The sequence below is a fragment of the Methanoregula sp. genome (assembly GCA_041645435.1).
Classification (GTDB): Archaea; Halobacteriota; Methanomicrobia; order Methanomicrobiales; family Methanospirillaceae; genus Methanoregula.
Genome location: JBAZQB010000006.1, coordinates 115,344 through 229,803, shown reverse-complemented (window position 1 = coordinate 229,803; position 114,460 = coordinate 115,344). Strand labels below are relative to the sequence as shown.

General features: G+C 53.9%; 107 protein-coding genes, 1 tRNA gene and 1 pseudogene (1 of these 109 running past the window's edge). 67 read left to right on the top strand and 42 right to left on the bottom strand.

Annotated elements, in window-relative coordinates; all coding sequences use genetic code 11:
- Positions 1 to 332 precede the first annotated feature (332 nt).
- On the bottom strand, positions 333 to 764 hold the full coding sequence (locus WC593_13375) for a hypothetical protein (protein ID MFA4826137.1): 432 nt from the start codon (positions 762 to 764) through the stop codon (positions 333 to 335).
- 215 nt (positions 765 to 979) lie between these two features.
- Here WC593_13375 and WC593_13370 point away from each other — a divergent pair.
- Positions 980 to 1,072, top strand: a pseudogene (locus WC593_13370) (pyruvate synthase subunit beta).
- 89 nt (positions 1,073 to 1,161) lie between these two features.
- Here WC593_13370 and WC593_13365 read toward each other — a convergent pair.
- The 3 genes from WC593_13365 to WC593_13355 are packed head-to-tail and all read right to left on the bottom strand — an operon-like array spanning position 1,162 to position 2,352.
- Positions 1,162 to 1,488 carry a type II toxin-antitoxin system PemK/MazF family toxin gene (locus tag WC593_13365; GenBank protein ID MFA4826136.1) on the bottom strand — a complete coding sequence of 109 codons (327 nt, stop codon included), beginning with the start codon at positions 1,486 to 1,488 and terminating at the stop codon, positions 1,162 to 1,164.
- Positions 1,489 to 1,491: 3 nt separating this feature from the next.
- On the bottom strand, positions 1,492 to 2,022 hold the full coding sequence (locus tag WC593_13360; protein MFA4826135.1) for a hypothetical protein: 531 nt from the start codon (positions 2,020 to 2,022) through the stop codon (positions 1,492 to 1,494).
- Between the two features lie 3 nt (positions 2,023 to 2,025).
- Positions 2,026 to 2,352 carry a transcriptional regulator gene (locus tag WC593_13355; protein ID MFA4826134.1) on the bottom strand — a complete coding sequence of 109 codons (327 nt, stop codon included), beginning with the start codon at positions 2,350 to 2,352 and terminating at the stop codon, positions 2,026 to 2,028.
- A 440-nt stretch (positions 2,353 to 2,792) separates the two neighbouring features.
- Between WC593_13355 and WC593_13350 the strand changes: the two genes are divergently transcribed.
- From WC593_13350 to WC593_13330, 5 genes are all read left to right on the top strand, one after another.
- Positions 2,793 to 3,674, top strand: coding sequence for a thiamine pyrophosphate-dependent enzyme (locus tag WC593_13350; GenBank protein ID MFA4826133.1), 882 nt, complete (start codon positions 2,793 to 2,795; stop codon positions 3,672 to 3,674).
- On the top strand, positions 3,671 to 4,783 hold the full coding sequence (locus tag WC593_13345; GenBank protein MFA4826132.1) for a transketolase C-terminal domain-containing protein: 1,113 nt from the start codon (positions 3,671 to 3,673) through the stop codon (positions 4,781 to 4,783). The genes WC593_13350 and WC593_13345 overlap by 4 nt, the downstream gene beginning before the upstream one ends.
- Positions 4,776 to 5,303 (top strand): 2-oxoacid:acceptor oxidoreductase family protein, encoded by a 528-nt coding sequence (locus tag WC593_13340; protein MFA4826131.1) that lies wholly within the window; start codon positions 4,776 to 4,778, stop codon positions 5,301 to 5,303. Before WC593_13345 ends, WC593_13340 begins: the two co-directional genes overlap by 8 nt.
- Positions 5,300 to 5,554, top strand: a complete 255-nt coding sequence (locus WC593_13335) for a 4Fe-4S binding protein (protein MFA4826130.1) — start codon at positions 5,300 to 5,302, stop codon at positions 5,552 to 5,554. Before WC593_13340 ends, WC593_13335 begins: the two co-directional genes overlap by 4 nt.
- Before the next feature lie 652 nt (positions 5,555 to 6,206).
- Positions 6,207 to 6,929 carry a hypothetical protein gene (locus WC593_13330; GenBank protein ID MFA4826129.1) on the top strand — a complete coding sequence of 241 codons (723 nt, stop codon included), beginning with the start codon at positions 6,207 to 6,209 and terminating at the stop codon, positions 6,927 to 6,929.
- Between the two features lie 57 nt (positions 6,930 to 6,986).
- Here WC593_13330 and WC593_13325 read toward each other — a convergent pair whose 3' ends face one another.
- A complete protein-coding gene (locus WC593_13325; GenBank protein ID MFA4826128.1) occupies positions 6,987 to 7,352 on the bottom strand; it encodes a hypothetical protein in 366 nt (121 codons plus the stop codon).
- Between the two features lie 190 nt (positions 7,353 to 7,542).
- Between WC593_13325 and WC593_13320 the strand changes: the two genes are divergently transcribed.
- Positions 7,543 to 8,085: a hypothetical protein gene (locus tag WC593_13320; protein ID MFA4826127.1), complete on the top strand. Its 543-nt coding sequence runs from the start codon at positions 7,543 to 7,545 to the stop codon at positions 8,083 to 8,085.
- A 142-nt stretch (positions 8,086 to 8,227) separates the two neighbouring features.
- Positions 8,228 to 8,839 (top strand): hypothetical protein, encoded by a 612-nt coding sequence (locus WC593_13315; protein ID MFA4826126.1) that lies wholly within the window; start codon positions 8,228 to 8,230, stop codon positions 8,837 to 8,839.
- A gap of 433 nt (positions 8,840 to 9,272) precedes the next feature.
- Here WC593_13315 and thsA read toward each other — a convergent pair whose 3' ends face one another.
- Entirely contained in the window at positions 9,273 to 10,931 is a 1,659-nt protein-coding gene (thsA, locus tag WC593_13310) for a thermosome subunit alpha (protein ID MFA4826125.1), read from the bottom strand.
- Positions 10,932 to 11,006: 75 nt separating this feature from the next.
- Positions 11,007 to 11,933: a transcriptional regulator gene (locus tag WC593_13305; protein ID MFA4826124.1), complete on the bottom strand. Its 927-nt coding sequence runs from the start codon at positions 11,931 to 11,933 to the stop codon at positions 11,007 to 11,009.
- 43 nt (positions 11,934 to 11,976) lie between these two features.
- On the opposite strand from WC593_13305, the gene WC593_13300 reads away from it, so the two are divergent.
- From WC593_13300 to WC593_13290, 3 genes are all read left to right on the top strand, one after another.
- Positions 11,977 to 13,200 carry a tRNA(Ile)(2)-agmatinylcytidine synthase gene (locus WC593_13300; GenBank protein ID MFA4826123.1) on the top strand — a complete coding sequence of 408 codons (1,224 nt, stop codon included), beginning with the start codon at positions 11,977 to 11,979 and terminating at the stop codon, positions 13,198 to 13,200.
- Positions 13,201 to 13,828: 628 nt separating this feature from the next.
- Positions 13,829 to 15,682, top strand: coding sequence for a PAS domain S-box protein (locus WC593_13295; protein MFA4826122.1), 1,854 nt, complete (start codon positions 13,829 to 13,831; stop codon positions 15,680 to 15,682).
- Complete coding sequence (locus WC593_13290; GenBank protein MFA4826121.1) at positions 15,682 to 17,502, top strand: PAS domain S-box protein; 1,821 nt, start codon at positions 15,682 to 15,684, stop codon at positions 17,500 to 17,502. The genes WC593_13295 and WC593_13290 overlap by 1 nt, the downstream gene beginning before the upstream one ends.
- 146 nt (positions 17,503 to 17,648) lie before the next feature.
- Here WC593_13290 and WC593_13285 read toward each other — a convergent pair whose 3' ends face one another.
- From WC593_13285 to kdpA, 3 genes are read right to left on the bottom strand one after another with little or no spacing between them, the layout of a single operon-like run.
- Positions 17,649 to 19,625, bottom strand: a complete 1,977-nt coding sequence (locus tag WC593_13285; protein MFA4826120.1) for a sensor histidine kinase KdpD — start codon at positions 19,623 to 19,625, stop codon at positions 17,649 to 17,651.
- A gap of 9 nt (positions 19,626 to 19,634) precedes the next feature.
- Positions 19,635 to 21,740 (bottom strand): potassium-transporting ATPase subunit KdpB, encoded by a 2,106-nt coding sequence (gene kdpB, locus WC593_13280; protein ID MFA4826119.1) that lies wholly within the window; start codon positions 21,738 to 21,740, stop codon positions 19,635 to 19,637.
- Positions 21,741 to 21,742: 2 nt separating this feature from the next.
- A complete protein-coding gene (gene kdpA, locus WC593_13275; GenBank protein MFA4826118.1) occupies positions 21,743 to 24,148 on the bottom strand; it encodes a potassium-transporting ATPase subunit KdpA in 2,406 nt (801 codons plus the stop codon).
- A 534-nt stretch (positions 24,149 to 24,682) separates the two neighbouring features.
- Here kdpA and WC593_13270 point away from each other — a divergent pair.
- The 10 genes from WC593_13270 to WC593_13225 all read left to right on the top strand — a co-directional run bounded on the left by WC593_13270 (position 24,683) and on the right by WC593_13225 (position 33,479).
- Positions 24,683 to 24,877, top strand: a complete 195-nt coding sequence (locus WC593_13270; protein MFA4826117.1) for a hypothetical protein — start codon at positions 24,683 to 24,685, stop codon at positions 24,875 to 24,877.
- Between the two features lie 203 nt (positions 24,878 to 25,080).
- On the top strand, positions 25,081 to 25,908 hold the full coding sequence (gene nifH / locus WC593_13265) for a nitrogenase iron protein (protein ID MFA4826116.1): 828 nt from the start codon (positions 25,081 to 25,083) through the stop codon (positions 25,906 to 25,908).
- Positions 25,909 to 25,956: 48 nt separating this feature from the next.
- The gene (locus WC593_13260) at positions 25,957 to 26,283 is read left to right on the top strand and encodes a P-II family nitrogen regulator (GenBank protein ID MFA4826115.1); all 327 of its coding nucleotides are present in this window, start codon (positions 25,957 to 25,959) and stop codon (positions 26,281 to 26,283) included.
- Between the two features lie 12 nt (positions 26,284 to 26,295).
- Entirely contained in the window at positions 26,296 to 26,715 is a 420-nt protein-coding gene (locus WC593_13255; protein ID MFA4826114.1) for a P-II family nitrogen regulator, read from the top strand.
- A 14-nt stretch (positions 26,716 to 26,729) separates the two neighbouring features.
- Positions 26,730 to 28,355: a nitrogenase molybdenum-iron protein alpha chain gene (nifD, locus tag WC593_13250; protein MFA4826113.1), complete on the top strand. Its 1,626-nt coding sequence runs from the start codon at positions 26,730 to 26,732 to the stop codon at positions 28,353 to 28,355.
- Positions 28,348 to 29,715: a nitrogenase molybdenum-iron protein subunit beta gene (gene nifK / locus WC593_13245; protein ID MFA4826112.1), complete on the top strand. Its 1,368-nt coding sequence runs from the start codon at positions 28,348 to 28,350 to the stop codon at positions 29,713 to 29,715. Before nifD ends, nifK begins: the two co-directional genes overlap by 8 nt.
- A gap of 25 nt (positions 29,716 to 29,740) precedes the next feature.
- The gene (gene nifE / locus WC593_13240) at positions 29,741 to 31,120 is read left to right on the top strand and encodes a nitrogenase iron-molybdenum cofactor biosynthesis protein NifE (protein ID MFA4826111.1); all 1,380 of its coding nucleotides are present in this window, start codon (positions 29,741 to 29,743) and stop codon (positions 31,118 to 31,120) included.
- A 2-nt stretch (positions 31,121 to 31,122) separates the two neighbouring features.
- Entirely contained in the window at positions 31,123 to 32,502 is a 1,380-nt protein-coding gene (locus tag WC593_13235; GenBank protein MFA4826110.1) for a nitrogenase component 1, read from the top strand.
- Between the two features lies 1 nt (position 32,503).
- The gene (locus WC593_13230) at positions 32,504 to 32,812 is read left to right on the top strand and encodes a 2Fe-2S ferredoxin (GenBank protein MFA4826109.1); all 309 of its coding nucleotides are present in this window, start codon (positions 32,504 to 32,506) and stop codon (positions 32,810 to 32,812) included.
- 4 nt (positions 32,813 to 32,816) lie between these two features.
- On the top strand, positions 32,817 to 33,479 hold the full coding sequence (locus WC593_13225) for a Fe-only nitrogenase accessory AnfO family protein (protein ID MFA4826108.1): 663 nt from the start codon (positions 32,817 to 32,819) through the stop codon (positions 33,477 to 33,479).
- Positions 33,480 to 33,865: 386 nt separating this feature from the next.
- Here WC593_13225 and WC593_13220 read toward each other — a convergent pair whose 3' ends face one another.
- From WC593_13220 to WC593_13210, 3 genes are all read right to left on the bottom strand, one after another.
- Positions 33,866 to 36,256 carry a hypothetical protein gene (locus WC593_13220; protein MFA4826107.1) on the bottom strand — a complete coding sequence of 797 codons (2,391 nt, stop codon included), beginning with the start codon at positions 36,254 to 36,256 and terminating at the stop codon, positions 33,866 to 33,868.
- Positions 36,257 to 36,285: 29 nt separating this feature from the next.
- Positions 36,286 to 37,704 carry a response regulator gene (locus tag WC593_13215; GenBank protein ID MFA4826106.1) on the bottom strand — a complete coding sequence of 473 codons (1,419 nt, stop codon included), beginning with the start codon at positions 37,702 to 37,704 and terminating at the stop codon, positions 36,286 to 36,288.
- 206 nt (positions 37,705 to 37,910) lie between these two features.
- The gene (locus WC593_13210; GenBank protein MFA4826105.1) at positions 37,911 to 39,359 is read right to left on the bottom strand and encodes an MFS transporter; all 1,449 of its coding nucleotides are present in this window, start codon (positions 39,357 to 39,359) and stop codon (positions 37,911 to 37,913) included.
- 694 nt (positions 39,360 to 40,053) lie between these two features.
- Between WC593_13210 and WC593_13205 the strand changes: the two genes are divergently transcribed.
- Both WC593_13205 and WC593_13200 read left to right on the top strand, forming a co-directional pair.
- A complete protein-coding gene (locus tag WC593_13205; protein ID MFA4826104.1) occupies positions 40,054 to 40,611 on the top strand; it encodes a hypothetical protein in 558 nt (185 codons plus the stop codon).
- 104 nt (positions 40,612 to 40,715) lie between these two features.
- Positions 40,716 to 41,258, top strand: a complete 543-nt coding sequence (locus WC593_13200) for a DUF308 domain-containing protein (protein MFA4826103.1) — start codon at positions 40,716 to 40,718, stop codon at positions 41,256 to 41,258.
- A 582-nt stretch (positions 41,259 to 41,840) separates the two neighbouring features.
- On the opposite strand, the gene WC593_13195 is transcribed toward WC593_13200, so the two are convergent.
- From WC593_13195 to WC593_13165, 7 genes are all read right to left on the bottom strand, one after another.
- Positions 41,841 to 42,836, bottom strand: coding sequence for a hypothetical protein (locus WC593_13195; protein MFA4826102.1), 996 nt, complete (start codon positions 42,834 to 42,836; stop codon positions 41,841 to 41,843).
- Positions 42,837 to 43,177: 341 nt separating this feature from the next.
- Positions 43,178 to 43,465, bottom strand: coding sequence for a hypothetical protein (locus WC593_13190; GenBank protein ID MFA4826101.1), 288 nt, complete (start codon positions 43,463 to 43,465; stop codon positions 43,178 to 43,180).
- Complete coding sequence (locus WC593_13185; protein MFA4826100.1) at positions 43,437 to 43,793, bottom strand: hypothetical protein; 357 nt, start codon at positions 43,791 to 43,793, stop codon at positions 43,437 to 43,439. The genes WC593_13190 and WC593_13185 overlap by 29 nt, the downstream gene beginning before the upstream one ends.
- Before the next feature lies 1 nt (position 43,794).
- Positions 43,795 to 44,016, bottom strand: a complete 222-nt coding sequence (locus tag WC593_13180) for a hypothetical protein (GenBank protein MFA4826099.1) — start codon at positions 44,014 to 44,016, stop codon at positions 43,795 to 43,797.
- On the bottom strand, positions 44,013 to 44,330 hold the full coding sequence (locus WC593_13175) for a hypothetical protein (protein MFA4826098.1): 318 nt from the start codon (positions 44,328 to 44,330) through the stop codon (positions 44,013 to 44,015). The genes WC593_13180 and WC593_13175 overlap by 4 nt, the downstream gene beginning before the upstream one ends.
- Positions 44,331 to 44,334: 4 nt before the next feature.
- Positions 44,335 to 44,718, bottom strand: a complete 384-nt coding sequence (locus tag WC593_13170; GenBank protein ID MFA4826097.1) for a hypothetical protein — start codon at positions 44,716 to 44,718, stop codon at positions 44,335 to 44,337.
- 45 nt (positions 44,719 to 44,763) lie between these two features.
- Positions 44,764 to 45,273 (bottom strand): hypothetical protein, encoded by a 510-nt coding sequence (locus WC593_13165; GenBank protein ID MFA4826096.1) that lies wholly within the window; start codon positions 45,271 to 45,273, stop codon positions 44,764 to 44,766.
- Positions 45,274 to 45,583: 310 nt separating this feature from the next.
- Here WC593_13165 and WC593_13160 point away from each other — a divergent pair, with 310 nt between their 5' ends.
- The 4 genes from WC593_13160 to WC593_13145 all read left to right on the top strand — a co-directional run bounded on the left by WC593_13160 (position 45,584) and on the right by WC593_13145 (position 48,507).
- On the top strand, positions 45,584 to 46,522 hold the full coding sequence (locus WC593_13160; protein ID MFA4826095.1) for a deoxyhypusine synthase: 939 nt from the start codon (positions 45,584 to 45,586) through the stop codon (positions 46,520 to 46,522).
- Complete coding sequence (gene pyrF / locus WC593_13155) at positions 46,515 to 47,153, top strand: orotidine-5'-phosphate decarboxylase (GenBank protein MFA4826094.1); 639 nt, start codon at positions 46,515 to 46,517, stop codon at positions 47,151 to 47,153. Before WC593_13160 ends, pyrF begins: the two co-directional genes overlap by 8 nt.
- A gap of 125 nt (positions 47,154 to 47,278) precedes the next feature.
- A complete protein-coding gene (nrdD, locus tag WC593_13150; GenBank protein MFA4826093.1) occupies positions 47,279 to 47,641 on the top strand; it encodes an anaerobic ribonucleoside-triphosphate reductase in 363 nt (120 codons plus the stop codon).
- The gene (locus WC593_13145; protein ID MFA4826092.1) at positions 47,638 to 48,507 is read left to right on the top strand and encodes an adenosylcobinamide amidohydrolase; all 870 of its coding nucleotides are present in this window, start codon (positions 47,638 to 47,640) and stop codon (positions 48,505 to 48,507) included. Before nrdD ends, WC593_13145 begins: the two co-directional genes overlap by 4 nt.
- Before the next feature lie 7 nt (positions 48,508 to 48,514).
- On the opposite strand, the gene WC593_13140 is transcribed toward WC593_13145, so the two are convergent.
- Entirely contained in the window at positions 48,515 to 48,712 is a 198-nt protein-coding gene (locus tag WC593_13140) for a DUF1858 domain-containing protein (protein MFA4826091.1), read from the bottom strand.
- Positions 48,713 to 49,369: 657 nt separating this feature from the next.
- Here WC593_13140 and WC593_13135 point away from each other — a divergent pair.
- Both WC593_13135 and WC593_13130 read left to right on the top strand, forming a co-directional pair.
- Positions 49,370 to 50,626 carry a nucleotide-binding protein gene (locus WC593_13135; GenBank protein MFA4826090.1) on the top strand — a complete coding sequence of 419 codons (1,257 nt, stop codon included), beginning with the start codon at positions 49,370 to 49,372 and terminating at the stop codon, positions 50,624 to 50,626.
- Positions 50,623 to 51,225, top strand: coding sequence for a nucleic acid-binding protein (locus WC593_13130; GenBank protein MFA4826089.1), 603 nt, complete (start codon positions 50,623 to 50,625; stop codon positions 51,223 to 51,225). The genes WC593_13135 and WC593_13130 overlap by 4 nt, the downstream gene beginning before the upstream one ends.
- A gap of 50 nt (positions 51,226 to 51,275) precedes the next feature.
- Here WC593_13130 and WC593_13125 read toward each other — a convergent pair whose 3' ends face one another.
- From WC593_13125 to WC593_13115, 3 genes are all read right to left on the bottom strand, one after another.
- A complete protein-coding gene (locus WC593_13125; protein MFA4826088.1) occupies positions 51,276 to 51,515 on the bottom strand; it encodes a hypothetical protein in 240 nt (79 codons plus the stop codon).
- 222 nt (positions 51,516 to 51,737) lie between these two features.
- A complete protein-coding gene (locus tag WC593_13120) occupies positions 51,738 to 52,451 on the bottom strand; it encodes a PEGA domain-containing protein (protein MFA4826087.1) in 714 nt (237 codons plus the stop codon).
- A gap of 247 nt (positions 52,452 to 52,698) precedes the next feature.
- Positions 52,699 to 53,370, bottom strand: coding sequence for a hypothetical protein (locus WC593_13115; GenBank protein ID MFA4826086.1), 672 nt, complete (start codon positions 53,368 to 53,370; stop codon positions 52,699 to 52,701).
- 195 nt (positions 53,371 to 53,565) lie between these two features.
- Between WC593_13115 and WC593_13110 the strand changes: the two genes are divergently transcribed.
- The 5 genes from WC593_13110 (at position 53,566) to WC593_13090 (ending at position 60,519) form a co-directional block, all read left to right on the top strand.
- A complete protein-coding gene (locus tag WC593_13110) occupies positions 53,566 to 54,951 on the top strand; it encodes a PAS domain-containing protein (GenBank protein MFA4826085.1) in 1,386 nt (461 codons plus the stop codon).
- Between the two features lie 174 nt (positions 54,952 to 55,125).
- Positions 55,126 to 56,496 carry an S-layer protein gene (locus WC593_13105; protein MFA4826084.1) on the top strand — a complete coding sequence of 457 codons (1,371 nt, stop codon included), beginning with the start codon at positions 55,126 to 55,128 and terminating at the stop codon, positions 56,494 to 56,496.
- A 10-nt stretch (positions 56,497 to 56,506) separates the two neighbouring features.
- The gene (locus tag WC593_13100) at positions 56,507 to 57,838 is read left to right on the top strand and encodes an S-layer protein (GenBank protein ID MFA4826083.1); all 1,332 of its coding nucleotides are present in this window, start codon (positions 56,507 to 56,509) and stop codon (positions 57,836 to 57,838) included.
- 7 nt (positions 57,839 to 57,845) lie between these two features.
- On the top strand, positions 57,846 to 60,161 hold the full coding sequence (locus WC593_13095; GenBank protein MFA4826082.1) for a hydrophobe/amphiphile efflux-3 (HAE3) family transporter: 2,316 nt from the start codon (positions 57,846 to 57,848) through the stop codon (positions 60,159 to 60,161).
- 187 nt (positions 60,162 to 60,348) lie between these two features.
- The gene (locus WC593_13090; GenBank protein MFA4826081.1) at positions 60,349 to 60,519 is read left to right on the top strand and encodes a hypothetical protein; all 171 of its coding nucleotides are present in this window, start codon (positions 60,349 to 60,351) and stop codon (positions 60,517 to 60,519) included.
- A gap of 72 nt (positions 60,520 to 60,591) precedes the next feature.
- Here the strand turns inward: WC593_13090 and WC593_13085 are convergent, their stop codons facing one another.
- On the bottom strand, positions 60,592 to 61,776 hold the full coding sequence (locus WC593_13085; protein ID MFA4826080.1) for a Xaa-Pro peptidase family protein: 1,185 nt from the start codon (positions 61,774 to 61,776) through the stop codon (positions 60,592 to 60,594).
- 42 nt (positions 61,777 to 61,818) lie between these two features.
- Between WC593_13085 and WC593_13080 the strand changes: the two genes are divergently transcribed.
- From WC593_13080 to WC593_13070, 3 genes are read left to right on the top strand one after another with little or no spacing between them, the layout of a single operon-like run.
- Entirely contained in the window at positions 61,819 to 63,147 is a 1,329-nt protein-coding gene (locus WC593_13080; protein MFA4826079.1) for an ABC transporter substrate-binding protein, read from the top strand.
- A complete protein-coding gene (locus tag WC593_13075; protein ID MFA4826078.1) occupies positions 63,116 to 63,901 on the top strand; it encodes an ABC transporter permease in 786 nt (261 codons plus the stop codon). The genes WC593_13080 and WC593_13075 overlap by 32 nt, the downstream gene beginning before the upstream one ends.
- Positions 63,898 to 64,656, top strand: coding sequence for an ABC transporter ATP-binding protein (locus WC593_13070; GenBank protein ID MFA4826077.1), 759 nt, complete (start codon positions 63,898 to 63,900; stop codon positions 64,654 to 64,656). Before WC593_13075 ends, WC593_13070 begins: the two co-directional genes overlap by 4 nt.
- Before the next feature lie 81 nt (positions 64,657 to 64,737).
- Here WC593_13070 and ribB read toward each other — a convergent pair whose 3' ends face one another.
- Positions 64,738 to 65,418, bottom strand: coding sequence for a 3,4-dihydroxy-2-butanone-4-phosphate synthase (gene ribB / locus WC593_13065; protein MFA4826076.1), 681 nt, complete (start codon positions 65,416 to 65,418; stop codon positions 64,738 to 64,740).
- Positions 65,415 to 66,080: a DUF120 domain-containing protein gene (locus tag WC593_13060; protein ID MFA4826075.1), complete on the bottom strand. Its 666-nt coding sequence runs from the start codon at positions 66,078 to 66,080 to the stop codon at positions 65,415 to 65,417. Before WC593_13060 ends, ribB begins: the two co-directional genes overlap by 4 nt.
- Positions 66,081 to 66,204: 124 nt before the next feature.
- Between WC593_13060 and WC593_13055 the strand changes: the two genes are divergently transcribed.
- The 4 genes from WC593_13055 to WC593_13040 are packed head-to-tail and all read left to right on the top strand — an operon-like array spanning position 66,205 to position 69,515.
- Positions 66,205 to 66,915: a helix-turn-helix domain-containing protein gene (locus WC593_13055; protein MFA4826074.1), complete on the top strand. Its 711-nt coding sequence runs from the start codon at positions 66,205 to 66,207 to the stop codon at positions 66,913 to 66,915.
- On the top strand, positions 66,909 to 67,961 hold the full coding sequence (locus WC593_13050) for a hydroxymethylglutaryl-CoA synthase (GenBank protein MFA4826073.1): 1,053 nt from the start codon (positions 66,909 to 66,911) through the stop codon (positions 67,959 to 67,961). The genes WC593_13055 and WC593_13050 overlap by 7 nt, the downstream gene beginning before the upstream one ends.
- Positions 67,958 to 69,124 (top strand): thiolase domain-containing protein, encoded by a 1,167-nt coding sequence (locus tag WC593_13045; protein ID MFA4826072.1) that lies wholly within the window; start codon positions 67,958 to 67,960, stop codon positions 69,122 to 69,124. Before WC593_13050 ends, WC593_13045 begins: the two co-directional genes overlap by 4 nt.
- Position 69,125: 1 nt before the next feature.
- A complete protein-coding gene (locus tag WC593_13040) occupies positions 69,126 to 69,515 on the top strand; it encodes a Zn-ribbon domain-containing OB-fold protein (GenBank protein ID MFA4826071.1) in 390 nt (129 codons plus the stop codon).
- A 31-nt stretch (positions 69,516 to 69,546) separates the two neighbouring features.
- On the opposite strand, the gene WC593_13035 is transcribed toward WC593_13040, so the two are convergent.
- Positions 69,547 to 70,287 (bottom strand): hypothetical protein, encoded by a 741-nt coding sequence (locus WC593_13035; protein ID MFA4826070.1) that lies wholly within the window; start codon positions 70,285 to 70,287, stop codon positions 69,547 to 69,549.
- Between the two features lie 1,481 nt (positions 70,288 to 71,768).
- Here WC593_13035 and WC593_13030 point away from each other — a divergent pair.
- The 5 genes from WC593_13030 (at position 71,769) to WC593_13010 (ending at position 77,639) form a co-directional block, all read left to right on the top strand.
- On the top strand, positions 71,769 to 72,074 hold the full coding sequence (locus tag WC593_13030) for a hypothetical protein (GenBank protein MFA4826069.1): 306 nt from the start codon (positions 71,769 to 71,771) through the stop codon (positions 72,072 to 72,074).
- Positions 72,071 to 72,355 (top strand): hypothetical protein, encoded by a 285-nt coding sequence (locus WC593_13025; GenBank protein MFA4826068.1) that lies wholly within the window; start codon positions 72,071 to 72,073, stop codon positions 72,353 to 72,355. The genes WC593_13030 and WC593_13025 overlap by 4 nt, the downstream gene beginning before the upstream one ends.
- Before the next feature lie 695 nt (positions 72,356 to 73,050).
- Positions 73,051 to 75,987, top strand: a complete 2,937-nt coding sequence (locus WC593_13020) for a chemotaxis protein CheB (GenBank protein MFA4826067.1) — start codon at positions 73,051 to 73,053, stop codon at positions 75,985 to 75,987.
- Positions 75,987 to 77,321, top strand: coding sequence for a histidine kinase dimerization/phosphoacceptor domain -containing protein (locus WC593_13015; GenBank protein ID MFA4826066.1), 1,335 nt, complete (start codon positions 75,987 to 75,989; stop codon positions 77,319 to 77,321). Before WC593_13020 ends, WC593_13015 begins: the two co-directional genes overlap by 1 nt.
- 6 nt (positions 77,322 to 77,327) lie before the next feature.
- Positions 77,328 to 77,639, top strand: a complete 312-nt coding sequence (locus WC593_13010) for a hypothetical protein (protein MFA4826065.1) — start codon at positions 77,328 to 77,330, stop codon at positions 77,637 to 77,639.
- 169 nt (positions 77,640 to 77,808) lie between these two features.
- Here the strand turns inward: WC593_13010 and WC593_13005 are convergent, their stop codons facing one another.
- Positions 77,809 to 78,744 carry a class I SAM-dependent methyltransferase family protein gene (locus tag WC593_13005; GenBank protein ID MFA4826064.1) on the bottom strand — a complete coding sequence of 312 codons (936 nt, stop codon included), beginning with the start codon at positions 78,742 to 78,744 and terminating at the stop codon, positions 77,809 to 77,811.
- A gap of 25 nt (positions 78,745 to 78,769) precedes the next feature.
- On the opposite strand from WC593_13005, the gene hmgA reads away from it, so the two are divergent.
- A complete protein-coding gene (hmgA, locus tag WC593_13000) occupies positions 78,770 to 80,047 on the top strand; it encodes a hydroxymethylglutaryl-CoA reductase (NADPH) (GenBank protein MFA4826063.1) in 1,278 nt (425 codons plus the stop codon).
- A 306-nt stretch (positions 80,048 to 80,353) separates the two neighbouring features.
- Here hmgA and rimI read toward each other — a convergent pair whose 3' ends face one another.
- Positions 80,354 to 80,839, bottom strand: coding sequence for a ribosomal protein S18-alanine N-acetyltransferase (rimI, locus tag WC593_12995; GenBank protein ID MFA4826062.1), 486 nt, complete (start codon positions 80,837 to 80,839; stop codon positions 80,354 to 80,356).
- Positions 80,840 to 80,999: 160 nt separating this feature from the next.
- Here rimI and WC593_12990 point away from each other — a divergent pair, with 160 nt between their 5' ends.
- Together WC593_12990 and hisG are read left to right on the top strand one after the other, a co-directional pair.
- Positions 81,000 to 82,265, top strand: a complete 1,266-nt coding sequence (locus WC593_12990; protein ID MFA4826061.1) for a DUF1015 family protein — start codon at positions 81,000 to 81,002, stop codon at positions 82,263 to 82,265.
- A 62-nt stretch (positions 82,266 to 82,327) separates the two neighbouring features.
- The gene (gene hisG / locus WC593_12985; protein MFA4826060.1) at positions 82,328 to 83,200 is read left to right on the top strand and encodes an ATP phosphoribosyltransferase; all 873 of its coding nucleotides are present in this window, start codon (positions 82,328 to 82,330) and stop codon (positions 83,198 to 83,200) included.
- 12 nt (positions 83,201 to 83,212) lie between these two features.
- Here hisG and WC593_12980 read toward each other — a convergent pair whose 3' ends face one another.
- The gene (locus tag WC593_12980; protein ID MFA4826059.1) at positions 83,213 to 86,293 is read right to left on the bottom strand and encodes a VWA domain-containing protein; all 3,081 of its coding nucleotides are present in this window, start codon (positions 86,291 to 86,293) and stop codon (positions 83,213 to 83,215) included.
- A gap of 435 nt (positions 86,294 to 86,728) precedes the next feature.
- Between WC593_12980 and WC593_12975 the strand changes: the two genes are divergently transcribed.
- The 6 genes from WC593_12975 to WC593_12950 are packed head-to-tail and all read left to right on the top strand — an operon-like array spanning position 86,729 to position 90,552.
- On the top strand, positions 86,729 to 87,343 hold the full coding sequence (locus WC593_12975; protein ID MFA4826058.1) for a hypothetical protein: 615 nt from the start codon (positions 86,729 to 86,731) through the stop codon (positions 87,341 to 87,343).
- Entirely contained in the window at positions 87,336 to 88,430 is a 1,095-nt protein-coding gene (locus tag WC593_12970) for a hypothetical protein (GenBank protein MFA4826057.1), read from the top strand. Before WC593_12975 ends, WC593_12970 begins: the two co-directional genes overlap by 8 nt.
- On the top strand, positions 88,424 to 88,927 hold the full coding sequence (locus WC593_12965) for a hypothetical protein (GenBank protein ID MFA4826056.1): 504 nt from the start codon (positions 88,424 to 88,426) through the stop codon (positions 88,925 to 88,927). Before WC593_12970 ends, WC593_12965 begins: the two co-directional genes overlap by 7 nt.
- The gene (locus WC593_12960) at positions 88,915 to 89,301 is read left to right on the top strand and encodes a hypothetical protein (protein MFA4826055.1); all 387 of its coding nucleotides are present in this window, start codon (positions 88,915 to 88,917) and stop codon (positions 89,299 to 89,301) included. The genes WC593_12965 and WC593_12960 overlap by 13 nt, the downstream gene beginning before the upstream one ends.
- The gene (locus WC593_12955) at positions 89,279 to 89,749 is read left to right on the top strand and encodes a hypothetical protein (GenBank protein ID MFA4826054.1); all 471 of its coding nucleotides are present in this window, start codon (positions 89,279 to 89,281) and stop codon (positions 89,747 to 89,749) included. Before WC593_12960 ends, WC593_12955 begins: the two co-directional genes overlap by 23 nt.
- Positions 89,749 to 90,552, top strand: coding sequence for a hypothetical protein (locus tag WC593_12950; protein MFA4826053.1), 804 nt, complete (start codon positions 89,749 to 89,751; stop codon positions 90,550 to 90,552). The genes WC593_12955 and WC593_12950 overlap by 1 nt, the downstream gene beginning before the upstream one ends.
- A gap of 577 nt (positions 90,553 to 91,129) precedes the next feature.
- Here the strand turns inward: WC593_12950 and WC593_12945 are convergent.
- The 5 genes from WC593_12945 to WC593_12925 form a co-directional block, all read right to left on the bottom strand.
- Complete coding sequence (locus WC593_12945; GenBank protein MFA4826052.1) at positions 91,130 to 91,759, bottom strand: LysE family transporter; 630 nt, start codon at positions 91,757 to 91,759, stop codon at positions 91,130 to 91,132.
- A 197-nt stretch (positions 91,760 to 91,956) separates the two neighbouring features.
- Positions 91,957 to 92,097 (bottom strand): hypothetical protein, encoded by a 141-nt coding sequence (locus WC593_12940; GenBank protein ID MFA4826051.1) that lies wholly within the window; start codon positions 92,095 to 92,097, stop codon positions 91,957 to 91,959.
- Positions 92,098 to 92,201: 104 nt separating this feature from the next.
- Positions 92,202 to 92,286: transfer RNA gene (locus WC593_12935), tRNA-Leu, on the bottom strand.
- An 84-nt stretch (positions 92,287 to 92,370) separates the two neighbouring features.
- Complete coding sequence (locus WC593_12930; GenBank protein ID MFA4826050.1) at positions 92,371 to 93,264, bottom strand: cation diffusion facilitator family transporter; 894 nt, start codon at positions 93,262 to 93,264, stop codon at positions 92,371 to 92,373.
- 141 nt (positions 93,265 to 93,405) lie between these two features.
- Positions 93,406 to 97,320, bottom strand: a complete 3,915-nt coding sequence (locus WC593_12925; protein ID MFA4826049.1) for a DNA-directed DNA polymerase II large subunit — start codon at positions 97,318 to 97,320, stop codon at positions 93,406 to 93,408.
- A 55-nt stretch (positions 97,321 to 97,375) separates the two neighbouring features.
- Between WC593_12925 and WC593_12920 the strand changes: the two genes are divergently transcribed.
- Positions 97,376 to 97,621: a hypothetical protein gene (locus WC593_12920; GenBank protein MFA4826048.1), complete on the top strand. Its 246-nt coding sequence runs from the start codon at positions 97,376 to 97,378 to the stop codon at positions 97,619 to 97,621.
- Positions 97,622 to 97,742: 121 nt separating this feature from the next.
- On the opposite strand, the gene WC593_12915 is transcribed toward WC593_12920, so the two are convergent.
- Together WC593_12915 and WC593_12910 are read right to left on the bottom strand one after the other, a co-directional pair.
- On the bottom strand, positions 97,743 to 98,297 hold the full coding sequence (locus WC593_12915; GenBank protein MFA4826047.1) for a HEAT repeat domain-containing protein: 555 nt from the start codon (positions 98,295 to 98,297) through the stop codon (positions 97,743 to 97,745).
- Positions 98,298 to 98,304: 7 nt separating this feature from the next.
- Positions 98,305 to 99,249, bottom strand: coding sequence for a HEAT repeat domain-containing protein (locus tag WC593_12910; protein ID MFA4826046.1), 945 nt, complete (start codon positions 99,247 to 99,249; stop codon positions 98,305 to 98,307).
- Positions 99,250 to 99,590: 341 nt separating this feature from the next.
- On the opposite strand from WC593_12910, the gene WC593_12905 reads away from it, so the two are divergent.
- The 4 genes from WC593_12905 (at position 99,591) to WC593_12890 (ending at position 103,478) form a co-directional block, all read left to right on the top strand.
- Positions 99,591 to 100,715 (top strand): DUF1646 family protein, encoded by a 1,125-nt coding sequence (locus WC593_12905; GenBank protein ID MFA4826045.1) that lies wholly within the window; start codon positions 99,591 to 99,593, stop codon positions 100,713 to 100,715.
- Between the two features lie 276 nt (positions 100,716 to 100,991).
- A complete protein-coding gene (locus WC593_12900; GenBank protein MFA4826044.1) occupies positions 100,992 to 101,192 on the top strand; it encodes a hypothetical protein in 201 nt (66 codons plus the stop codon).
- Positions 101,193 to 101,205: 13 nt separating this feature from the next.
- Complete coding sequence (locus WC593_12895) at positions 101,206 to 101,520, top strand: V-type ATPase subunit subunit G family protein (GenBank protein ID MFA4826043.1); 315 nt, start codon at positions 101,206 to 101,208, stop codon at positions 101,518 to 101,520.
- Between the two features lie 26 nt (positions 101,521 to 101,546).
- Positions 101,547 to 103,478, top strand: coding sequence for a V-type ATPase 116kDa subunit family protein (locus tag WC593_12890; protein MFA4826042.1), 1,932 nt, complete (start codon positions 101,547 to 101,549; stop codon positions 103,476 to 103,478).
- A 380-nt stretch (positions 103,479 to 103,858) separates the two neighbouring features.
- Here WC593_12890 and WC593_12885 read toward each other — a convergent pair whose 3' ends face one another.
- Positions 103,859 to 104,725 (bottom strand): alpha/beta hydrolase, encoded by an 867-nt coding sequence (locus tag WC593_12885; protein ID MFA4826041.1) that lies wholly within the window; start codon positions 104,723 to 104,725, stop codon positions 103,859 to 103,861.
- Between the two features lie 1,005 nt (positions 104,726 to 105,730).
- On the opposite strand from WC593_12885, the gene WC593_12880 reads away from it, so the two are divergent.
- Entirely contained in the window at positions 105,731 to 105,868 is a 138-nt protein-coding gene (locus WC593_12880; GenBank protein MFA4826040.1) for a hypothetical protein, read from the top strand.
- Positions 105,869 to 106,436: 568 nt separating this feature from the next.
- On the top strand, positions 106,437 to 107,918 hold the full coding sequence (locus WC593_12875; protein MFA4826039.1) for an MFS transporter: 1,482 nt from the start codon (positions 106,437 to 106,439) through the stop codon (positions 107,916 to 107,918).
- A 16-nt stretch (positions 107,919 to 107,934) separates the two neighbouring features.
- On the opposite strand, the gene WC593_12870 is transcribed toward WC593_12875, so the two are convergent.
- Complete coding sequence (locus tag WC593_12870; GenBank protein MFA4826038.1) at positions 107,935 to 108,741, bottom strand: sulfite exporter TauE/SafE family protein; 807 nt, start codon at positions 108,739 to 108,741, stop codon at positions 107,935 to 107,937.
- Between the two features lie 70 nt (positions 108,742 to 108,811).
- Here WC593_12870 and WC593_12865 point away from each other — a divergent pair, with 70 nt between their 5' ends.
- The gene (locus WC593_12865) at positions 108,812 to 109,384 is read left to right on the top strand and encodes an isochorismatase family cysteine hydrolase (GenBank protein MFA4826037.1); all 573 of its coding nucleotides are present in this window, start codon (positions 108,812 to 108,814) and stop codon (positions 109,382 to 109,384) included.
- Between the two features lie 190 nt (positions 109,385 to 109,574).
- On the top strand, positions 109,575 to 109,808 hold the full coding sequence (locus WC593_12860; protein ID MFA4826036.1) for a hypothetical protein: 234 nt from the start codon (positions 109,575 to 109,577) through the stop codon (positions 109,806 to 109,808).
- 106 nt (positions 109,809 to 109,914) lie between these two features.
- On the opposite strand, the gene WC593_12855 is transcribed toward WC593_12860, so the two are convergent.
- Positions 109,915 to 110,214 carry a hypothetical protein gene (locus WC593_12855; GenBank protein ID MFA4826035.1) on the bottom strand — a complete coding sequence of 100 codons (300 nt, stop codon included), beginning with the start codon at positions 110,212 to 110,214 and terminating at the stop codon, positions 109,915 to 109,917.
- Positions 110,215 to 110,478: 264 nt separating this feature from the next.
- On the opposite strand from WC593_12855, the gene WC593_12850 reads away from it, so the two are divergent.
- The 3 genes from WC593_12850 (at position 110,479) to WC593_12840 (ending at position 114,146) form a co-directional block, all read left to right on the top strand.
- The gene (locus WC593_12850; GenBank protein ID MFA4826034.1) at positions 110,479 to 112,020 is read left to right on the top strand and encodes a class I adenylate-forming enzyme family protein; all 1,542 of its coding nucleotides are present in this window, start codon (positions 110,479 to 110,481) and stop codon (positions 112,018 to 112,020) included.
- 92 nt (positions 112,021 to 112,112) lie between these two features.
- Positions 112,113 to 112,736, top strand: a complete 624-nt coding sequence (locus WC593_12845) for an ATPase domain-containing protein (protein ID MFA4826033.1) — start codon at positions 112,113 to 112,115, stop codon at positions 112,734 to 112,736.
- 159 nt (positions 112,737 to 112,895) lie between these two features.
- Positions 112,896 to 114,146 (top strand): response regulator, encoded by a 1,251-nt coding sequence (locus tag WC593_12840; protein ID MFA4826032.1) that lies wholly within the window; start codon positions 112,896 to 112,898, stop codon positions 114,144 to 114,146.
- A gap of 52 nt (positions 114,147 to 114,198) precedes the next feature.
- On the opposite strand, the gene WC593_12835 is transcribed toward WC593_12840, so the two are convergent.
- Positions 114,199 to 114,460, bottom strand: partial view of a hypothetical protein gene (locus WC593_12835; GenBank protein ID MFA4826031.1) — the 3' portion only. 230 nt of this gene lie beyond the right edge of the window; 262 of the gene's 492 nt are visible here — the last part of the coding sequence; its start codon lies off the right edge, out of view — the gene reads right to left on this strand; it ends in the stop codon at positions 114,199 to 114,201.

Genomic DNA, 114,460 nt, shown 5'->3' with positions numbered 1-114,460 from the left:
GGGGGGATGAGGGGGGGATGAGGGGGGGATGAGGGGGGGATGAGGGGGGGATTGAAATTTTTTTGCCGGAGATCGATTGAAAAAAAATTTCGTGCGAACCGGATCCGGAATTTTGTGTTAGGGACTTACCAAAAGATGATCCGAATCGGTTCATAATTCCAATTATCAAAATGGTTGAAATGGTGAATCGTAAGGAGGATTCCCCGCCTCAGGGCCTCTCCGAGGCACGGCGGGGCAGGGAAGTTTTATTTTTTGGTCGTTGAAACCGCCGCGGGGGCGTCCCACGGGGGCGGCGGCGTTCATCGCAACATTATGTTAATGCAACACGAATTTTATTCAATAAATTCCTTTATTGAAAATTCTGAAGCTGACAATTTTGTTTCTTTATTCCACAATTCTTTTCTCATCGATAGGACTGTATTAACAAATGTTTGTTCATTGGGTTCATCCAAGAATTCCTTCAGAGAGAGAATCGTTGAATCTCCCGCAAAAATCCATGAGTTAACCCATTCAGTTTGTAATTCTCTTTTTAAATCGCCCATATTTTTAATATCCGGCCGGTTTTTCTTTAAAGGGTCAAGTTCAGCAGGATTAAGGAACGCATACATCAATATAAGTATACATTTATATCGACACTCTTTCAATTCGTTCTCTTTGCTCTCTCTTTCTTTTCTTTTTTCCCAAAGATAAGTAAAATATGTACCGATTATTCCACTAATCCCGAGAAGACCGAATATCGATATAATTATTTCATCATATGACACAAGCAACCCCCGTCACATTCTAGCTTACATCTATCTCTCCGCATAGGATAGTCTAAATGTTTTGCTCAAGGAAAACTCATGAAGTCATGAGAGGGAAAGGGTCCTCAGCTCAACTATGATACTTCTTTCATACACCCTGCAGATAATTAATGATACACCCGCGCACTTCCCGCCGGTCAACCGCTTCCTCAGGTAACACAAGGAGTCTGATTACCATCGCCGAAATCCCCAAAGAAGAATACGTGCTGAAATGCACATCCGCATGCACCGGGTGCAGCGATTCGCTGGCACTGCGGTACGTGCTCAGGGAGTTCTCCCGTTATGTTGGAGGCTCCGGTCACTATGCCGGGAACATCTCCACCCTGTAGTTTGTTCATCGCCCGGGTCGGAAAAGAGTTCAATCAAGGTCCAGCAGATCCCGGATGAGTGCAACGATCGCGAGCCGGTGCTGTTCACTGACAGCACCGATCCGGTGCCGGAATCGTTCACGGTCCAGGGCAACGATCTGGAATGCAAGTACAACACTTTCCACTTCAAGGCCGTTGTGCGGGTCCGGGGAAATGGTGAGGGTATGCGAGAACCGGGCACTGCTTATGCTGCTGGTCAGCGGAACGGCAAGGATGAGCCCGTTCGCACCCCCGACAATAATTGCAGGTCGCATCCCCCGCTGTTCATGCCCTTTTGCATCGGTGAGATCCACGAGCCAGACAGCCCCGTTCTTCATCGATCAGTGCTCCAGTGTTTTTAATGTGGCCCTCTGCCAGATACCCGTCTCCTTTTTCAGGTCTTCGAGATCCCTCCGGGTGGGCTTATAGAGGAACTCTTTTGCTTTTGAGATCCCAAGCGCAATCTGGGCCTCTGAATAGAACGGTTTCAACCGTTTTACCTGCCGTGATGCTTCGAGCGGATCGCATTCCTGCCGGATCGAATAATACCCATAGGTTGCGCCAACTTCGAGGGGTACTGGCTTGAGCCCGAAGATCCTGCCGAGCTCGTCCGCTGCCTCTTTTTCTGCGGTATTCAGCCGGGTGCCGGTTTCCAGGTTCTCGAACTCGTGGGTGTGGGCGTACAGGTCCTGCGTCAGGTCCGGCGAGTAGGGTCCGCGTACATACAGGCTGCAGGAATACCCGAGGTCGATACCCCTGAGTTCAAGCAGGCAGACGAGTTTCTGGGCAATGAGCCGGTCGTCGAACCGTGCGATATCGAATTCGAAGCCCAATTCTTTAAAGAAGGCAATTGCTTTTTTCCGTTTTTCCATAATTCATGCACCGCAGTGGAGGAACCGGCACAGCCAGATCCGTATTCTTTTCCATTCATCCTGTCCTTCAGTCGTGATAATATAGAGTTCGAGTTCTTTTCCTTCCGACGTTATCTTCTCGGAAGTGAGATATCCCATGTCTTTGAGCACATTGAGGTTGGCAAACAGTACACCGTCATTGATGTCGAGTGCTGCCTTGAGCTCGCGGTAGGTTGCCCCATCGGGTCCGAGGGCGGCAAGGCTCGCGAGCAGTTTCAGCCGGACGAGCGAGAAGACTTTCGCGTTGAGCCCTTCGGATTCGTTTAGGATGGAGAGGATATCATTCTGCATACAGTATCACTCCCTTGTTCTTTTCATGATGATTGGTGGCCCGGGTTATTTACTTTGTTATTTACTTAAAGTTTAAAGTAAATGAAAGCAGGGGTTGGGGTACTTTCTGCGTATTGAAAATTTTTTGGCGCAAGAGCGATCGTATTTTTTTTGCAAATCTGATCTTGTTTTTTTTGTAAAAAGGGCTTGGCAAATTTGATTCAAATCGGATCCATGCTTGAATTATTGGGTTGTTTGAGTTTGGGAGTGCTGAGGAGAGTCCCCCGCCTCAGGCCCTCTCCGAGGCACGGCGGGGTGGCGGCATTCATCGTAAATGAGCGCACCCCCACCCAGCTCAACTATGATACTTTTTTCATACACCATGCAGATAATTAAAGATACACCCGCGCACTTCCCGCCGGTCAACCGCTTCCTCAGGTAACACAAGGAGTCTGATTACCATCGCCGAAATCCCCAAAGAAGAATTCGTACTGAAATGTACATCCGCATGCGCCGGGTGCAGCGATTCGCTGGCACTGCGGTACGTGCTCAAGGCAGCCGGCCCCGACACCGTCATGGTCGTGCCTGCCTGCTGCACGAGCATCCTCCAGGGCATCTACCCGAACACTGCATTCAATGTACCGGTCTACAACATCGCTTTTGGTGCCGCAGCGGCCTGTGCATCGGGCATGTCAAATGCGTTTAGGGCAGCAGGAAAGAAGACGAATGTCATCGTGTACGCCGGTGATGGCGGGACGCTTGACATCGGCATCCAGGCGATGTCCGGCGCATTCGAGCGCGGTACGGATTTCCTGTATATCTGCTATGACAACGAGGCATACGGCAACACCGGCATGCAGCGCTCCGGCGGCACCCCGATGGGCGCAAAGACCACCACCACGCCCACCGGCAAGACCGATGCCAAGAAAGACATCGACAGGATCATCGCCGCCCATGACCCGCCCTACCTGGCGACAGCATGCGCAGCCTACCCGCAGGACCTTTTCAGGAAAGTGCAGAAAGCCCTCACGTTCCGGGGCCCTACCTTCATCCACATCCTCGCACCCTGCCCGCCCGGCTGGCGCTACCCCACCGAGAAATCGGTTGAGATGGGAAAACTCGCCGTCAAGACCGGCATGTGGGTGCTCTACGAGCGGGAGTACGGGAAAGTCACGATCGGCCCACAGTCGAAGGTAGCGATGAAAAAACCGTTGCCGCTCGAAGAGTACCTCTCGCCGCAGGGACGGTTCAAGGGCATTGATACCAGGGTCGTCGAGATCCTCAAACAGCGGATTGCAAAGAATTTCCAGCGGCTGGCAGCCGAAGAGGAGGCGTCAGCATGAAGAAGATCGCCACCGGCAACAAGGCAGTGGCTGAAGCCGTAAAGCAGGCCGGACCCACGGTTGTCGCCGCGTACCCCATCACCCCGCAGACCGAGATCGTGGAGCAGATCGCAGAGTTCGTGACCAGCGGCCAGATGCCGGCCAAGTACATCGCGGTCGAGAGCGAGCATTCTGCAATGGCAGCCTGTATTGGTGCGAGCATCACCGGCATTCGCACGTTCACCGCCACCAGCTCGCACGGCCTGCTCTACATGCACGAGATGACCAACTGGGCAGCAGGCGCACGCCTCCCCATCGTGATGGCGAACGTGAACCGCTCGCTGGGACCCGGGTGGAACATCTGGGCAGAGCACACCGATGCCCTGCAGGAACGCGACACCGGCGGGCTCCAGGTCTACGTGAGCACGGTGCAGGAAGCCTACGATGCAACGCTCATGGCATTCCGGATCGCCGAGCACAACAATGTGCTCCTGCCGGTGATGATTAACCTTGACGGATTTTTGCTCTCCCACATCATGCAGCCGGTCGATACCGTTGAGTTAGGGGATTTCATACCAGCGATACACCTCCCCCATGCCATCGATCCCAAACACCCTGCCGGCTACGGCACGCTGACCGGCCCTGACCAGCAGTTCAAATTCCGGTGGGAGATCGAGCGCTCGATGCGGGATTCGGTTAAGGTCATCGAAGAAACCGAGAAGGAGTTTGCCAAGCGCTTTGGCCGGAAATACGGCTTTACCGAAGACTACCGGTGCGATGATGCAGAGGTGATCATCATTGCGCTGGGTACGCTGGGCAAGGAAGCGGAAGTAGCCGTTGACCTGCTCCGGAACGAAGGCATAAAGGCCGGTTCGATGCGCATCCGCTGGCTCCGGCCGTTCCCGAAACTCAACCTGAAAGGAAAAGAAGTGGTGGTTATCGACCGCGATTATTCGTTTGGTTTTGGCGGTATCGTAGCGAATGAGATCAAAGCGAAGACCGGCGCCAGCCTCTACAGCGTGATCGCCGGTATCGGGGGTCAGGAAGTGACCTACGATGATATCGCAGGATTCGTCCGGACCCGTCGTATGGGTGAAGAGTTCTGGTTCGGGGTGAACGCCCATGTTTGAGATCCGCATCCACTCCCGGGGCGGACAAGGCGGCGTAACGGCAGCCCGGCTCCTTGCAATGGCCGCACTCCACGACGGCAAGTACGCGACCGCGTGCCCGTTCTACGGTGCCGAACGCCGGGGCGCACCAATCGTCTCGTTCGTCCGCATCGATGACAAACCCATCAAAGTCTACAGCCAGATCCGGCAGCCGGACATGGTGGTCGTGCTCGATGAGAGCGTGATGGACGTGGTCGATGTGCTGCACGGCCTGAAAAAAGGCGGCCGTGTGTTCCTCAACAGCGCAAATAAAAAAGTTTTTGAAGGATTTGAGTGCCATAACGTTGACGTGACCGGCATTGCACTGCGCGAGAACCTTGTGGTTGCCGGCAGCCCGATCCTCAACACGCCGGTGCTTGGGGCGCTTGCAAAGATGGGGATCATTACCGCAGACTCCGCGAAAAAGGCAATCCGCGAGATGTTTTCCGATGAACGCAATGTCAAAGCTGCCGAAGCGGCATATAAGGAGATGAACGCATGAGTTCTTCACGTGAGCGCCTTGCAATAAGCCGCCCGAAAGAGGGGGCAGCCGGGCAGACGGGAACATGGCGGGTGTTCAAACCCGTGGTTGACCGGGAGAAATGCAATGCCTGCGGGATGTGCGCCATGTACTGCCCGGACGGAGTGATCGATGAGGATCTCAATGTCGATCTCCGGTTCTGCAAGGGCTGCGGTATCTGCGCCAACGAATGCCCGAAGAAGGCGATCGGGATGGTGCGGGAAGAGAAGTAATTTTTTTTGCTCTGGAGAAACGGGCATGAACGGGAGTTCACACCCGAGCCATGAAAATCATGTTTGTGATATTCCCCCGCCTCAGGGCCTCTCTTCAGGCACAGCAGGGCAAGGGGGTGTTGTAATTTTAGTCGTTAAATCGCCGCGAGGGCGCCCCGTCGGGGGCGGCGACGTTCATCATTACCGGGGGTATGGAAGTCTCAACCCCCATCATTATAGTAAAGAGCAATCGATTCATAGGAAATCATTGAGAAAACTCTGACACTTTCGGGAGCTTCCCACCACCACTGGGGCACCCCCCATTGCGATGACAACGTATTACCGGTAACCTTACCCGGACTATCGCACTGCGCCCGTCCCCCAATGGGGGACTGGTGGCGCAAGAGGGGGGGGGCCATATATTACATAAAAATGGTTTTCTACTATGCAATTTTTTTCAGACAACCATACAATTTTTCCTGATTGGTCCGTTCATCATTGCGCTTCAGACCAACCGTGATGCTCCTGAAACATTATTAATCTGCACCAATTGCTCTGAATTCCTCGCTCATCAGCAATGCAGGCTGCACGGATCTTTTGCCCTGATACCGCAGGCATTCAATTCAAAATCTTTTTTTATTAATGGATTCATATGGAAGTTAAGTGAGCGTTTGTGAACAGGAAACATTTCGGCGACCAGCGGGATCTTTTTAAATTCGATCTCGTTCGCCATATCATGAAATCGATGCCCGGGCTTACCGGTTTCACGTTTATACCCCTTCTGACAGAGAATAACGGGAAACAGGATCGGGAATCCGGCACAAAAAAAGATATGGGAAAAGCAGTGAAAACCGGAAAGGCGGGAAGCCAGAACAGCAACCTTCTCCAGCACGTATCGCGGGTTCAGGAGGTTAAAAGCGATCTTGAATATGTCCAGTCCCTCCATTCCTATTTCAAAAACGAGAACATCATCATGGATACCCTGCACCCGCATACGTTTACCCATCAGGAGCGGGAACAATATTTCCAGAACGTTTTTGCAAATTTCCCGAAGAAATCACTGGTTTTTCTTGACCCGGATATCGGGATTGAAGAGAGCAAGCCGGATCAGCGCCATCTTCTCTTTACCGAGGTGAAGATGATATATGACCATCTCGATACCGGCTCTGTCCTGTTGATCTACCAGCATTTTCCACGGAAAGTCCATGAAGATTATACAAAGAAGCGATGCTCGCAACTGTCAGAACTCACCGGTTCTTCACCCCTCACCATTACCGATAACGAGATCATCTTCTTCCTCCTCACAAAAAGTCCCGGTATGGAGGACCATCTCGAGCTGGTGCTGGAGAAGTATGCGAACAGTTATCCGGCGCTCAGTTCCCGCATATTCAGGTGAATAACCTCTTTTTTGTTCCCGGATGAAGACCGGCCTGTCATCGATCGGCACCGTACCTTACTGAATTTTTAGTTCATCCTTGGCTATATACTCGAGATCGAACTTATAGAAATGGGTAAATCCACAATTACGGCACCGGACGGAGAGATGGCGGGTGCCAACGGTAATATCATGCGGACCGGTCATATGGCAGTTCCGGCATTCTGCATCCTGCACAAGCTCCCAGACCGGATACTTCCCGATCGGTGTAAACGATCCTGGCTGTGCTACATCCTGTATCCGTGGGACAAATACACGGGTTGCACCGCAATTGTCACACGCCACCTGCGCTTTATAGGGAACTGCCTTGATAACCTGGTCTGCCATCTGTTTGCAGTGATAACAGTCCGTGAGGTATTTTGTGAAGATGAACCGGTCGCTCATGAGAGATATTGGATGCGTCAGGGTTCATTAATCTGTTGCCGTGCGGATCTTTTAACAGGTGAAAACAAAGGGTCTATCTTTTTGACGAGCGGGGCTGGGAAAAAATTTGCGGCAATTCCAGCGGCTGCTGCCAAACCGACCTCAATTTTTGTAGTAAATTTAATCACAAGGTGAAAACAATGTAATTTCCATGAAGAAATTCATTGGATTGTTCATTCTGGTGATTGTCATTGCGATGATCAGCGGATGTACCCAGCCGGCAAAGACTGCTGAGGTTACGACTCCTGAAGCTACTGTGATACCAACGATTCCTCCCACGGTAGCAACACCAGAACCAACCATGATACCAACTCCAGCACAGACACTGGTACTCACGCCCGTAAAAACAGTCGCGGCCACGCCGAAGATTACTCTTGTGCCCCAGACCACCAGGACGATTGTCTATATGCGGAACAACACGTTTGTTCCCGTGGAACTCACCGTCCTTCCCGGAACCGGCATCACCTGGGTGAATGATGACTCCATCGTCCACTCTATCAAAACGACCGGAATTCACGCGGGCATGTTCAACTCCGGTGACATTATTCCCACAGCCACGTGGGGGTACACTTTTGGCACGGTTGGGGTGTATGATATCATCTCCCCTGATTACCCGGATATGAAAGGGACAATCGTAGTCAAGGAAGGTGCGTCCGTTGTCGGTGCGCCTCCAATGCAGACACCCTCCCCCTGATGAGAGAAGCATTTTCCCTTTTTTTTGTTTTTACTTTTACGAGGTGATATCGGCCCGTGGGGGGCAATTTTTTGTGCGGCAATAAAACCGGTCGTAATTTATTTAGTAAATTTAATTACAAGGCGAAAACAATGTAATTTCCATGAAGAAATTCATTGGATTGTTCATTCTGGTGATTGTCATTGCGATGGTCAGCGGATGTACCCAGCCGGCAAAGACTGCTGATGTTACGACTCCTGAAGCTACTGCGGTACCAACGGTTCCTCCCACGGTAGCAACACCAGAACCAACCATAATGCCCACAACGGTCGCCACCCCCCAGGGTACTACCGTGCCGGCAACAAAGGTGACTACCGTAGTGCCTACGACTGCCGCAACTTTCCAGAATACTACGACTAATGCTACCGTAGTCAAGACACCTTTACCGGTGCAGACAGCATCGACCAAGATCACGACGATCTATATCCGGAATAATTCGTTTGTCCCCCAGGTACTTACCGTACTGCCGGGAACCGGATTGACGTGGATCAATGATGATGTAACCGTCCATGCGATCAAGACAACGGGTGACCACAAAGGTATGTTCAGTTCAGGGGATTTCCCGAATGGTGCCCAGTGGGGCTACACCTTTGGGGTGAATGAGGGCACGTATGAAATTATCGACACCTACTCGAATGCAACCTGTACGATCATTATCAAGAAAGGTGAGTTACTGTCCTCAAGAACTACCGTACGTCCCACCACAACAGCATAACTTCATTCACTTTTTTAATGACGGAATATTTCTCCAGGACATCCTGAGCCTGTTAAAGATGAATAATTGGTTTTGTTGAAACGGGCATGAACCATTATGTTCACTCCCAAACCATGAAAATCGATTTTATGATTCTCCCCCGCCTCAGGGCCTCTCTTTAGGCACGGCGGGGCAATGAGGTTTTGGTATTTTTTAGTCATTGAACCGCCGCGGGGCGCCCTTTGGGGTTGGCGGAGTTTATCGTATCTGGAGGTATGGGGGTCTCAACCCCCATTATAATTCCTGAAGAGGATATTTTTCAAGATTCTGGTGAGAGCACCCGTTCATGTCCGTTTCAACAGAGCCGGATAATGCCAATCCCCTGAAAGCGCCGGGAAAGATAGATACGGGGATAAGAGAAAAAAACAGGATAAAAAAAACTAATATGATGGGGTTAGTAGTCGCCCATGCCCGGAGGCATGCCGCCCATTCCACCCATGCCACCCATACCGCCCGGGGGCATACCCTCGGGTGCGTGGCTCTTGGAGGATGCAATGACATCGTCAATGCGCAGGATCATGATAGCGGCTTCTGCTGCGGAGGATATTGCCTGGGTCTTGACCCGGAGGGGCTCGACAACGCCGGCTGCCTTCATGTCGACTGCCTTGCCTTCGAACACGTTCAGTCCGTGGGTCTTCTTGCCCTTCTCGTGGGCTGCGCGGATCTCGACAAGCATATCGATGGGGTCAAGTCCTGCATTCTCTGCAAGGGTCCTCGGGATGATCTCGAGTGCTGATGCAAATGCTTCGATAGCGAGCTGTGCCCGGCCACCAACAGTTGCGCCGTACTCGCGGAGACGGAGCGAGAGCTCGGTCTCGGGTGCACCGCCACCGGCAACGACCTTCTTGTCCTCGACAACGACACCGACAACGCGGAGTGCGTCGTGGATAGCGCGCTCGAGTTCGTCGACTACGTGCTCGGTACCGCCCTTGATAATGATCGAGACTGCCTTGGGGTTCTTGCACTGCTCGACAAAGGTCATCTCTTCGCCACCGACCTTGCGCTCCTCAACGAGTCCGGCCTTGCCGAGCTCTTCTTTGGAGATTGCATCGATGGACGAAACGAGGGTTGCACCGGTTGCACGGGCAAGTTTCTCCATGTCGCTCTTCTTGACACGGCGGGTTGCAAAGATGCCTGCCTTTGCAAGGTAGTGCTGTGCAATGTCGTCAATGCCCTTCTGGCAGAAGAGGACGTTTGCACCGCTCTTGACGATCTTGTCAACGATATCCTTGACCATGCGCTCTTCCTCATCGAGGAATGCCTGGAGCTGGTCGGGAGAGGTGATATTGATCTCGGCGTCGACTTCGGTCTTCTTGAACTCGACTGCTGCGTTTAAGAGAAGGATCTTTGCATTGGTGACCTTCTTGGGCATCGAGGGGTGGACGCGTTCCTTGTCGATGAGTACGCCTTCAACAATCTCGGAATCCTCGATCGAGCCACCGGTCTTCTTCTCGACCTTGATGTTCTCGATGTCAACGGTGCCGTCGGCATCGGTGACCATGGTCACTGCCTTGACAACGAGGTCACAGAGCTTGTCCTTGCTGGCCTCTGCGCCCTTGCCGGTCATCGCGGTGCCGGCAATGTTTTTCAGGAGCGTCTTGTCGGTGATTTTTATATCGAAGGCGATCTCTTTTAAGAGTTCCTGGGCCTTCGCGGCTGCCTGGCGGTATCCTGCTGCAATGATCGTCGGGTGGACATCCATCTCAAGGAGGTCTTCTGCCTTCTTTAAGAGTTCCCCGGCAATGATGACTGCGGTGGTTGTCCCGTCGCCGACTTCATCGTCCTGGGTCTTTGCAACCTCGACCATCATCTTTGCGGCCGGGTGCTCAATGTCCATTTCCTTTAAGATGGTAACACCGTCATTGGTGATCACTACGTCGCCAATGGTGTCGACGAGCATCTTGTCCATACCTTTTGGACCGAGCGTGGTCCTGACTGCACTTGCCACTGCCTTTGCGGCGGTGATGTTCATACCCTGAGCGTCGCGGCCGCGGGTACGGGTGCTGCCTTCTTTGAGAATAAGAATCTGCTGTCCTCCAAGTTGTTGTGACATAAATTTCACCACTTTTGCACTAGATTTAGCACTAAAATTGGTTTGTGGTTCTATATATAGGTTATGCAAAAAAGTTCAGTCGCCCAGAAGGTCGAGGAGTTCAAAACCATCCTCAATCCGGTGGAGACGCTTCTCACCGATCACGAGCGTTTTTCCGATCTTCTTTTCCTTGTTGTAATCGGTGATGATGCACATCGCGTGCTTCTTTGCAATCTGCGAGAGGTTGCCGATGAGAGCGGCCCGCTTTACCACTTTCTGGGCAGGACCATACCCCGTAAGGATCGTCTGTTTGTCAAACGTGAGGAGAGCCTGGAACGGGGCTCCGTGAAGCGTGTGGAGGCGGACACCGATCAGCTCTAAGAACTCCATCGGGCTCTGCGGATGGGCACCTGTCTGCTCTTTTTCTGCCTCCATCGCCATGGGCGGTTCATGCCGGATGAGATCGATGGACTCGACAACGCCGGTATTGAAGTATTCCTCGATCCGTATGGCCACATCCAGTGTCGTGCCCATTCCCCCCTCGTACTTGCTGATAGTGCGCCGCGAGACGCCAAGCACGGTCCCGAGATCGCCTAACGACATGTTGCGCCGTTCCCGGAGTTCCCGGAGCGCTTCGCCATTGATGTTGACATACAACCCGCCGGGGGATGCGTACACAAGCGGGGGGATCTTCTCGACAAAATAATCATAGAGGGTTGAGGGACTGATGGCATAGATCCCGTACCGCACGTACACAGCCCCGCGTTCCAGCTCCGCGTCCCGTGCGCGTTCGCCGACTATCAGCGGTATGCCCCCCAGCAGGCGCGAGATGAGTTCGATGTCGAACGCCACCTCTTCGCTCACGGAATCGATGTGGGACACCACCTTGATCACGAGCAACGTCCCGTCGTTCCGTGCAATGAGGTCGAAACTCCGTGGTCGGAGGGTGAACCTCTCGGAGACATCAAAGCCTGCTGTTATCATTACGCTGGTAACCAGCTGGAGCTGGCGGTCCTGAGACATGTAGTTACAAATGGATAGAGCGTGCCCATATATTAATATAGACATGCTGATCGGGATCGATGATACGGACTCGCCGCAGGGTATGTGTACCACGTACCTCGGGGCCGTGCTCGCCCGCCGGCTGATCCATGCACACATGCAGGTGAAGCAGGCCCGGCTCGTCCGGCTCAATCCAAACGTCACGTGGAAGACACGGGGAAATGCCGCGATTGCACTTGATGTCGATGGCGATGCAGACCGGGCGTTTGAGATCGCATGCGCGACTGTTGAGGAGCTTTCTGATCTCTCGTGCGAGAATACCAATCCCGGCGTCGTAGTGGCAGACAGCCGGTTCGATCCTGCGTTCTACTACAAAGCAGTGACAGATTTTTGCGATATTACTGAAGCCGTGACTATCCTTGACGCTGCCGGAGCACGATACCGGGGCTGGAAGAACCGGCGCGGCCTGATCGGAGCAACTGCGGCTGTTGCCAGTGAACTTAAGGATCGCACCTCAGAAATTCTCGTATACCGCCAGCAGGAACGCTGGGGAACCCCCCGCGATGTTGACCGGGACAGCCTCTTTGCCGCCGAGTCGGCAACGTTCCCGCACACGTGGGACACGGTTGATGTGGCAAATGATGTCGTAGTCTGCGTGCCCCATACCCCCGACCCGGTGCTGTTTGGCATCCGGGGCGAGAGCCCGGCTTGGGTGATGGCAGCCCGGCAGATGATCATGTCCGAACCGCACGGCATTGAACAATTATATGTTACCAACCAGGGAACGGATGCGCACCTGCTGCCGGGAAAGACCGGTCTGCTTGACGACCTGCTCTCCTACCGGGTACCGGGGGTGGTGACCAGTGTGCCGAAGACAGGAGAGGGCGGGCACGTTTCGTTCATCATGAAAGACGGAGATTTTCCCGTGCGGTGCATGGCTTATGAACCCACGAAGAATTTCCGTCAGATCATCCGGCAGCTGGTGCCGGGCGATGAGGTGATCGCGGTTGGCAGTTTCAAGAAAGGAAGCATTAACTTAGAAAAAATCCGGATCGTCTCGCTGGCCCGGCCCACGATCACCCGTCCGCCGCTCTGCATCGCGTGCAACAAGCGGATGACCAGCGACGGGAAAGGGAAAGGCTGGAAGTGCAAGCGGTGTGATGCCCGGGCAGTGGTGCCGGAGGTTCTGGAAATGTCCCGCACGCTCAAACCGGGATGGTATGAGGTGCCACCAACTGCCCGGAGGCACCTGGCCAAACCGCTGTGCCGGGGCGAGCCGGAATTGTAACAAAACTGGCATTTTTTGATTCCGTCAACACAGGGCAAGCGGATTAGTAAAAAGGACACTGTAGAAACAGGCATGAATCTATAACGTTCACTCCGGAACTTTAAAAAATCGTTTTTGTGATTATCCCCTCCCTTAGGGCCTCTCTTCAGGCACAGCAGGGCAAGGAGGTTTTAGAATATTTAGTCCTCAAACGCCGCTGGGGTGCCCCGTCGGGGGCGGCGACGTTCATCATTACCGGGGGTATGGGGGTCTCAACCCCCATTATCATATCTTGAGAACACGATTTTCATAGGAAATCCTCTATTTCCCGTCATTCGCTTATTCTCTGCGACAGCGGGGAGTGTGACCCCCTCTCTCCCCCTGAAGGGGAGGCAGCCCAAGGGGAGCATCCCCTTGACCCCCTTTTTTCGGAGTTTTTTCCTTAACCTTGTTCAGAGCTATCGCTACACGGGGGATGCCCGAGCGGCGGGGGCGAAAGTACGATGTGCTGTAGCCCCCGAGAGCGACTGTTTATCTCTCTCTAGGATTTCAACAGAGCACCCAATTCCATAACAAAAAAGTGTTTCATAAAAAACCTGTGCACTATCCTAATATAAAATGGAACATACTGTAGAGCAGGAATATCGCTATGATACCAGATGCGATCCGGGTTCTCTTTGTTGATGATGACCCCGACGTGCGGGAGATTGCCAAGATCTTCCTTGAAAGAGCGGGAGGGTTTACGGTCGATACGCTCACGTCTGGCAGGCTGGCACGGGAACGGGTGACCACGGAGCGTTATGACGCCATCATCTCCGATTACCTCATGGCGGATATGGATGGCATCACGTTCCTGAAACAGCTCAGAAGATCGGGAAATGCAACCCCGTTCATCATCTTCACCGGACGGGGACGGGAAGAGGTAGTCATTGAAGCACTCAACGAGGGTGCTGATTGTTATATCCGGAAAGGCGGCGACGTGAAATCGCAGTTTGCCGAGCTGCAAAACCAGATTCGTTCCGCTGTAGCGCGGAGGCGTGCAGAAGACGCATTGCGGGAGAGCGGGGAGCGGTACCGCCAGTTTTTCAAAACAACGCCGGACGGCCTGTTCATGACCGCTCCGGATGGGCAGTGGGTTGATTGTAATGATGCCTTACAGGAAATGTTTGGCTATGCCAGCTGCAACGAAGTGCTGGCGATGCCGGTCCCTTCGTTCTATGCTCACCCGGAAGAACGGTCTGCTCTCCTCACGAGGGTCGAACGGGATGGACAGGTAAAAGATTATTCCCTGCAGTTTAAGAAAAAAGACGGGACCTTCTTAGAGGGTCTCATCACTATCGTGCCCCAGAAAAACCCGGATGGTTCACTTAAGGGGTTTATGGGATCCGTCAGGGATATTTCCGGGAAAAAACGGGTGGATGCCCTGCCAGCGGATCGCGAACAATTCAACCCGGGCCGTGCGGAAAACCTGCACGATTATATTATTGTATACGGACGAGACGGGAAGATCCTCTATGTAAACCCATCCGTGGCTAAGGCACTGGAGTATGATGCAGAAACGATGGTCGGAACACCCCTGCTCCTGTATGTAGCAGAAGAGTCCCGTAAGAGTGTGGCTGCCGGCATGGCGGTACAGCCGGTAATGGGGGAAATTCCCCTCTATGAGATTGACCTTATTGCCCACGGGGGGCTCAAACGATCGGTGATCGTGAAAAGAAAACCGGTCCAGTTCCACAACAACCCCGCTACCCTCCTGTTCCTCATTGACATCACCCGGAGAAAGGCACTCGAAGATCAGCTCACTGCGCGTGCTGCAGAGCTCGTTCAGATCTCAACGGCATTCCAGCAGGCAAATAAAAAGCTCACGCTCCTTTCCACGATCACAAGGCACGATATCAACAACCAGTTAACGGGACTGATCGGATATCTCGGCATACTCAAACCACAGCAGCCCGATCCCACTCTCACCGCGTTCTGTCAGAAGGCAATAACCGCCACAGAGCGAATCGCAGCCATGATCCGGTTCACCAGAGAATACGAAGAGATCGGGATCACGGCGCCGGCATGGCAGGATATACAGACACTGGTCAATACTGCTGCAAAGGAAGCCCCACTCGGACAGGTCATGGTGAAAAACGATCTCCCTGCGGGCAGGGAAGTATTTGCAGATCCGTTGGTTGTCAAGGTCTTTTACAACCTGCTGGACAATGCCGTGCGGTACGGCAGGAAGATAACAACCGTCAGGTTCTCTGTGCAGGAGTCCGGCAATGACCAGCTGATCGTATGCGAGGATGATGGCGACGGGGTTCCTGCTGATGAGAAGGAGCGGATCTTCGACCGGGGATTTGGGAAGAACACCGGGCTTGGCCTGGCACTTTCACGGGAGATTCTCGATATCACCGGGATCACCATCCGCGAGACCGGTGAGCCGGGGAAAGGCGCACGGTTCGAGATGACAATTCCGAAAGGTATGTGGCGGATTACAGAAAATAATATTCCTTAATGGCAGATACTCTCCGGATTCTTTATGTCGATGATGAACCAACCCACCTGGACATCGGCAAAATTTATCTTGAGAGGGCCGTAGCGTTAACCGTCGATACGGTCACTTCTGCCTCTGAGGCACTCACACTCCTGAATACGGAGCGGTACGATGCCATCATCTCCGATTACATGATGCCGGAGATGGATGGGATCGCGTTTCTCAGGCAGCTCAAAGCATCAGGAAACACAACACCGTTCATCATCTTCACCGGCCGGGGGCGCGAAGAGATTGCCATACAGGCGCTCAACAATGGTGCTGATTTTTATATCCAGAAAGGTGGTGAACCGAAATCACAGTACACCGAGCTTTCAAATAAGGTCCGGTATGCCGTATCGCGCAGGCGTGCAGAAGAAACGCTTGCAGAGAGCGAAGAGAGATACCGGGGCATACTCGAACGTTCTTCTGACGTGATACTGATCCTCGATAAAGAGGTGAGCCCTACCTATGTCTCCCCCTCAGCACGGTCGATCATCGGGTATGATCCGGAAGAACTGGTGGGCAAACCAAAGGAATTTGCTGTGGCAACGATCTTTTCACAGAGCAGCCAGGCATTCATGGATGGCATCCACGCGAATATGAAAGGTGAATCAATCGATATTTCTGAGACACAGATCCGGAAAAAAAACGGGGGCGTGATTTACGTCAATGTGCATTCGGTACCGATTATGCACGAGGGTGCATTTGCCGGTGCACAGGTCTCAATGCGGGACATTACCGAACGCGTGCGGGCGGAACAGGCATTCGGGGAGAGCGAGAGGAAGTATCGCAATCTGGTTGAAACCATAACTGACTGGGTCTGGGAGATCGACCTTGAAGGAACACATACCTACAGCAATCCTGCGGTCCTTAACCTGTTAGGATACCAGGTCAGCGAGATCGTGGGCAGCAGCATCTTTCCCCATATCCATCCTGACGATGAGATCCGGATCGGGGAAATGATCGCCAGTTGTATTGAGGATAAAGATAGCACACCGTATACTACGACCATACGGTGGCTGAAAAAAGACGGTTCTGTCCGGTTATTCGAAAGTGCCATCACTCCCATTGTAGGTGCCGGGGGTGAAATCACCGGGTTCAGGGGCATTGACCGCGACGTCACCGAGCGCAAACGGTCTGAAGATGCAATGCTCCAGATGAATAAGAAACTCACGATGCTCAATGGTATCACCCGGCATGATATCCTGAACAAGCTGATGGCACTGCGGACTTACCTTGAACTCTCAAAAGAGGCAGGAGACAATCCGGATTTCCTGGAATATGTCCGGAAGGAAGAAGAGATCGTCGAGGCGATTGAGGGGCAGATCGAGTTTACCAGCACCTACCAGGACATCGGGGCACAGGCACCGAAATGGCAGAGCCTTTTAGAAGTGATCCACTCCGCATCAGGGGAGCTGAAACCCCGGAATGTGAAAATTAACAACTCCGTGGCCGGCCGGGAGATCTTTGCCGATCCCCTCATCACGAAGGTGTTCTACAACATTATGGAAAATTCCCTCCGCCACGGGGAGAGCGTAACGGAAATGGAGTATGCAGTGCAGGAGAAGGAGGACAATCTCATCATTATCTATCGCGATAATGGCAAAGGTATTCCCGCAGAGGATAAGAAGAATATCTTTGAAAAAGGGTTCGGAAGACATACGGGTCTTGGCCTGTTCCTGTCAAAGGAGATCCTCTCGATCACCGGCATAACGATCCTCGAGAACGGAGAGCCGGGCAAAGGGGCACGGTTCGAGATGGCGGTGCCAAAAGGAATGTGGCGGCTTACCAGCGGGAGATAAATTCCCTTTTTTAAGAGGGGGGATATCTTCCGTCTTACGGTTACAACACCAAAGCGGGAGACTACGGGCAGAAGGTCAGGAGATGGTGATGATACACCTCTCTTTTTCCTTTGCCCCGGTTTTTATAAGAAGAAGATAGTGGAGGTCTATCTTTTGTTTTGGGAAGTCCTGGCCAGCTGCACCCGCTCAAGCGCAAGAGCCATCTGGTTGGCAAACGCCGTGAGGATACGCTCCTGCTCATGAGTAATGATGCCATCGGGTTCAGCGGGTTTTACTCCCAGGATCCCAAGCACGCCCGCCGAACTCTGCAGCGGAATGTACCGGAGCCGGGACCCATGGAGGGTATCGGTATCATAACCGGCAACGGCACCATGCTGGAAAGCCCAGGTCGCTACGGCAATGTCATCTGCATTCAGGACAAGCCCGTGACCCAGCGGGTGAGCGGTGAGAGAGTCCCTGTCCGGGAGAAGGACCACGCTTTCCCACTGGAAAATTTCCCGGATATGCCGGGTTACCGCCACGATGATGGAATCTGCATCCGCAGCAACCGTGAGGTCCTGCGAAAGCGCGTACAGCGTCCCGGTCTCCTTCTCCCGCTCCTGGGCGGCAAAGGCATGCTCGCGTACCCGGGTGACCAGCAGGCTGACCAGGGCACCGACAATAATCATGCCCGCAAATGTGATGACGTATTCGGTATCGGTCACCCGGAACGTGAGGTACGGGGGGATAAAGAAGAAATCAAAGGCAAGAACCCCGATGATGGCAGTAAAGATGGCCGGCCGCAGTCCTCTCCTGAATGCAATGACAACCACCGCGAGGAGGTAGAGCATGGCAAGATTCGTCGGTGATATGAACGATTTGACCAGCCAGCCGATGATGGTAATGATCGTGATAAGGGCAAAACTCGCGAGGTAATCCTTCGGGGGAGTTACGGGCAGCAGGAGTTCCAGGTCGACCATTTTCTGCGGGATATGCTCATTGCTGCTGATCACGTAGACATCGATATTGCCGCTGTAGTGGATGAGCTGGTCGACAACGGACCCGAAAACGTATTCCTGCCATCGCGGGCGGAGTGTTTTTCCGATGACGATGCGGGTGATATTGTGCCGGCGTGCATAATCGATCACGGTCGACGCGATATTGAGCCCGAACAGGGTGACGCTGGTGGCTCCCAGTTTCTCGGCAAGCTGCAGGGTCCGCGTCAGTTGTTCCTTGGCTTCTTTTGAAAGGCGGTGGTGCGCCGGGGTCTCAACGTAGATGGCAGTCCACTGGGCTCCCATGCGGTCAGCCTGCCGCCGGGCGGTCCGTATCAGCCGCTCGGATAACGGACTGGGGCCGACAGAAACAAGGATATGTTCTCCCGCAGCCCACGGGCCCGGGATCGCCCGGGTCTGCATATAGGCGAGCATCTGTTCATCAACCCGCTCTGCGGCACGGCGGAGAATAAGTTCACGCAGCGCGTAGAGATTTCCCTCGTTGAAGAACTGCTCGATCGCCCGTGCTGCCATATCGGGAACATAGACTTTCCCGTCCCGCAACCGCTGGAGAAGTTCCGGCGGTGCGAGATCGACGACCTCGATCTCTGCTGCTTCATCGATCACCCGGTCGGGAATCGTCTCACGCACGAGCACCCCGGTGATCTGGGCAACAACATCATTCAGGCTCTCTATATGCTGGACATTTAACGTGGTATAGACATCGATGCCGGCATCGAGCAATTCCTCGACATCCTGGTAGCGTTTGGCGTGCCGGGACCCGGGAACATTGGTATGGGCGAGTTCATCGACAAGAACGAGCGATGGCCGGCAACGAAGCGTTGCATCGAGGTCGAACTCCGGAAGCGTGACCCCCCGGTACTCCATCTGCTTCCGGGGAATGAGGGTGAGCCCTTCGAGCAGCGCTTCGGTCTCGGGCCTGCCGTGGGTTTCAACATACCCGGCTTTGACATCAACTCCTTCGGTGTGCCGGAGGTGTGCTGCCTTGAGCATCTCGTAGGTTTTCCCGACGCCTGCAATATAGCCAAGGAAAATTTTCAGTTTGCCCCGGTGCTTCCGCCGCTCCTCACCCTGCACGCGGGCAAGGAGAAGATCGGGATCGGGACGACATTCAGGAGAGACGACCATGGAACCTCATCACACCACACCCATCAGTACGAGCACCATATCGATAATCTTTATGCCGATAAACGGGGCAATGATCCCGCCTATACCATAGATGACTATGTTATTCCGCAGGGCAACTTCTGCCGTCATCGGACGATAGGTTACGCCCTGGAGCGCAAGCGGGATGAGGGCAACGATGATCAGTGCATTGAAGATCACGGCAGAGAGGATCGCGTTGTGGAGGCCCAGGAAATTCAGCGCTGCAAGTGCAGGATACGTGCTTATGAATGCTGCCGGGATGATCACGAAATATTTTGCAAGATCGTTTGCGATCGAGAACGTAGTGAGTGCCCCCCGGGTCATGAGGAGTTGTTTCCCAATTTCGACGATCTCGATCAGTTTTGTCGGGTTGCTATCGAGATCGATCATGTTCGCCGCTTCGCGTGCCGGCTGGGTGCCGGTATTCATGGCAACGGCAACATCAGCCTGGGCAAGGGCCGGGGCATCGTTGGTCCCATCTCCCGTCATGGCCACCATCCGTCCTCCGGTCTGGTACTCGCGGATAAGGTTGAGTTTGCTCTCGGGCGTTGCTTCTGCAAGGAAATCATCGACACCGGCTTCTGCCGCAATAGTCGCGGCAGTCAGGCGATTGTCACCCGTTATCATGACCGTTTTGATCCCCATCTTCCGGAGCTGGGCAAAACGCTCCCTGATTCCGCCCTTCACGATATCTTTTAAATGAACGACACCCAGTGCTTTGCCGTTCTTCGTGACAACAAGCGGGGTCCCCCCAGCAAGGGAAATGGTCTCTATTTCTTTCCTGAGGGCATCTGACACGGGATTGCCATTCGTTTCGATATGCCTGAAGATCACATCTGCGGCGCCCTTCCGGATATATACATTGTCGACATCGACACCGCTCATCCGGGTCTGGCTCGAGAACGGGACGAACTGCATCCCGGTACCGGATTCCGTTGCCCCGACGGTCCGGCCGCGAAGCCCGTATTTCTCTTTTGCCAGAACGACGATGCTGCGGCCTTCTGGGGTCTCATCGGCGAGCGATGCGAGCTGTGCGGTTTCCACCAGCACCATGATATCCGTCCCGTCAACCGGGATCAGCTCGACGGCCTGCCGGTTGCCGAGGGTGATCGTGCCGGTCTTGTCGAGCAGGAGGACATCCACGTCACCCGCTGCTTCGATTGCCCTGCCCGAGGTCGTTATCACGTTGCGCCGGATAAGCCGGTCCATACCGGCGATGCCGATGGCGCTGAGCAGGCCGCCGATGGTAGTCGGTGCGAGGCAGACGAGCAGGGCAACAAGGACCGTGATGGTAACCGGGATGCCTTCACCTGCGGACTGTACGCTGTACACCGAGAACGCCCAGAGCGTTGCACAGACTACGAGAAAGACAGCAGTCAGCCCGATAAGGAGGATATTCAGTGCAATCTCGTTCGGGGTCTTCTGCCGCTTTGCTCCTTCCACGAGACTGATCATGTGGTCGAGGAAACCCTCGCCGGCATTGGCGCTCACCCGGATGATGAGCCAGTCCGAAAGCACTGCCGTGCCCCCGGTAACAGCGCTCCGGTCCCCGCCGGATTCCCGTATGACCGGCGCACTTTCTCCCGTGATCGCGCTCTCGTTTACCGAAGCTATCCCTTCAACCACTTCCCCATCGACCGGGATCGTATCCCCGGCTTTTACGTAGAAAAGATCGGTCTTGTGCAGGGTTGCAGAGGAAGCTTCGAGGTAATCGGCGGAACCGGGTTCCCTCCCTTTCACGATCTCGTACCCGAGATAGAGCTTCTTTGCCATCGTGTCCTGCCGCATCTTCCGCAGCGACTCTGCCTGCGCCTTGCCCCGTCCTTCTGCGAGTGCCTCGGCAAAATTTGCAAAGAGGACCGTGAACCAGAGCCATGCGGAGATCGCACCGATGAACCCGGCCGGGGCTTCCCCGTTCCCGGTGAGCGCCTGGAGCCAGAGCAGGGTCGTTAAGGCGCTGCCGGCTTCGACTACGAACATAACCGGGTTCCGGATCATCAGGCGCGGATCGAGCTTCATGACCGCATCGATAACCGCCCGTTGGTAGATTGCCGGCAGGACCGCACCGGAGTTCCGTTTTCCGGAGAGTTCCGGCATAATCAGACACCCCCTCCGAGCATAAGATGTTCGACAATCGGACCCAACGCAAGAGCCGGAAGGAAACTAAGTGCCCCGATGATGACAACAACAAAGACCAGCCAGATGATGAAGAGCGGGCGGTGGTCGGACAGCGTTCCCTCCCCAGCCGGAACGATCTTTTTTACCACCAGCGAGCCGGCAAGAGCAAGCGTGAGAACCGCTACACCGAAGCGGCCGATGAACATGCAGGCAGCAGTCATAAGGTTATAGAACGGGCTGTTGACAGACAGACCGGCAAAAGCACTGCCGTTATTTTGTGCGGTGGAGGTAAAGGCATACAGGATCTCCGAGAAACCGTGGGGGCCCGGGTTGAGGATTGCCGTTTTTCCCGGATCCACAAGAACTGCGACTGCCGTACCGATTAGGATCAGGAAGATCGGGATGAGGATGATGATAATGGCAATGGCCATTTCCCGGGGCTCGATCTTCTTGCCGAGATATTCCGGTGTCCGGCCAACCATCAGCCCGGCAATGAACATCGCTATGATCACAAAGATAAGCATGCCGTACAGGCCGGACCCGATACCCCCGTAGACCACCTCCCCGAACTGCATCATGAGCAGCTGGACAAAACCCCCGAGAGGGGTAAACGAGTCGTGCATTGAATTGACCGCCCCACAGGATGCTGCCGTGGTAACCACGGAGAAGAGGGCGGAGGGCATGATGCCAAACCGCACTTCCTTGCCCTCCATGTTGCCGCCCGGCTGGAGAACGGTCGTGGTCTGGTCGATTCCCATGCCGGTAAATGCGGGATTGCTCCCGAGTTCCGCCCAGATGGCAAGGCCAAGGAGCGGCAGGAAGATAATCGTCATGGCGATCAGGATACTTACACCTTTCCTCCCGGCCCCGACCAACCGGCCGAAGGAATAGCAGAGCGCTGCCGGGATCAGGAGGATTGCAATGATCTCGATGAAGTTGACAAACGGTGTGGGATTCTCGAACGGGTGCGCCGAGTTTGTATTGAAGAACCCGCCCCCGTTCACCCCGAGCTGTTTGATCGCGATCTGGGATGCAGCGGGCCCGAGCGGGAGGGTCTGGGTGGTGACCAGGGCACCGCTCGCATCCGTTACGGGATCGAGAAGTGGCACGGTGATCGGCCCGCCAAGCGTCTGGACGGTGCCCTGCGATACGAGGATGAGCGCGATGATGATGCTGAGCGGCAGAAGGATCATTACGCTCCGTATGAGCAGTACCCAGAAGTTTCCGATCGTGGAGGCAGACCTCCGGGAGAGGCCGTACGCGAGCCCGACGAGGACCGCGAGGCCCGTAGCCGCCGACGTGAAGTTCTGGACGCACAGGCCAATCATCTGGGTGAGGTAGCTGACACCGGTCTCCCCGGCGTAGGCCTGCCAGTTGGTGTTGGAAACGAAACTGACTGCGGTGTTGAGCGAAAGATCCCACGAGGGCGATCCCACTCCCGCAGGATTGAGCGGAAGGACGGGCTGGGCCAGCTGGAGCACAAAGAGGAAGACGATTCCGATGAACGAGAAGACCATCATCGCAATAGCAAAGGTCTTCCAGTCCATCTCGTCATCAGCCTTCACCTGCGACCATGCGAGGAGCCGGTGTTCGAGAGGTCCGGTAACCGGCGAGAGGAGATGGGGTTCCCCTTTGAGGACCTTCACCATGAACCGGCCCAGCGGGACGACCGTCACGATAAAGACACCAATGAAGAGGATCAGAACAATCCAGTCCGGGATCCGCAATCCCGATCCATCCGGTGAAACAGGATCTGCCTGTGACGGGAATGACGGGACGACATGAGTGGTGCTCATGTCATCAAGCGCGAGGTTGAGCTTCAGGACATTGACCCGGGGTTCACCAAAGATCCCGAACTGCCGGGGTTCGATCTGGCTGGTTACGAGCGTTTTTACATCCGTCTCGCCCAGGTTCCGTTCCCGGGCAATGCGATGGACCTGGTAGTATGCAGCGGCAACACTGATGTCCGGGTCCAGCCCGCTTCCCGAAGCGGTGACAAGATCGACCGGGATCGGCAGCGTGTTGGCCGGATCTGCTGCATGAAGGGCTTCGACCCTTGCCTTCACCGCACTTGCGAGTGCCGGGTTCGAGGGGCCGAGATTTGAACCTGATGATAACCCGGCGTTATAGGGCACCGGAGCAGTGGCGGAAGGCCGTCCCCAGAAATATCCCGGCGATGTGAACGGCTGCCCGATGAGTGCTGAACCGGCAACGGTCCCGTCATGAACGATGAGGTTGCCGTTGGCCTGTACAGGAAAGACCACCAGTGCGATCCCGGTGATGAAAAGAGGATAAAAAATCCCGGTGATAAGCGTGAGCAGGAGAAAAATAACGATTGCTGGTTTCAGCTGGTTCCGGATTATCGAGGGGACGGGTTTTAAATCCATAGAAGTACTGCCTCTGATCTCATTGACTCCAATCCGTACTGGAAGAAAGTGCTACTATTCTTGTGTTCATGCTGGCGGTATTTATGCCCATTGACGATTGTGAAGGCGTTGCAAACAGGGAAAAAAGGATTTGAATTCTGGATCACGCCGGAAAAGTCTGCGCTGGTGGAAGAATTATTCCATGCATCGCAGTATAAAAACATGACATCGCGCGGAAAAGAAATCCGGTTTATGATCAGGAATTCATACACACGTATTAAAAGGATTTTGACCGTGCAATTTAGCGGGCTTACAACAGCCCCTTTTTTGACTGGTAGGGTAGACCGATCCAAGGGAAAAAACCTGTTTTTTCTGCGCCCGGTGGAATCGTACAGATCTCTTACCGTAATGAGGCATACAGGAATTCTCATTACCGTTGATACTAAGGCAATTCTTCATTATCTATCATTCAGTTTGATGGAAGGAAGGTTCCTACTAGTACATATAAATATTTGTAAGAAGAACATTTCTGTGTAATACGAAAAAGGAGGGACCATGCACCAGAACACACGCTATCGTCCAGGGGGAACCGGCTCATCGGAAATCCCCCGGATGATGACTGAGCCTGGTACGCTGCGAATGCGTATCATGCCAAAGAATTCCGGACCGAAGGTCGAACTCACCTGCTTACCCCTGGGCGGAAAGATCAAGGCAACGCTGCCGGAAACCCTGCACGTTGATGTTAGTTGATCCCGAACCGGGAGTTGGGTATGGATGATCCCGCAAAAACAGGGGATCCGGGGGAGGCCGGATTAGGAAATTGTGTCCGGACGGCAACCCGCAGTGATCGGGAATCTCTGGAGAATTCCCGTTTAAAAAAAAATTTAATTACATTTCAGAAATCCGACAGGCAGCATATAAAAAAAACTGGCGAAGAAAGGAGGCTTATAACAATGAAACGACAAGTGGCAATTTACGGAAAAGGCGGTATCGGCAAATCGACTACAACCCAGAACACGGTTGCAGCACTGGCAGAAGCGGGAAAGAAAGTCATGGTGGTCGGGTGCGACCCGAAAGCAGACTCAACAAGGCTCCTGCTCCATGGCCTGTGCCAGAAGACGGTGCTTGACACCCTGCGGGATGAAGGCGATGACATCGAACTCGATGCAATCCTCAAGCCCGGGTTCGGCAACACCCGGTGCGTTGAATCGGGAGGACCGGAGCCGGGGGTCGGCTGTGCCGGCCGCGGCATCATCACGTCCATCAACCTGCTCGAATCGCTCGGTGCCTACACAGACGACCTCGACTATGTCTTCTACGATGTGCTCGGCGACGTGGTCTGCGGCGGATTCGCGATGCCAATCCGGGAAGGAAAGGCAGAAGAGATCTACATCGTGGCATCCGGTGAACTGATGGCGCTCTATGCAGCCAACAATATTGCAAAAGGGATCAAGAAATACGCCGATAACGGAAAAGTGAGGCTCGGCGGGATCATCTGCAACAGCAGGAAAGTCGACAACGAACTTCCGCTCCTCAAGGCATTTGCCGAGGAGCTCGGGTCCCAGCTCATCTACTTCGTCCCGCGTGACAACCTCGTCCAGCGGGCCGAGATCCACAAGAAGACCGTCATCGACTTCGACCCGACCTCCGGGCAGGCCAACGAGTACCGGAACCTGGCAAAAGCCATCGATGAGAACAAGCTGTTCGTCATCCCGAAACCCATGAAACAGGAACGCCTGGAAGAGCTCATGATGCAGCACGGGTTCCTCGACGCGATGTGAAGTGCGGAAAAAATTCAAACACGAGAGAAAAAAGGCGGATGTGAAACAGTGTTACTGATACGTGCAATTGTGCGGCCGGAAAAGAAAGACGAAGTGCTTGCTGAACTCTCCTCTGCAGGATTCAATGCAGCGACTATGGTCGATGTCGTGGGCCGGGGAAAGCAGAAAGGGATCAAGATCGGGGGGATGGTCTACGATGAGATCCCAAAGACGCTCATCCTGATGGTTATCCCGGAGGATGCCAAGGATAAGGTCATAAAGATGATCCTGGCCATCGCAAAGACCGGAACCGAAGGCACCTTTGGCGACGGCAAGATCTTTGTGAGCCCGGTCGATGAGGTCTACACTATCTCGAAGGGAACCCGGGGTCTCTAAAGGAGGAGCACGATGAAAGAAATTATGGCGATCGTCCGGATGAAGAAGACCGGCGCCACGAAAAAAGCCCTCATCGCCACCGGCGTTGCCGGGTTTACCGCGGTCAAGGTACTCGGGCGGGGCCGGCTGGTCACCGATCCAAAAGCGATCGAGGAATGCAAAGAAAAACTCCTCTCCATGGGAATGGACGAGTTCAGCGAATCCGGGGATACGGACAAGATCGTCACCAGTTTCCTGGACGGCTCGCGGTCCTTCCCGCGGCGCCTGTTCACGATCCTGGCGCACGATGACGATGTCCCCCGGATCATCGAGGCGATCGCAAACGCGAACAGGACAGAGTACGGGATTGGCGACGGAACAATCTTTGTAATGCCGGTTGCCGACGCGGTCCGCGTGCGCACCGGCGAAGCTGGGGAAGCGGCTATCTGGTAAACCGGGAGGAAAACATGGCAGAAATAGACGGAACCTTAGAGGAGATGCTCGTACCCTACCCGGATTTGGTTAAGAAAAACCGGAAGAAGCATCTCATCGTAAAGAACGAGGCAGCGGCATGCTGTCCGCAGATCGAGGCGAACACGCGGACGATTCCCGGCATCATCTCGCAGCGCGGCTGTGCGTACGCCGGGTGCAAAGGCGTGGTCGTGGGCCCGATCAAGGATATGATCACCATCACCCACGGCCCGGTCGGCTGCGGGTACTACAGCTGGGGAACCCGGCGCAACAAGGCCCGGGCGGATGACACGACCCCGAAAGACAAGATCTACTCCCAGCTCTGCTTCATCACCGACATGCAGGAGCCCGACATCGTCTTTGGCGGGGAGAAGAAACTCGCAAAGATGATCGACGAGGTCGTGGCCGCATTCCACCCCCGGGCGATCAACATCTGCGCCACCTGCCCGGTCGGTCTCATCGGCGATGACATCGGGGCAGTAGCAAAAGCTGCTGAAGAACGCCACGGGATCCAGGTGCTCGCGTACAACTGCGAAGGCTACAAAGGGGTCAGCCAGTCGGCCGGCCACCACATCGCCAACAACAACCTCATGGAAAAAGTCATCGGTACCGGCGCTGAGCGCAAACCCGGCAACCACGTCATCAACCTGCTCGGGGAGTACAACATCGGCGGCGACGGCTGGGAACTGGAACGGATCCTCAAAGAGATCGGCTACACGGTCAACTGCGTCCTGACCGGGGATTCCAGTTACGTAGACATCAAAAACCTGCACCTCGCGGACCTCAACCTCGTGCAGTGCCACCGCTCGATCAACTACATCGCTGAGATGATGGAGACGAAGTACGGAACACCGTGGCTAAAAGTCAACTTCATCGGGATCGACTCCACCAACCAGTCGCTGCGCCAGATGGCACAGTGCTTCGGGGACGAGGAACTCGTGAAGCAGACCGAAGTGGTCATCGAGCGGGAGACCGCACGGATCGCGCCGGTCCTCGAGCAGTACGGTAAGATCCTCAAAGGCAAAACTGCGTTTGCAATCGTCGGCGGCTCGCGGAGCCACCACTACCAGTACCTGCTCCGCGACCTTGGCATGGAGATGATCATCGCCGGCTACGAGTTCGCCCACCGGGACGACTACGAAGGCCGCCAGGTCATCCCCACGATCAAGACCGATGCTGACTCAAAAAATATTCCCGAGCTCCATCTTGTTGCCGATGAAAAAATGTACCGCGAAGCCCATGTCCACCTGAACATGTCCAAAGAGAAATACGATGAACTCAAAAAAGCAGTCCCGCTCAACTACTACGAGGGCATCTACCCGAACATGAAAGACGGGCAGGTGATCATCGACGATGCAAACCACCACGAAGTCGAGGTTTTGATCCGGACGGCAAAACCCGACCTGTTCCTCTCAGGAGTCAGGGACAAGTACATTGTCCACAAGATGGGCGTTGCCTCCAAACAGCTGCACGCCTACGACTACAGCGGACCCTACGCCGGCTACAATGGCGCCCTGAACTTTGCCCGGGACGTGGTCAATGCCCTGACCACCCCGGCCTGGAAACTGATCACTCCCCCCTGGGAGAAAACCGAAGAACCACGGAGTGAAACCCATGCTTGAATGCATACCGGAAGGCCCGGTCGTCCACACGACCGGCAAGATCAACCCGGCAAAAACCTGTCAGCCGCTCGGCGCCATGTATGCCGCGCTCGGTATTCACGGCTGCCTGCCCCACAGCCACGGCTCGCAGGGCTGCTGCGCGTACCACCGCATGCACCTCACCCGGCATTTCCGGGACCCGGTGCTCGCGTCGTCCAGTTCTTTTACCGAAGGCGCCTCGGTCTTTGGCGGCGCTGCCAACTTAAAGACCTCTATCAAGAACGTCTTTGCGATCTACAATCCCGAGATCATGGCAGTCCATACCACCTGCTTAAGCGAGACGATCGGCGACGATCTCCCCAACATCATCAAAACGGCAGAAATTCCGGAAGGAAAAACGGTCATCCACGTCAACACCCCGAGCTACCAGGGCTCCCATATCACCGGGTTCTCCGGCATGTGCAAAGCGATGGTCTCGTATCTCGCCCAGGCTGACGGCACGGGCAAAAAATCGCAGATGAATGTCCTGCCCGGCTTTGTCAATCCCGGCGACATGCGGGAGATCCGCAGGATCGTGGACCTGCTCGGCATCAAGATGATCATGTTCCCGGACACCTCCAACGTGCTCGACACCCCCCTGACCAGCAGGTACCAGATGTACCCGGATGGCGGTGCCACGGTCGCAGAGATCCGGGATTCCGGCAATTCGGAAGTCACGCTTGCGCTCGGCTCGTACGCCTCGCACGATGCCGCCGAAGTGCTGCAGGAGAAATGCGGGGTCACCGGCATTCCGCTCAAGCTGCCCATCGGGATCAAAGCAACCGATGATTTCATCATGGCCGTAAAGGACTGGTTCGGGGTCGAGATCCCCGCGTCCCTCACGCTCGAACGCGGGCAGGTTGTGGATACGCTGATCGACACGCACTTCCACTACCAGGGAAAACGCGTCGCAGTTTTCGGTGACCCCGATCACGTGATCGCGCTCACCGAGTTCCTGCTCGCAATGGGCATGGTCCCGGTGTATGTCCTCACGGGCACACCCGGCAAAGCCTTCGAGACGGAGATTAAGAAGATGCTCGAAGAAGCGGGAATCACCGGCGCCAGAGTCAAAGCAGAAGGCGACCTCTTCGAACTCCAGCAATGGATCAAAGAGGCCCCGGTCGATCTCCTGATCGGCACCTCGTATGGCAAGTACATTGCCCGGGCCGAGGATGTCCCGTTCGTCCGCTTCGGCTTTCCCATCCTGGACCGGGCCGTCCACCCGCTCATGCCGGTGGTCGGCTACCGGGGATGCCTGCGCCTGATCGAGCAGATCAGCAACGCGCTCCTGGAACGCCGGGACCGCGACTGCCTGGATGAAGATTTCGAACTTGTGTTATAACGGGTAATGCCCGGGAGGAAAAACCATGGATACCAGCTCAGTAACGCCCGAAGGTGCGGCCTGCATCAGCGAACGCCAGAACTCCATCATGACGACCGGCAAGAGCAAGAGCAGTATCCACTGCGCTGACGACAGCCTGGCCGGCTCCGTCAGCCAGCGGGCCTGTGTCTTCTGCGGGGCCCGGGTGGTATTGAACCCGGTCACGGATGCAGTCCACCTGGTCCACGGCCCGATCGGGTGTGCCACCTACACGTGGGACATCCGGGGGAGCCTGTCGAGCGGTTCCGAGATGTACCGGAACAGCTTTTCCACCGACATGAAAGAGCGGGACGTGGTCTTTGGCGGCGAGAAGAAGCTTGCCGCATGCATCGACGAGATCGTGGACAAGTACCACCCGCCGGCAATCTTCGTGTACTCGACCTGTGTCTCGGGCATGATCGGCGACGATATCATCGCGGTCTGCAAAGCGGCATCGCACCGCCATGCCACCGATGTGATCCCGGTCGAGTCCAGCGGTTTTCTCTCAGGCAACAAGGTGGTCGGGTACCGGGCGGCAGCCATTGCGCTGATGCAGCTGATCCGGCCCGGCGAAGGAGTTGCAATCGAAAAGACAAAGAAACTCAATTTCCTCGGCGAGTATAACCTCGGCGGCGAGAAATGGGTGGTCGAGCGGTACCTCCGGGAGATCGGCATTGAGATCAATGTCGCGTTCACCGGGGATTCGACCGTTGCCGCTCTCAAGCAGGCGCCGGGTGCCTGCCTGAACCTGGTCCAGTGCACCGGCTCCATGCACTGGGTGGCCATGCACCTCGAGCAGGAGTTCGGCACCCCGTACCTTGACGTGAACTTCTTCGGTGCTGCGAATACGGCCGAGAGCCTGCGGAAGATTGCACAGTTCTACGGGGACCCGGAGATGATCCGACGGACCGAGGCGCTGATCGAACGAGAGCAGGCCCGGATCCAGCCGGTCCTCCGGAACTACCGGAAAAAACTGGCTGGCAAACGGGCGGCAATCTATGTCGGCGGGGCTTTCAAGGCTGTCGCCATCATCCGCCAGCTCAAAGAACTCGGCATGGAGATCGTGCTCACCGGCACCCAGACCGGGAAGAAAGAGGAGTACGACAACCTAAGCACCCTGCTCGACCCGGGCACGATCATCATCGATGACGCGAACCCGGCCGAACTGGAAAAATTCCTGCTCGAAAAGAATGTCGACGTGATGGCCGGCGGCGTCAAGGAACGGGTGCTTGCGTACAAACTGGGCATCGGTTTTGTGGATCACAACCATGACCGGAAAGACGGGCTCGCCGGCTTTGACGGGGCGGTCCGGTTTGCCCGCGAGGTGTATGTCACCACGTGCTCGCCGGTATGGAGCCAGCTGAAAGCAGCAGGCAGGAGGGTATGAGTATGGAAACGGTTGCCACACCGAAAGTAAAACAGGTGAACGAGAACCAGTGCCAGCAGTGCATGCCGCTCGGCGGAGTCGTCGTCTTCAAAGGCATCGAGAACGCGATGGTGCTCGTGCACGGCTCGCAGGGATGCAGCACGTATATGCGCCTGACCAATGTCGAGCATTACAATGAACCGGTGGATATCGCATCCTCCGCCCTCAATGAGAAACAGGCAATCTATGGCGGGGAAGCAAACCTGCACAAGGCGCTCGACAATGTCATCCGCGTGTACGAGCCAAAAGTCATCGGCATCATGACGACCTGCCTTGCCGAGACGATGGGCGAGGATCTCGAACGGATCGTTGCAACCTACCGGGAGAACCGGGGCATCACCACGATCGACATCATCCCGGTGGCGACCCCGAGTTACAGCGGGAGCCAGACGGAAGGGTTCTGGGCCGCGACCCGGCAGCTGGTTGCGTATTACGCAAAACCGGCCGAACGGCACGAGGGGATCAATGTCATCATCCCCCACATCAGCCCGGCCGATATCCGGGAGATCAAACGCATCCTCGAGGTCTTCGGGCTTGAGTATACGATGCTCCCGGATTATTCGCTGACGCTCGACCGCCCCTACGGGGGACGGTACCAGAAGATCCCGCCGGGCGGGACCTCCACCCGGGATATCGCCCGCATGTCCGGCGCGAGAGCCACGATCCAGTTCGGCGTTACCTGCCCCGACAACCTCTCCCCCGGTCTGCTCCTTAAGCAGGAGTTCGGAGTGCCGCTGCACAACCTGCCCCTGCCGTTCGGCCTGCAGAACATGGATCGCCTGGTCGAAACCTTAGAAAAACTCAGCGGCAGATCATTGCCCGAGTGCCTCGAACGCGAACGCGGGTGGCTGCTGGACGGGATGGCGGACTCCCACAAGTTCAACGCAGACGGCCGGCCGATCGTGTACGGCGAGCCCGAGCTCGTGTACGCGTTATCAGGCATCTGCGTGGAGAACGGTGCGACTCCCGTTGTCATCGCGAGCGGGACAAAGAGCCACCAACTCACCGGGCTGCTGGCAACGCTCCTTACGGATGCCGATGAACAGCCGGTGGTACTCGAAGAGACCGACTTCGCCGCCATCGATGATGCGGGAGTCTTACACGGGGCAAATATCGCGATCGGCCATTCCGGCGGGAAGTTCCTGACCGAACGCCGGGGCATGCCGCTCATCCGGGTGGGCTTTCCCATCCACGACCGGACCGGCGGGCAGCGGGTATTGTCGGCCGGGTACACCGGGACCTTAGCGTTCCTCGACCGGTTCACCAATGCACTGCTCGAAACCAAATACGAATCGTACCGCGAACTGCGGAAAGAAGAGATGGGTATTAAGGAAGGTGCCTGAAATGCAAAAACCTGAAAAACATATTTTTGTCTGTTCAAGCTCACGGCCCAACGGCCAGCAGAAAGGCTTCTGCCACGCAAAGGAAGGAGTCGATGTCATGATGAGATTCATGGAAGGAATCGAGGAACGGGGCATCGGGGGCGAGGTCTTCCTCTCCAATACCGGGTGTTTCGGGATATGCGAGAAGGGACCAATCGTTGTCGTGTATCCGGAAAATGTCTGGTACGGCTCGGTCAGCCCTGACGATGTCGAAGAGATCCTTGACAGCCATATCGAAGGAGGCACCGTTGTCGAGAGACTGGTGATCTAGGATCATGTGCCAGAGACGAGTGAACCGGACGGGGCCGGAGATAGCTGCCATTCTCGGCAGCGACGGGTGCAGCAGCACCCTGTCAGAACCGGGGACGGTGGTCGTGTACCGCAAACAGGGCTGCTCCTTTGAGCCGGTCCGGGAGATGGCGTTTGCCCTTGACCAGGACAAAGGGCTCAAGGAGCTGCGGGCGAAGATGGCGGAACTTATCCGGTTCCTGGAAGGATGTGAAATATTTGTTGCCCGGTCGGCCAGCGGCGCCCTGTACTTCGAGCTGGAGAAAGCCGGCTTCAGCATCTGGGAGATCGCGGGAAAGCCTGAGGATATCCTGGCGATTGTGCTGGAAGATGAAGAGAAGGAGCGGGTGGCTTCGCAGGTGCCGGGTGTAACCGGGATTCCGGCGCCGGCCGAGCGATCGCCCGGCAGTTTCTTCATCTCGATCAAAGAGATCCAGGGACAATCCCCGGCCATCAGCAGCAAGCAGGTGCTCCAGCAGTTTATCCGGGAGGGAAAGTTCCGGGAACTGGAGATCATCTGCGACCACGTACCACCGTGGATCGAGATGGATGCCGAGTGCCGGGGATTTTCCCTGCGCTCGGAAAAACTGGGGCCCAACGAGTGCCGGGTCCGGCTGGCCAGGACTTCGGCGGGATCGTGTGGCTGCTGAACCGGCGTGGAAAGGTCAATCACTTTTTTTCAGATGATCCAGGATGAGAGGAGTCCTATACTTCTTTTATGCTCTGTTGAATACTTTGGTACCCGAGGGTCTCTGTTCTGAGGGAAAATAAGCCCTATACGGGCTCCTTTTCCCTTCCTGACATTCCGGAAAACCCCGCAAAACCGCCGGATTCTTTTCCCGGGAAAAATACCCCGATATTTGCCCGGATTGGCGAAATACGAGCGGAAACGCCCTCACCGGATGGCCGCCAATGGCCCTTAAACCGAGACAATTTTTACCACTTAGTTTACCCCATCCGGGCTCTTGAAACCCGACCGGAATAAGAACAAGGGGGCTCTTTTTCCAAGTGCCCCATTTTCGATCGTCAGAGAGAACTACTTCACAACACTCTCCTCCACCACCGCAATCTCGTCAACCGTCAACCCGTAGAGTCCGTACACCAGCGAATCGATCTGCCGGTCCGTTGCCTGGATCTTTTTCAGCAGATATTCACGTTCCCGATCAGTTTTTGCAGCCCGACTGTTTTTCTCCAGGTCAGACATCTTCCGGACCAGCACTTCCATACGATCGTACCGGGCAAGATCCTCCGGCCGGTCAATATCCGGCGTATAGATCGGTAGTCGTTTGAGATCATCCCACGTGAACAATTTCCGGTCCGGTGCAGACTGCCGGATGGAATGATCAAACACGAACGCAAGGAGCCGGCTGTTCAGGATCCCGGTAAGGTACAGGCCGGCTGAAGGAATCGCATTGGTTGCCTCATCACCAATCCCCCGCCCGGTATCAAAGAAAAAAACCGGCCTGGTAAACCGTGCGGGAAACAGGATCTTTTTCCGGGGCTCCTGCCAGAACACATCCCATGCGGTCTCCCACCACAAGCTTTCCGGCCCGGCCCGGGTTTTCAGCACCTCTTCGAATTGCTGCAGGTGCCGGGCAATGTGCGGGTGCCGGTGCTTAAACCACTGCCAGGGCTTCTTTGCCGCCTGCGGGTGAGAAATTGTCCATCCCTGCGGGATCAGGATCATGAATTTTTTCCCGGCTCTTGCATGATAACGGTTGATCTCCGTTTCCGAATACAGCCTGCGAAGGAGGGGTTTGCACCGTGAGTCCCGTTGCAGCCATTCCCTTACCTGCGCCTCATCGATGACAAACGGATCGTCTTTTGGGATCCGGATACCGGCATGGACCTGCCCCATCACAAATTCTTCAAGGGGCGTACTGAACCGGCTCACCTTCCTTATGATCTCCTCTGCCCGGGTGTCGCGGAGTGCCCAGCCTCCCTTGTCCAGCAGCCGCGGGTCGACAGGGAACTTGTGGGATCGGACAAATGAATCCGGGTCCTCAAGAAACGCGGCACCGGCAAGCACAGCCGGGAAGGTTCGGGAAGGGGGGAAGGTACTGACGCGGAGAAGGCAGAGCCCTGCGCCGGGTCTTCCCGCAGGGATGGCAGCAAGATCCACGATCTCCTCGACCTGACGGGTGTTCAGCATCTCCCGCAGGGGCGACCCGTTCGATCCGCGGAGCCACGCATTGCTCATGATACAGGATACCGTCCCTCCCCGTGACACAAGAGAGAGGGACTTTTCAAGGAAATACGCGGACCGGTCGATGAGGGGGTGATACACGGCATACCGCTGCTGGAAATACTGCTGGAGCCATTCGCGCTGCTCAAGCGCTCCTTCCGGCGGGTTGCATACGACCGCATCGAACCCGCCCCCGGCAACAATTTCCGGAAAGCGTTCCTTATACGAGAACGGGTTCAGCGCGTGCCGGTCCCGGGCCGGGCAGAACATCCACGACTCATCCTCAACAATCTCCGGGCCAACCAGTGCATTCCCGCACAGGATCGTGTGCCGGAGATCCTGAAAAACGGACTGTGCGGTAACGGAAAAATCCTCACGTGCCAGGCATACCTGAGGACAATTACAGAGTTCCAAGACGAGCAGCATCCGGGTCGCGGCAACCGCATGACGGTTGATATCAAGACCGTAGATCGAGTGCACGAGATGCTCACGGCGTTCCTCGAAGGTCAGCGTTGACCCCCCGGCATTTTCCAGAATGTGCCGGTAGAGAGCGAGAAGCACGGTACCGGAACCGCAGGCGGTATCAATAACCCGGAGCGGGAGGATCTCCCGGGCGGACCGGTTCTTCCGGGCAGAGATCAGAGCCTGCTTAACCATATAATCGATCAGGGACAGTGGCGGGATCACCGTCCTCCCCGATACAACCGTGTCGTGTGTGTCCACGACGGTTGCCTGCTGGGTTGCCGATCGCCGGATAGTCCGGGTGAGATACTGCATCAGGACCTGCGCGATGGTCCCGGTGGGCATCTTACTGAAATCATATCTCGTCTCTAAAGACAGGAGCGCTGCAAGGATGGAATGGATAACCCGGTCTTCAACAAGAAAATCGTTCCCGGTATCCGGTGAATGGGGAGAGACCGGGAAGTCATCTTTATACAGGGCATCCGCATACGGGACGAGCCCTTGTATGATCTGCGGCACCGCCGGTAAATTTCGGAGATCAACCAGCGTGCCGGCTTCTATGAGGTGACGGTCCTGAGCAATGCGCAGGAGCAGAAGAGGAAAGAGGATCCGGTTTACTGCAGCGGTGATGTGGTCGCTTCTCAATTCGGGATTATTCCGCGCAATGCTCCGGGCGAGTTGTTCACGCCAGCAGGTGAGATCGTGGAGCAGGGCAATCGCGTCGGTACCCGATGCATTCCAGCCGCCATCCTTCGGATTTTCTCCCCCCAAACCCGCCATTGCCTAATACGTGCTAACCGCAGCGATAACTATGTTGCTGGTTGCCAGTATCCCGGAGTCTGCGGATTTCCCCGGAATTTCCCCGGGGGTACCACGATCTCGAATCGTGCACCCCTGCCCGGTTCCCCATTCTCCGTGATCGTGATACCGGTGATATTGAGGATCTCGCGGATAATGGGCAATCCAAAACCGGTGTTCTTCCCAAACTCCCAATCGAATATTCTCTCTTTCTCCTCAGTGACCACCCCCACACCATCATCTTCGCATACGATGATCCAATCCCCATTGCGTGCCTCAAAAGAGAACCGGATTGTCGTGATTGTGCCCCCATGCCGGATCGCATTGTCTATCAGGTTGTAAAAGACCTTGATAATCAGTGGATCCGCAAACACTTCCCTGCCGGCAGGCAGATCGTTTTTGAGCATTACCTGCCCGGGTATGACTCCCTTTTCGGCACTATTCACAAGAGTAAAAAGATCCTGCCAGACAGGAGCATGTATACCGATCTTCTCGTATTCTCTGGTGAACCGGATCGTGGCAGTGATCTGGCTGCTTGCCTTTGTTATACGGGAAAAATAGTGTTCCAAAGAGGGATCGGAAATTTCACCGTGTAACAATTCGACAAACCCGTTCAGTGTCAGAAGCTGGTTGTTGATGTCATGGCGGGTGATGCCTGAGAGAAGGTTGAGCTTTTTATTTGCTTCATCGAGGGCTTTTTCCACTCGCCTTCGTTCCGTGTTCTCCTGTTCAAGGGCCTGGTTTGATTCCCTGAGATCCGCTACCGCCTCCAGCAACCGCTCGTTGGAAGTATTCAGCTCCTCATTGGAGGCGTTCAACTGCTCGTGTGCCACCTGCAGTTCCCTGTTATTATTGACTGCCGTCTCGTAAGTGGACAGGAGAATATTGAAGATCTGGAGACGGGTTGCAGAGATTACATAGGTAGTATTGGCAACGGTCACTTCGAATGCAGAACGCAATTCATCCGGATCAGGTTTTTCCAGATGGGAAAGGATAGTGCTGATGCGTGAACGGATATAGTCAGGTTCGAAAGGTTTGATGATAAAATCATCAGCTCCGGATGCCAGTCCTTTGATCACATCCTCCGGATTAAAAAGACGGGTAACGAGGATAACCGGGATATCTGAACTCTTCTTATCCTGCCTTATTCTGCAGCAGAGTTCATACCCATCCATTTCCGGCATGATAATATCAGTGAGTACCATCAGGGGACGTTCAACTGCGATCTGTTCCAGGGCTTCGCAACCATTCATCGCGAGAGCGGTGTGGTAACCTTCGTCTTTGAGAATAGCGCGGAGATATTCAGCCTGTGTCCGGCTGTCCTCAACGATAAGGATCGTTCCTGCGGTTTTTTTGGTATGATCACCCGCAACCCGGGACACAACCTCATCTATGTCAGTTCCTTTTTGGAGGACTGGTTTTTCAGACATGTGCGGGTTACTCTGTGTCTGAGATTTCTCTTACAGGCAATAAAAGGGTGGCGATTCCATATTACGGATTATCCTTCCTGCAATAGCAGTGTACTAGGGGGTGGCCCATGAAGACAGCCGGGATCGAGAGGGGGGGTAATGAGGAACAGCGCGGTGCGGCGGACTCAAGGTAGTTCCCTTCCATCACCAGAAAAAAGGGAAGTTACCTAAAACCCGATCCCCACTTCCCCGCTGCTCCCGCCCGATGGCTCCTTGTCTGCAACCGCAAGCATCAGCACGATCCCGAGAATCTCTAAACCCATGCAGAACAGGAATGCTGCATCAAACGCACTCGCGAGATCCGCAGTGGGAAGTTTGCCGGCAGTCACTGCAGCAATCTTTGGTCCAGCTGCAACGGTAGCAGCCAGCATCACCATCGCGACACCGATAGAGGACCCGAGGTTTGTCATCACCCGCATCAGGCCCGAGGTAGAGCCCCGGTCCTTTGCTGGCGCCTCCCCCATCACTGCACTGTTCAGCGGAGAATAGGCAATGCCGGTCCCGGCCCCGAGCAGGAAGAGGTAGACGCAGATATATCCCACGCTCGTGTGGGCAGAGATGGTTGAGAGGAGAAACAGGGCAATGGTACAGAGCGCAAAGCCGGTGATGATCGGTTTTTTCGTACCGATCACATCCGAGATCTTTCCGGCAATGGGGGCAGTCAGGATCATGCCGACCGGTAGCGCGAGCAGAATCGTTCCGGCATTGTCGGTTGGGATCTTCTTGACCATCTCCAGATAAAACGGCATGATGACCATCGTTCCGGCCATTGCCATATTGATCAGCATGATGTTGATGTTCTGGAGGGAGTACGCCCGGCGGGAGAAGAGATTAGTATTGATCAGGGGTTCTGATCCACGGCACTCCTGCAGGATAAAGAGGATCCAGAAGAGGGCCGAGATGACAAGGGCAATAAGTCCAGCGGTCGGGGTATTGTCCTGCACCGTATTCAGGCCGAAGATGAGCGTTCCCAGCGCCACGAAGAGCAGCACAACCCCCGTGACATCCAGTTTCGCTTTCGGGGTCACCGGATCGAGCCGTGGCAGGACATGCGAGCCGAGCAGGATGGCAAAGATGCCCACCGGCAGGTTCACGTAGAAGATGTACTGCCAGGAAAAGACACTGGTCAAAAATCCACCGACGACCGGGCCCAGGGCGGCCCCGAGCATAAGGAACATGGCCACGATCCCCAGTGCCTGGCCCCGCACCGAGGATGACAGGTAAGAGGAGACCATCACGGCGCCCAGCGCTGATATGATCGCACCACCCACAGCCTGGAGCATGCGGGAGAGGATGAGGAGCTCAATGGACGGGGCAAGCCCGCAGGTCATGGATCCCAGCGTGAAGAGCGCAAAGCCGGCAAGATAGATGTTCCGGTACCCCTTCATATCACCGATACGGGATGCCGCGAGCAGGAGGCTGACCATGACGATCAGGTAGGCATTGAGTACCCATGAGGCCGTGACGGTCGGGATGTCGAAGGATTTGGCGATGGTGGGAAGAGCGATATTGACAATGGTGCCGTCAAGGCCGGCCATGAATGACCCGAGACCGATGACGAGAACGATCATCAGATCCTTAACCGACATTTTCTGTTTTTCCATGGATTCCGCCATAGTAACAAACCTGATGAAAGGAAAAAGGGTTTTTTCCCATAAGAATGCTTTCAATAGCCGGCATCGGATGCAGGACACCGGAAAAATACATGCATAATCGCCCGAAGACAAAATGCCTCTGTCCATAATTCCGTACAGGAAATGGGTATCTCTTTTTCCAAGGCGATAAGACGGGTATACAAAAAGACTCTGTTGATATCCCCATTTCCTTCATTCATCGGGTCTTCTGTGGTAGTTAGGATTGTGACCCCCTCTCTCCCCCAGAGGGGGAAGCAACCCAAGGGGAGCACCCCTTGACCCCCCCTTTATCGGAGTTCTTCTTCAACCGTCTGAGGGAATATCGCAATTGGGGATGCCCGAGCAACGGGGGCGGAGGCACTTTGTGCTGGAACCCCCAAGAGCGACCGCTTGTATCAAAGAGGGTTTCAACAGAGCCTACAAAAACGGCATTTATAAATCAAAGGGTGATGACAATCGTTCATACAGACCCTCCGGAAAAGACCGGATGAACGCTCAGGAGCCACTATGGTCCCGGCGTTTGCCGGGGGATTACCAGGCCGAACCTTAACGACAGCCCCTTGCCGTAAACCCTGTTGCAGAGGGTCATGATCATGGGGCTCGGGATGGTGCTGACGGCAGCGGTATACTTTAATCCCGGCTGACGGGGACGCGATAATAACAGGGGGATGATGAGATGCAAAACAATGACAAGCAGGGAAAAAACGGTACATCCGTTATGTTCCGGACGATCGCTCATTTCTATGACCCGGATGATCCAACCCCCGAGAACAACCGGGTGTTGTCGGACCGTGCCGAGAACGAGATTTTTCATGAAGTGCTGGCGGTTCAGAAAGGAGAGCAGGGTGAAAAGTGCAACCATCTTGAGATCGTGCTCCCGGCATCCGAGCTGACACCGGACCGGCAGACCGCAATCATCTCTGCGATACGATCCCATTTCTGGCTCCGGGCGGGGGAGGTGCAGCGGGACATGAAACTTACCCAGATGGTCGGGCTCCGGGAGTTCCGGCTGACAATCGCCGTCTGTCTTCCCTCTTTTGTCGGTATCGCCATCTGTTCCCAGTTTAAGGGAAACCCCATCTCGGAAGTCGTCGAGAATGTGCTGGTAATCTTCTGCTGGGTGACGATCTGGCAGCCGTTCCAGGCGCTCGTGTTCGATCGCTGGACACAGTCGAAAACTGCGATGGTGTACCGGATGATCGCAGATATGAAGATCAGCGTAAGGGCGGAGTAATCGCGTTTTATCTGACGGCCCGGTTGAAAAACCGTACCTTTTTTCCCGGCACGGGGCAGGAAATAATTAAATCTCCTGCAATCGTTAATCGAAGATGATCATCTATGGAACCTGAAATTCTGACAAAGGGCGGACTTCTGGCCCGCGGTATTTTTGCCCTGATCATCGGCATACTCTGCTTTACGCTCCCGGTGGGAATGCAGGCAGTGTTTGCCTATATCATCGGGATTTTCTTATTGATCATCTCGCTTGTCACCGGCGCAATCTCCCTCAGCGAAGATGGCAGGGTGCACTGGGGGGTGCTCATCCTCTCCCTTATTGGCGTGATCATCGCACTCCTCATGTTCATCTCGCCGTTTGCGATGTTCATTGCGTTAACCATCCTGATCGCCGCGTGGGCGATCATTACCGGCATTGCGGAACTGGCTATTGCATTCTCCTTAAAGGAATTGCCATTCCGGGTTCTGCTGGGCATCAGCGGTTTTTTCGCCATACTGTTCGGTATCCTGATAGGATTTGCCCCGCTCCCGACCGAGGGATCGCTCATCCTGATACTGCTTCTGGGTATCTACTGTCTCTTCTCGGGTATCATCAGCATCATCGCGGGCCTGTTCATGAAAAAAGGCGAAGCGGTGATTGCGTACTGATACACAGAAACCGTATCCCGATGTAAGGGATACAAACCTCTTTTTTCTCCGTTTTCTGCATTGTAGAAAACCGTTTTTTCATGTAATAGATAGCCCCCCCTCTTGCGCCACCAGTCCCCCGTTGGGGGACGGGCGCAGTGCGATAGCCCGGGTAAGGTTACCGGTAATACGTTGTCATCGCAATGGGGGGGTGCCCCAGTGGCGGGGGAAAAAGCCCCCGAGAGTTATTCATGGTCCTTTGCGCCACAGGCAACCATGGATATGGCTTATCCATAGTAGCGTCAGAGTTTTCTAAATGTTTTCTACAGAGCACATTTTTCGTATCGGTACGAAAGCTGATCTTTTCAATGCACTGACCGGGTCAAACCTTTCGTCATGCGATCATTTCGGCAACGAACGTGCGGGTCATCCTCGTGTAATCCACCGGCACGATCAATCGCAGGAGTAGCACTGTTAATGTCCCAGGGTTGTGAGGGTACTTGGATTCGACTGCGGACTTTTCCGCCGTTTTCTGGAAAAAGGGATTTTACACTCGAGATTTGATAATGAAAAAATCACTTGGCCGGGAGATCCCGGCTCCGCTCAGTGTTTTCTCTCGACGATGTATCCCTTGATTGCGGTCAGGGTGGTGCTGTCCATCATCACCGAGAAGTCAAGGTCCACAACAAAGACCGGAAATGTCCCTGCAAGAGAATTTCGTTTTATGATAAAGATCTTGGATTCGAGCAGCTGGGCACTCATGTCAAGCGGGTTCTGATCCGGATCTGAATTCCCTCCCGAAGAGGAACTCTCATTGTTGAGAAGCTCCTGTAAGGACTGTTCCTTGAAGTCAAAGAGCCGGTCTGCCATCATCCGGCTGGTAATACCGTGGATATACCTGATGATGAAATACTGGCTGATGGCAAGGATCGCCAGAAGGCTGAACAGGTGCCCGAGCTCGGTCAGCTGTGACTGGTTTAAAAAGGCGTTCAGGGTAACACCCGGCAGGTAGATAATCGTCGTCAAAAACAGGAATATGGCAAGCAAAAAGCCGAAAATGAACATGGCCGTGACCAGCTGGGGCGGTAGTTTCTGCCGGTGAAGATGGCTTTTCATTGTCTCCACTTTTTTTACATACGTAGTCGAGAATGGTTCTACCTTCCAGACCAGCAGGTAGAAGATTACAATGATCGCGCACTGGACGATCACAATGATCGTGGTACTGAGTGGAAGTCCCCGGGTAAAATGGATAAGGGCAAACACAATGTCAATAGAGAAGATCAGCCCGATTCCGAGCGACAGGGCGCGGCTGTTCATGAAGAGTGCGTTGATGAACAACCGGGTAAACCGGGTTGTACCGGAGGTTACCCCGATCTCCCTGAGCCACGCATGGAACCGTGAAAGGTCGGCTGCCGGGAGGCTCGTGTTCTGGAAATTTGTCGGGATCAGCAGGGAGATGAAATAGCCCATGTTGAGGTAGAAGCTGGCCGCGATAAACAGCCCGAAATAATCGGGACGGATCAGGGAGAAGATCACATTGGTAAGAATACACACCAGAAGGATGAAAAAATGAAATCCCTTATGACCTCTTTGTGTCATCAGCCTGGCACGGTTTTGCCGAACTGCCGATAGTTCGTTGCTGATAATCTGCCTGAGGGGTAGATCTTCCTGGGTTGCTGTATTCACTGTGCCTGTAGCCAACGATGTCACCATATCGATATGAGATGCACTACGTTTGGTTGTGAGAGCATTAAACGTAATGAATTTTAATTTTTTTTCGGGGAATCGTCTGTTGTGAGTGTTCCTGCTGCACAACCAGCACATATCCGGGTGATCACCGCATTGTTTCGGAAAAATCCTTGTCTCCGAGGCCCTGTTATAGCGGGAAACAAATCTGCCGTGACAGGATGCGAACAGATAAAAAAAAGTATTGGGGGCACTTATTCTCTGCCCTTCATTGCATGAATTTTTATGAGCCCCGAACAGGATTTGCAGGCATAGTACTCATCCTTCCAGCAGGCATCGCACGCCCAGCGCCCGCAGAGAACGCACTGGCGGAGCTCAGATATTGCATGGGGGGTGGAGCAGAGATCACAGGTGTACCGGGCGAAGCTGTGGGGATCCTTTACGGGAGGTTCCCCCTGCTTGCGCATCACGGCAATCTCTTTTTTCAGCTCGCGGAACCGATCGGGAGCCTCATTACTTTTTGGCGCTGCCTTTCCGGGCAAGTTCTTTTTCCAGAGTGTCAAGACGTGCCTCCAGGTTTGACATGGTGGTCTGCATCCCGGATTCATACTTCTTCAATTCAGCGAGACGCGCTTCATCGTTTTCAATCTCCTTGTAATGCTGTTCCTTGAACTGCTGGAGTTTCGGGTGGGAGACCAGCTGCCACTCTTCAACCATCTGCTGGAAACGGCGGTCAAGGTACTCATCCACCCGGCTCTCCACCGGACGGGTGAGCGAGATGTCACCCTTTGCACCCCGGATAAAGTAATAGATCAGGAAAATGAGAACGCAGAGGATGAGAACAATAATGATAAAACTCAGTAAGTCCATGTCAGACCATCCCCTTCAGTCTGGCCGCACGGTTTTCAAGCTCGGTGAGCTTATCCGATGCCGCATGCTCGAATGCTTTCAGCCGGGGGATCTCTTTCTCGATCGCATCCAGGCGGCCCGTAAAATCTGAAAGATCCGTTCTTGTGGCGAGATCCCACTCATCAACGATATATTTCATCCTGCGGTCAACATACGCATTCAGGTACGTGTTCATACCGATCATAACGAATCCTCCAGAGAAGTGATCAGGCTGTCAAGCTTCTTTGCCCGACTCTCGATGGTCATCTTTCCTGCGTAGAGGCTGCTGATCTCATCGCTCACGGATGCAAGCCGGATTTCCAGCTTGTGGAGATCGCTGTCGGTGACGAGATCCCATTCCTCGATGATGGCGGCAAAGTTCTGGTCAAAATAGACATCCAGCGATTTATCGAGCGTTGGTATGCGGGATTCGATCGTCCCGGGGATATGGGAGAACTGATCCCAGAACGATTCTCCTGTAGCGTTCTGGTTCTGATTCGGGTTGATAACCGGGTACATGGTTTTATTTCACCTTCTTTTCCTGTTCCTGAACATTTCCTAACAGATTATCCAGTTTTCTCGCCTTTACCAGGTTTTCGAGCCGGGTTAACCGCGTTTCAAGGAGTTTTTCCTTTGCATAGATAGTCGTTTCAAGGACCGTGTTCTCATCTTCAACATTTTTTATCCCGGCGATCTGTTCCGCGGAGAGCCGGGTAAACGAGAAGACCTTTGACGCTTCGTGCTGCTGTAAGAGTTTGAGTTTGTCCTTTTCCAGGTCCAGCTCAATCGTGCGGTTAGCGGTCTTCATGATGCGTATCTCACGGATAATGAGATACACGATCACCATTGCGAGAACAACAAGGATTCCCATGAGAACGGTATCGGTGATTACTGCTTCTGTTGCCATTTTTTCACCCCATTATGGTTTGTGTTTTACTGACAGCGGGCCGGATTACAGTTCATCGCGAGGACCGGTGGCCTTCTTTACCGTTTTTTTAACATCTTTAACGGTTTTTGCGGCAGCTTTTCCAACAGTTTCTGATGCTTTCTTGGTCTCTTTTTTCACGGTGTCTGCAGCTTTTGCTGCGCCGGCCTTTACGTCAACGGTGGTCTTTTTCACCGACTCGTCGAGTTTATCAACACTCTTTGAGAGCGATTTGTTGACATCTGCTGCCGCTTTTTTGATCTTTTCTCCCAGGGGAGGGGTTTTTCTGACAAGGACTTCGTCGTCATCGTTGAGGCCGATCGTTTTAAGGTCCTCTTCACTCACGCGCACATGCCCTTCCCGTACCATGGTATCGGCAATTACCGTCGTGGTGACAGATTTTTTTGTGGCTTCGTTGATGAGATCCACATGTTCCCCTTCATGGATTCCCAGATCGGGCAGGTGCGCGATATTGAGCCGCACCCGTCCCTGGCTCGGAAATGCCCGCTTCTTGATGGTAAACCGTACCTCTTTCATAGTGGATAGACTATTTCTTAAAAGGTAAATATCTTCCTGATATTGACGGTAATAACAAAATTTTTCTGATTGTTGCTTCGTACCGGGCAGCCATCGCATAAAAAACACCATTTCAGCGGAGCATTTTAAAAAAACCTGTTTTTTTCCCTGTTAACGGTCTTTCTTCTCACCCATTAAACTCAATAAAAAGAGAGGGTTCGACCAAAACCGGGAAAAATCTTTTGGATAATTCCAGCAGAGTGTGAGCCTGCCTGAAACACAGTTATCTTCACAGAACACCAATATCTCCCAATAACTGGGGAGAACAGAGATGGCAAAACAGTGCGATGAACCGGTCACCCAGATACACCTGAAACCGAAGATGACCGTCAATGAACTGGTCATGACAATGGGAAAGGCCGGGGCATACAATGGCGGATCGCTGTCCCGCGCCGTGGATATCTATGAGCAGATGCTGCGCGATGCCGGGACTACGAAGTTCTTCGGACTGGCAGGGGCGATGGTACCTGCAGGCATGGGCGGAATCGTATCCGATCTCATCAAAGCCGGGCATATCGATGTACTTGTCTCTACGGGCGCAAACCTTACTCACGATATCATCGAGGCGATCGGCTGCAAACATTTCCACGGCACCGCGTTCTGCAATGATATCGAACTCCGGCACGATGAGATCAACCGGATATACGATGTCTACCTCCCCAACGAGGCGTTCGAGCATTTCGAGGAGTACATGCAGGGCGTGTTTGGCGAACTCGAACCCGGCAGCACGATCTCTATCTCCGCTCTTCTCCGGCATATCGGGAAGACCGCAAAATCCGGTATCCTCCACACTGCGTATCACAATAATATACCGGTCTACTGCCCGGCCGTGCAGGATTCCATGATCGGTCTCCAGTACTGGCTCTTCTCCCAGACCAACAAAGTGACGGTCGATGCATTTGCCGATATGCCGGCACTTATGGATCGCTGCTTTACCGCAAAGAAAGCAGGCGCCATGCTGGTCGGAGGCGGGGTGCCGAAGAATTTTATCCTCCAGAGCATGCTCATGACCCCCAACGGGTTCTCCTACGCAGTCCAGCTGACCGGTGACCGCCCGGATCTCGGCGGGCTCTCGGGCGCAACCCTGGATGAGGCCCGTTCCTGGGGTAAGATCACCGAAGAGGCGCAGGCTGTAACCGTATACGGCGATGCCACGATCACGCTCCCTGTTATGGTGGCCGCAGTCATGGAGAGGCTCCACCATGACTGACCTGATCCTCGCACTGGACGCAACGGAGAAGAAAACAGCTTTAGCAATAGCGGAAGCCTGTGCTCCCCATATCGATGCCATCAAGCTCGGCTACCCGCTGGTACTCTCATGCGGACTTGCGATTGCAGACGAGATGGCAGAGTATGACATCCCGCTCATCGCGGATTTCAAGGTTGCAGATATCCCCAACACCAACCGGCTAATCGCCGAGCAGGTCTTCGAGGCCGGGTTCTCTTCGATCATCTGCCACGGGTTTGTAGGAAAAGATTCGGTGATTGCCTGTGTCGAGACTGCATTCGAGAGCGGGGGGGCGTGCTACGTGGTAGCCGAGATGAGCCATCCCGGCGCAACCGGTTTTTTTCATGGCGGCACTGCAGAGAAGATCGCAGAACTCGCCATGGAATGCGGGGCGGACGGAATTATCGCCCCTGCCACCCGGCCGGAGCGGGTGAAAATCTTAAGAGGTATCGTAGGCAGGCGGAAGATCCTTTCACCGGGGGTCGGGGCGCAGGGCGGGGATGCCGGTACCATTGCAAACCTTGTTGACGGAATTATCGTTGGCCGCGCGATCTATGAGGCGGAAGACCCGGCGAAAGCCGCACAGGCTTTTGCTCAGATCCGCTCGAAGTAAATCAACACCATTAAACCTGTATTTAAAGTCTGATCCGCATATGCGCACCTCTTTATTAAGGAAATCGCAGACCCAGCAACCTGCAGCGTCTAAATATTTATTAACGACCTGTGCCATGTTATAGTATGGATTGGTCGGCAGAACAACGGAAACTGGCACAGAAATACAAGAGTGTGAACGAGATTCCGGAAAAGGAACGCAAATACAAGTGCCACACCTGCCATCTCATCGTTGAGGAAAGCCCGTGCCCGAATTGTAATGAGACACATCTTGAGATCATGTGCCCGCTTGACCACTGTCACTGCTCCCACGAGATCATGTCGGGAATCGAATACTGCCCCTTGTGCGGCAAGGCTGTCTGCCCGGAGTGCGGATCCCATGACGTCACCCAGATCAGCAGGGTAACCGGTTACCTGCAGGATGTATCCGGCTGGAACGCCGGCAAACAGCAGGAACTCAAAGACCGGACACGCTATTCGGTTGCATGAGATATTACACTGATACCAATACTCTTTTTATCCGCGGGACGTTCCGCGCTGCAAGTACCGGCATCAAAGGCGGTATTCGACCGGTTTTTACCCTGTTCAACCACACGGTTGCCGCGGGCTGGGACCATACCGGGCCGGAAAAGGAACTGGCAATGGTCGCGGCAGGAGCCGGGCTTGCACCGGACTTTTTCGGGCTGGTCACTTCGGTTCCGGTACAGCAGTGCTGCGTGCTCCAGTATGACTTTGTGACGGTCTTTATCACTGCGGGAATCCGGCGCGAACCGCCCGAAACAGCCGGGACCATAAACATCATTGTCACCAGCACCGAGGGCATGGAGGACGCGGCCCTGCTCGAAACGATCATGGTGGCAACCGAGGCAAAGACAGAAGCTCTTGCCGCGCTTGGCCTCCCGCTGAGCGGCACACCGACCGATGCGGTGATCGTGGCCTGCGAAGGGAGTGTTAAGCACCGGTATGCCGGGCGGCTGACCGGGACCGGCCGCTCTGTGCGTGCCGCCATACTCCACGGTATCCCGCATGCAGTCCAGCATCACGATTGCGACAGTAAGAACGATCAGCCGTCATTTTTTATTTTCAGCCGGTTCAAGGGAGAGCACTGGGTGGAATGGACACCGCACAACTGCCCTTATTATCCCTGCCACTTTGCCGGGCAGAACTGCGACTTCTGTTACTGCCCGTTCTACCCGTGCGGAGACGAGAGTCTCGGGCAATGGGCTGCGGGCTCCAATGGAAATAAAGTCTGGAACTGTGCGGGATGCACGCTTCTCCACGAACCGGCAATCGCCGATTACCTGAAAACATTTCCTTCGGCCTTGCTACCGGAGCTTAAACTGAAAAAAAGGTGAGGGTAAGTTAGTTCTCGCTGATACCGAGAGCCTTGAGGAGCTCGGGCAGCGGAATGCCGTGTGCCTCTGCTGCCTGGCGGATTGTCTCGCCGCGGGCGATCGCACACCCGACACAGCCCATGCCGAACTTGAAGAGCGCTTCGGTGGACTCGGGCTTTGCCTTTAAGAGATCATAGATTGTGCTGTCTGCATTAATTTCTGCCATATCTCAGATAGTCTGTCTGTGGTCACATAAACCTGACCATTACGGCGAATGTTATACATCGACACCGGGTATCCCTGTGGTTCGAGTACCGGTAACTTCATACTCTCGAACATACAGCAACCTATAACTTCGCATATCCCGATTGTTCCGATACTCCCTTTAGTTCCACCATTCCGAAACGACCAGAATTCCGGTACAAATTACAATACATTTATGAATGGCCCGCGCCACAAGAAGTGAAAGACATTTGCCTATTTACCGAAAGAGGAGATTTTTAAAGCAATGAATAAAGGCAATTTAGTGAGTATGCCGGTTATGCCAAAGACGAGGAAACGATAATGAAAACCTGTGCTTTTACAGACATTCACGATGAATGTATTTTTTCTGATGGGAACCGTGCATGGTCTGATGTAAGTTCATGCAAACATTTCAGAAAACACATTTTTTGTAAATATTATGAGAGTTTGGAAGATTTGAAAAACGGTGGTTCTGGCAGCGTATTGTGAAACCCAAGGAAATGGAAGCATCCAAGAGTAAGTAAATGGTAAAATCCATCTCCACTTTATAATTGCAATTATAGTAGTATCACTTTCGCACCACACACTTCGCAATATATAGACATGATAAGATCCGATGCTTAAGTGGAGATGTACGAAGATGGATTTTTCCGAAGCAGCAGACAGAATCTCCCGTAAGTTCTTAAAAAGCGGACAGACCGTTGATCCCAAAAAGATTGAAGGCAAACTCCGCAGACTAATCGAGGAGTTCGGCGTCCAGCCGTCAGAAGCAGAGCGCAGCGTGACCAATGAACTCAACAAGGAGTTCAATATCCCCGCGACGGGGGCCGGCGGCAGCGCTGGCAGTGGCGGCGCAGGCAGCGGTGGGACAGCAGAGAAGAAGATCGCAGATGCGGCACCCGGCGAGTGGGTTACGATCGAAGGCAAGATCGTGGCACTCGCAGCTCCCGCATCACCCGCGATTGCGCAGGGCGGCGTTATTGCCGATGATTCCGGCGCCATCCGTTTTGTTGCCTGGGCAAAGGCAAACGCACCGGCCATGGCACTGGGCTCCTGGTACCGGATCGAGTCCGCGGTAGTGGATGAATTCAAGGGTATCGCGAGCCTGAAGATTCATTCCGGCACCACGATCAAGGATATCGAAGAGGATCGGGCACTCATGCCCACGACGGTCCCGATCAGCGAACTGCACCCGGGTATCGGCAGTATCCGGGCAAAGGTGGTCCAGGAATGGGACGCCTCACATGAACGGATGCTCCAGTCCGGCCTTTTAGGTGACGAAACCGGCACGATCAAGTTCGTGATCTGGAAAGAGCCGGGCAAGGAGAGCCTGACACCGGGTTCGGTGTATAATATCTTTTATGCACAGGTGGACGAGTACAATGGCCGGCTCTCGCTGAACCTCAATACGGCGATGATCATGCAGGAGGAAGGCGATATTGCGGTGAGCGGGGGGGAAGCGGCAGTCAGCGGTGCTATCGTTCATGTCGCACCCGGTTCCGGTATTATCAAGCGCTGCCCGGTAGAGGGATGCAACCGTGCCCTCTCGCGCCAGAACTACTGCCCCGTGCACGAGATCCAGCCGAAGTTCACCTATGATCTGCGGATCAAGGGATGGCTGGACAATGGCGAGAAGACGCACAGCATCCTGCTCCAGCGCGATGTCGTGGAGTCGCTCACCGGTATATCACTCGACGCGGCAAAGGAGATCGCCGAGAACAACCCGCTGGGAATGGACGAAGTCTTCCTCCAGATGCGGGACAAGGTCCTTGGCCGCTATATCACCTGCCACGGGCGCGAGATCGAGAACCGCGTGCTCGTCAACAAATGCGAGCCGGTAACGTTTGAGACCGGAAAACATGCTGCGCTTCTCAACCGGGCCGGGGGTGCATCATGAGCACGCCCGCACGCGAGATGGGAAGAAAAGAGGGCTCATTCGAGCGCGAACCGGCACGACGGGTTTTTGCCAGCGAGCTGCGGGAGTGCCGGTACCAGTTCAAGGATGGCGAGGACGAGAAGAGCCCGACGTTTGTCCTGCTCCCGACCGGGGAGCGATGCAACCGGATCTTCATTGTCGGCACGCTGACCGAGAAGCAGCGGCAGGGCGACCAGAATATTTTCTACCGCGGGAGAGTCGTAGACCCGACCGGGACCTTCTTTATCATGGCCGGCAGCTACCAGCCCGAGGCCATGCAGCAGCTGGCAAAGATCGAGACCCCGGCCTTTGTTGCAGTCATCGGCAAGCCGAGCCTGTATAAGAAGGACGAGGCCAGCGCACCCATGGTCTCGGTCAGGGTGGAGTCGATCAATGTCGTGGACAAGGAGACCCGGGATCTCTGGGTGCTCGACACGGCGGAACGCACGCTGGACCGGATCGAGGCTTTCGCCGCGGGTACTGCACCGGATGTTGTAAAGGCAAAGGAGCAGTATCCCACGATGGATCCGGTGACCTTCCGGAAGATCGCGTACGATGCGCTGGCCCAGATCAAGATCTAATTCTTTTTTACACGGTCAGCGAGTTTTTAAAAATGTCAGAAATAAGAATTTCAGTCTTTCTTTCCAAGATTTTCCATTACTGAATTCCTGACCTCTCCAGGAAGATCAACTACATCCAGCACCAGGGGAAGAATTGCAAGCGCTGTCTGCTTTCCCCGGGAGGTAGCAAGGTATTCCCTGATCGATGCCTGTCCTCCTGCCGAGGAGATATAGCTATGAATCATGTCCATTCCCGGGGGGGATGCTAAGTACGATGCAACTAATCCTTTCATCATAATATCAGGGGCCATACGTGTTTCTCCATACATTAATATCATTTTTTTAATTTGTCTGACAGCTCATAACGGAACAGACAGGGATATTTCTGACAGATCCGGGGTGATTGTAAATACATTTTCAAGATATCTTCCGCTAAATGGGATATGATTAGAGAGAGGTTTCAACCATTGTGCTCCCATCCCTTGGATTACGAGTTGTCTGGTTTCATCTTACTTCACTTTGAAAAGGGGATTTTATTCCTTTTTCACTTTCGAGATGTGTGTGAAGAGCGTTACGCCAGCACCTATGCAGGCAGTAATAACCCCAATCACCGCTGCAACTACCGTCGGGCTCTCGAATGCTCCTCCCGATGCGGTTTGCGTGGGCTGTGTGGTTGCAGCGGGAATGATTGTGATTACCGGGGCTAAGGTTACCGGCTGCGAAACGGCTCCATTCAAAGGGGGGAGTGTTCCGAACACATGCGTGACCTGCCCGGGAACGATATAGATGGTGCCCTCGTAATCATAGTACCCGCTCAGGGTAAGTCTCATTATATGGTTTCCCGCGGGAATGCCGGTAAAGTTTCCCAGAGTAGTCCCATAGTACACCCCGTCAATGAGAATGCTGGCGCCAAGCGGAGATGATGCAACCGAAACATTACCGGTAGACATCTGTGTAGCCGGAGATACCGCGGGAACAGACGTCATCGCTGTCTTCACGGATATCATCTCCGCAGTAGTACCCGGCTGCGGAGTGGTGTTTGTCGATAGCACCAGCGTTGTGTTGGTAACCGGAATTGTTGTTGTCTTTTCAGCGGGGACCTGCGTTGTCACCAGAGGTTCCAGGGTTGTTTTCGTATTTGTAGGAATGACGGTAGAATTCGTTACATTCTGGCCATTAACGCAAACGGGTAATAAAATGAACGCAACCACAACAAGAATTATGAGCTGCGCGCAGGTTTTTTTCATGATACTGTCTCCAATGTCACTTTTTAATTCGTGAGCCTCTACTCCTGACAGGTTGGCCAATCGTGAGGTCGTCTCATTACGGACGGGTTTCTTCCGGTGTGATGATATCCACCCGGATCGGGTGTGATTTTATACCTGCCCCAAAAAGGGGAGATGGCGGGAGAGAGGGATTGGCCATAAGCGCTGCCATCTCTTGGATTACTGATTGCCATGTTTCATCGCCATTCAATTGAACATGGGTAAATGCCTATTTTGATATCACCTCCATGAATTTGTTCATGATCTCCTCGCTCCGGTTCTTCATGCCGAACCAGACAACAATTGCAATTGAGGCTCCGAGACCGAGACCAAGTCCCCATGCAATCGGCGTGATAATCGTGTAGATGATCGTCAGATCCAACATAAGCTGGGAGAGTGCGAGCGTCACGACAATAAAATACAGGAAGAGACGGAGCAGGACCAGCACCGGGTTGAGCAGCTCAATCTTCGAACTCCGGGAGTACAACTGGAACATGTCGATAAAGTAGTCTGTCAGAATGATACCTACCACGAGAATGATGACAAAGGCAATCGCGTGAGGGATATACTCAACGACCTTTGTCATAAACCGGCTGAGATACTCCAGATTGAGGATATCGACGGCCGCAAAAATTGCTATCAGGTAAACAATGCAGCGGACAGCAATATCACCAAGATATCCGATGGTTATACCGGATCTCGTGACCGATTTGCCGAGATCGGAGTCACCTATAGCCGGGGCAGCAGTCGCTTTGTCTAAAAGGATATGAACTGCCTTACCCAGCAGTCGTCCGACAATCCATCCGATAAGAAGAACGATCAGTGCACCGAGAATTGCGGGAAGCACCGCCATCGTATTGTCCAGTCCACGGGAAATAATGTTGAATGATTCAGTTACCATAGTGTACATCACCAGTTTTCATTGTGTGTTTCTGCACGAGAGCTGCCATTTGTATCCGCTGCCCTGCACAGTAGTGTTTTATTTTTTTATATTTAAATTATACTGTTATTGACTATACAATTTGGTGATTCATAACAATTATAAATCTCCATGCTCATACTGATCATCAACGCAGGATTCGCGGTCTGAAACACTATGATGCAGGATTACCAGCAGGAACTCATCGCCATCAAGGATCTTCTTAAAAAAAATTCCAATGGGATGAGTGTAACCGACATCTCAAAAGCATTGAAGAAAAACAAGAACACGGTTGGGAGATATCTCGATATCCTGCTGATCTCCGGTCAGGTTGACATGCGGGCCTATGGTATGGCTAAAGTCTATACGATCTCCCAGAGGGTCCCGCTATCGGCCATGCTCAGTTATTCCAAAGAACTCATCATGGTACTGGACAACGAGACCCGGATCACTGACATCAATGACAATTTTCTAAAACTCCTGCAGCTCTCGCGTGAAGACACGCTTGGAAAAAATATTTCCTTCCTGCAGTCACCCAGGGTGGATGTCCGTGAGCTTCTCGATACAATTACCGCCGACATGGGAGATCGGGAGACCACGGTCACGTTCACCATCAAAGATAAGGGGGAGAGAATCTTCCACCAGAAATGTGTTCCCACGGTTTTTGAAGACGGGAGAAAGGGGATCACGCTGATTCTTGAAGATATTACTGAGCGCATTCTTGCTGACCGGGAAATTCGTGAAAGTGAGGAGCGGTTCCGGATGATGGCGGATAATATCCAGGATGGTCTCATCATCGTGGAAGGTGAGAAAACGATATATGCCAATAACCGGATTGCTGAAATCACCGGGTATTCCTTTGGGGAGATGAAGGCCATGGGGCCTCTTGCAATCATCGCCCCGGAGTCGTTCGAGGACGCAACGCAACAGATACGGGATATAGAAGCCCATCCTGAAAAACCCGGTGATCTCCGGATGTGGATAATCCGGAAAGATGGGGAGCGGAGATTTGTCTACGCCCGGATCAGCGGAGCAAAACACGATGATACTTACTATAATTTCATCATCTTTACCGATATCACAAAGTTAAAAAATCAGGAGGCGAGGGTGAGTGAGAGCGAACAGCGTTTCAGGATGATGGCTGATAACATCCAGGACGGCCTCATCATTTTAGAGAATGATAAAATTGTGTTCTCGAACCGCCGCATTAAGGAGATCACCGGTTATTCCGCTGAGGAGATGGCCGAGATGGGCCTTCACGGAACTCTCCTGACCGATGACATGCAGGCAGTATTTGATTCCGGGATTGTCCCGGTTACCGATAAGGATCGGATTGAGGAGATCTTCAGAAATGTCCGGCCAGACTCACCTGCCCCGGGGGAATTCAAGATCTGGGTGCAGAGAAAAGATGGCAATTACCGCTACCTCCATGGAAAAATTACCGCTGCAAAACACGAAGCTATCACCAGCTTCTACATCACCATATCCGATATTACCGATTTTGCCGAACGGGAAAAGAGCCTGCGCGAGCGTATTGACGCACTCCAGGATCTGCTCCACTGACGTTTCTTGTTTTTCAGTAATCACCTTTTTTTCGTTATCCAACGCCAGGTTGTTTTGCATTACTCAGGAGATTCATTTTTATCAATAACCAATATGTATAGTCAATAAGACAAATGTTTTAATACTATTGGTTTAAACCTTGATAGCAACAATTCAGGGATACGTGAAACAGCCATGAACATCAATAACAAGAGAACACAGAAGGAAAACACCGGCACTAGTAATTACCCGCTCAAACAGGAGCGGGGCAACAACCTGCTCTGGTCGATAATTATCATCGGTATTGCAGCATTGTTTATTGCAACTGCTCCCGCCAGTGCAGGAAACCAGTATATGGCAGGAAGCCCGGAACTTTCCGCATCCCTTTCGGGAACCAATGAATTTTCACCCGGCAAAGAAGTCCTGGTTGCCGTAGTAATCGAAAACACTGGATTGAACCAGTTTAAATTCCAAAAAACCGGTACCATTGACCGGGATGATCTTCCAAATACGGCAAAATTCCTCACGGTTACACTTGAAGCCGGGAATTCACCGCTTATTATCAAGTCAGATCCCCAGATGCTCGGGGACCTGAAAGCCAGCGGAACGGCAACCAGCAAATTCACGGTCAGGATTCCTTCGGATACGCCTTCGGGAACCTACGAACTTCCGGTAAAACTGAATTATACGTATCTGTACACTGCAGAACAATACGGTACTGATACTATCGAGTATTCGTATAAGACCAAGGAAGAAACATTTCAGATCCCCATTACGATAAAACCGGATGTCCGGATTCGTATAGTTTCTGCAGATATCCAGCTCCTGAACGCCGGTACCGAAGGATCGATACGCCTCGATGTGAAAAATATCGGCCAGGAAGATGCAAAGAAAGCAATCATTATTATCGCACGGAATGACGGGAGTCCGGTAGTCCCCACCGAAGGTAGCGCCTATATCGGTGACTTTCCTTCCGGGGGAATAGCAACCGCAGTCTTCAAAGCATCGGTAGCAGACAGTGCAGAGGCCCAGAACTACCCGCTCGATGTGTGCGTAAAATACGAGAACAGAGAGGGTGATACAATCTCATCGGATATCGAAACAATCGGTGTGCCGGTTGGCAGGAAAACCGAATTTGTCATCGTTTCAGACCCTGAAACCTTAACCCCCGGCCAGAAGAAAGTGATCACGGTCACCTACAAGAACACCGGTGGCGCAATTGCACATCAGGCACAGGCCCGCGTGAGCATGGTCGATCCGTTCACCAGCAATGATGATACTGCCTACCTCGGGGACATCGCACCCGGTGAGAGCAAAGAGGCATCGTTTCTCATAACCGTAGCCGGGACAGCAACACAGAAACAATACGGGATTGATTCAGAAATCCGGTACCGTGATGCGTTTGATAACCAGAAAACATCTGATCCGATAAAACTGGGTCTGAACGTGGACAAGGGTACGGATTTTGTTGACGGGTTATTAAAAAACCCGCTTGCACTTGCAGTGATTGCCCTTGTGATACTGGGAATCGGCTACGTCATCTACCGCAGGAACAAATCCCGGTGAGAGGTTTAAAATGACTTACGAGGGTTTTTCCGGCTCTGCCGGAACCGCGTTCATAGTACTGACCCTGCTCATGTGCAGTGCCCTTATGGTGGCACCGGTCTCAGCGGCAACAAAGTACCTTGGGGGCGCTCCATCATTTTCTGCTGCGGTTACCGGGGTTAATGAGTTCGCACCGGGCGAGGATGCAACCATCACCATCCTGGTGAAAAACTCCGGCCTCAATACCGTAAAACAGCTGGACAGGGGAACGATAGATGCAGAGGATCTGCCGAACACGGCAAAATTCGTAACCATTGGGCTCGTATCAACCAGTGATGCGGTGATAGTCAAGACCGATCCGCAGATGACTGGCGACATTTCCGGTAACGGCAATACGGTGACCGTCCGGTTCAAAGCAAAAATCTCTGCAAATGCAACGGCCGGAGAATACTCCCTGCCCCTGTCCATCCGGTACAAGTACACACGGGTAATCGAGCAGGAAGCAGCAGAGGTTTTCGAGTTTACCTATCATGATGCTGAAGATATCCTTCCTGTCACTATACGGATCAAACCTCAGGTGAAAATCGAGGTTATCGAAGCAGTGCCGGAAGGGCTGATTGCGGGGTCGCAGGGTTATATTCACCTGAAGATCAGGAACACCGGCCCGGAAAACGGCGAGATGGCAGCAGTAAAGCTGCTCCGTAACGGCAAGAGCCCGGTAATTCCAACAGAGAGTACCCTGTTTATTGGAAGCTTTCCCAGCGGGGGCATTGTGGAATGCCGGTACAAAGTATCCGTCTCAGGAGATGCAACGAACCAGGCATACCCCATCGATATTGCCGTCTCTTACACGAACCGGGAAGGAACGATCGTGACCTCCCCTTCAGAAACCGTGGGAGTTACCGTTAATACCAAAACTGCATTTACAGTAATATCCACCGTACCTGAAGTGCCACGCGGCTCGAGCCGGACAATTGAGGTCGAGTACCGGAATGACGGTGTGGTAACAGCCTATAATGCAGAGGCGCGGATCACTGCTCACAACCCCGTAACCATTACTGATAATACTGCGTTCCTTGGGGATCTGGAACCCGGCAGGACTGCAAGCGCCACGTACGAGATACAGGCAGATGAATCCGCTGATCCTATGGTGTATACCTTTGACAGCAAAATCCGTTACCGCGATACCTTTGGCAACAGCCAGGAATCAGATACCCTGCCGGTACATATTGAAGTAACACCAATAACTTCCGGCACTTCCGGGATACCGGGAGGATTATTCCCCATTGCAGGAATGGTGATTGCGGGAATTATGATCTGCATCGCACTGCATGTCTACCGGATGAAAAAGGAGAACCGGTGAGGATTTCATGATTCAACAGATCTTTGAGGGCATAGCAAATACCATTATCAAACGGCCAAAACTGGTTGCTGCCCTTGTTCTTGCCCTCTTCTGCATCGGCCTCTACGGCATGACCATGCTCACCATGCAGACAGGGTGGGAAACATACGTTGACAGGGATACCCCTGCCGGAGCCCTCCAGGAAAAATATAACGAGGACTACAAATCGGATACCATTATCCTCATTATCGAGGCCGGTGACCCGCTGAGCGCAGAAGTCCTTTCCTATGTCGATAATCTTGAAACAGATCTGCGGCAGCAGCAGAATGTCAAGAGCGTACAGAGTATCACCGATGTCTTAAGAGCGTACAACGGGGGAACACTACCCTCGTCACGGGCTGACACGGAGCGCATTGTCAATTCTCTTCCCGGGAGCACCCGCACCCTGCTCTATCCTTCCAACGTGCTGACCCTCGTCCAGCTCAAGCTCACGCCGGGATTGTCTGAGAAGGTCCAGAAGTCCGTACTGAACAATGTGGGATCAGTCGTGGACTCGTCCTCAGCACCCCCGGGAGTAAGAGTCGAAATTTCCGGCTCCCCGGCATTTCAGCAGCAGATGAGTGCGGGGCTCACGAGTAACATGGGCGTTCTTATCGGGGGTGCCCTCGTCCTGATGATCATCACGATGGGGATCTTATTTTCCTACGTCCGCCACCGGTTCATGCCGGTCCTTCTTGTAGCGATTGGCCTTGTGACATCACTTGGCCTGATGGGTGTTTTTGGCATCAACCTGAACATGGCAGTTATCGGGGCCTTCCCGGTGCTTATCGGTCTTGGGATCGATTATGCGATCCAGTTCCACGCCCGGTTCGATGAGGAGGCGAGGAAAGGATCCCTCAATGATGCGGTCTTTGTCACGGTAACCCGCACCGGCCCTGCGGTCATGTACGCGATGCTGGCAACATCCATGGGATTTCTGGCCATGTATGTTTCGACCGTCCCGATGATCCGCTCGTTCGGTGTCGTTTCCATCATCGGTATAAACACCTGTTTCTGGGTGTCGTGTATCGGCATGCCCACCATCGCTCTCCTGGTGAATTACCAGCCCAAGCAGCAGACCGGACAGTGTTATGCCGTGGGAACGGATGCGTGCGATACGATCATCGATAACAAAAAAAACAGCGCGAGGAACAAGAAGAAGAGTTCCTTTTCTTATGGCCAGTTCCTGACGGACACCTCGGTTAAGATTGCGAAGAACCCGATTCCAATCCTTCTTGTGGCCGGTCTTATTGCGCTTATCGGGTTCCAGATCGACGCGACCATCCCTGTCGATTCCGACGAGAACGCGTTTGTTCCTTCGGATATGCCGGCCAAGATCAACATCGACAAAGTCACCCGTGTCATCGGGGCAACCAGCACCGCAGACCTGCTTGTCCAGGGATCGAGCGTAACGGATCTCGATACGGTGATATGGATCAAGAAGTTCCAGGACTACGAACTGTCGCACCATACGGAAATGACCGGGGCGACAAGCATTGTCACGTATATCCTCCAGTATAATGGCGGCGTGATACCGGAGACCCAGGCCCAGCTCGATACCGTGCTGGAAAAAATACCGGAGGATTCGAGAAAATCGTACCTCAGTGACCCGATGTGCGGGATCATACGGTTCAGCACCGGCGACATTTCGATGAGCCAGCAGAACAGCTTAAAAGAGCAGGTTATCAATGATATCGAATTCCTCGAACCTCCCGTTGGGATCTCGATAGAACCGGCCGGGAACTTCGAGCTGATGACCAGTCTGCTGGGAGCTATGTCGGAATCAAAAGATACTATGACCATTCTCGGGTTCATCTTTGTCTTTGTCTTCCTGATCCTCGTCTACCGGCATCTCCACGCAGTCTCCCCGATCATCCCGATCATCTTCGTCGTGGGCTGGAATGCGGTCATGATGTATGCCATCGGCCTCACGTATAATCCGCTCACAGCAACACTGGGATCGATGACGATCGGCGTTGCCGCAGAATACACGATCCTTGTCATGGAGCGCTATACTGAAGAGATGGAGCGACTGCATGATCCCATTGCCGCCATCCAGGAGAGTGTCAATAAGATCGGTACCGCCATCACGGTCTCGGGTCTTGCAACATTCTTCGGGTTCTCGGCACTCTGCCTTGCAACATTCCCCATCATCAGCAACTTCGGCATCTCGACCCTGATTGCCGTCGGGTTCTCACTGATCGGCGCGATCTTCATCATGCCTGCGGTGCTCTCCCTGGTGGGCAGTCTCGACGAATGGCTCAAAGCAAGGAAGGGACACGGTATTCCGGATGAAAATGTATGATGACTTCGTAGTATACCGATACAGAGAAGACTAGCGATTGTCCGTGATAATAATCATATAATCTCCCTTTTTTAACAGAACTGACCTTTCAGGTGAACGTTTTCAGCACAGGGTAATGGATCGAAAAGTGCGAACGGGTTTTCCATGGCGAGAGAAAAACCTTATCGTCCCCGGTTTCTATCACTCATTGATCCCTTTGGAACAGAAAGAGCTGAGTGCTTTAATCAAAGACCTTGACACAAAAGAGCTCAAGGAAGAGGCAAAGAAACAGGGAATCAAACTCGGGCGCTGTCCGACAAAGATGAGCATTGCCAGGATGCTGCCTGAAGAGGCCCTGAAAAAACTGGCAAAAAAGTGAGCGGACAGTTACTGAAGAAAGCTATCCTCTCCCTCTCAGCACAGCCAATTGCATTGGATACGCAAGTGACCGTCAGTATACCTCGACAAGCCCCTTGCTCTTGCCCGTGATCGACCGGCCACCCTGCGGTGTCACGATAAACGTGTTCTCGATCCCCACAAGCCCGACTTTCGGGATGCCTTTCTTGGGTTCGAGGGCAAAGACCATGCCTTCCTGCAAAGGCTCATCGAATCCCTGCGCAATGACCGGCATCTCATCGATCCAGAGCCCGATACCGTGGCCGAGGAACTTGACCTTGTGCTTCCCGAATCCCATAAAGTTGTTCAGGAATTCCGGTTCAAGTCCCTCCATGACGGTTGCATAGATCTCTGACGGGATGGCGCCCGGTTTGAGGAGCGCTGCAAGCTGATCCTGAATTTCTACGCATCGCTCATGCTCCCGTATCGCCTCGTCAGGGATCGGTTTGCCGAACATGTAGGTCATGGTCTTGTCGGTCTGGTATCCCTTGTACCCGCACCCGATATCGATAACAACCAGCTCGCCCTTCTTCAGTTTCCGTTCCCGGCAACCCATCAGCGGGACGGACGGGTGCATGCCGAAGATGCCGCCGGGCGTATTGACGCAGGTAGGGGAAATGGAGCTCGTGCCAAACCCGATCTGGCCGAGCAGCATCTCGTTGAACATCCCGAACCGGATGATACCCTGGTGGCCTTCCTTCACCATAAGGGTGTAGAGATCGCAGGTGAGCCCGACCTCGTCGATCCCTTCCGCGAGCATCCCGGGAATGCAGTCTTCAAGCACATGGCGGTGAATTTTCCCGGCGTGTTCCATCAAGGTGAGTTCATACCGGCTCTTCACTGCCCTGACCGCTGCTACCTGTTCATCGACGGACTGCACATCCGTAAACGGCAGGTACTTCTGGAGCCGCTGGAGCTGGGCAATGGGCATCAGATCCGTTTCGAGATACACGGTGGAGGGGAGATTTCCCATACCCGCTGCCACGTCCCGGTAGCTCTTCATCTCCCGTATGTGGGGAAAGAGCGACTCGATCTTTGCCCGCTCGAAACTCTGCCGGACCCAGAAAACGGCATCGCCATCGTGCGGGATGACAAGGAGTCCGTCCTGCATCGTGCCCGTGAAATAGTAAAGGGGGATCTTGCCGACAATGGCTGCCAGTTCCCAGCCGGGACGGGTGTGATCCATCCGGTCCTGGAAACGTTTCAACCGGTCTTTAAGTTCGGTGAGCGGGACTTTCATGCTGGTAAAAATTGGGGGTGGAAAGCTAATAAGAATAATGAAATGGCGCAGGGGGCGGCTGAATATAAGGTCCACCTCTCCCTGCGGTGCGATAAAAAAACCGTCAGCATATATATCCGGAGCTCGTACACATCCGATAGCGATCCATTCATGCAGCGACTCACGCCGTTCCAGTGGCTCATCATCATGGGATGTATTCTGGTATCTCTGATCTTTCTGCTCTATTACAGTACTGTGCCCGGGCTTGTCCAACCCATCGATGATCGCCCGTCCGTGTATCTGTTATATGCATCCACCGGCTCAATGGGCCAGCTGCTCAATACCGGCCAGATCGATGCATTCCTGATCTGGGAGCCGGTGGTCTCGAATGCAGAGCTCTCCGGCATCGGAAAATGTATCGCGGTCCCATCCGATCTCCCTCCCCCGGGAAAATGGAATAACGAAGCTATCAATGTAATGGTACTGCGGAACGATTTCATCAAAAACAATCCGAATACCTCTGCCCTCTTCTCCGCCCTCACCACGGCAGCGATAAACCGTACCCGGGAGGACCCGGCACTGGCAGAGAATATCACCGCGGCCTGGGTCTATGGAAAGAACCCGATCCTGACACCCGTGGGGTCGCTTCAGCCGCTCGATGTCGAGAAGCACGCCTTTGCCAACATTGTCTTCACGGCGAGTGCAGACCCCCCCGAATCCGGTATTGTACAGAGCATTATCGGTAAGACACCGAACAGCACGTACAACCCCTTGTCGATGATGAACGCTGCCGTTGCACGCCAGGGGGCGCAGTACCTGACGAATTCATCTGTACCCGTAGCGGACATGGACGTGCCGAATCTCAGGCTCGGCTATATCCCTTCAACCGATAATTATGCCCCCCTCTATGTCATGGTCAAGGATTCTGCGTATTTCTGCGACCGGTACGGCTTCTGCCTTGTCCCCGATGATCCGGAAGCCTCCCGCCCGGTCTCCTGCACGCTGTTTGTGCAGGGGAAAACGTTTGCCCATGTCAACCTCATCCCCGGCCAGTCCGGTGGGGGTATCATGACCACTATCGGCCAGAAGGCCCTTGATGGTGCCTTTGTGGGATCTGTCCCGGCAGAACAGCAGATCGGCCTCGGAAACCCATCATCCATCATCCAGTCTATCAATACCGGGGGTTCCGGGCTGGTTGTCGGCAACGGGGCACCCTGCAATAACTGGACGGGCTTTGTCACGTGGGTGAAAGGCCGCTCTGCTGCCGGCAGACCCGTGGTTATTGCCACAGTCCAGAGCTCGATCCAGGAAGACATGGTACGCGAAGCGTTTGCATATGAGAATATTTCGGTGAAATTCTATGGTACTGATTTCGAAGCAGAGTATCCGTGAATACGGCAAAGGACTGGCACTCATCGTCATCCTCCTGATAGTCTGGGAAGGCATTGCCCTCCTGATACAGAACAACTACATCCTCCCGCGGCTCGGTGAAATTTTGTCCGTGCTGCTCCAGCCGGCTGCACCGGTTCTTGGCGGCGAGTCCCTGATCCAGAACACGATCCAAAGCCTCAAGGAGGTTCTCACCGGATTCCTCTGTGCAGCAGCCATTGCCATCCCGCTCGGCCTCCTCATCGGCTGGTCAAAAGAAGTCCAGAAATATCTCAACCCCACCATCCAGATACTCCGCCCGGTCCCCCCGATCGCCTGGATGCCGTTTGCCATCGCATGGTTCGGTATCGGTTTTAATTCCATCCTCTTCATCATTGGCATGGGTGCGTTCTTCCCGATCCTGATCAACACCGTTGACGGGGTCCAGGGGGTCCGCCTGCGGTGGATCGAAGTAGCGGACACGTTCCATGCTACCACTTTTGAGAAGCTCCGCACCGTCATCCTTCCCGGTGCACTTCCCGTGATCTGGACCGGCCTCCGGGTCTCGTTCGGCGTGGCTTGGATGTGCGTGGTTGCCGCCGAGATGCTGCCCGGGACAACTGCCGGCCTCGGTTATCTGATCATGTATGCCTATAACCTCGGCCAGCTCCAGGTGATTGGCGCCGGTATGATCATCATCGGCATCATAGGCCTCGGAGCGGATATTCTCTTCCGGGCAGGACAGGAACGGCTCTTTGGCTGGCAGGGGAGGGAATGATGGAGCCGGTTCTCTCCCTTGACGGGATCAAAAAGACGTTCCGGGACAGTGAAAAGTCCTGTCCCGCTCTTGCCGGGGTTTCCTTTGATGTCGCCGCCCGGGAGATCGTCTGCATAATGGGACCATCCGGTTGCGGCAAGTCCACGCTGCTCCGGATCATCGGGGGCCTCGATTATGCGGATGCAGGCAGGATCGACCAGACATCCGGTAACAAAGACGGGAAGCCGTCAGCAGCCATGGTCTTCCAGGACCACGCCCTCTTCCCGTGGCTCACGGTCTATGAGAACATCGTGTACGGCCTGCGGCTTTCCGTGCAAAATCTGGCAGAAGAGGAGATCGGGAAGCGGGCGGAATCGCTTCTGGATCTCACCCACTTAAACGCGTTTGCACTCTCCTACCCTCACCAGCTATCCGGCGGGATGAAGCAGCGGGCTTCGGTTGCCCGGGCGCTGGCCATCAAACCCTCTGTCCTCCTCATGGATGAGCCGTTCTCTGCGCTCGACACATTCACACGGCGGGAACTGGAGGATGAGGTCTTGAGAATACGGCAGGACTTAAAGACCACCTTTCTCATGGTCACGCATAACCCGGAGGAGGCGATCTATCTCGCGGACCGGATTGTCATTCTCTCCGGGAGGCCGGCGGTTGTGTCTGATATCCTGCAGATCGATCTCCCCTATCCCAGGGATCCGGCAGATCCTGCATTTATCCGGATCCGCGAGCAGGTTACACGGATGATCCAGGGAAAAGCCTGACAGATATTGGCATTAAAAATTTGATCTTCAGGTTGCCGGATAGGTAAAATTGATTGTATCGCTTGTAAAAAAAAGAAAATTCTATTTTTTCCCGACCTTGTCCTTCTCCCACCGCTCCAGCACTTCCGGCCCTTCAACAAACACGAGCCCGTGCTTCCTCGCATAGAGTTTTGCATCCGCCTTTGAGAGCGCGTAGCCGGACTCATCATCCAGCATCTCGCAGATGGTGACCGCAGGCGTGATCCCCGCCATCTGGGCCATGGCGATCGAGAGTTCAGTCTGGCCTTTCCTCACATCGAGAAGTCCGTCTGCTGCCCGGAGAAGGGCCATATGTCCCGGGGTACGGAACGTTTCGTGGAAACTCACGTTGCCGCCGTTGAGTGCCCGTTTCACCTGTTCCGCGATCGCGTTAACCGTCAGGGTACGGTCACGATCGGTGATGCCCGTGAATGTATTGCGGTGGTTCACCCAGAGCGAGAACGAGGAGTGGTTCTTCCGGTCGTAGGGAATGTCGCCTTCCCGTTCCGCAACCGCAATCGCACGGAGGGCATCGCTGGCAAACGGGAGGCCAAGACGCTGGGCTGCGATCGGGTGGACTGCCGTGCAGATCAGCCCGCCGCCATCCTTGCGCATCTGGAGGATATGCTTTGGCGTGACCGCATCGGAGCGGATTGCAAAATCGGTTTCACCTTCCCGGTCATCGAAATCGTAAAGCAGGATAAACTTCCCGTCACGGAGCGCTGCAAGCGCCTCATCCATCACGGCCCCACCTCAACACTGACACTGTCAGAATCCTCAACACCCAGTTTCCGGCGCAGCGCCATCGGGGCAATCACTTCAATGATATCCTCGGGGTAGTGGGTCCTGCCGGGCACGACAATGCCGCAGGAGATGGTGCCGATCCGGCAGGGAATGCATTTCGCATCGCCGAAGGTCCGGCCGTCTGTTGAAAAACCCTTGATCCGGGTCCACTCCAGCGCATCGATCTTCTTCCTGACCGGGATGCTGGAATGGGAGAGGCGGATGTTGAGCGTGCCGGGATAGGGTTCGAACCCGAGATGGGTTTTGAACTGTTCCTTGTAGCTGGCAAGGCTCATGTAATACTTGCCTTCGCCAATCCCAGATATGACTGCACCATTCAGAACATAGGTCTTGCCGCCCTCAGAAAAGATTCGTAAATATTCCTGGTGTTCACGGCGCAGCTCATCCTCGCCGTGCCTGGTGAGAGTGACATGCTGGCCATCGGCAGCAAGGGTCCGGGTGATGAGTCCCTGGGTTTCAAGCCCTTTCAACCGTCGTGATGCAGTCTGCTGGCTGATCGCAAGCATCGTGCCGATGCTCTGCGTTGAGACAAAGACCGGGCCCTTGCAACCGCCACGCAGTGCAATGGCCTTGAGACACTGGAGATCCTCAGCGGGTATCATGCTTATCAAAATTGAGTTGCTTCTTATTTATGGGTTGCCCCCGGAGAAATCCTCCGTCGTGGTTCGTTCACTGTCGAAAGCACGTTCGTTAATTATTTAACACTATGAGTGAATCTAATTGAGCATGAAATCCGGAAAGCGGAACCAGCTCGCTGAGAAGATGGCTGGCGAGATTACGCTGTCGGACTCACCGGGGCATGCGCTCAAAAAATGGCGCATGAACTTCGAGATCGCACCCGGCGTCTTATCAGAACGCCTGGGCGTCTCACCGTCCGTGATCAGTGATTACGAGAGCGGACGGAGAAAAAGCCCCGGAACCGCCGTTGTCGGCAAGATTGTCGACACGCTCCTCACCACCGATGAGGAGACCGGCGGTAAACACATTGAAAAATACTCTACCATGCTCTTTTCGGCAGTTGACGATGATGTGATCTATGATCTCCACGAATACGGTTCACCCGTCCCGCTGAAGGATTTTTCAGATGCGATCGGGTGCACATTACTCTGGGGATCCATAGACCAGACCATCTTTGGCTATACCGTGGTCAACAGCCTCAATGCGATCATGCAACTCACTTCCGAAGAGTTCAATCGCATCTATGGCTGGAGCACGGAACGGGCGCTGGTCTTTACCAATGTCTCGACCGGGAAATCACCGATGGTTGCGATCCGGGTGACACCGTTCAAACCGCGATGCGTGGTGCTGCAGGGCATAGAAGCCTCAGATGTCCACCCAATCGTGGAAAAAATGGCGGAGCGCGATCGCATCACGGTGATGTGTACGAGTATGGATGTAGATGAAATCGTGAGTACTCTGAGGGACAAAGAATGGTAGGCATCATTACCTACGGTGTGTATATACCGAGATATCGTATCAAGGTCGAAGAGATTGCCCGGGTCTGGGGCGCAAATGCCGCAGACATCACCGGGGGACTGGGCGTTTTTGAAAAGTCCGTTCCCGACCTTGATGAAGACGCAGCAACGATCGCTGTCGAAGCGGCAAGGAACGCACTCCTGCGCCGGCATGTTGACCCGAAAGATATCGGGGCTGTATACGTGGGCAGCGAGTCGCACCCGTATGCGGTGAAACCTACTGCATGTACGGTCGGCGAAGCCATCGGAGCAACCCCGAATATGACCGCAGCTGATTTTGAGTTCGCCTGCAAGGCAGGGACCGCTGCGATCCAGACCTGTATGGGCCTTGTCAAGAGCAAAATGATCCCCTACGGCCTTGCCATCGGTTCCGATGTCTCGCAGGGTGCACCGGGCGATGCGCTCGAGTACACTGCGGCAGCGGGGGGTGCGGCCTATGTGATCGGAAACGACGACCCGATCGCAACAATCCACCACACCTGCTCGTTCACCACCGACACGCCGGATTTCTGGCGCCGCGAGGGACAGGATTACCCCCGCCACGGCGGACGGTTCACCGGCGATCCCGGGTACTTCAAGCACGTCAAAGGGGCAAGCAACCTCCTCCTGGAGCAGACCAAGAAGACCCCGAAAGATTTCACCTACGCGGTCTTCCACCAGCCCAACGCGAAGTTCCCGCAGAAAGCAGCAAAGGACCTCGGGTTCACTACAGAACAGATCAAGCCGGGCCTCGTGGTACCGCGCCTCGGCAATACCTACTCCGGCGCGTCACCCGTTGGCCTTGCAGCAACGCTTGACATCGCAAAGCCGGGCGATACGATCTTCGTCTGCTCGTTCGGGTCCGGAGCAGGCAGCGATGCCTTTGATATTGAAGTGACCGATGCAATCCTGTCGGATGCATTCCGGCGCGACGCTGCACCGGGCGTGGAGCAGCAGCTCAAAAATCCCATCTACCTGGATTATGCACGCTATGCCCAGCACAAGGGGAAGCTGGTGATGCAATCATGAGAGACGTGGCAGTGATTGGTATAGGCTGCACCCGGTTCGGTGAGAAATGGTCGGAATCTTTCCGGGATATGTTTGTGGAGGCAGGGGCCCTTGCCCTTGCAGATGCCCAGCTATCTGGTGAGAAGATCGACGCGATGTATGTCGGCAACATGAGTGCCGGCCGTTTTATCGAGCAGGAACACATCGGTGCCCTGATTGCAGATTACGCGGGAATGGCAACACGCCACATCCCGTCAACACGGGTCGAAGCCGCGTGTGCATCAGGCGGGCTTGCCTTCCGGCAGGCGGTCATCGCCGTTGCCAGTGGCATGGAAGACATCGTGGTTGCAGCAGGTGTCGAGAAGATGACCGATGTGGAGCCGGGCGCAACCACCGATGCTCTTGCCGGCGCTGCGGACCGCGAATGGGAAGGGTTTGTCGGAGCGACATTTCCCGGGCTCTACGCGATGATTGCCCGGGACTACATGCACAAGTACTCCATGACACGCGAGCAGCTGGCACAGGTCGCCGTGAAGAACCACTACAACGGTGCCCGCAACCCCATTGCCCAGTACCAGCAGGAGATCACGCTCGACACTGTGCTGAAATCCACCATGGTCGCCGAACCTCTCCGGCTTTTTGACTGCTCACCTATAACGGACGGGGCAGCGGCAGTCATCCTCGCACCGCTCGACCGTGCCCGTGAATTCACCGACACCCCGATCAAGGTTCTTGCAACCGCACAGGCAAGCGACTCCATCGCCCTCCACGACCGCCGGGACATCTCGACGCTGGACGCGACGGTTGCTGCAGGCCAGCGGGCCTTTAAGATGGCAAAACTGACGCACAAGGATATCAACATGGTCGAGGTGCACGACTGTTTCTCGATCGCAGAGATCTGTGCCATCGAGGACCTCGGGTTCTGCAGGAAGGGCACGGCTGGTAAGTTCACCGCAGATGGCGAAACCGCCCTTGGCGGCAGGATCCCGGTCAACACCAGCGGCGGCCTCAAGGCCTGCGGTCACCCGGTCGGGGCTACCGGCATCAAGCAGGTGTGCGAGATCGTCCAGCAGCTTCGCGGCACCGCGGGCAAACGCCAGATCGATGGCGCAAAGATCGGCATGACCCACAATGTTGGCGGTACCGGTGCCACGGTTGCGGTCCACATCCTCGGGAGGGTCTGAAATGACCGTAGCACGATTCTGGCGAAAGATCCCCCAGCGCTACAACCTGATCGGGACAAAGTGCGAGACCTGCAACCGCCACTTCTTCCCCCCGAGGACTTTCTGTCCGGACTGCCGCAGGGAAGGAAAGATCGTGGACCACAAGTTTGCCGGAAAGGGGACCGTGGTCACGTTCACGATCATCCAGACTGCACCCGACCAGTTCGCCTCGCACGGGCCGTACGTGCTTGCCATCATCAAACTCGATGAAGGCCCCCAGATGACCTCACAGGTTGTCTGCGACCCCAGCGAAGCAAAGATCGGCATGCGGGTAAAAAGCATCTTCCGCAGGATCGCCACCGATGGCGAGAGCGGTATCATCCACTACGGCACGAAGTTTGCGCCGGAGTGATTATCTTTTTTTTACCGGAAAATCCGGTTGCTTAAATGTCATCAGGAACATCGCCGCCCAGTTCCCGGACAATCCGTATTGCATTTTCTTCTTCTCCTGCGGGCACGGGAATTGCGATATCAAACGGCTGGACAATAAAGCGGCCGACCAGCTGGCTGAATGAGAAAATAATCATCGCGGGTTTCTTTTTGTCGGCCTTACGAAACAGGATCCCATCCCTCCACATCAGGAATGAGCGGAACGGATAGACCGCCCCTTCGTAGATGATCCCGGCACGGGTGATAAACGCACCCTGTGAAGAGCTCATCGCCCGCTGCCGTTCAATCCCGGGCATGACCCGGGAAATAATGAACAGGAATACAGCGAAGGCCAGCAGGAAGAGAGCAGTCTCAGGACCACCCTCACCAACAAAGATCAAAAAGACAAGGGCTGCAACCACAAGCATCCCGCCGATGATAATGAACATTGCCCGGTTCCGCTCCTTGTATTCCCGGAATTCTCGCTCCACGCTTGCACGGATCATATCCTCCGGGTAGGTCCAGTGAGCGAGTGGGGAGGGATCGGTCAGGATCGCATCCATCACCCGCGCCCGGTGGAAAAACAGCAGGGCGACTGCAATACTGCTGATCGCAAGGAAGAACGAGACAAATGCAAGGGCGTACCCGCCGCTCATCCCGTCAATGGAAGTATATGATATGAGGCAGATAAACGCAAAAACGACCGCTGCGATCAGGGAGGCTGCAACCTTTTTCCACTCGGTATTGGGAGTCATCGGGTTCCTTATGCCATATGGTGCAGTCAGGTAATTTTGGGTTTCGATTTAGGTAGGATGGATAACCGGGTCGAGAAGGACCGGTAACACTTCGTAAGGGAACGGGAGATCCTGCACCACACTCCGCTTGCAGTGCACCACTCATTTTTCAATCGCACTCAGCTCAAAAAATATAATCGGATCCTGATGGTAAAATTTCAACCGGACTTTGATTTTATTTTTTTAACCAGACTTTGATTGAAAAAAAATAGTCAGACTTTGCTCAAAAATTTTCAACCATACCTTGAATTATAATTTTCAACCACACCTTGCTTAAAAAAAATTAATCAGACCATGCTCAAAAATTTTCAATCGACCCCCCGCCCCTGCTTGAAATCCATTCACCGATCAACCAGACTCTGCCTTAAAATGTAAAAACGCGATCCCTTATAACAATCATTTTCCAAAAAGGGAGTGAAAACGGTCAACACATCCGACGTAAACTCGCTCCGGCATCTCACCTAAACAGTACATCCGGCTGCTCAGCCGGATCAACCGGACTCTGCCCAAAAATTTTCAATCGAGTACGCGATAGCGTTTAAAAATCATTTCCGGATCAACCGGACCTTGCATAAAAATTTCAATCAGACTTTGATTTTATTTTTTCAACCAGACTCTGCTTAAAAATTTCAAATCGGATCTTGATTGAAAAAATTTAACCGGACTTTGATTTTAATTTTTCATTCAAGCTTTGATTGAAAATTTCCGGGCAGACCCTGATTTATTTTTTCCGGGCAGACTTTGATTGAAAATATATTTGCACAACTCGATAGAAAAATACACCCGTTTTTGGATTGCGGGGAGATTTTGTCAGCGAGTCCGGTTCGGGTGCACCAGATCCCGCAATGGATCCGCATTTCCTGCACCAGCTTATCGTTTTACACCCGTGAAATAAGTGAGAGGTATTTCTCCCGGGCGGGGTTGTTCGTACTGTTTTTCGTCTCCTTCATTTCTTATCCCTGGCTAAAATCTCTTTTTTCAGACCCCCGGAAAAAAAGACCCTCATATTCGCATTCCGGCAGGGTTTCAGGGATCCGGATGGGCTAAATCAGGTGGCGAAAAATGCCTCGGTTTCAGGGCCATTGGCGGCCACCAGGCGAGGTGGTTTCCTCCCGTATTTTTGCAAATGGGGCGAAAATTAAGCGTATTTTCCACACGCCCCGAAACGGATGGTTTTGCGGGGTTTTCCGGTATTGACTGGGATGCCGGGAAGGGAAAAGGAGCCCGTAAAGGGGTTATTTGCCCTCAGGGATTGGACTCCCTGATACCAGGTGTCTCTGACAAAGGATAGCGGGTGTCATCTGTCCTGTCCCCGGATGTGTCGATTCGTTCGTTCACTCAAATCGATAGTTAGTTCGATGTCAAATGATTTTTTTAGATATCGCATGAAATTATTCGGATCAAAAACCCTTTCATCTTCCGGATGATACACTTGGGTACCTATGCTGAAAATGGCAGACCAGATCATTACGCTCGACCGGCTGAAAATCAACGGTCACGTCCGCAGGCTCGCTCGCGAACTTCGGATTACTGTCGGGCACGATGCTGACCGGCTCACCCTGACAAACGATGAGTTCGGACTTCTGGTTTCAGCACCAACCCTTGAGGAAGGCATTGCAGGGATCTCAGACGAGCTCTCCACGCTCTGGGAGGTATACGTAGCCGGGAACCCGGCGAACCTTACCAGGGACGCACTCCGGCTTCGTTCCCATCTCGAATCTCTTGTTGTTGCCGGGGCCAGTTCTTGAAGTCCTGCAAGACCCGGGATATCGCAGCTGCTCTTCTCAAGAAAGGGTTTGAAGAGCGAGCATCCCATCACAAGATCTTTTATCTCTGCATCGATGGGAAGATATCCGGTGTTCACACGTTCCTGAGTCATGGGGTGAAAGAGTACAACGCGGACCTGCTCGCAAAGATGCGGGCTCAGCTGCATCTGTCTGGAAATGAAATGGATGATCTTATCCGATGCCCGTTATCGGGTGAGGATTATGCGAAACTGTTATTCGAGCGGGGAGTGTTGGAACAATAATTGAAAATGGGGTACTTGGAAAAACGAGCCCCATATTCACGTTCCGGCAGGGTTTCCGGGTGCCGGATGGGGTAAACTAAGTGGCGAAAAATGCCTCGGTTTCAGGGCCATTGGCGGCCAACAGGCGAGGGGGTTTCCTGCTGTATTTTTGCAAATGGGGCGAAAATTAAGCGCATTTTCCACACGAACAGAAAAGAACGGGTTTGCGGGGTTTTCCGGATAAGGGCATAGCAAACGGAGCCCTATTTGGGCGTATTTTCTCCTATGTCACTCAGCCCGTGATACCAGATTATCTAACCTACGGAGAGAACCCGGGAATCACACACACCACCATAATCATTAAAACAGATCACCACTATTCATCATTTACAGCCAATCTCTATGAAATATAAAAAGGATCACAAATAAACCATGACGATACCTGACAATTCAGCCCTGGATTGCTCCGGTTATAACGAGTGGCCCGTAGAATATGCCGTTACCGTTTTCCGGAATTATTGAACAGGATAGATGAATGAGTAAATGCCCATAACAATGTGTCCAAAGGTGTGAGACGATGAAAAATACCAAGACGCCCCTCTCCTACCAGAACAAGCCGGGACAAGCCGGGACAAGCCGGGACAAGCCGGGGAAAGATGACTTCCCCGAAACAAAAAACCGGGGCTGAGCAAAATAACAAAAACATAGTCCCCCAAGTGAACTTTCCCATCATCGGGATCGGCGCTTCAGCCGGGGGGCTCGAAGCGTTCGAACTCTTCTTCAAAACAATGCCGGCCGACAGCGGCATGGCGTTTGTGCTTGTCCCCCATCTCGACCCGGGCCATGCAAGCATGCTGTCTGATATCCTCCAGCGCAACACCACGATGCCGGTCCACGAGGCGCAGGACCAGATACCAATCCTGGCGAACCATGTCTATATCATCCCGCCGGGAAAGGACATGGCAATCTTCCACAGCACACTCCACCTGAGTATTCCTGAACAGGTACGGGGACTGCGATTGCCCATTGACTCCTTCTTCCGCTCACTTGCCGAGGACCAGGGAGAACGGGCGATCTGCGTGATCCTCTCGGGCAGCGGGTCGGATGGCACGCTCGGGCTCCGGGCAATCCATGGGGCCGGTGGCGTCTCCTTTGTACAGGAACCCTCCACCGCAAAATATGACGGTATGCCCTCAAGTGCCGTCCAGAGCGGTCTTGCCACCTATGTGCTGCCGGTCGATAAGATAACAGAGCAGCTGGTCGCCTATGTCAGGACCATCGTTGATACGGGCGTTCCCCCGGTCCCCCCGGTATCCCCGGTTCCCGCAGCATTAAGTGCCATGCGGCGTATCATGATGCTCCTGCGGTCAAAGACCGGAAACGACTTTTCCCGGTACAAACAGAGCACGATCAATCGCAGGATAGAACGGCGGATGGTGGTGCATAACATTAAGGATATAGACGCGTACGCCCGGTACCTCCAGGAAAACTCCGCTGAGGTCCACATCCTTTTTAAGGAACTGCTCATCAACGTGACCAGCTTCTTCCGGGACAAAGAAGCGTTTGAAGCGCTGAATAAAGAGGCCATGACCCGGCTGTTTGAGAATAAACCGGAGAACTATATCTTCCGGATCTGGGTGCCGGGATGCGCCTCCGGTGAAGAGGCCTACTCGCTCGCCATGCTCTTCCGCGAGTACATGGACGAGATCAAACAGGAGTTCAAGATCCAGATCTATGCGACTGATATCGATGACGATGCCATCGCAACCGCACGGGCAGGCACCTACCTGTCCAACATCGCCATCGATGTCTCACCCAACCGGCTGCGGCGGTTCTTTGTAAAAGATGAGAACGGGTTCCGGATCAAAAAAGAGATCCGGGAGATGGTCGTCTTTGCCATCCAGAACGTGATCAAGGACCCGCCGTTTACCAAGATGGACCTGATCAGCTGCCGGAACCTGCTGATCTACCTCGATACCGAACTCCAGACCCGGGTGATTCCGGCGTTCCATTACGCACTCAAGCCGGCCGGGGTGCTCTTCTTAAGCCCGTCAGAAGGCATCGGGAATTTCACCGATCTCTTCGCACCGCTCAATAAAAAATGGAAGATTTACCAGACGAAACCCTCTCCTGCCTCAACCCAGACGCTTGTCGCACAGCGCTTCGCATGGACCCGCGACCCGTCGGGAAAGGATACGGGCGAGGGGGCCGGCAAGAGGGATAAGACAAACTTTGCCGAGCTCACAAAACGCGTGCTCCTCCAGTCTTTTGCCCCCCCGTCTGTTATCACCGATGACGAAGGAAATATCATGTACGTTCACGGCGACACCGGAAAGTACCTCCAGCCTGCACAAGGGAAGGTAAGCACCAATGTAGTCGATATGGCACGCGAAGGATTGCAGCTGGATTTACGCTATGCCATCCAGAACGCTGCCACGCAAAAGAGGCAGTTTGTTGTAAAAGACCTGCCGGTCAGGACGAATGGTGGCATTCACGGAATTGACCTCACGGTCCGGCCGCTTGCCGACCCGGGGGCAACCCGGGAGCTGCTGCTCATAAGTTTCCAGGACACCCCGTTGCAGACGCCGGAGAAACGAAAGGTCGCGAAGCGTGTTACCGGGAAAGGGGAGTCAAAACGCATCGAAGAACTGGAGCAGGACCTTGCGTATACCAAAGAGAACCTGCAGGCGACAATTGAGGAGATGCAGGCCGCAAACGAGGAGCTCAAGTCCACCAACGAGGAACTGCAATCCACCAACGAAGAGCTCCAGTCCACGAATGAGGAACTGGAAACCTCAAAAGAGGAGCTCCAGTCGGTCAATGAAGAGATCGTGACGGTGAATGCAGAACTGCAGGCAAAGATCGAGCAGCTCACGGACATCCAGAATGACATGAAGAACCTGCTCGAAAACGTCAATATCGGTACGATATTTTTAGATAACCTTCTCGCTATCAAGCGGTTCACCCGCGAGGCAGTAAAGGTGTTCCGGCTCGCCCCATCGGATATAGGACGTCCGCTTGCAGACATACGGTCGCTGATTCCGGATGTGGACCTGATCTCCGATGCACAAGCGGTACTGGACTCGCTCATACCCCGGCAGATGCCGGTGCGCACGACCAATAATGAGTGGTTCCATGTCCGCATCATGCCGTACCGCACGCTGGAGAATGTGATCGATGGCGTGGTGCTGACGTTTTCCGATATCACCGCATTAAAAGCGGTTGAAGCCGAAGCCCGGGTTGCCCGCGACTATGCGCAGAACATCGTCGACACGGTGCGGGAGCCGCTGATCGTCCTGAACGGCAGGTTTGAGGTGGTCTCTGCCAGCCGGGCGTTCTATGCTACGTTCAAAGTGACGCAGGAAGCCACACAGGGAAAGGTACTGTACGAACTCGGGAACTGCCAGTGGGACATCCCCCGGCTCCATGAACTGCTGGAGAATGTGCTGCCGAAGAACCGATCGTTTGAGAATTTCATGGTCGAGCACAATTTCCCCGGTATCGGACAGAAAAAGATGCTCTTAAACGCCCGTGAGATTATCGGGGAAGAGGGTGCCCCCCATCTCATTCTTCTGGCTATGGAAGGGATCCCGCTACCCGGCGATAAGAAAGAGAAGGGCAATCCTGACAAGCGGGACAGGAAGAGGGCCTGATGGCTGCGGGAAACGAGAAAACCGCAGAGAAGAACACGGAGACTGCGGGTATCGAACGTCCCCTGAGGGACATTGCCGAGGAGCAGCTCGCACGCATCCCTGAGCGTTCTGCCGATCTGAAAGGGCAAACGGCAGAAGAACTCATCCACGAACTCCAGGTACACCAGATCGAACTTGAGATGCAGGCAGAAGAACTCAAAAGGGCTTATCTCGCGCTGGAGGAGTCGCGGGACAGGTACCTTGACCTCTATGACTTTGCTCCGCTCGGCTATTTCACGCTCACTGACAAGGCATTGATCGCAGAGGTGAACATGAGCGGCGCAACTCTCCTCGGGGTTGAGCGGAGCAAACTGGTAAAGGAACGATTCAGTAAATTTATCGCAGAAAAAGATTCCGATCAGTGGTACCGGTATTTCGTGCACGTGCGGAACACGGAGGGAAAACAGATCTGCACACTCACGCTCAGACGGGGGGACGGTTCCATGTTCTCTGCCCGGCTGGAAAGCATCCGGATTACCGGCAAAAGCGATGGAACAACAACGGTGAGAGTGGCAATCAGCGATATTACGGATATGAAGAAGGCGGAGGAAGCCCTGATTACATTCAGCGAGGATCTTGAACGCCAGGTTACTGAACGGACCTCAGACCTGTCAGATGTTAACCTGAAACTGGTGACGGAGATTGGTATCCGTCTTGACGCTGAAAAGCAACTTATGAAAACCGTGGGTGAGAAAGAAGTCCTGCTCCGGGAAGTCCATCACCGGGTGAAAAACAATCTCCAGATCATCATCTCCCTGTTAAACCTCCAGTCACGGTATATCACGGATGAGACGACACTTTCCGCATTCAGGGAGAGCCAGAGCCGGGTCAGGGCTATGGCGCTGGTCCATGAAAAACTGTACCAGTCATCAGACCTCGCAAAAATTGACTTTGACAATTATATCCGGTTCCTCGGAGACAGCATGCTCCGATTTTTCGACATGAAAGGAAAGGGCATCACGCTCACGATGGATATCCGGGATATTTTCCTTGCCATTGACACAGCCATCCCCATCGGGCTGATGATCAATGAACTCATCTCCAACTCCTTAAAATATGCGTTTCCCAAGGGGAGACCAGGCGAAATTTCCATTGCAATTCACCGTCTGGATCACAGAATCACTATCCAGTTTAAGGACAATGGGATCGGTATCCCTGAGGGTTTTGACTGGCGCAACACCAAGTCGATGGGGCTCCACCTAGTGATTACACTCGCGGACCAATTAGACGGTACGATTGAACTGGACCGGAGTTCCGGAACGGCGTTTACGATTGTCGTGAAGGAAAAGGAATGAGCGGGATTGGATCGAAAAACCAATTTCAAAACCGTACAGATAAAGGAGCCGCTGAATGACCTGTACGGTTACATTGTGGATATCGGGCACAGTGGCGCGAGCGAGTCACTGAGCGTTACGTATGACCCCGGTCAACAGCGACGAACATTCCGCAAAGCGGTATGCAAGGGGCGGGCAAAAGCAGCCGCTGGCGCAAAGAGCATCGCGACAAGTCAGGGGCATACTGTATCTCAACCAGAAAACCAAACGGGAAAACAAGGGTGGGGATGTGAAGCGAACCGGAATGCAGTAAGCGAGAAACGAGCGGAACGCAGATGAGTGAACAAAACCGCAGCACCAATGAACGCAAGAGTAATCTCCGGACTGGTGCACCAGACGCGCAGAAGAATTCCGTGAAACAACCACGGGTCCGGGCAGGCTTTGCAAGGAGATCGAAAAAACCGGTGAGAACGATGCAGTCGTATAATCAAAGTTTGTTATATTGTGCTCACGAACTCTTCACACAGATATCATACACCGCATGCCACTGCCCGGGCGAGTACGACCGCACGACCCGCTCAGCGATAACCTCCCCGCCCAGTCCGTGTATGCACTCGCGGTGCTCCCCTTCCTCAGAGACCAGCGAATAGAAATGAATCGTCCCGCCAGCCTTGCAGAGCCGGAACGCTTCTGGTAAAAATTCCGTGCCGGACAGCGGGAGGTTCATCACAATCCGGTCGAACTGCCACGGGAAGATGCCGGCCAGCCTCCGGGCATCCGCGAGCACCGGAATCACGTTCCTTGTCCGGTTCTGCGCTATGTTTTCCAGCATCAGTTCCACTGCCTGCGGGTTGAGATCAGAAGCAACCACGAGTGCCGCCCGCGCCGCAAGCGTGATCGCAAACGGCCCGACACCGGCAAACATATCGAGCACGATCTCGTTCCTGCCGGTCTGCTGGAGAATGCGCTGGCGCTCGGAGGAGAGCCGGGCGGAGAAGTAGGCGGCTGCAAGATCGACATGGAAGCGGTGCCCGTACTCGATCACTTCGGTGCGGGTCGTGGGAGCACCGGCAAGCACCTCGAACTCACGGGTGCGGTACTCGCCCGAGACCTCACCTTTTGCAAAGACAATAGTGTGGAGAGAGGGGCGCGATGCAAGGATCTTCTGCGCTCCCGCCACATCGCGCTCCTGGATAATGGCAATCCCCCCCACCAGTTCGTGACGGGGCAGCACTACCCGCTCCGGGTTCTGCTCGAACGTGTACTGCTCCGCACCATCGCGCCAGTCAAGGAGCGGGAGCAAGAGCCAGTCACCATCGCGCCGCACCTTCAGTGAGAGATCGAGCGCGCCCTCGTCAATAAGTGCCCGTCGCGTAGTTTCCCCCTCGCGTGCCGGCACCCTGATGCCCCATTGTCCGACCGTGATTGCGACCACGTGTATCATAAATTTATACGTGCTACCATTATTCATGGCTGATGATGGCGGGCACCGATCAGGAACCGGAAACGGTGCAGGTTCCGGTCGCAACAATGAGAGGGACAATATCATTCTTGGCAGGTTAAAGAGCGGGGAACTCAAACTCTACCAGCTGGAAACTGAGCTCACGCCCATGGATGCAATCCGGGTGCGCCGGGAGTATATCGAGCAGGAGACCAGTACAAAACTCGAAAATCTCGGCATCTTCTCGATAGATATCGAGCGCGTGGTAAAGCGCAACTGCGAGAACATGATCGGCACGGTACAGGTACCCGTGGGAGTTGCCGGGCCGATAAACGTCAATGGCGGTTATGCGCAGGGCAACTACTGGCTCCCGCTCGCAACTACGGAAGGTGCGCTCGTTGCATCCGTGAACCGCGGGTGCAGCGCAATCTCAAAAGCCGGCGGGGCCGAAGTGCGTGTCCTGCATGACGGCATGACCCGGGCACCGGTCTTTGCCGCAGACAGCGTGGGCCACGCGGCACAGGTCTGCGACTGGGTGGTTGTTCACCGCGATGAACTCAAAGCCGCTGCGGAGAGCACCACCTCGCACGGGAAACTGAACGATATCGTCACCTTTGTAGCGGGCACGAGCGTCTTTGTGAGGCTGGAGTTCGACACCAAGGATGCAATGGGAATGAACATGGTCACCATCGCAAGCGCGAAGGTGGCCGACCTGATCGCGCAGGGAACAGGAGTGCGGCTTATCGCCCTGTCCGGGAACATGTGCACGGATAAAAAACCAGCCGCCATCAACGGCATCATGGGACGGGGGCGCAGCGTAGTCGCCGGGGTAGCCCTTTCCCACGAACTGATCAGCCAGGTCTTCAAGACCGATGCAAAGACCATCCATGAAGTGAACTACCGGAAGAATCTCGTGGGATCAGCCCGGGCCGGTGCAATGGGATTCAATGCCCATGCGGCAAACGTTGTCGCAGCGATGTTCATCGCCTGCGGACAGGACGCTGCGCATGCTATCGATGGCAGCACCTGCATCACGACCGTGGATCTCACGGATACCGGGATTTATGTCGCCGTTACGCTCCCCTCCCTGCCCGTAGGGACCGTTGGCGGGGGAACCGGCGTTGAGACGCAACAGGAATGCCTCAGGATCCTCGGTGTTGCCGGCAGCGGTACACCCCCGGGAACCAATGCAAAGAAGCTCGGCGAGATCATCGGTGCAGCCGTCCTCGCCGGGGAACTCTCCCTCCTTGGTGCGCTTGCCGCCCAGCATCTTGCCCGCGCCCACCAGCAGCTGGGGCGCGGCTGATATCAAAGAAAAGACCGGAAATTTTTGCTCTGTAGAATTCATTGAGAAAACTCTGACGCTCTCGGGGGCTTTTTCCCCCGCCACTGGGGCACCCCCCCATTACGATAACAACGTATTACCGGTAACCTTACCCGGGCTATCGCACTGCGCCCGTCCCCCAACGGGGGACTGGTGGCGCAAGAGGGGGGCAATATATTGCGGGAAAAAAGGTTTTCTACAATGCAGAAATTTTCTTTTTTTATAGCTCTGTTGAAACGGGTATGAACCGATCCGCTCATGTGCGTTTCAACAGAGTCTCCTTCTTTTTTAAAACCGGAACCACTTCATCATCACAAACGCATCTTCCCCGTTTGCATAGTACTGGTCAATCCCAAACACGTGCCGGTAGCCGAGCCGTTGGTAGAACCGCTGCGCGGCTGTGTTGGATATCCGCACTTCAAGCTGAACAGCGGTTGCGAGTTCGAGGGCGAACTGGTGTTCAACCCGGCGCACAAGCAGCTTCCCGATCCCCCGGTGCCGGTATATCGGGCTCACGCCAAGGTTGCAGATATGGCCGTAGATATTCTCCCCGGTGTCCTCAAGAGCCCCCACCACAAAACCCGTCACCTGCCCATCGCAGACCGCGACAAAATAGGTTGTCGGGTAATAGGTGAGTGCTTCTAAGAAGACAGGTATTTCCCACGGGTCGATAAAAGAGTCTTTCTCGATAGCGACAATCGCCGCGAGATCGGAAGGCACTGCCCGCCGGATTTGCGGAAGCGGGTAGGTCATAAGATCGTGGGGTCGGATCATCTTTAAAGTCCCCCGCATTGGGGATATTGCAGTACTTGCATGGGTGCCCGCAGGTCATAGTATTTACTCTTGAACGGGCAAAAGGCGGTGTGCGGAAATATAAGGGATCACGCCCAACCCTGAGAGCAACTGTGTCTCCCTGTCCGGTGCTGGTGTTGGTATGGTAAGGATTTATCGTTTTTCCGGGGTGCGCCCCACCCGTGAATGTGCGCAGGCTATCGCTGCCGTCCCGTATGATGTCGTGACTGCGGATGAGGCCCGTAAGATTATTGAGAAAAAACCCGGGAGTTTCCTGCGCGTGAGCAGGCCGGATGCGGAACTGCCGGGTATTGATCCCCACGATGACCGGGTATACGAGCGGGCGCACGAGAACTTTGCTGCCCTCCAGGCATCGGGAAAACTACGAAAGGATCCTGAGCCCGGCATGTATGCCTACCGGGTGAAACAGGGCGGGGATACGTTCCTTGGCCTCTGCTGCTGTCTTGACGTGGACGATTACCGGCAGAACCTGATCCGAAGGCACGAGCAGACCCGGTACGACAAGGAGGAGGACCGGACCCGGCACATCGAGGCAGTAAAAGCGCACAACGGGCCGGTCGTGCTTCTGTTCCGGAACAGCGGGGAGATCTATTCACTCATCAGTGCGCAGGTTTCATCGGGTGCGGTTCCCGATGCGGAGGTGCGCACCGATGACGGGGGTGTTCACCAGATCTTCCGGATCACCGATCCGCAGATACTCGGCCGGTTCGAACAGCACTTCGCACATCTTCCCTCGCTCTACATAGCCGACGGGCATCACCGGGCAAAAGCGGCCGTGAACGTGGCTGACCGCAGGATCGCTGCAAAGGTCCCTTCGGATGCCGAAGCCTTCCGGTTCATGGGGGTCATGTTTGCGCACGACAAGGTGAAGATCCACGGGTACAGCCGGCTGCTCACGGACCTTGGTACGTTTACACAGGACACCTTCCTTGACACCCTGAAAAAATACTTCGATGTCGAACCTTACGGCCGGGTGGACGGGCGCGGGTACAACATAAAACCAAAGTGCAAGAAACCGGAGCGCTATCATGTGGTGCATATGTATCTCGGGGGCCAGTGGTACGAGTGCACACGCCTGCTGGAAAAGAATGCAGCACCGTTAGACGCACTCGATGTGGCGGTGCTCCAGAAGTGGGTTTTAGAGGGCATGCTCGGGATTACGGATCCCCGTGGGGATGCCCGGCTCCAGTATCTCGGCGGTGCCCGGCCGGTCTCTGACCTGGAAAGGCTGGTTGACAACGGGGAATACCGGCTCGCGTTTGCCATGCAGCCGGTCCGGGTCGAGACCGTCTTATCCATTGCAGATGCCGGCGGGGTCATGCCCCCCAAGTCCACCTGGTTCGAGCCCAAACTCTTAAGCGGGCTTGTGGTTCACACGTTTGATTGAGCCCCGCGCACCATCCGCCCAACCCCTTATCTTTATTCTTTTTACCGCGAACAGTATACGGTATGATTACCATCGCACTCCCGAAAGGCAGCCTCGAGGCGCAGACACTCCAGCTCTTCAAGGAGGCAGACCTTGAGGTCAAGCGCACGGACCGCGATTACAATCCCCGCATCGCTGACGAGCGTATCGGCAAGATCAAGATCCTGCGCCCGCAGGAGATCCCCACGTATGTTGAGAAGGGGTACTTCGATATAGGGATATCCGGCCTCGACTGGGTGAACGAGACCAACTCGGATGTCGTGGAGGTGGCCAACCTCTCGTACAGCAAGACCGGGGAGGGCAACGTGAAGATCGTGATCGCGGTCCACCGCGATGAGCCGATCGAGAATGTCTCCCAGATCCGGCCGAACAGCCGGGTGACCACGGAATATCCCGAGCTCACGAGGAAGTTTTTTGAGGATCTGAAAATCCCCGTCCAGATGTTTCATTCATTCGGTGCATCGGAGGCAAAAGTGCCCGATCTCATGGACGTTGTTGTCGACCTGACAGAGACCGGCACCACACTGCGCAAGAACGGGCTGAAGATCATCGGGCAGATCATGGAGTCCCACACGGTGATCTGTGCCAACAGGGCAAGCTGGGCAGACCCGGTGAAGCGCCGGGAGATCGAGGAGATAAGGACGCTGCTCTTCGGCGTAATTGAAGCGAGAAACAAGGTGCTCCTGACCATGAACGTCCCTTCCGCATCCATGGAACGGATCGTTGCAGCCCTGCCGGCGATGAAGAAGCCGACGGTGAGCCAGCTTCACGGGATTGACTATTACAGTATCCAGACCGTTGTGCAGAAGAACATAGTCAACCAGCTGATCCCCCGGCTCAAGGCCTGCGGGGCTGAAGATATCCTGGAGATCCCGATATCGAAGATTGTGCCGTAACAGACAGAAAAATTATTCGAGTTTGATAAATATCGTACCGCCGGGTAATGCTTTGCATTTTGTGATCTGGTTCGTTATCGCTGCATTCGCATCCTCTGCACCTGCCACGATCTGTATGTCAAAGCATTTTCCCGGGGGCCATAACGCTGTATCCGATGTGGACAGGGTATTTTGATTCGTTACTTCGAACACCTTGGAAGAGATGAATACCAGTCCGCCGGGGACGGTCTTCCATTGCGGATCTCCCGTCACCCGGTACAGGATCGCTTCCTGAACGGTTTTATCGCCATCATAGGTAGTGTTCCACTTTACCGTCCAGGCATTCGGATCAGGATTTACCCCTTCAACGAATGAGAGATTATCTACCCGGAGCGTTTTGCTGCCAAAACCGGTATTCACGATACTCTCCCGGACCCTGCACTGCATGGCAGGAATGAACCCCGTCTGGGTCTCACCCGTTGCCGCATCGGTAAACGACAGGGTTGAACTGCCGAGGCCAAACAGGTTGATATTCCCTGCCTTGGTCATGTTCAGTTGGAAGGTTGCACTCCATGTTTCGTTCAGCTTGATCGTGCCGACATCAAAGGCCATGGTACGGCTATTCCAGGCAGCTTCATCGTTACGGGTTTCACTGAAAAGCTGATTGTAGACACCATACTTGGTGATGTTGGATTTGTTGATGTATGTCGAGTACCCCTCGTGGTACTCATAATCCATATAATCCGTAATGTCAAGGTCCGGGTTGTCATTGATGTTTACGGTCCCGAAATCCAGATCTACCTGAGTCTCGCCACCTGCCGTTTCCTGCAGCTGCCCGGCAATAGTTGTGTAGACATCGATCAGCTCCGATCCGGTTGATGCATGGAAGTGTTGACCTCCGGTAGCATTCGAAAGAATTTCCATTGTTTTCCAGGTTTCCGATGTACTGGAAATATCGGAACCAAATGAAATCGTGTAGATTCGGATTGTGTTTTCCTGGGCGTAACGGGACATGTTCTGGTTGGTGAATACATTCGCATTATTGACATTGACAGAACCACCCAGTCCGGAAAAATAGGTGTGACGAGTAATGTATGTCGAGGTCCAGGTATAGTAACGGCCACCACCATCTGTATGAGTTGCATCATATCCGGTTCCCCGTGCCAAAGGATCCCCGTAGTAATTGTATTCTCCATCCGACATCAGGATAATAGCCTGGATTGTCTTGGGGTTCGGATTTCTGTGTGCAACCACATCCTCAATCGCGGTTTTGAGCGCGGAGCGCGTACCGGTGTACATAACCGGCTGTATATTATTGATGCCGTTAGTAACGTCACTAAAAACCGTTGACAGGTTAGAATCAACACTGGCACTGGTACTGTATGAGACCAGTCCTACCTGATCTGATGCCGGGTTCATTTTCCCGACGAAGGTAGTAGCTGCCTGCTTTGCCCAGTACAATCTTGTCTGACCATCCATTGCCCCATTCATACTCAACGACTTGTCAATTACCAGTTCTGCGTCGATGGGTTTTGGCATGAGCGCCGCGCCATCGCCAAAAAGTCGTATGGTGATGTTAATCTTGTCCCCCACCTGGGAGTTCCCACAGTCTCCTAATGATGAAGTGCCGACGTAGGGATAATTCTTCCAGACCAGCGTGATATCCCGGGTAAATGCGACACCGGACTGGTTCGTCCACGTTGCTGTCACAACAACCTGCCCGGTGGCTGTGGCATTATATCCCGCAATATCATATGTTTTGAATGCTCCCGGGCTGAACTCTACGGTTGCATATCCGCTGGCATCATCCACAGGCGCTGATAAGGCAGAGAGACTGGGGAAGGTAGTATTAACATAGGGCCAGGGCCCGGGATAGGTGGCATCAGCAAGCGAAAAGTGGACAACCTCACCGCTTACCGGGTTCCCCTTGATATCAATCACCCGTGCCTTAAGAACGGCCCGGGTCGAGGGATCTACATCAAGACTCGCCATAGACTGCGGATTTCCGGTAAATGTCAGGTCTACAGGATCGGTATTGTAATATTCAATATCCTGGCTGCAATTCCCGACAGTTCCGGCATTTATTCCCGTGCACACAGCGCTTGTATTCCCGAGAGGGATCGCCCTGAGGGAATAAATACCGGTCGTTTCTTTCGGGCCAAAAGAGATTCTTAACCGCCCCCAGGTATTTGTGGGTGCAGTCACGCTCATACCATCTGTTGAATCGCAATATACGGATGCCCCGGTTATCGGGTTGTGGTATTTATCGGTCACGGTGTAATAAATTTCTACGGCGTGTGCCGGGTCCCCGTCTGCAGGAAGGCTTGAACCGGGACTGGCTGGGGTCTGCGCAATATAATGGGGTTCACTTTCCGCCACACCCAGAATATACGCGGCCGGGGGAACCACGATATTTCCGATAGGATCCATCTGGATATAATTACTTTTCACCGTGGTAGATATCCTGAGATCGGCAGATACGTTGCCCTCTGCATCCATTGAATAGGTTTTCAGGGAAATATAATTCAGACCCTCCTGTAATCCTGCGCCACCTTCATCCGCCATAGTGAGACGGATGGTTTCTGCAGTATTTTTATTATCTATGCGATTGCCCCAGCGATCGACAAGGGTGACATTTACCCGGGTTATTGAACCTACCGGTAACGCGGCAGGGTTTTCAAAAGTTGCCCCCTGGGGCGTATCGTGATCGATCCGCTGGAACGTGGAGACCTGAACCGAAGTTGTACTACCATCGTTATAAGAGATGGATGCAATTATGGTGGCATTACCGCTTTTTTTGCTTGTCGTGAAGACTGCGGTTGCTTTACCATCAGCACCGGTTTGGACAGATGCCGGGGTTACCGGAGAGATCGTGCCCAAATCCTGAGAACCAGAATCAAGAGAGAAGGTGACGGTTGCACCCATGACGGGAGTTGCGGGGGTGCCCGCCGCCAGTGCATCAACGCTGATCGTCGATTGGTCATTCCCATCATTTGCGATGAGCCAGCCCGGATTGCTGCTGCTGATGGTTGACGGAGAAAGGTCAAGTGCAGCTGCAGAACCTATGAGCAGAACAAGACAGAAAATTACTAAAAATCTTCGTTCCACTACCATACCAATCACATTGAGAGGGTATTTAGCATGCAACAATATATATAATTTTCTAATTTTAAAATCGCTTTAAAAATACCCGGAATCTGAAAATAAGATGTATTTAACCGGAAACTTTGAATTTTTAGCTTTTCTGCGAGGGATCAAAAGCCCAGGAATAATTACCGGGTTGGATCAAACGGAAAATTCCCTTGCCGAGCGATGCATACAGACCCATTTCACACAGTTGGATTCGATAAACGGGATGCAATAAACGACTGAATCTGTGCAGTTGACTTCTCACGGATTAAGCAACTATTTTTTTTTAATAATCCCGTGTGTTTTTCTTCCTCAAATCCCGTTCTTTTTTCCAATTCGATTATTAAGAAGAAATTTACCCGATCCGGCTAACCCAAGATTTATATTCGCCCTTCATCCTATAAACCATGGGGCAACTTCATGAGAAAATGGGCATATGGTTTTTTTTTCCTGCTGCTGGTTGTAGCCATCGTTGTCATGATGGGGGGAAACCCGCTTTCTTTTTTCAATCCGTCACCACAAGCCACCCACACAAAAGTCGATGCCGGTTTTGTCATTCTCAACCAATCCGATGAGTTCGCGAGAGTGAATTTTGAAGACATTGCTCCAAACGTCCCGTATGCAGGGATCAACCGGGAAGACAATATAGCTGAAAATATTACGGAAACGACACACATTCAGCTGATCCGGGGATATAATCTGGATGCAACGGGAAACGCAAGCAGCTGGATCTTCGTTGTCCGGCAACCGGAACAGGTATCGCTGGTAACCTACGATCATTCTGGTGAAAAGGTGAATGCCTGGCAGGGATGGTACCCGGAAAAAGAGATCATAACCAGCCAGATAGTTACACCACGGGAGCTCTTTGAAAAGAACCGGGAGCAGATTTTCCCGGCACCACTGGCGATCACTTCCGGGTCAAGAGAACTTGCCCTGGCAGAAGGTACCTATTATCTCACCATAACCGGCCAGGGAAACACAAGGCACCTCGTATTCGATGCAAAGACAGGGGCGTTGATATCATCAAATGACTGACGATTCCGGGATAATATCGATAGACTTTCTGGCAGGTTTCACCATCTTCCTGATTGCCTTTATCTGGGTGGCAACCATGATACCGGGGCTGTTTATCGGCATTCAGTCACCTACGATAGATTACGATGCCGTCGCCTACCGGACGGGAGTGATTCTTGCAGAGGATCCGGGGGCTGTCGGACCGCTGGTAACCGGTAACCAGCCATGGGAGATCCAGAATGACAAACGTGATGTTGCACGATTTGGTCTTGCGGTCTCAAAAGAAACCCCCCGCATTCTCGATGAAAAAAAGGTGAATCGTTTTTTCTGCCTCACGGCTTTTTCCTATCCGGAAGATTATCAGAAACGGGTGATCTTCGGCGACTATCCCTACCAGTTCAATATTTCCCTCAGGGCGGTCGGGGAGGATACCCCCCGGTTTGTCGGCGATGTTGTTCCGGACAATTACCCGTACGGGTATATCCGCAGGGATGTGAAAATCAAGGGTTCAAGCAATACAACGATTGGGGAGAAATTGATCGAGGCGCATGGCTACAAGAATACCGAGAATGTAACAAAAAACGAATTCAGAATTGTGATCAATTCATCACACCTCCTTACCGGTAATGTAGGTGAAATTGACGATCCAAACGGGGATATTATGTACCGGATCAACCCGACCGGTGATCGAATTGTTATCAATATTACTGATCTGGATAAGACACGAAATACGGTTGCACATCCCACTATGCCTAAAGTCAATTTGTCAGGAGTAAAATTCTACCAGACGCACACCGGGGATTCGAACCTCTATGTCTTTTCACCGGTAGCGGCATTTGAGAATTATACCTATGTTAACTGGAGTGCTGTTGCGGTAAAACCCCCAGTTAATATCACGGATAGCAATCTCTCGATGGTTTTTGAACCGGGGTTTTTCTCCAGTACGGATAAGTACGGTGCGATCTACATCAACCTGACTTTTGAACTGGATCCTCCCCAGCAGTACCTGAATAACACCCGTACCCGTCCCTTTGATTACAATTACTATCCCGCAAATGTTACACAACCCGTCCTGACTGACGCGGTCATGGAGGTGGCAGTGTGGTAAACACGGGGGGGCAGCTGTATACCATCGAGGGTGTTGCCGCGGGCCTGATCATGCTCCTTACCGCGTTTATCGTAGTCAACAGCACATCTGTGTATACGTCAGGGGACACGCATATCAGCGATATGCAGATTGAAGTGATCGGGAGTGATGCCCTGGGCCTGATGAATACTGCACCCAACAGTACGCCTGGCAAGAGCCCGCTCCAGTTAATGGTTGAAAATAATGATAAGGACGCATTCGTCAGGATGTTTAATGATACGGTGAACAACAGGACCCTACAGAAACGGGATAGTATCCAGTTCATGGCAAATGTAACCTATGTGAAACCGGATAACACTCTCAATATGAGTACACCCCTTGGCAGGTCCCGCAGTCTGACCGGGGGAGAACATGCCGTGCGTGTTTCCCAGTGGGTGATTGTAGAGTCGAAGATTCCCGAATCAGGCACTATACGCAAACGCGCTGAACTCGTGGAGGTGCTCTTATGGCGGGATTAAAAGACGATGCACAGTGGATCGTGCTCATGGGATTTGTCGTGAGTTTCAGCCTGTTCTTTATTGCGATAGTGCTCAACCAGTCAACAGTAGTGGGGCAGACAACGGCAGAATCGGTATTGGAATTCCCGAAAAACGATATCCGGGGAGTAAGGGATGTGATCATTCAGTCAGCATTCCTGGATGACGATGTTGGGCATGTATTTGATAACCAGACACATGTACAGAATGAGATCCGAATCCTTTCTTTGAGCAGGCAGGATTCCGTAGTGAATTTCTCGACCACACAACCCACGGTGAGTAATCCCTATACCTATGTCGATATTCATTACCGCAACGGGGTGACCGAATACAATGAGATCTGGAGATCAAAATAGAAGATACCATCTGTGCCACGATGCCGGTGCTGCAACAATGCTGGGATACATCATTATATCGGGGATTCTCATGGTCCTCTTCGTTGTCCTGCTCCTTCTCATAAATGCGAATTTTATGGAGGGGCCCGCAAATACCCTTACATATTCAGCATTTACCGATATCAGTAACGGCGTCTCCACCCGGATCGTTGACATCTATGCCATTGCCCCCGAAACGGGAAATATTACCTCACGGTTTGACATCCCGGATGATATCGCGGGACGGGGATATGTTGTTGAGATAGGCAATACTGCCGGTGATGATCCAACAGCCCAGACCGTAACGATATCGAGAGATACGATTATCACCAACGTGGCAATCGCCGGAATCGGTTCGACACGAAGGGCCGGGGGGAATACCTCGGGGGCAGGTATGAACAGGATAAGTTATGATTCCGGAGGATTTTAATGACGGGCCGTAGCAGGGGGAAATCCGGTACTTCAGGGGTGTCCGAATCAATCGGATTCTTACTCATCTTTACGATAGTGATCACCGGGATCGGCTTAGTAACCCTGTACGGATACCCGATGCTGCTGCAACAGCAGATAAGCGCAGATGAACAGATCATGGAAAAGAACATGATCGTGTTGCAGAACGATGTGAAAAGTCTCGCGTACAAGACCGTGCCATACAAGGAAACGGCCCTTAAGGTCGGGGGCGGGACACTTACCGTATACAATTCGAGTTCTTTACCCTCAACTTCATCGATAAAGATCTACGATAGTGGTACCATTTACGTTGATGCATTCAGGTCTGGAGATTTAATGTACTCCTCTGATTCGACCGGCACAGACATCTCCCTTCAGAACGGAGCGGTTGTCCTGCGACTGCACGCGGAGCCGGGATCGGTGATGCTCGCTGAGCCCCGGTGGTTCTATGACAGTCAGACAAAAACCATGGTTATCAATCTCGTAAATATCACCAGCATAACAGAGCAATCACTGGCGGGGGTTGGCACTGTACAGATGGCTTTGGGTGAGACCCTATACCAGAAAACAGATACGCCCCCCCTTGTATCTCCTGTATACTTTGAATATACTCCTGATCCGGTGCAGGATTACTCGATAGCCTGGGACAACTACTTTAAAAACACCCTGGGAATGACACTGATAAGTGGAACACCGGGGACGGGAGGGATGGTGAAGTATCAACTGCCACCCACCACTACATTGGTTATCAAACAATACGAAGTGAATATCAGATCACTCTGATCTTTTTTCTGACAGGCAGATCCGTTGAAAAAGATAGAAGGGACTTTACCACACACAAAAATACTGATGAGGGGATTAATGCAGGTATTGTCGACCTTTTTTTCTGTTGAAACGCATATAAACGGTGTTCACTCCTGAACCATGAAAACGCTCACGATGCCTGCGGCCACAGGCACACAGAATGAAAATGGAAGTTCCATTTCCATATTAAATTGTAAAAAAAAGGATGGCTCCCGCCCCAGGGCCTGCTATGGATATCTTGTATCCATGGGTCCCTGTGGCCCGACGGCCATGTATACTCTCTCCGAGGCACGGCGGGGCAGTGATTTTTCAAGAGTCTGCTTTTTAGTCACTGATCTGCCGCGGGGGTGCCCCGTCGGGGGCGGCGGCGTTCATCACAACTAATTGAGAAGGTATGAACAATCCTGAATCACATCTGTCTATTCAATTTTCAGGAAAAATTTATGAAAGACCTTCGGACGATGCACATCAAGAGCAGGAAACTGCTGTTTGTGATAGATTGCATCCCTGAGAATCTACAACGGTTCACTGAACGCCGGGAACAATCTCATCCCCGTCACTGCACGTGAGGCAGTGCGAGCAGGATCATCATCCCCACACCAAAGCAGACAATCAGCAATCCGGATATCCGGTTGATCAGCTTCAGGTGCCCGGCACTGATGCGGGAACGCACGGAGCCAATAGAGCCACAGAGAACGATCCACCAGAGTGTCGAACCGAAAAACACCCCGCCAACAAACTCCGTTGCGGAAAGAACAGAATTTTCATGAAATACCACGCCAAAGCCGGGCAGGATGGCAACAAAGAAGATAAGTGTCAGGGGATTTGCAATCGCAATGACCACCATTGACAGGTAATCCTTAAAGTATGTCTCGTGCTCGGTTTTCACGCTCAGGGGTGCAGGTATCGTGAGGAAGATTCGTATTCCCACCAGGATAAGAACCAGACCGGCTGCAAGACGGAGGGAGAACTGGTAGGCGATGAACAGCCCGGAAATGGCGGTCAGGCCGAAGAAGGTGACTCCGGCATAAAAAGAATCTGCGGTTGCCACACCGATTCCCGATATGATCCCATGGAGCCTGCCATCGGCAATCGCCCGCTGGATGCACAGGAGAGCAATCGGACCAACCGGTACGGCAAGGGTGAGACCGATGATCATTCCCTGGATAAATACGCTGGTATCCACGTGTGCACCTGCCGGGTCTTATTCCCCGGTTGACCGGACGATGAGTACGACACTGCTGACCGGATTTTCCTGAACGGGCAGCTCACGGGTCCGATCCCGGGGGCTGTATTCCTACCATACATTCCTCTTTACCGATGTTGAGGGTTTCGGTACAATCTCATCCGTGCAGAGTTGGATTATCTGGTGTAGATCTGAATCTATCTTTTAGGAAAGAGGAGGCTGCTTATGAGAGAGAAATTCTCATACGAGTTCCTCTCGCTCGTGCGGGGGTTGACATTGGATCCTTCGAAGATCCAGTCCCCATCAGAATTATCCCTGCTTGCAACCAGTTGTCCCATGATTCATTTATTTTTAGTCCAGTCGGGAAATGCAAAACAGAAAAAGACAACCGCGAGAAGGGGTATCTCACAGGATAACAACGGAACTATGGGAAATGAGAACATGCGGGGAGCCGGATTCGAACCGACGAACTCCTTCGAGAATAGATCTTGAGTCTATCGCCGTTGGCCAGGCTTGGCTATCCCCGCTTGGTGTGGGATAATGTTGGTGAAGGGAATAAATAAGCTCACCTGATCCGACGGGGCGGTATCGTTCTATCCGGCGGGTTACAATTATTCCCTGTGCCCGTTGACCGGCTCCATGATCGAACAGTGTTTGCATTCTTCGCACTCGACCTCCAGCGTGGAATGGTGAATGTGATACTTTTCCAGCCGCTTTCTGATCTCCTGCTTCATCTCCCCGATTTTAACCACATCCGGTTCACAGGAATAGATATGGGCGTCGAGCACGTGGATATCGGAGCTGAGGCTCCAGATGTGGACGTGGTGCACACCGGCAACTCCCTCAACTGCCGTCATATCTGCAATGAGCGCGTCAAAGTCCACAGATCCCGGTGCGAACTGGAGGAGGATTGCAATAGTCTCGCGCAGGATGCCGGCAGCCGAGACAATGATCAGGACCGCGATGAATCCCGAAAGGATGGGATCGACGAGCACCTGCCCGGTAAACGCGATCCAGACTGCTGCGGCAATCACCGCAACCGAAGAAACCGCGTCACCGATTACATGCAAAAAGGCACTCTTCACATTCAGGTTGTGGCTTCCGTGCAGCAGGAACGCAACAGCTATATTGGCAATAAGACCGGTCACGGCAACAGCACCCATGAGACCGCTCTCAATCGGTGCGGGGTTCAGCAACCGCTGCCAGGCTTCCCATAAGATGATCCCGCTTACTGCCATCAGCAGCAGGGAATTGATAAAGGCTGCAAAAATCTCCGCCCGCAGGAACCCGTACGTCCGTTCCTTGGAGGGGAGCTGTGTTGAGAGCGTGATCGCTCCCAGAGAAAGGATGAGCGCCAGTACGTCGCTGAACATGTGGCCGGCATCGCTGACCAGCGCAAGCGAACCCGAGATCATGCCACCAGCGAGTTCGACGATAAAAAAGAGGGCTGTGATGGCCAGTGCTAACTGCAGATTTTTCTTATAATCCCGGTGCGTGTGGACCATGCTCTGCCTGCATGGATGTTGGCGGGGTGATAAAAAAAGATGCAGGTCAGGGATCATACGGTCAGCAATACTGAGAGAATCCAAAAAGGGAGGACCATTACAGGCTCCTCATAATTGATGGAAACAGGACGGGGTCTTGTATCACATGAAATCCGCCAAGCCCAGCTGCTGCTCTTTCTCCTCGCCAAACGTGGACTGGATGGCAAGGTCGATAACCTCGACCCGCTGCTTGGTGTACTCCGAGACCTTGTATTTCCGGCAGATCTCCCGTGACATCTCAAGATATTTCTTCACCGAGCCTTCGTGCACCGTGGGGATGATGTTGCCATTGCACGGGTGCTTGCCCTTGAACTTGACGCACTTGCCGGCAAGCGGCATCCGGCGGTAGCTCGTGTTGCACTTCGTGCACCGGAACTTCTGCTTCGAGAACGCCGACAGGTTGCCCATCAGGTCGCGGATGAAATGCGTGTTGAGCACCCGCTCGGCCACATCGTCGGCATCGACCGCCCGGATCTTCTCTGCCAGCACCAGTTCGGCCTCGAGCTTGTCAGTCATCGTCTTGAGCTGGGTGTACATCGATTCGATAGGGCCTGCCGAGATATCCGACGTGTCGTGGGTGAACTGGAATCCCTCGAGCTGGGCGGGAGTGCCGATCCGGTTCTCAACCCGGTCGATGAGTTTCACAATCGTCTTTGGCTCGATATAATTGAGTGCCCCTGTGTACACCTCGATCGGGTAATGGTCGCAGACATCGACGTTCAGGGCTTCCTTGTCGATCTGGGCAGGATCGATCCGGCTCGTCAGCACAAGCGGGGCATCCATCGACCCGCCCCGGTTCTGGGGCAGGAACGAGCGCGAGAAGTTGATCAGCCCGTCGAGCAGCAGCATGATGCAGTCCTCATCCCCGTCGCACTGTCCGGTGAAGATGCCGTTTGCGACCAGCGTATGGTCATCGGCAACAGTCAGGCAGTAGACCCGCTCGTCAGGTGCCGGCACAATGTCGATGGCCCGGATGCGGTCCGAGATCACGTTCATCCCCTCCAGCACCGGCACTGCGTCCCCGACCTTGAGTTCGAGCGCCCGGATCTTCCGGAGGTATGCGGTGTCCCAAACGAGCATCGCGTGATCGGGCGTGACAGCGATATCCTTGCCCATTGCCGTCGTGATCCGGAGCAGGGTAGCCGGGGAGCGGTGGATGGAGACCGTAGTGACCTTCCGGAGGTGCATCACGCCGTTTGTATCGATGGTGCGGGTATAATACGGGCGGGCCGGGTCCGAGTAGTAGGTGCCGAGCTGGTCGATGCCCGGGCGACTCACGTCGAAGTTTTCCAGCACAAACTTCCGGATCGGGTGCCGGGTCCATGACTTCCTGTCATATACCTCGATCAAGGTATCGCCAAAGAAGCAGTTGCGCCGCTTGGCGGCATGGAAGAACGGGTGGGCATAGCCAACGTCCGCTCGGGTGAACCCGATGATCCGGGCAAGCACCCCGGCACTCGTATGCGGGGCAAGGCCTATGACGAGATGCCCCACGAGATCGTCGGGTTTCTCGATGTTGTAGAACGGGGGAAGGCCGTAGACTTTCACGAGCAGGTCGTCCATGAACTTTGCCACACTCACCATATACTCGGCGCAGGAATCCGAGACAAGGAGATCCTGTGCATGGAGTTCGACCACCTGCTTACCGTTCTGGAGATCGTACCCGTGCGTGTCCCTGGTGTAGCCCAGCGAGCGGAGTTTCTCGACCGGTACCCGCACCTCATCGGGCCGGATGTGGGTGAGCGGCAGGTCGATCATGTCAAACCGGGTGGTCCCGTCCTTAAAGACCCAGATGTTCCGTATCCCCCGCAATACTCCCTTCTCCATCGCCTCGACAGATTTCTCCTTCGAGATCATGCCCTTGACGCCCTTGACGAGCGCGACGGCATCGGTCTTCATCCCGAGGCGGGCCATCACCCTGGCATATTCCCCTTTCACATCCAGTTTGAGCCGCTGGGAGCAGGTGGCCTGGCCGTCACAGCCGGGACACCGGGGCAGAGTGGTCTCCCTGCCGCATTTGGTGCAGGTGAAGACCGCAACCGTATGTCCCCCGCACTTGTCGCACCGGTTGAGATAGGTCATCTCCTGGCACTCGGAGCAGCGCCTGCGGCCAACTTCGATCTCGATGATCCCGCATTCCTTCTGGATGCCGATCTCGGTATCGTTCTGGTCCTCCTGTTCGATATGGGAGGACGCAGACTGGAACGAGCGCCGGGCACCCCCGGTATCGCCGAGGGGAAAGAGGACATGCGGGGGAGGATTCATCTTCCGGGGCTTGGATTTGCCCGGTCTCCCCATGCGCCCGCCGATCCGTGTCCCCGAACGGGAACGCATCTTAAAGCCGGAAAGGTGCTGGACGAGAGCAAGCTGGTTAGTATCCGGGGCATTGGTCCAGACCCCGCGTTTTTTCAGGGTATCATCCAGCCCGAGGCAGGCGATGAATGCCCGGTACAGGTGGATCTTCACGCGCCCGTCCCGCACGATATGGGGAAGGAGGAGGGTTTCGAGGATATCCTTGGTCAAGGGTTCAAGCGGGAGCTGGAGATGATCATCGACAATCTTCCCGGTACCCGCAACAGCATCGGCAAGCGTACGGATCTGGTCCAGAGTGATATCGTCCCAGAACCACGTGTATGCGGGATGGAGGTACCCCCCCGCCCGGGCAAAGGCGATAGCCTCCCCCTCATCTTTTGGGGATTTTGTGCCCGGTTCGCTTTCGAGGAGCCACCATTCGTCGCAGTAGCCGGAGGGCACGAGCGGGTGGTTGTTCTCTAAAAATTCCCCGTACGAGATGAGGATCTCGCCCACATCGAGAATCCTCTCGATCGCGGGCTGGAGCCGCTTTGCCGTGGCTTCGTCATCGATCCGGAGAACGTCGCCACCGGTCAGGCGCACGGTCGGGCCTTCGATCGAATCCACCGGCACCACACCGCAGGCCTTGCCCGGCCGCTCGGTCTTCATCTGGGTGCCGGTGGCAAGGAACTCGCCCAGCACATACAGGGTAGCCGGGTGAAAACCGGCAGCGGCAAACCCGGTATTGCGTGAACGGCCGTACCGGAGCCTGAAGCCGCCTTTTCTCATCGGGTAGGCAAAGACCGGTCTCCCGCCGATCAGGTCGCGGAGATACTTGTCCAGCGGCTTGATGCCAACGGTTTTCTCCTCATCGCCGGACTTCGAGGCGCCGGCAATGAGCTTGTCGAGCCAGTCCCAGCCCTCCATCTTCATCTTCTCGACACGGCTCTTGAGCTTGCGGGCCTTGCCGGCGATACCTTCCCCGATAACGAGCGCCATACCCCCCCGCACGGTATTGGTCTCAACCCGCTCGAGGTTCCGGTGCCCGGATACCTCTTCCTGCTCGGTGGCTTCGCCGTCGATGCAGACCGGGCAGTTCTCGATGATGAGCCGGATCTCCGCCTCGCTCGGCAGGTACTGGAGGTTCATGATCGAGTTGTACTGCCGGATCTCCTCGATGTACCGCTCCACTTCTTCCTGCCGGGGGATGTACCGGTTGATACCCAGTTTCTGGCGGACATAATCCCCGACCAGCACCGAGAGTGCCTGTGCTGTCCCGCCGGCACTCCGGATCGGTCCTGCATAGAAGATCATCAGGTACTGGCTGCCATCGTCATTCTTGCCAAGCTCGATCTTTGCAATCCCTTCAGTGGGGGCCGCAACGACACCTTCGGTGAGCAGGGCCATCGCCGTACGGATGGAATGATCGAGAATCTCATCAACAGAGGTCTCCCCGAACTTCCGGGCAACAAAGTCGTCACCGATACGGAGCGCGATCTCCTCACGCGACATCTGCGCTTCGAGTTCGCGGATCCGCACCGCTACCCCTTTGATCCCGAGCAGCGCCTCCACCCGGTCGGCAAGATCGCTGGCTATGGGGATTTCGACATCAAGAGAAGGGTCGAGGCCACGGGAACGGGCTTCCTTTGCTATCGCTATCGCGTGATGCAGACCCTCCATGAGGGACTTTTCATAAGCCTCCATGTCGGGCGAGAGCACTAACATTACCGGTACGATGGTCCGGGAGGAGATTTATCCCTTCGGTTTATCTCATTGCAAAATGCTCATCAGTATTTCGTGGGATAAGGGGAAATCTGAAAATTTACTGATAAGAAATCCATTTTTCCCAGCATTCAATTTTCTCTGGGGCAGTATGGAGGGTGACCCCCTCTCTCCCCCAGAGGGGGAAGCAGCCCAAGGGGAGTATCCCCTTGACCCCCTCGCAGAGTTCCTCTACCTAGACTATTGCAATAGGGTGATGTTCAGGCACGGTCAGAAGTATGAGGTTTTATTCCAGTTCAGGTAATTGATCCGCCGCGGGGGCGCCCCGTCGGGGGCGGCGGCGTTCATCACATCCGGGGGTATGGGGGCATCAGCCCCCATCTTGTAATCCACTCAAAAAAGAGACACAAAACAGAATATCCAGCTCAGCTCTTATCCTCATCGCCCTGGATCTTCTCGACCATCGCGGGCAACCCGGTCTCGCCCATCTGCCAGAGAGTCAGGGAAGCACAGGTGCGGAGTACTGCATCAGCATCGTCCAGCCGCCGTGTGAGGGGTTCAACGGCGGGTTTTCCGATCCGGCAGAGCGCCCGCGAGAGATACCCCCGCAGATCCGCATCATCGCTTCGCATTGCATCGATCAGGGGTTCAATGGCAGGGACACCTGTGTTCCCGAGCGCAGCTGCGGCATAGCGCCGGAAATCCGTTTCCCGGTTCACCCGCATCGCAGCGATCAGCGGGGTGATTGCCGGTATGCCTATACGGGAGAGGGCAACTGCCGCATACCAGCGATGATCATTGTCCGGCGAATTCGCAAGTGCCTTGATCAGGAGTGGGATCGCAGGTTCCCCACAGTCCCCGAGTGCCTGTACCGCTGCATGCCGTATATCAATCGACGGGTCTCCGAGTGCTGCAATGAGTTTGTCGATCTGCTGCTCATCGGACATTTGCGGATCGGTAGGGGGTTTCTGCTGTGCCATGATTACCTCATTTTCTCAGATTGCATTCTTTTTTTGGGGTTCCATCCCGTATCCTGCACACCAGCGGTTCAACCGCCGGGATCAGGATAGCGTCGATTGCATCGGCTATTGCCTGCCGCTCATCATCATCCGCATTCTCGAGGAGCTGGACAAGAGGCTCGATTGCATCTGCGTTTTTCAGCTCCCCGAGTGCAGTCATCACTTCGATACGGGTCTCTCCCTTTGCGCCCTTTAAAAAACCCAGCAGGGGACCAAGAGCAGGAGTGCCGATGGATGCGAGCGCAGCTGCAGCTTCTGCCCTGACCATAGCCTGTTCATCCGCGAGTGCAAGGATCAGCGGTTCAACGGCACTGGCATTTTTAATTTTTCCCAGTGCCAGTGCCGCCCCCCGCCGCGTAGCCGGATCCCCTGATTTAAGTGCTTGGATGAGGTGCCCGACTGCTATTTCACCGATCATGCTGAGTGCATGTGCAGCCCGGCTTCTCACAAACCGGTCGTCATCGGCAAGGAGCGCGATGAGAGGATCGATGGCATCCGGGTTCCCGATCTCACCAAGCGCAATTGCGGCTTTCCAGCGGACATCATCATCCGGGTACTGGAGTGCTGCGATGAGCGGCCCTACTGCAGGATTTCCCAGCTTTGAGAGCGCTTCTGCCGCTTTCCACCGCACACCGCTGAACTCGTCCCGCTTTAATGCAGTGATGAGCGGCCCGACCGCTTTTTCGTCGCCGAGGTTTCCCAGCGCTTCTGCGGCCTCGTACTGGACCTGGGGTTCCTTATGTTCCAACAGGCGGGCAAGACCTGCAATATCCCCTCGCTCCGTGAGTTTTTTTACATCCGGCCTAAGAAGTTCCGCGGGATTGAAACGGTCAAAAAAAGCCAGTTCCACCACAATGGGCACCATAAGGTAAAGGAGGCGTTTCTGCCGGAAAAACCGCGGAATGAATTCCATCTGATGATACGTTAGCAAAGGAGAGATAAATGAATTGTGTGTTGTTCGTCAGGGAGATCGTATCTATCGATGAGAAATTGGTAAACATTTCCATGAGGTTCAATACCACCAGTAAACACTTATCGGAACGAAAATCTCTGTTCCGGAAAGAAAGTACCGCGGTGATTTCAAATCGGGAATAGTTCTCAGTCAGAGAGATGAGAACACCGGTAAGATAGTAACAGGTAATAATTTACGGGCAGATACTGAAAGGCGGTGCATCAATACGAGCAGGATCACTGTTTTGTGATCGGCAATCGAATACCTGCTATTACCAGCGCTCTGCACCGGAACCGGTTATTATGGAACAACTCATGATCGTCAACATCCTGCTCATCTGTATATTTATTCTTGTACTGGTGCTCCCGTTCAAAGTCAAAAGGATAGAAGAGAATCTTGAGGTGTTTCTCTTCACCTGCGGAATTGCTGCACTGAGCGTTGCCACTTTTGCGATTGTGAACGGCGAAACATTCGGATGGACAACGGCAATAGTCCTTGAGGCACTTGCTGCTCCGATCATGATCACAACGGTTGCCGGTATACCCGTAGGTATTGTCCAGATCGTTCTCATCATGGGATTGGTTATTTATTTTGCCCACACGCAGATCCAGGCGGCCATCCAGACCATGGTAAACCGGGTGCCAATCTCCATCATCGTTTTCTTCCTGATCTGTGGTCTTGGTATTGTATCCAGCATTATCTCAGCAATTTTAGCTGCCATCATCCTCGTAGAAATTATCTGCGCCCTCCCGCTCGGACGGCAGGAAAAGATCGGCGTTACGGTGATCTCCTGTTTTTCTATCGGCCTGGGGGCTGCCCTCACACCGCTTGGTGAGCCGCTCTCGACAATCGCCATCTCCAAACTGTCCGGCGATCCGTACCATGCAGGATTTACCTTCCTTCTCGATCTGCTGGGGATCTATGTTATCCCCGGTATCCTTGCACTCGGGATTCTTGGGGTGATTTTCCTGCAGCGGCAGGGTACCGGCACGGAGGGTCTTGAGTGCCGGCTCGTCCGCGAGAGCATCCGCGATGTCGTGATCCGCGCAGGTAAAGTGTACCTGTTCATCATGGCCCTGGTCTTCTTGGGAGAGGGATTCAAGCCGCTCATCCTTGAGTATATCATCCAGATACCATCAGAGGGTCTTTACTGGGTGAATATCGTATCTGCGGTTCTCGACAATGCGACCCTTGCTGCAGCAGAGATCGGGCCGCAACTCAGCCTGATCCAGATTAAAAGCGCACTGATGGGACTTTTAATCGCCGGGGGTATGCTGATTCCCGGCAACATTCCCAATATCATTGCAGCCGGCAAAATGGGGATCACCAGCAAGGAGTGGGCGAGATACGGCTTACCCCTTGGACTTGCCCTGATGCTCATTTTCTTTGCGATCCTTTTCGTGCCCGCGTACCTGGGCATTACCTGAATAACCCCTTTTTCACCTGCACGGTGTTCGCTATCCGTCAATGCGGGGGATTCCTGCCGCAGCATTACAGGCAGTAAAGAATTGCAGAAAAATGCAGGGATAAATCCGAAGACACTCCGCTTTTACCCGAATGTCCCCCCCTGCTTATCGCAGACATTTGAGGAAGAGGAGCCCTGGCAGAATCATGGTTTTCTTTCCCTGACGGGACATAAGAAACTATTTATTCACCTTCGATGGTATAGACCAATTGAATATATCAGGAGGTGTCTCAACGCAATGGCCCAGAATATTTTAACAGCGATTAATGCCCTGAAAAACACGGCTGTTGGGAGATGCCGCCAGCGAATCGAAGAGGCAGCCCAGAAAGCGCGTGAACTACGGGGACGCGGGCAGACGGAAGAGGAGAAGGCGCGATCCGGGGCCGCCACTCCCCAATGCGGGGTTACTTCGATCCTGAAACGCAAGCACGGGCTGTAACGGAGGTAAGGATATGGAAAAGACACTGCTCCAGCAGATTCGGGAAAAAGAACAGGATGTGGCAAAAAAGATAGAAGATGCGAGAGCCGGAACGGAAGCATCAATTGCTGCAGCAAGAACTGATGCAGAAAACCTGTTGTGCACCGCAGATGCCGAAGGAAAAACCGCAGCTGAAGAGGTGTACTGGCGGGAAAAAGGCAGGACCGGGGCCCGGATTGAACAATTGAAACAGGAAACGGGACTTAAAGCAGAAACCGAAGCAGAAAAAGGCAAAAAAAACATTCCCATGGCTGCGGATGCCATTGTACGCTATGTGACCATGAAGTAGCCCGGTAATGTCCGGCAGGGAACCGTATGCTCCAGCAGATGAAAAGAATCCAGGTGATAGGGCCAAAACCGGCATTCAACCATGTCGTTGACCTGTTGTACCAGGAAGGGACACTTCATCTCGAAGATGTATCGCAGTCGGTCTCTCCAAAGGAGATCCCCTTACAAAAAGTGGTACTGGATACCGCAACCGATGTAGCTGAAGTGTTGGGAAAGATCAACGGGATCTTTTCCACACTTCCCAAAGTAACCGATGATACGGCACGCCAGCGGGAAGTCGCACTGTCCATCCGAAAACAGGATCATGAACAGGTCCTGTTGCGCGCGCAGGAAATTATCCGGAAACTTGAGAATACCACCCGGGATCTTGCATCGCGGAAGAGTGAACTTACCTTATCCGTCACGGCCTTAAACCGTTATGCAAAAGTCCTCGATATCCTCCAGCCGCTCGAACGCGAACTGCCCCTGCTGGAGGGATTTGAAGTCACGATCCTCTTAATCTTAAAAGAACACAGCGATGTCGTTGACCTGATAAAAAAGGAACTGGAAACGATCACCAGCAACCAGTTCGAGATGACATCGACAAATGTTGATGCGGATACGATCGCTGCCATCATGGTCTTTAACAAGCGCCATTCCGAACAGGTCCATTCCTTCATTTACTCGGTCAATGTGAACGAGGTGCGCCTGCCCCGGGAATATATGGGAAAACCGTTTTACGAGATGTTTGCCCTGATCGAAGAGAACAAGCTCCGGGCAGCCGATGAGATTAAGAAAATCGATGATGACCAGTTGACCCTTGCATCCGACTGGTACCAGGAACTGGCGATCCTCAAAAAAACCCTTGAGGATATGAACGACGAGCTGGGGGCATTTTCGAATTTTGCCCTGTCGGAATATACCTTCGTCATCATGGGATGGATTCCCAAAAAAAAGGTGCAACAGGTAAAAAAATCCCTGGCAGATGTGTTCTCTGATCGGGTTATCGTAAAAGAACTGGACACAACGGAAAAGGATATGGAAAAAGCGCCGGTCTTTTACGATAATCCCCGCTGGGTAAAACCCTTCGAAGTCATCATGCAGCTCGTCTCCCCTCCCCGGTACCGGGAGATCGATCCCTCCCCGATCCTTGCAATCTTTTTCCCGCTCTTTTTTGGGATCATGGTGGGCGACATCGGGTACGGGATCGTCATTCTTCTCATCGCCCTGCTCATCAAAAAGATGTACGGGGCTATTGCCTTTGCCGCAAGCATGGCAGACATCCTCATCATCTCGTCGATCCCGACCATCATCTTCGGCTGGTTATTCGGAGAATTTTTCGGGGATTTCGGCGAGATCATGGGATGGATTCACCCGGTTCATTTCCTCGGGATCACGTGGAACCGGGTCGAGGCCATGATCCCCATGCTGATCCTTGCGGTCATGATTGGCATCATCCATGTCTTTTTAGGTCTCATCATCGGGATGCGCAATGCGATCATCACCAAGAGCAAAAAGCACCTTGCTGAAAAAGCCGGTATGCTGCTCATGCTCACCGGGCTCATTACCGCGGTCATCATGCTGGCCGGTCTTGCCCCGGAGACGGCGGCCTATCCTGCCGGGATCCTGGTAATTATCGCTCTGCCCCTGATCCTCTTTGGGGCGGGGGTATTCGGGACGATCGAGGTCATGAGTACCGTAGGCAACATCCTCTCCTATGCCCGGCTGATGGCAATCGGGATGGCATCCGTGATCCTTGCCATGGTAGCAAACCGGCTCGGGGAGTCGTTCGAGATCGCGATCATCGGTATCATCGTCGCATTGCTGCTGCACGCACTGAATATTGTGCTTGCCATGTTCAGCCCCTCTATCCATTCAATGCGTCTGCATATCGTGGAGTTCTTCTCGAAGTTTTATACCGGGGGCGGCGTGGTGTACAAACCGTTTAAGAAGGCGGTTGTAGATGAGGTTGTGAGGTAGGTTCCGGAGGGGGTCTGGTTCAGGAGCGGTCCTAGGATATGGGGGCTTCCTGTAATCGTAAGGCAATAGTTTACCATTTGGACCGATGGATGCCGGATTTTTTTATTAAACTTTGGTTAACTTTTTTCAATCAAAGTCCGGTTAAATTTTTTTAATCAAGATCCGATTGAAAATTTTTAGGCAGAGTCTGGTTGAAAAATAGAAATCAAGGTCTGCTGAATTTTTCAAACGATTCCCGGTCCAAAATTTTTCCCCCATCATAGATTTTTTTTAAAAATGCGATCTCAATTCAGATTCTTTAAGATTTCTCCCGACAAAAAAGGTGATAAAAAAATTTCAAAATTGTTTCCGGGAAAATTTTCCCGGTCCCAAAAAAAAAATTATGGCGCTGCGTACGGTGCAGACTCATTCATGCCGAGGAAGTCGAGCCCGTTCAACCCGTACTCGACCGGTGCCTTCTGGGATCCGATATGCGGAAGTCCCTTGAACCGCACGAGCCACGAGCCGTTTATCTGCGTGGTCATCCGGGCTGCAACCGCATCGGGCGTAATGACATCGGCCGTACCTTCTACCAGCATGACATCCTTCTGGATGCCGGATAGCTTGTCCCATGACCCGTTCCAGGCGAGGTCAGCTTCTGCTTCATGCCGTATCCCCTCAGGATAGGTCGAATTGGGAGCGGCAACCGATTCGAGAATGCCGAGCAGTGTTTTTGTTTCCGGGATACGGACGCTGTAGGAAACAGAATCGAGAACCAGTTTCCGGACGCGTTCGGGGTGATCGATGACCAGCTGCTGGGCGATCGAGGATCCCATGGACACGCCGTACACATGCATGCTGTCATACCCGAGAGCGGGCATGATCGCGGCAGCGTCATCGGCGTACAGGGCAATGGTGTGGGTCGCATTATTGTCGCTGCTGTATCCCATCCCCCGGTGGTCGTACGTGTAGACATGGTATTTCGTGGCAAGGATGCCGATGAACGTCTGGTTCCAGGAATCGATGGTCTCGCCGAATCCCGCGAGCATCAGGACCGGTTCACCGGCACCGAATTCCCGGTACCCCAGCGAAACCCCGTTGACTTGAACGTGCTTGACGGGGGTTTCATTGAACGAGACGGTCGGATAGTTGTGCGCTGGTTTTACCTGTTGCTGGGCAGTGGCGCCGGGAGCACTTGTGCAGCCCGCCATGGCGATGAAGCAGATAGTGAGAGCAATTGCCAGGATGAAAATGTGGTTTTTGTTCATAACGGGATCCTCGGTAAAAGGTTTTTCCGATGGTGAAATTTGTGCTTAACCCTGAAAAATAATTCTTTTTGTTTGTCTCCCGGTTCAATCCCGCTTTTTTTCAACAGCGCAAGAACAGGTTTCAATGGCGAATGCAGAATCTCTCAGCGGGCCAGGTCGCTTTTCGCTCATCTCTTTACAGACCGGGTATCGGGATCAGGAAGAGGGGCAGGGTCACGAGGCTGAGGAGATACGTACAGATAATGGCCGATGCGAGTTTTCCGTCATAGCCGTACCGGTCGGCCACTACCGCTGCAATACTCCCGGTTGGAGGAACTGTTGCATCACCGGCAACGTCTCCTACCTGCCTCTCACCCTACATTTCTCCGACGTGATCGCAATATAGAGCAACAGCGGGTCTTTCCATCGCCTTTCTCACCCCCTATGACCTGAAATGGGGTGGCAGAAAACACAGACCAACCGGAGCCCGTTAAATTGCACGGTCGAATTCTGTTTTAAACGCGTATTTTCGAAAAATAATCGATTAAATTGATATTTTCTGTGAGCGTTGGCACATTTTCCACTGGACCCGGAAAATGGATCCAAAAAAGGGCAAACGGAGCCCGTAACGGGCCCGGAATAGATCATCTCCGGACCCCCACAATTGCCCGGAGCCCGACCTTTCCCGGCATGAAAAGAACCCCCTGTTCATACAAATACTCCAGGAGTTTTCGATCGAACAGGGCCTCATTTTCACCTCATCGGAGCCCATTTTGGCGGGATACAGAAATCAGAGTCAGCAAAATGCCCGGATTGAGGGTTTTTGAGAACGGAGTTTACTCGGTTTTTGGGAGGGGAAAATACCACAATTGGGGAAGGAAAAAGGAATCGCTCCTGGGGGCTCTTTGCACTTCGAGCTTCTGCCCCCGCCGCCCGGGCATCCCCCCGCTGGTACAACGGTACAGGGATATTTTAAGAAGGAAAAAAGCCAATGAGAATCAGACAAAGGCGTTGCGAGGTGATTGTATGCCAACAAGTAAGAAACAATTAGTGAAGCTGAACCAGGCGAAGAAGGTCAAGGCAGAAGAACTTTCGAAGCAGGCTGCTGCGGGCAGCGAGAGCGCCAAGAAGAAGCTCAAGAAGCTCGATAAAAAACTCAAGTGAGCCGGATAATTTTTTGCCGGGGAGACCCGGAACTTTTTTTTAACCGGATCGCCCGGAAGGATTGATAAAAAAATTCCAGCGGGGCTTCCCGCTCCCGACTTCCACTGAGAAGATCGAATGATCCGGATAATTTTTTTCAATCACGATCATAAAGGCGATGAAATTTTTTTGCTCTGTAGAATTCATTTAGAAAACTCTGATCGCTCTCGGGGGCTTCGCCCCCGCCACTGGGGCACCCCCCATTGCGATGACGATGTATTACCTGTAACCTTACTCGGGCTATCGCACTGCGCCCGTCCCCCAACGGGGGACTGGTGGCGCAAGAGGGGGGCAACATATTATAAAAAAAGGTTTTCTACAGAGCAAAAATTTTCATTCAGGGTCCGGTAAATTTTAAAATCAAAGTCTGCCCGGGATTTTTCAACCAAGGTCTGCTGATGCCGGATACATTTCTCACTCGCCATCGCAAGAAAATATTTCCACCCCCAACTGACCGGAAACATTCCCGGTCACGCAACCGAAATCAAACCCGCACCCTTCATCAGTTCCCTGTACCAAACTTTTGTCCATGGAATCCCCGGCCGGCCATGACGTCATCAAAGACCCGCTCCAGCAGAAACTCCTCCTGATCCTCGTCTCGGTGGCGGGCTTCATGGGATCTCTCGACACCACGATTGTCAACATCTCGCTCCCCACGATGGCGACATACTTCGATACCTCCATCACGATAGTCTCGTGGGTCGCGATGGCGTACCTCCTGACGCTCTCTGCCACCCTCATCGCGTTCGGCAGGTTTGCCGATATCCGGGGATACCGGAAAGTCTACCTCTGGGGATTTGCAATCTTTGCCATTGGATCGCTTGCCTGCGGCATGCTCTCCATGACCATCGGTGAACTGATTGGCTTCCGGATTCTCCAGGCAATCGGGGCGGCGATGCTCCAGGCCATTGGTGGTGCGATGATCACGATGTATCTGCCGGCCGCGAGCCGGGGCAAGGCGCTCGGTATCATGACCACGTTCGTCTCGGTCGGGGTTGCAGCCGGGCCGGTGCTCGGCGGGTTCCTCACCACGTACCTGAGCTGGCACTGGATCTTCTTAATCAACGTCCCGGTCGGCATCATCGCGATCCTGCTCGGGAGCCGGGCGCTGCCGAAGGATAACGTGGCGGTCGGAGACCGGCAGCAGCACTTCGATGCAACCGGCGCCGGCATCCTCTTCGCAGCGCTCGGCACGCTGGTATTTGCGATGAACATGGGCACAACGCTCGGCTGGACCTCGCCCGTCATCATCGCGAGTGTGTTTGGCTCTGTGATCTTCTGGGTAACCTTCGTTGCCTGGGAGTCCCGCTGCCCTGCCCCGCTGATCGATCTCTCGTTCTTCCGGAATCACAACTATTCGCTCGCGAACTTCGCCGCCATGATCGGCATGATGCTGGTCTCGGGGACCAGCTTCATCATGCCCTTTTACCTTGAAATTGTCAAGGGACTGAAGACCGATATCGCCGGGCTCTTCCTGATGGTCCCGGCAGTTGCCCTGATGGTGATGGGGCCGCTGGCTGGCCGCCTCTCGGACCGGGTGGGATCGCGCCGGATCTGCATAGCGGCAGCGCTCTGCTACATCGCGGCAAACATCCTGTTCCTCCAGATGACCCAGAACACCGCGTTCTGGTTCATCATCGTGGCACTTGCCCTGAACGGTGCAGCAGCTGGTCTCTTCATCCCGCCGAACTTCAACCTGATCCTCGGGCTCTCCCCCCGGGGCAGCGAGGGCGTGGTATCGAGTATTGCCATGACAGCCCGCAACATAGGGTCGGTGATCGCCGTCGCGATGTACGGGACCTTCTTCATCATCACGGCTTTCTCCGGGATACAACCCGGTACGGGAGTCGCCGGCATTACCATGCCTATGCTCGTGAGCGGGTTCCACGCGGTCTTCATCTTCGGGACCGTACTGGGCGCACTGGTGCTCGTGCTCTCGCTCCTGATCCGCGAGGTGCCGTGCAAGGATCAAGCCTGTACTGAAGCAGCAGCCGGCATGGGGATGCTGTGAGACCCGGATAACTTTTTCACCCGCTCACGAGCATCAGGATACCTATCAGCACCAGAAGCCCGGCAAAAATGATCTGCAGGTTACGGCCTGAGCAGCTGTGGGCGCACCGCACGCCGAGCCGGGCGAGCGGGATGGTCGTGATGGCAAGGATTGCAAAGGTTACGAGATCCACGTACCCGATTGAGTATGGCGGCAGCCCGGCAATCCCGAACCCGTTAATAGCATACGCAATCACAGCCCCGGCTGCGGAGAAGATGAGGCAGGCCGAGGACGTTCCGACTGCACGGTGTATCGGGTAGCCCAGCAGGATGACGAGGATCGGTACCAGCAGGGCACCGCCGCCGAGCCCGGTCAATCCTGATAAGATGCCGATGAAGAACCCGATAACAATATATTGCACAGCCGATCCCCGGGGCTCGCAGACACGGCATTCCCTGAGTTGCCAGATCATGCGGACAGCCATGATGAGAATAAATACGGCAAAGAACAGCCGGAGCACGCTGCCCGGGATGTGGGAAGCAGCCATTCCCCCGGCAAGGCCCCCGAAGATGGCGGCACACCCCATCGGAACGGCAGCCTTCCAGTCCACCGCTCCGTGCCGGTGATGGCCGAGAGCCCCGCTTATCATTGTCGGGATGATCACGGCAAGCGATGTGCCGAACGCAAGGCGGGTGGCAAGCGTGCTGTCCATTCCACCGGCAGTAAACAGCCAGAACTGGACGGGCGTCATCAAAGAGCCGCCCCCGACCCCAAAGGCCCCGGATACGGTACCGGACACAATCCCCGTGAAAAAGAGGCAGGCATACTGGATGAGGGGTTCCATTTTTTTGGCTCCGGAAATCTTCTGCAGAGTTATTATATCCCGGGTATCAATAGTCTAACGGGGAATAACCATGGGACGACCTGCACTGCTCATCATCGATATGCAGAACGATTTCGTACTGGAAGGAAAGCCGCTGAGAGTTGCCGGATCCGCAGCCGTAATACCCAAGATCCAGTCTGTGCTTGCCGAGTTCAGGAAACGAAAGCTGCCGGTCTTTCATATCCTGCGGGTGCACCGGTCCGATGGGTCGGACGTGGAAATCATCCGGCAGGATCTTTTCCGGAAGCAGCCCTTTGCCGTTGCCGGCACCCCGGGGGCCGCAGTTATTGATGAACTAACACCTGAGGCAGGGGAGCATGTGCTCACCAAGACCCGCATGAGTGCGTTCATTGGCACGGAACTCGACCTGGTGCTCCGGACCCTTCACGTTACTACGCTTGTGGTCTGCGGCATCCAGACCCCGAACTGCATCCGGACAACCGTCTTCGATGGCATTGCGTATAATTACCCGGTGGTGCTGGTCGGCGATGCAACCGGGGCTGCCTCGGGAGAGGTGCACCTCGCAAATATCCGGGATATGCAGAATATCGGCGTTAAGATTGTCAAATCGGGGGATGTGGCCGCTCTGCTGGATGCCCAATAAACCTCCCGGATCAAATCCCTGTTTTCACTCCTGACCCCGGCAATCGGTTCGGTAAAATCCGAAGATCAAAACAAAAACTGCTTTTTCGTTATTGGTTCTTTCCGGAACTCAAAATTTACCGGAATATCCGGAATTTTCTTCAGATATTTTCAAAACAACAATTATTCAATATTGAACGATGAAGACATTTATGAATAACTTAACTCCTCAACAAAAAATTGTAAAAATGAACTTGGAATTAAATGCGCAATCGACCTTTTACACGGTTGAAGCAATATTGATTGCTTTTCTAGGGTTTTTTATCGTATCAACAGCTGGGTTATTGGAACTATATGGGACAAGCATCATTATCATTCTCATGATTGGTATGATATTGAAACAGTATTTCACAAACAAAACAATTGATAGCTTATTCATGGAATAATAATTTGTAAAACCCATTATCATTTTTAATAAAAACATAATCAACAGTGAGTTTTAAAAAAACTGTGCAATAAAAAGAAAAAGAATACCGGAATGCCCCGGCATCCCTACTCACAATAGATATCGTTGGCCCATTCCTCGATGACCCGTTTCGGCGGCTTACCCCTGCCCCCTCCCCGGGACTGCCGGGGCGGGGCAGCGCTCCGGTCCTGCTCTGTCTCTTCATCATCCAGGCTGAGCTCTTTTGGTTCCTGCGGTTTTTCAGCCTGCGGTGCCGCTGGTCGCGGAGCCTGTTCCCGGTAGCCGTGGTACCTGCGGCTGCTATGATGCCGGGGCCCCTCTCTCCGGGGGTTCTGTGCGTTTTGGGTAGTTGGGGACGGTTGTGGATTGGGGGTATCTTCAGCCATATGTGTCAGGACAGATAATACGGGATTCGTTACAGAAATAGTTTGCCCTGTTATTGCCCGGCAGCGAAAGTCCGGATGGCTGGTATTTCCGCACCTTCACGTACCGCCCTGTCATAGAAATAACACCGGAATCCGGTTTTAAAAACTCCGGATATGCCGGTGAGCATGGATGCTGTCCCCGAGCCGTATTGCCCAGTCCAGAATAATGCACACCTAAATACCCCAACGTCTTAAATTGTATCACCATAATCCGCCCGGTCAATCATGTCCAACGTCACCACCCTGCTTGATGCAAAGAGTGTTCCCGAGGCCAAGGCAGCGCTCATCTGCCCTTCCCGCAACGAGACGTACAGTTACGGAAAACTCCGGCATGAGATGAACCGGATCGGGCTGGGGCTCATGAACCTTGGCGTAAAAAAGGGTGACCGGGTCTGCATCTACCTTGACAGCTCGCCCGAGTATCTCATCAGCTACTTTGCGATCTGGCGGATCGGTGCCGTTGCTGTCCCGACCAACATCGTGTACCGGGGCGAGGAGCTTTTGCATACGATCAACAATGCCGGTGCCGTTGCGGTGATCACCGACAGCCAGGGTATCGGTGTTGTTGCCGGCATCCGGGCACAGTCCCCGATGCTTACGCATATCATCTGCACTTCCGGTTCCTGCGCGGGATCGGTTGCGTGGTCTTCCTTTCCCGATGCCCCGGCCAGCATGCGGGCGACGAACTGCGCACTGGATGATCTCTGCCATATCCAGTACACCGCCGGTACCACCGGCAAACCCAAAGGTGCGATGCTCTCGCACGGCAACTGGATGATGGCGCTCGATGCCGAGCGTGAAGCCCTCCGCATGCGCCCTGAAGACGTGTATCTCGGTATTTACCCGATGGGCCACGTAGGGCTCTCGTGGGGGCTGGCAATGCTCCGCTCCGGTGGCACGTACGTGATGATGGAGCGCTTTGAGCTCGACCAGTACCTTACGCTTGCCGACCAGTACAAGGTCACCGTGCTGGCAGGTATGCCCCCGGTCATTCACTCTCTCAATACCGCTCCGCCGGGCACTGAAAAGCGCCTGGGGCATGCCCGCGTAATTATTTCCGGGGGCGGGCAACTCCTCCCGGCAGTCTGGGAAGCTTTCGACCAGCGGTATCACATCCCGGTTGCCAACTCGTACGGGCTCTCCGAGACGATCGTGATCGGCTCAGGAACAACCACCCTGCCCGAGTACCCGCACCTGACCAGACAATACCAGAGTGTTGGCGTTGCCGTGGGATACGTGGAAGTAAAAATCGTTGATACCGCAAACCCTGAACAGGAGATGGCACCTGCCGAAACCGGCGAGATCGCGCTTCGCGGCCCTTCGGTTGCGCAGGGGTACTGGCAGCAGCCGGAAGCGACGGCCGAGGTGTTCCGGCACGACGGCTGGTTCCTGACCGGGGATATCGGGTACATGGATGAAGAAGGCATCCTGATCATCACGGACCGGAAGAAGGACATGATCATCATGTCGGGCTGGAAGATCTACCCGACCGAAGTCGAGAACGTGATCATCCGCCACCCGGCCGTTGCCGATGTGGCAGTCTTCGGCATTCCCGATGAACGCAAAGGGGAAGTGCCGGTTGCGGCCATTGTCATCAAGGCCGGCATGGTGCTCACCGAAGCCCAGCTGGAGAGTTACTGCCGGGATTATCTTGCCGGCTACAAGGTCCCCAGAAAACTGGTTGTCGTGGATTCACTGCCCCGGGTCCATGGCTGGAAACTGCTGCGCAGGGAGCTCCGGGAAATGTTCCGCGGATCGGGCTCGTAATCTTATTTAGCGGGATATTCTGCGACAAAATCCTCAGGGCTCCCACAAACCATTTAAGCCGGCTGTAAATAATATTAGCCGTTGCATCCTCTATGGACGTAAAAAGCCGCATACAGGACCTTTCCGTGAGCGGGAAGGTCAGGAAGCGGACCACCGGTATCGTGGGGCTCAACCTGCTCCTTGACGGGGGTTATCCTGAGGGGACCCTCATCATGATCTACGGGACGCCGCTTGCTGGAGTCGATCTTGCCTCAAAGCAGTTCTGGCAGGCAGAGGGGGGAGAAGAGGGCACGTACCTGCTCAACGAGGGGGATCTCGAAACGGGGATGATCGATGTTACCGATCTCCATCCCGAAATGTACCTTTCCCAGATGGCGGGCGGCAGGATCGTGGTGGACTCGCTTTCGACCATTATCATCAAGTATGGCATCGACGAAGCGCTCAAATTCCTGCGCAAGGCCCGCGAAGAGATAAAGAAACGCGGCGCGAACCTGCTGTTTGTGGTGTACACCGGTATCCACACGCCGATGGAGATGACGAGGATCATGCGGGCAGCAGATCTCGTGATCGAGTTCAAGACCGAGATTCACCAGGCAGAGATCGAGCGAACGCTTGCTGTGTATAAAATAAAGGACGCAGCTGCTCCCCAGCGGCTGTTGCCGTTCGTCATCACCGATAAGGGTATTGAAGCCTCGACCACCTCAAGGGTCGTGTAATTCCCTGCCGGCAGGAGATCCTGCCGGATTTTCTTTTAAAAAAAATTCCTGGCACGTCGGCTGTTATTCCCGGTTCCGGATTGCTGATAATGGTATATTCACCGGGTCCATGGAAATTTTTCTCTAAATAAAAACCTATATTCGCGGAAAAGACCGATATTGAGTATCCATACGATGCTCCGTACTCCCATACCAACTACTAAAATAACCCAGATGGAGAGGTACACGCCCGAGCAGCTGCTCAGCATATTCGAGTCCTGCCTGAAGGCAGGATCCATCAAGGCTGAGCACGGCCTGCTGTATGAGGCCTGGGCAACACTCTTTTCAAAGTTATACCTGACACCCGAGGAATTGATAGACCAGATGGAAAGCGGGCAACACCGGTTTGGTGGGGAGAACGAGCGAATGCTCTGCGAATTTATTAAAGCCGACTGCGCCAACCAGGGTTTTTTCATCCTGAACGTAATAAAAAAAGGCGGGATGATGGACAGGGCGGCGCTCGTGATGATCGCGGACCTTGCAGACATCGCCGGATTCGTGCATGAAAAAACAACCGGGCTCCATATGCTCGTTACTGCCTGCGACAAACGGGTGCGACCGGCGCTGATAAGAAAGGCCGGGAAAGAACTGCTCTCCAATGTCTTTGACTTCCGGGATATTCCTGCCCTTTTTGTCGTGCTTGGCCTGAGTGATCTCAGTGTACCTGACCTTGACGCCATAGAGAAAGTGTTCTCAAAAGAAGATCTCCGGCAGGTCATGTCGCGAAAAAGAATGGGAAGAAATGCCCTCGAAGTATTTTCTGAGTTCTCCCCCGGGGTAAGGCAGTATGGTTCCAAGGAGCGGAACGTGTTCAATTTCAACCCTGCCATAAAGACGACAAGTTTGGAAGAGGGTGCCGTTTCTCCGGGTGATGCCCCGGTTAACCTGAAGAACATTTCAGCTCCACCGGCAAAGGCAACCGCCGGTAAAACCGGGGAACCGGATAGCGTGAGCGCACCCGGGACCCCTCCCCGAAGCACCCCATTAAAGCCCGTCTCGTACCCTGTTACCAAAAAACAGAAAGTCATGATCGTTGATGATGACGAGATTATCCGGAATCTTTTACAGCTGCGGCTGAAACTTCTTGGCTATGAAACGTGTGGCATGGCAGAGTCCGGAGAAGAAGCGGTGAAACTCTCGGAGAACCTAAAGCCGGATCTGGTATTCATGGATATTATGATGCCCGGAAAACTGGACGGGATTCATGCAGCCCGGTTAATTAAAGCCAATTCCAATGCACATATTATTTTTTTCTCGGGTCACAGCGATCAGGAGATCCTCGACCGGGCAAAGGAAGTCCAGCCTGCGGGATTCATTGTTAAACCCTTCACGGATACGGATCTTCGCGTCACCCTTCATTTTATTGAATAAAAATTCCGGTAAAAAGGTTAGTTTTTTTTAAACCTGAACAACCAATCCCGGTTTAGATGCCCCTCGGGAATGGATAGTCCTTGTCGATGACCGTATACTGATTCCCCGAGGTCATGGTAACCACCACGATCACGCGATCGGTGCCGGTAGTGCCCATCAGGGTCACACTTGTCCCGATACCGGGATTGTCCTGTAAGCCCTGTCTGGTGATGCAGTCCGAGCGGATAACGGTGACTGCCATCCTCTGGATCATACCGAGACCCTGGCCGCCATTGAATCTCGTGGTGATGGTCGGGTTCTCGGTTATCGTGTTC

Excerpts from the sequence above, each read along its gene's own strand:
- WC593_12865 (MFA4826037.1), top strand. The coding sequence starts at position 108,812 with ATGGGACGACCTGCACTGCTCATCATCGATATGCAGAACGATTTCGTA.
- WC593_13110 (MFA4826085.1), top strand. The coding sequence starts at position 53,566 with ATGATGCAGGATTACCAGCAGGAACTCATCGCCATCAAGGATCTTCTT.
- WC593_12895 (MFA4826043.1), top strand. The coding sequence starts at position 101,206 with ATGGAAAAGACACTGCTCCAGCAGATTCGGGAAAAAGAACAGGATGTG.
- WC593_12925 (MFA4826049.1), bottom strand. The coding sequence starts at position 97,320 with ATGTTAGTGCTCTCGCCCGACATGGAGGCTTATGAAAAGTCCCTCATG.
- WC593_13165 (MFA4826096.1), bottom strand. The coding sequence starts at position 45,273 with ATGAAAGAGGTACGGTTTACCATCAAGAAGCGGGCATTTCCGAGCCAG.
- WC593_12915 (MFA4826047.1), bottom strand. The coding sequence starts at position 98,297 with ATGGCACAGCAGAAACCCCCTACCGATCCGCAAATGTCCGATGAGCAG.
- WC593_12930 (MFA4826050.1), bottom strand. The coding sequence starts at position 93,264 with ATGGTCCACACGCACCGGGATTATAAGAAAAATCTGCAGTTAGCACTG.
- WC593_12860 (MFA4826036.1), top strand. The coding sequence starts at position 109,575 with ATGAATAACTTAACTCCTCAACAAAAAATTGTAAAAATGAACTTGGAA.
- WC593_13295 (MFA4826122.1), top strand. The coding sequence starts at position 13,829 with ATGATACCAGATGCGATCCGGGTTCTCTTTGTTGATGATGACCCCGAC.
- WC593_12960 (MFA4826055.1), top strand. The coding sequence starts at position 88,915 with ATGGCGGGATTAAAAGACGATGCACAGTGGATCGTGCTCATGGGATTT.
- nrdD (MFA4826093.1), top strand. The coding sequence starts at position 47,279 with ATGGATTGGTCGGCAGAACAACGGAAACTGGCACAGAAATACAAGAGT.
- WC593_13255 (MFA4826114.1), top strand. The coding sequence starts at position 26,296 with ATGAAAGAAATTATGGCGATCGTCCGGATGAAGAAGACCGGCGCCACG.
- WC593_12980 (MFA4826059.1), bottom strand. The coding sequence starts at position 86,293 with ATGGTAGTGGAACGAAGATTTTTAGTAATTTTCTGTCTTGTTCTGCTC.
- WC593_13320 (MFA4826127.1), top strand. The coding sequence starts at position 7,543 with ATGAAGAAATTCATTGGATTGTTCATTCTGGTGATTGTCATTGCGATG.
- WC593_13045 (MFA4826072.1), top strand. The coding sequence starts at position 67,958 with ATGAGAGACGTGGCAGTGATTGGTATAGGCTGCACCCGGTTCGGTGAG.
- WC593_13140 (MFA4826091.1), bottom strand. The coding sequence starts at position 48,712 with ATGGCAGAAATTAATGCAGACAGCACAATCTATGATCTCTTAAAGGCA.
- WC593_13235 (MFA4826110.1), top strand. The coding sequence starts at position 31,123 with ATGGAAACGGTTGCCACACCGAAAGTAAAACAGGTGAACGAGAACCAG.
- WC593_13115 (MFA4826086.1), bottom strand. The coding sequence starts at position 53,370 with ATGGTAACTGAATCATTCAACATTATTTCCCGTGGACTGGACAATACG.
- WC593_12880 (MFA4826040.1), top strand. The coding sequence starts at position 105,731 with ATGCCAACAAGTAAGAAACAATTAGTGAAGCTGAACCAGGCGAAGAAG.
- WC593_12970 (MFA4826057.1), top strand. The coding sequence starts at position 87,336 with ATGACTGACGATTCCGGGATAATATCGATAGACTTTCTGGCAGGTTTC.
- WC593_13135 (MFA4826090.1), top strand. The coding sequence starts at position 49,370 with ATGGATTTTTCCGAAGCAGCAGACAGAATCTCCCGTAAGTTCTTAAAA.
- WC593_13035 (MFA4826070.1), bottom strand. The coding sequence starts at position 70,287 with ATGACTCCCAATACCGAGTGGAAAAAGGTTGCAGCCTCCCTGATCGCA.
- WC593_12975 (MFA4826058.1), top strand. The coding sequence starts at position 86,729 with ATGAGAAAATGGGCATATGGTTTTTTTTTCCTGCTGCTGGTTGTAGCC.
- WC593_13095 (MFA4826082.1), top strand. The coding sequence starts at position 57,846 with ATGATTCAACAGATCTTTGAGGGCATAGCAAATACCATTATCAAACGG.
- WC593_13205 (MFA4826104.1), top strand. The coding sequence starts at position 40,054 with ATGCAAAACAATGACAAGCAGGGAAAAAACGGTACATCCGTTATGTTC.
- nifD (MFA4826113.1), top strand. The coding sequence starts at position 26,730 with ATGGCAGAAATAGACGGAACCTTAGAGGAGATGCTCGTACCCTACCCG.
- WC593_13175 (MFA4826098.1), bottom strand. The coding sequence starts at position 44,330 with ATGTACCCGGTTATCAACCCGAATCAGAACCAGAACGCTACAGGAGAA.
- WC593_13185 (MFA4826100.1), bottom strand. The coding sequence starts at position 43,793 with ATGGACTTACTGAGTTTTATCATTATTGTTCTCATCCTCTGCGTTCTC.
- WC593_13300 (MFA4826123.1), top strand. The coding sequence starts at position 11,977 with ATGCTGATCGGGATCGATGATACGGACTCGCCGCAGGGTATGTGTACC.
- kdpA (MFA4826118.1), bottom strand. The coding sequence starts at position 24,148 with ATGGATTTAAAACCCGTCCCCTCGATAATCCGGAACCAGCTGAAACCA.
- WC593_13200 (MFA4826103.1), top strand. The coding sequence starts at position 40,716 with ATGGAACCTGAAATTCTGACAAAGGGCGGACTTCTGGCCCGCGGTATT.
- WC593_13085 (MFA4826080.1), bottom strand. The coding sequence starts at position 61,776 with ATGAAAGTCCCGCTCACCGAACTTAAAGACCGGTTGAAACGTTTCCAG.
- WC593_13230 (MFA4826109.1), top strand. The coding sequence starts at position 32,504 with ATGCAAAAACCTGAAAAACATATTTTTGTCTGTTCAAGCTCACGGCCC.
- WC593_13365 (MFA4826136.1), bottom strand. The coding sequence starts at position 1,488 with ATGAAGAACGGGGCTGTCTGGCTCGTGGATCTCACCGATGCAAAAGGG.
- WC593_13360 (MFA4826135.1), bottom strand. The coding sequence starts at position 2,022 with ATGGAAAAACGGAAAAAAGCAATTGCCTTCTTTAAAGAATTGGGCTTC.
- WC593_13015 (MFA4826066.1), top strand. The coding sequence starts at position 75,987 with ATGGCTGCGGGAAACGAGAAAACCGCAGAGAAGAACACGGAGACTGCG.
- WC593_12875 (MFA4826039.1), top strand. The coding sequence starts at position 106,437 with ATGGAATCCCCGGCCGGCCATGACGTCATCAAAGACCCGCTCCAGCAG.
- WC593_13005 (MFA4826064.1), bottom strand. The coding sequence starts at position 78,744 with ATGATACACGTGGTCGCAATCACGGTCGGACAATGGGGCATCAGGGTG.
- WC593_13120 (MFA4826087.1), bottom strand. The coding sequence starts at position 52,451 with ATGAAAAAAACCTGCGCGCAGCTCATAATTCTTGTTGTGGTTGCGTTC.
- WC593_13225 (MFA4826108.1), top strand. The coding sequence starts at position 32,817 with ATGTGCCAGAGACGAGTGAACCGGACGGGGCCGGAGATAGCTGCCATT.
- WC593_13170 (MFA4826097.1), bottom strand. The coding sequence starts at position 44,718 with ATGGCAACAGAAGCAGTAATCACCGATACCGTTCTCATGGGAATCCTT.
- WC593_12900 (MFA4826044.1), top strand. The coding sequence starts at position 100,992 with ATGGCCCAGAATATTTTAACAGCGATTAATGCCCTGAAAAACACGGCT.
- WC593_13335 (MFA4826130.1), top strand. The coding sequence starts at position 5,300 with ATGAGTTCTTCACGTGAGCGCCTTGCAATAAGCCGCCCGAAAGAGGGG.
- WC593_12955 (MFA4826054.1), top strand. The coding sequence starts at position 89,279 with ATGAGATCTGGAGATCAAAATAGAAGATACCATCTGTGCCACGATGCC.
- WC593_12845 (MFA4826033.1), top strand. The coding sequence starts at position 112,113 with ATGGACGTAAAAAGCCGCATACAGGACCTTTCCGTGAGCGGGAAGGTC.
- thsA (MFA4826125.1), bottom strand. The coding sequence starts at position 10,931 with ATGTCACAACAACTTGGAGGACAGCAGATTCTTATTCTCAAAGAAGGC.
- WC593_13060 (MFA4826075.1), bottom strand. The coding sequence starts at position 66,080 with ATGATACCCGCTGAGGATCTCCAGTGTCTCAAGGCCATTGCACTGCGT.
- WC593_13290 (MFA4826121.1), top strand. The coding sequence starts at position 15,682 with ATGGCAGATACTCTCCGGATTCTTTATGTCGATGATGAACCAACCCAC.
- WC593_12855 (MFA4826035.1), bottom strand. The coding sequence starts at position 110,214 with ATGGCTGAAGATACCCCCAATCCACAACCGTCCCCAACTACCCAAAAC.
- WC593_12920 (MFA4826048.1), top strand. The coding sequence starts at position 97,376 with ATGCTCATCAGTATTTCGTGGGATAAGGGGAAATCTGAAAATTTACTG.
- hmgA (MFA4826063.1), top strand. The coding sequence starts at position 78,770 with ATGGCTGATGATGGCGGGCACCGATCAGGAACCGGAAACGGTGCAGGT.
- WC593_13215 (MFA4826106.1), bottom strand. The coding sequence starts at position 37,704 with ATGTCTGAAAAACCAGTCCTCCAAAAAGGAACTGACATAGATGAGGTT.
- nifE (MFA4826111.1), top strand. The coding sequence starts at position 29,741 with ATGGATACCAGCTCAGTAACGCCCGAAGGTGCGGCCTGCATCAGCGAA.
- WC593_13130 (MFA4826089.1), top strand. The coding sequence starts at position 50,623 with ATGAGCACGCCCGCACGCGAGATGGGAAGAAAAGAGGGCTCATTCGAG.
- WC593_12910 (MFA4826046.1), bottom strand. The coding sequence starts at position 99,249 with ATGGAATTCATTCCGCGGTTTTTCCGGCAGAAACGCCTCCTTTACCTT.
- WC593_13050 (MFA4826073.1), top strand. The coding sequence starts at position 66,909 with ATGGTAGGCATCATTACCTACGGTGTGTATATACCGAGATATCGTATC.
- WC593_12890 (MFA4826042.1), top strand. The coding sequence starts at position 101,547 with ATGCTCCAGCAGATGAAAAGAATCCAGGTGATAGGGCCAAAACCGGCA.
- kdpB (MFA4826119.1), bottom strand. The coding sequence starts at position 21,740 with ATGCCGGAACTCTCCGGAAAACGGAACTCCGGTGCGGTCCTGCCGGCA.
- WC593_13305 (MFA4826124.1), bottom strand. The coding sequence starts at position 11,933 with ATGTCTCAGGACCGCCAGCTCCAGCTGGTTACCAGCGTAATGATAACA.
- WC593_13030 (MFA4826069.1), top strand. The coding sequence starts at position 71,769 with ATGCTGAAAATGGCAGACCAGATCATTACGCTCGACCGGCTGAAAATC.
- WC593_13210 (MFA4826105.1), bottom strand. The coding sequence starts at position 39,359 with ATGGCGGAATCCATGGAAAAACAGAAAATGTCGGTTAAGGATCTGATG.
- WC593_13055 (MFA4826074.1), top strand. The coding sequence starts at position 66,205 with ATGAAATCCGGAAAGCGGAACCAGCTCGCTGAGAAGATGGCTGGCGAG.
- WC593_13180 (MFA4826099.1), bottom strand. The coding sequence starts at position 44,016 with ATGATCGGTATGAACACGTACCTGAATGCGTATGTTGACCGCAGGATG.
- WC593_12905 (MFA4826045.1), top strand. The coding sequence starts at position 99,591 with ATGGAACAACTCATGATCGTCAACATCCTGCTCATCTGTATATTTATT.
- WC593_13285 (MFA4826120.1), bottom strand. The coding sequence starts at position 19,625 with ATGGTCGTCTCTCCTGAATGTCGTCCCGATCCCGATCTTCTCCTTGCC.
- WC593_13100 (MFA4826083.1), top strand. The coding sequence starts at position 56,507 with ATGACTTACGAGGGTTTTTCCGGCTCTGCCGGAACCGCGTTCATAGTA.
- hisG (MFA4826060.1), top strand. The coding sequence starts at position 82,328 with ATGATTACCATCGCACTCCCGAAAGGCAGCCTCGAGGCGCAGACACTC.
- WC593_13125 (MFA4826088.1), bottom strand. The coding sequence starts at position 51,515 with ATGGCCCCTGATATTATGATGAAAGGATTAGTTGCATCGTACTTAGCA.
- nifH (MFA4826116.1), top strand. The coding sequence starts at position 25,081 with ATGAAACGACAAGTGGCAATTTACGGAAAAGGCGGTATCGGCAAATCG.
- WC593_13340 (MFA4826131.1), top strand. The coding sequence starts at position 4,776 with ATGTTTGAGATCCGCATCCACTCCCGGGGCGGACAAGGCGGCGTAACG.
- WC593_12870 (MFA4826038.1), bottom strand. The coding sequence starts at position 108,741 with ATGGAACCCCTCATCCAGTATGCCTGCCTCTTTTTCACGGGGATTGTG.
- rimI (MFA4826062.1), bottom strand. The coding sequence starts at position 80,839 with ATGATCCGACCCCACGATCTTATGACCTACCCGCTTCCGCAAATCCGG.
- WC593_13105 (MFA4826084.1), top strand. The coding sequence starts at position 55,126 with ATGAACATCAATAACAAGAGAACACAGAAGGAAAACACCGGCACTAGT.
- nifK (MFA4826112.1), top strand. The coding sequence starts at position 28,348 with ATGCTTGAATGCATACCGGAAGGCCCGGTCGTCCACACGACCGGCAAG.
- WC593_13270 (MFA4826117.1), top strand. The coding sequence starts at position 24,683 with ATGCACCAGAACACACGCTATCGTCCAGGGGGAACCGGCTCATCGGAA.
- WC593_13040 (MFA4826071.1), top strand. The coding sequence starts at position 69,126 with ATGACCGTAGCACGATTCTGGCGAAAGATCCCCCAGCGCTACAACCTG.
- WC593_13080 (MFA4826079.1), top strand. The coding sequence starts at position 61,819 with ATGGCGCAGGGGGCGGCTGAATATAAGGTCCACCTCTCCCTGCGGTGC.
- WC593_12990 (MFA4826061.1), top strand. The coding sequence starts at position 81,000 with ATGGTAAGGATTTATCGTTTTTCCGGGGTGCGCCCCACCCGTGAATGT.
- WC593_13345 (MFA4826132.1), top strand. The coding sequence starts at position 3,671 with ATGAAGAAGATCGCCACCGGCAACAAGGCAGTGGCTGAAGCCGTAAAG.
- WC593_13145 (MFA4826092.1), top strand. The coding sequence starts at position 47,638 with ATGAGATATTACACTGATACCAATACTCTTTTTATCCGCGGGACGTTC.
- WC593_13070 (MFA4826077.1), top strand. The coding sequence starts at position 63,898 with ATGATGGAGCCGGTTCTCTCCCTTGACGGGATCAAAAAGACGTTCCGG.
- WC593_13075 (MFA4826078.1), top strand. The coding sequence starts at position 63,116 with ATGGTACTGATTTCGAAGCAGAGTATCCGTGAATACGGCAAAGGACTG.
- WC593_12950 (MFA4826053.1), top strand. The coding sequence starts at position 89,749 with ATGACGGGCCGTAGCAGGGGGAAATCCGGTACTTCAGGGGTGTCCGAA.
- WC593_13195 (MFA4826102.1), bottom strand. The coding sequence starts at position 42,836 with ATGACACAAAGAGGTCATAAGGGATTTCATTTTTTCATCCTTCTGGTG.
- WC593_12850 (MFA4826034.1), top strand. The coding sequence starts at position 110,479 with ATGTCCAACGTCACCACCCTGCTTGATGCAAAGAGTGTTCCCGAGGCC.
- pyrF (MFA4826094.1), top strand. The coding sequence starts at position 46,515 with ATGACTGACCTGATCCTCGCACTGGACGCAACGGAGAAGAAAACAGCT.
- WC593_13355 (MFA4826134.1), bottom strand. The coding sequence starts at position 2,352 with ATGCAGAATGATATCCTCTCCATCCTAAACGAATCCGAAGGGCTCAAC.
- WC593_13160 (MFA4826095.1), top strand. The coding sequence starts at position 45,584 with ATGGCAAAACAGTGCGATGAACCGGTCACCCAGATACACCTGAAACCG.
- WC593_13325 (MFA4826128.1), bottom strand. The coding sequence starts at position 7,352 with ATGAGCGACCGGTTCATCTTCACAAAATACCTCACGGACTGTTATCAC.
- WC593_13220 (MFA4826107.1), bottom strand. The coding sequence starts at position 36,256 with ATGGCGGGTTTGGGGGGAGAAAATCCGAAGGATGGCGGCTGGAATGCA.
- WC593_12940 (MFA4826051.1), bottom strand. The coding sequence starts at position 92,097 with ATGGGACAACTGGTTGCAAGCAGGGATAATTCTGATGGGGACTGGATC.
- WC593_13315 (MFA4826126.1), top strand. The coding sequence starts at position 8,228 with ATGAAGAAATTCATTGGATTGTTCATTCTGGTGATTGTCATTGCGATG.
- WC593_12885 (MFA4826041.1), bottom strand. The coding sequence starts at position 104,725 with ATGAACAAAAACCACATTTTCATCCTGGCAATTGCTCTCACTATCTGC.